The organism is Bifidobacterium saguini DSM 23967 (genome assembly GCF_000741715.1).
In the GTDB taxonomy this organism is placed as follows: Bacteria; Actinomycetota; Actinomycetes; order Actinomycetales; family Bifidobacteriaceae; genus Bifidobacterium; species Bifidobacterium saguini.
In genome coordinates this window covers 115,343-230,685 of record NZ_JGZN01000008.1, presented here as the reverse complement: position 1 = coordinate 230,685, position 115,343 = coordinate 115,343, and the positions used below count along the sequence as shown (strand labels likewise).

Genomic DNA, 115,343 nt, shown 5'->3' with positions numbered 1-115,343 from the left:
AATTCAATGCAATATCTAAAGTAGGGGGCTTGGGCTAGGCTCAGGTAGTTTGCATATTCCACGCGATTACCATGCGTGCCTGATGATGAAAGGCCACTGTGCCCTATACCGATTTTGAGAATAACGCCGACACCACTATGAACGGCGGCGAAGAAACTCGTCCGATGGCTTTCGGCGAGCTTGGCGTACCCGGGCCGATTGTCCGAGAACTTGCCCGTGACGATAAGAAAACTGCTTTCCCCATTCAGGCTGACACGTTGCCTGATTCCCTGTCCGGCCGCGATATTCTGGGCCGTGGACGTACCGGTTCTGGCAAAACTCTGGCTTTCTCCATTCCGCTGGTTGCACGCCTTGGTGAATATGATTCGCTCGGCGAGTTGGCAATGGAAGAATTCCGCCGCGAAATCAAGCGCCGTAAGCAGGAGAAGCTGGAGGAACGTCGTGCTGACGATTTCCTGCCGCACCCCCGTGGACTGGTCCTGGCACCGACTCGTGAGCTCGCCAACCAGATCAATGATGTGATTGCACCGCTGGCGCATGTATACGGCATTAGCACCACCACGGTATACGGTGGCGTGAACCAGAACCGCCAGGTGCGCGACCTGCGCCAAGGCGCGGATATCGTGGTCGCCTGCCCAGGCCGCCTTGAGGATTTGCTCCGTCAAAAGCATCTGACGCTGTCCAGCGTCGAAGTCGTGGTCATCGACGAAGCCGATGAAATGGCGGACATGGGCTTCCTGCCACCGGTCAAGCGACTGCTTGAGCAGGTTCGCCCTGATGCACAGCACATGCTGTTCTCCGCAACGCTTGATCATGGCGTGGATACGGTGGTGGAGGAATTTCTCAAGGATCCGAAGGTACACAGCGTGGATGAAGCCAACGCTGAGCCGGATCTGATGACCCATCACGTATTCGAAACCACTCGCGCGGATAAGCATGAGCTGGTACGTACGCTTGCTTCAGGCGTGGGGCAGCGCATCCTCTTCACTCGCACCAAGTTCCAAACCAAGAAACTTGCCAAGAACCTCACGCAGAACGGTATTCCAGCAGCGGAACTGCACGGTAATCTGAACCAGAACCAGCGTGACCGTAATCTGGACGCTTTCGAATCCGGTGACGTGCATGTAATGGTGGCTACTGATGTGGCCGCCCGTGGTATTGACGTTTCCGGCGTGGAACTGGTCGTGCAAGTGGAGCCACCGGAGGATCCTAAGGCTTTTCTCCACCGTTCGGGTCGTACCGCTCGTGCCGGCCGTGCTGGTGATGTGGTGACCATCGTGCTCCCCGAGCAGCGCCGCCAAACCCGTCGTATGCTGCGCGAAGCCGGAATCACCGTCAAGCCGGTCGAAGTCACCCATGAATCTCCTGAAGTTCTTGAACTGGTGGGGGAGCGCGCGCCTATCGTCAATGACTGGAATCTTGACAAGTCCCAGCCGGTCGGCGGCAAGCGTCGTGGCGGCAAGCCGGAGACTCCGCGTCTGAGCAAAGAGGAACGTGAAGCTCGTGCTCGCCAGCTTGAGCAGGAGCGCAACGCCCGCAAGAAGGATCGTCGCCGTCGCCGTGCCGCCGAACGTTTGGAAGCTGCAGAGCAGGCCAAGCGAGATATGGAGCGTCAAGCTCGCAGCGAACAGTCAAGCAAGCCTCGTAAGCCGAACCGTGCAGAACGTCGAGCTGGCTTGAGTGACCGTGAGGCTGAGCGTCGCGATTACTTGTTCGAGCATCCCGAGGAGCGTAGGCATTCAGGCGGTAACCGTCGTAAGGATTATCGCCAAGAAGCCGGCAAACGCGGTGATTGGCGTAATGATACTCGTCGTGGTGCGGATGCTCGCAGCCGTCGCCGTGATGATGATCGTGCTGGTTCGAACGGCGGTAAGCGCATTCATCGCCGTAACGAGAATCGCATCATCGTAGACGAACGCGGAGAAGCCGCGAAGCGTCACGAGCGCCGTATGCAGGCAAAATATGGCAATGCGGAAGGCTCTCAGCAGCGCCATACCAAGCATTTCGGCAAGCAGTCCAAAACGAGGCGTGCTCCATTCCGCATGCAAGGCACCCGCTCCGGCCGTCGCTAATGTGCTTCTCTCCCTCAGTCGCACTGCGTGCGCCAGCTCCCTCGTCAGAGGGAGCCGAATATCAAGCAATACTCAGGCATGCCTATATTTGGCTCCCCTCTGTGAGGGGAGCTGTCAGCGTAGCTGACTGAGGGGAGTCCTATACACACGCTGACTAATACCGGTACAGTACTGTGCCACTGGCATCGGTTATCGTAAACGTTGGCGTCGCCTCAACGCTCAGTGACACTGTCAGCAACTGATTGCCGTCTGCGCTCACCGAACGATAGACGAATCGCTTATTCTCCAGCTCCATCGCCTCGGTGCGAGCATCCAATAGCCAAGGATTACGTCTGCGCAGCGCAATCAGCGCCTGATGCAATCGGTACGTGGGCTCACCAAGTTTGGATAGTTCGACAGGGGAGAGCGGGAACTTCGGCCGCACGTCATCGTCGCCGCCGAATCGTTCCTGTTTGATGCCCACATAGCCCTGCTCGTCACCGTAATAAATGCTCGGCACACCGCCGACGGTCATTAATACCGCAAGTGCCAGTGCAGCTTTGGCAGGACCGATTTGCGAGGCGATGCGCGTCACATCATGATTGCCGATGAACGTTTGCGGCACAAACGAATCCAAAAATGCATTGTGGCGTTTGAGGTTCCAATCCAATTCGAAGAAATTGTCGGTTTCCAGGGCATGCTGAATCGACTTCCACAACTCATACTGCGTGACAGAATCCAGCGAGGCATCCGCAACGATTTGCGGGTAATCACCATGAATCACTTCACCGAACACCCATGAATATGGGTGCGCGGCTTTCACCTGTGGCAATACCTTGGCCCAGAACGAAGTAGGCACGGCATAGGCGGCATCCAAACGCCAGCCTGCGGCACCCCGATCAAGCCAATGATTCATCACACGGGTCACATATTCCACGGTTTCCGGCGCATCATGGTCGAGATCAACCAAATCGCCATGCCCCTCGAACACGTCCAATTGTGGCTGTCCATCCTGCCCAAGATGTGCACGAACCAAACCACGCCAAGGATTATCAGCCGCTGACTGCCCGGAGGCTTCCTCCAATGCGGCCTGCACTGCTGGATGCTGGCGGCTCACATGGTTGAACACGCCATCGAGAATCAACTGCAAACCCATGTTGCGACATGCCTCGGCCAGCCGATCGAATGCAGCATCGCCTCCCAGACGCACATCGACATGCATATGGTCCAGCGTGTCGTAACCATGAGTGGCTGATTCGAAAATCGGGCCCAGCAGCAGTCCGGATGCACCAAGATTGCGTGCATATTCCAGCCAATCGATCATTGAATCAAGACCACGGCCGTTGAAGGTGCGGGGGCCCTGAGGGCGAATATCCGCGCCGCAGAACCCCAATGGATACACCTGCCAGAACACGCCATAACGCACCCAATCCGGTAAGTTACGCCCCTCGTCAGTGCTTACAACCATCACACACCTCCTATTGACACTGCGTCTATTTTCTCACATTGTTGGGGAAAAACACGAGTACACCTCAATGAATGCCGACTGCCGCCTTCCATGAATGATTGAGCTGTTTCACTACGAAGATTGTTGTGCGACGCCACGAATGCGCGCTACGTAGTCACCAATCGGTTACAATCGGTGTGACGACTTTCCGCCGCCCCCGAAGAAGAAGGTGAAGATTAGCCGTGGACGTATCCTTGGCCTATTTCATCCAGCAGGTATTCTCCAACCCAGCCTTAGCTGTAACAACGTTGTTGACGCTCGGAGTCATCTTCGTCAACGGTTGGACCGATGCCCCCAACGCCATTGCCACTTGTGTGACCACCCGCTGCATGCGCGTACGTTCCGCAGTCATCATGGCCGCCATCTTCAACTTCCTCGGCGTATTCCTGATGACGCAATTCAATGCGTCCGTTGCTTCCACCATCTCCAACATGGTCGATTTCGGAGGGGATACGCATTCGGCACTCATTGCATTATGCGCGGCGCTTTTCTCCATTGTGGTATACAGCGTAGGTGCATCGATGCTGGGCATCCCAACGTCCGAAAGCCATAGCCTCATCGCAGGCCTGACCGGCGCAGCCATCGCCATTCAAGGCGGCATCGCCGGCGTCAACATGGGCGAATGGGTCAAAGTGCTGTACGGCTTGGTGGCCAGCCTTGTCATCGGTTTCGGCATGGGATGGATTGTCTGCAAGATTGTGACTCTGATTTGCGCAGGCTTCGATCGCCGCCGCACGAACGGTGTTTTCACGTATGCGCAGATCGTCGGCGCGGCCGCCAACAGTTTCATGCATGGTGCTCAGGATGGCCAGAAATTCATCGGCGTATTATTCCTCGGTATGGCCTTCTGCAACGGTCAATCCTCTGTAGCCGGTGTGGTGATTCCCGTATGGCTAATGATTCTATGCAGCACCATCATGGGTGTAGGCACCTCGGTCGGCGGTGAGAAAATCATCAAGTCCGTAGGCATGGACATGGTCAAACTGGAGAAATACCAAGGCTTCTCCGCTGACCTTTCCAGCGCGCTCTGCCTGCTTGTGATGACCGTGCTCGGCATCCCGGTTTCCACCACGCATACCAAGACCAGCGCCATCATGGGCGTGGGCGCGGTCCGCCGTCTGTCCGCCATCAACTTCGGTGTAGTGCGAGACATGATGCTCACCTGGGTATTCACCTTCCCCGGCTGTGGTCTCATCAGTTTCGCTATGGCCAAGCTCTTCATGTTCGTGTTCTAGAAAGGAACCCCGCAATGGCAAGAAAAAACGATTCCTTCTACTTCGACGGATTCCGCGAAAGCGCTGCATACGCATGCCAGGCCGCGCATCTCTTAAGCGAAGTGATGCACAACTTCGACCCTGAACAGTTGAAGGACAGCATGGAGGAAATGCATCGCATCGAACAGTCGGCCGACAAGGTTCGTCACCGTTTGATGGATGAGCTGGTAACCGCTTTCATCACGCCGTTCGATCGTGAAGACATCGGCCAGCTGAGTTACGTGCTGGACGATGTGATTGACAGCATCGAAGGCGTGCTCGATCGCATGTACTACGACAATGTGACTGATGTTCGCTCTGAAGCATTGCAGATGACCGAAATGGTGTCGCATGCCTGCGATCAGATTGAAGGGCTCATCGGCGAGCTGCCGCAGTTCAAGCGCTCCAAGACGCTGCGTGAACGTGTGTTCGCCATTAACACCATTGAAACTGATGCCGACCATGTGTTCATTGAAGCTATGCGCACGCTTCATACCACTTGCACGGACCCGCTGCAGGTATTCGCATGGCATGATGTATTCCGCCACCTCGAGCAGTGTGCAGACAACTGCGAATCCGTGGCCAACGTGGTCGACAGCATCGTCATGAAAAACAGCTGACATTATTGGCTCACCGGTGCTCGCGAATCCATTCGATTGCCAACTGAGTGCGATTCGTGAGCCCCAGTTTGTCTAATACTTGACTGATGCGATTGCGTACAGTACCTTCGCTCAAGCAAAGCTGCGCTGCGATATCACGATTATCCAATCCCTCGGCCACTAGGGAAGCAATCACTCGCTCCTTGTCATTGAGCAGCCGTTCGATGGATTCATCGGACTTGTGAGCTGTATCATCAGCAGGTGCGCTTGTCTGGTTGCTGGTCAACTTACCCAGTACTTCCGCGCCAAGCACCACCTGACCGGCCATCACTGCCTGCAATGCCGGCCCAACTGCGGCCACATTCTGCTTAATCAGGTACCCTTTGACACCTAATGCCATCGCCTGCGCAATATATGACTGGTCAGCAAATGTGGTCAAAAATAGGATACGAGCTGCAGGATCTTTCGTAAGAATGTCACGGGCCGCTGCGAGACCATCTTTGCCGGGCATTTGAATATCAATGAGTAGAATATCCGGATGATTTGCAGGAGACGCGAAATAGTTGGTTACTGCAGCATCACCGTCGTTCGCGGTCCATAGCACGTCGGCCATATTCGTTGCGGAAAGAATAGTTGCCAAGGATTGGCAGACAATAGGATCATCATCTGTGATGGCAATTCTCATCGCTCTTTTGTCTCCTTCATCCACGGCTGCTTGGGAATGGAAGCGAACACCCTCCAGCCTTGATTGTACGGTCCGCATGTTGCCGTACCGCCGATGGACCGTACGCGCGAATCAATATCAGCTAATCCCATGCCGCGTGGCAATTCATGCCTGATTGGGATGGTGAGGCCGCTTATGTTCGAGGGATGTTTTGCCGGGCCGTCATCTTGTACCACCAGTTGCCAGAATGCTGGAAAATCACGCAATGTCACGTTGGCATTCTGTGCCTCGCTATGACGCACCACGTTCGTCAACGACTCTCGAATCACTGTGGACAAGCAACGGGATACCGGTGCTGGTGCAGCGACAATGTCATTGACCAGGCGCACCGAGAAACCAGGGGAGATGTCATCAAATGATGCGACTGCATCCTTGATTTGCGCAGCAAAATCAGTGCCATCATCCTCCAGATCATGCACGGACTTGCGCACCATTGTCATCGCATCATCGAGCGTACCGCCTAATGCGGCAAAGTTTTGTGCGGCGATGACATCATTGGTGGCATCAGCCACCGCTTTGCCGGCCTGCGCCTGCATAATGGCGCGCGTTAGCAGATGCCCCACATTGTCATGAATCTCTCTGGCGATACGCGTGCGCTCGCCGAGCGTGGCCATGCGAATCGACTGCGCGCGTTCCTCGTCTATATCGGCAAGCCGTAGCCGATGGGCACGAACCGATTGCCGCTCGTGGTCCTGCATCACACGCAGCGTATGACGTAACGCGGTTTCTTTTTTCGCGCGGGAACCTAACGCGAATCCCAGTACGCATGCTCCAGCGATAATCGCAAAGTCGCGGATGGAGAATGTTCTCGCCCAAGTGCCTGCGCCAAAATAGGTTTGACCAGCCGCAATGGCAATCGATACCAGCCACAACCATCGTGATATTGCATTGCCTATGAGCGGCACGCGCTGTGGCAATAGCGTGGATGATGAAGCCACCGATGACACAGCCGTTGGCGAAGATGGTTGCTTTGGTGTTGATGTGCGGGAAAGTACATGAATCAGCGAGGGGAGCGGCATTGTGGTTTTTGCGGCATCATAAGCAATCACTGGCAGGAACATAATCCACAATGGCAATACCATTGCGGCGATGGCATAACCGCATGCCGGTAGCCAAGCCCAAGCATGCCGTGCCCGCCATTCGGCTAACCCGGTGGCGGATATGGCGATTAGCATGCCAGCAATGAGCTCTACATAAGGCCCCGATGCATATGCATATGACGATCCAGAGCCGGCGACAAACGATGATGTGAGCATCAGAGCCAAGCTGAACATCAGCAGCAGCCCCTTCTCCACCATCGTCCGCATGGCCCCTCCTGCCGTCCGTAACGAATTTCTTGGTTCCAAGCCTACCCGTGCAATAGCGTCTATCGATGATGATTTGGCGCAAATGACAAATGTCATGGTTTTTGCTCTGACTCGTGACGAATGTGGCTGGTGTCATGTGCTTGCGATGGGGATGATAGAGCTATCCAAGGAAGGGAGTGATCATGGCAAGCGAAACCACTCAGTCCACTCAATCAGCCGTTCCTGCGGTTCATGTGAGCCAGCTGGTCAAACGCTATGGCGATATGGTGGCGCTCGACTATTTCGATCTCGACGTGAAGCAAGGCGAGATCTTTGGACTGCTGGGGCCCAACGGTTCCGGCAAAACTACAGCCATCAACTGCATTCTGGCGTTGCTTACCTATGATTCCGGAACCATTCGCGTATTCGGCGAGCCGATGACGCCAACCAGTTACGCGTTGAAACGCCGCATCGGCATCGTGCCGCAGAACGTGGCCGTATTCAACGAACTCACCGTGGAGGAAAATATCGACTACTTTTGCTCGTTGTATGTGCCGAAGAAAGCCGAACGCGCACCGCTCGTGGAGGAAGCCATCGATTTCGTGGGGTTGCGAGAATTCCGCAAATACCGTCCAGGTAAACTCTCGGGAGGCCTGCTGCGACGGCTCAACATCGCCTGCGGCATAGCGCACAAGCCTGATCTGATCTTCTTTGACGAACCCACCGTAGCCGTCGACCCACAAAGCCGTAACGCAATACTCGAAGGTATCCAGAAACTCAACCAAGCAGGAGCCACCGTCATTTACACCAGTCACTACATGGAGGAAGTCGAACAAATTTGCGACCGCATCCTCATCATGGACCACGGCCGGCATCTGGCGCTCGGCACCGCCGACGAGCTGAAGAACATGATCGACACCGGCGAACGCATCACCATCGAAACACTGGACTTGCCTGATACGGCGCTCGCAGAAATACGCGAACTCGGTTTTGTTATCGAAGCTTCGTATGACGGCCGGGAGCTGGAAGTACGGTGCCGGCGAGGCGAACACAATCTTATGGACATGCTTGCTGTATTGCGGGCAGCCGGCGTAAACATCGGGCATCTGACCAGCCGGCCTCCCACTTTGAACGACGTGTTCCTGGAGCTTACTGGCACAGCGTTGCGCGACTAGGAATCGGCTGAGCCCCATCCTCCAGACAAAAGAAAGGAGAACGTCATGTGGAGCACATTCATCGTCTCGTTGAAATCGAACCTGAGAAATAAAAGCGCATTGTTCTGGCTCATTATCTTCCCTATAGCGCTGGCCACGATGTTCAACGGCGTATTCGGTGACTTGGATAAAGCCATGAGCATCACGCCAATATCCGTGGCAGTTGTGGAAGATGCAAACTGGGATAACGCGGTCGGTGCAAGTACGTTGGTCGAAGCATTATCCGGTAAGAAAACCGGTGGCAGAACCGATACGAGCAGTAGTAAGACCATTTCCAGCGATGTCAATATCGATGTGAAATTGCTGGATACCACTAACGTTACATCCAGCGCGCAAGCCAGAAAGAAGCTGGATACGGGCGAGGTGGAGGGCTACCTATCCGCCGACAAGGATGGGCGAATCGCGCTCACTGTAAGTAGCGACACGGTTACCAAAGCGAACAATGGCACGCAGGAGGCCGGACTCGATGTTTCCCTCGCCGCATTGGACAATGTGATCGACCAATACAATCGCACTAGCGCGACCGTGCTTACCGCGTTGAAAGACAATCCAAACGCGGCCATGACGCGCACGTTCTGGAACGGTATCAGCACTGCGGCAAATGGCACGCGAGAAATCTCGCTCACCAACTTCAAGCCGGATGCGATGGCGAGATACTATTATGCGCTCATGGGCATGTCTTGCCTGATCGCCATGTCATACATGATTTATACAGTCACCGCCTCGCAGGCAAATCTTTCCGCCCTCGGTATTCGCAGAACCGTAGCCCCGCTCGGACGAGCCAAACAGCTCGTTGCAGGATTCCTTGCGGGGTGGCTATGCACAAGTACATGTCTACTGATTGCTCTCGCCTATATCCGCTATGGTTGCGGCATTGAAGTCGGTGGACGCGAGCCCTTGGCTGTACTTGCCGTGATTGTTGCATCATTCATGACCTGCTCGCTTGGAACCATGATTGGTGCCATCCCGAAACTCACCACTGGCGTCAAGCAAGGCCTTTCCACGGCCATCGCCTGCTCGCTGTCGCTATTCAGCGGTCTATACGGCGGATTTGCAATGGAACTGAGCGATTTGATTACTCGTAAAGCCCCGTTCCTTGCCATCATCAACCCTGCACAGCAAGTGACGAATCTGTTCTACTCACTGATGTACTACGACAGCTACCAGCCGTTTATTCGAACTTGCGCCATCTTGTTTGTCATGAGCGCAGTGTTCCTCACCGTCGGCGTGATTATGCTCAGGAGGCAACGCTATGAACACCTATAAAGCCACCGTGCGCGTGCTGCTGGCGCACCGGACATACATCATCGTGTATCTGATTCTTATGGGCATTATGATGTTCTCGCTCAGCTGGTCGCAGCTTGCCGCTTCCGTACAGCCTGTGGCCGACACATATGAGCCGAATAAAGTCAATATTGCTGTCATCGACCGCGACGGGAACCGAGGCGGTATGGCTGAAGGACTGCGCGATTACCTTTCGGAATCCGCCACAATGATTGAACTCGACGATACAGCAGAGTCCCTGCAACAGGCAGTCGCCTCAAACTGGGTGGATCTTATCGTCATCATTCCACGTGGCTACGCTAACGAATTCCTCGATGCAGCACAATCCGGCAAAGATATGCCGACGCTTGAAACCGTCACCAGCTACACGTCGGGAGCGGGAACCATCGGCAACATGAACGTAAACGGATTCCTCTCGCTCACCCGAATCGCACTAATCGGCGAACACGTCAATATCGGCAAGGAAACGCTCGCATCATGGATGGCATCCGTTGGCGCTGATGGCAGCGTCGACTGGTCGAATGCCACGAATGATGCCAGTGCCTTCAGCGTTGATACACTGCCTGAAGGAACGTTGGACGGTTTGACGATAAAGGATGTGCAGGATGCCGCGGCCAAAGCCGCAGACACGGCACATGACAGTGATGTGAATCGTTCGGTTGTCGTGGAAAAGACCACACCAGATGCCAAGGCCGGTTCGGAAACCCATCCAGTGACATCGGGGTTCGGTGACACGATGAAAACCGCGCTATATCCGCTATTCCTTACGCTGAGCGTATGCGTGAGTCTTGTAGCACGCGTATTCGGTGCCGGCGAACTGCGCCGCAGGCTTATGGCTTCTCCGGTAGTAGCGAAAAGCGGATTGAAACGCATGCTGGTATTGTGCGGTTTCGCGCTGCTGATCTGCGTAGGCTATCTTGCGGGAGCTCTAATACTGACTGCAGCGGCTGGAGGCCAGATAGCTTCTCTGCCGATAGGTGGCGTGATTATGGTATTCCTCTCAGTGGCAATATTCAGCTTCATGTGTGTGGCATGCGGATTCATGCTTGGTGAATTCGGAGCCTCGGATATGGCCGCCAACGCATTCGCCAACGTATTCGGTCTGCTGATTCTGTTCACTTCGGGAATCGCATTCCCGATGAGCATGATGCCCGATGGCATGGTCGCCTTAGCCAAATTGACACCAGGATGGTGGTACTGCACATCAATAGACAATGCACTTGGAGTAGTGGCAACGACGGATGCAAATTGGATGCAATGGACTGCAGACATTGGTATCGTGGCATTGTTTGCAGTCGCTTTCATCTGCATTGGGCTGGCTGCAGGAAAATTCCGGCGCTCGCGGCCTACCTTGGCCGCGCCTGCTACGACCGAACTCGCTGAGGCGTAGGGGTGAAGCAGACGCTTATGTCATAGCCCCTTCAACCGGTACCGCTGGGTCGGGTCGTCTTGGAATTTCACCTTGGCGACCCGACCTTCGCGTATCAATTCACGCATGCCGGATGTTGCAGCCAGAGGCGTCAATTGCAGTTCGCGAATGATTTCCTTGATGCTCATGGCCGAATGCCGTTCGAGAACGGTCAGAATCGCTTTGGATATTTCACTCGGCGTACTGTTCTTCGCAGTGCGCTGTTTGGTAATAGTCATCGTGAACGTATTGATGTCATTCTGCGTGGTAGCCGGCTCGATGCCTGCTTCTCGAAGAGCTGCGGCAATACGTTGATAACCATCCCCGCCTTCCGGATTCACGAAGCCGCCGTCCGGATATGGCGTGGATTCCAGCAACGTAAACAGGAACTGATTACGGGTGGAGACGAACGGTACTCCGGTCACTGGATTCGGATTCGCCAGCACATCATGTGTCACCGTGCCGTATAAGCCACCAGGATTGGTGATTTCAATGCGATTCGTGAACACGCTGATACGTACTTGAGTGCCGCGTGCATCGGGGGAGTAGTCACGGTGAGTGAGTGCGTTCGCAATAGCCTCGCGCAATACTATGGGCGGGTAGTCGAGCTTCTTCGCACCCACCCATTGCATCAGCGATTCCACGGCATCGTTAATCATCACCGGAATCGGCCCCACAATGGTTTTCGTGGCTACCAATCGCTCATCTCCGCGGAACACTTCATCGCGGTCCGTGCCGGGGAACACCGCGATGGCAATAGACAATCGCGGATAATACTTCTGCGGATACCGGCCCAACGCCAACAATCCGGCAAGCGTAGGTCTTAAGACTCCACCCACCTCGCTGTCGTCGGAATCATCATGACGCAGCACCTGCAAATCCAACAACGTGCGTGTGGCTTCACGGCCGGCGAACACATGCGGATGCTGCTCGCGCGCACGAGCCAACAATCCTGAAACCAGCGCTGGATCAAGATCATCCGTGGTGGCATGCGGCACAATATCCAAATCATAGGTAGGTTGCAGATGCTCTTCGATGAGCCGGTCCACCTCATAGGAGGTCATACGACGGTCCCCATCACCGGTGCGAATAAATGAACCGCCATGCGGACCGAGGGCGGTAGTGAAACAGGGCTTATCGCGCGGAAGCATTTCATCAATGCGCGCGAATACCAGATTCGAGCCTTCGAACGGACACGTTACGATAACCGGGCGAACCACCGGAGTCATTTTCTCGCAGGCTTGGCTCAAAGCTTCCTGCATAGCACGGGCATTAAAGTCCTCAACCGGAGTGAAACCGTTCTTTTCTGAAAGGCCGAGAATAATCCAACCACCGGAACCGTTGGAGAATGCGGACAACGTATCGGTAATCGTGGAGGAGATGCGGCGTTTGCATTCCTTGACCTCGCATTGCTGCGTATCGTTGCCGATCATGCGCATAAGCTCGATGAGCTCGGTCATCTTCGCGGTATAGTCGTCAACCATAGGTGCGCCTCTTTGCCACTATTGTGCCGCATAATCGTGTGTTGCGGCGCAACAGTGGCAAGGAGGCGTTGCCAATTCATTGAAAATTCATGTACTGGCGCGCTCAGACTGTGCTTACTTTTCCTTCGCTGCTGGCGCGCTCAGACTGTGCTTATTCTTCTTTCGCTGCTGGCGCGCTCAAGAAGTGCTCCTCGCTTGGCAGGACTGCATTGAGGATTACGGCGACCACGAAGGCCACGGCAATGCAGTTGGAGGCGAAGATCTGCTGGAACAGGGAAGGGAAGTTCACGAAGATATTGCTCACCTGCGTAAAGCCGATGCCGATGGTCAGCGAGAGTGCCGCAATCGTGATGTTGCGCTGCGAGAAGCCGGCCTCGGCAATCATCTGGAAGCCGGAGAGAATGATGTTGCCGAACATCATGATCGTGCAGCCGCCGAGCACTGCCTGAGGCAGTGAATTGAACACCTCGGCGATGGCCGGCACGAAGCTCGCCAGAATCAGAATCAAACCACCGGAGAGAATCACCTTGCGATTGACTACCTTGGTCATGGCCACGAGGCCGATGTTCTGAGCGAAGGAAGTCAGTGGCAGGCAGCCGAACAGACCGGAAACCGAGGAAATCAAACCATCGCCAGCAATAGCGCCAGCGGTTTCGCGCTCAGTAGGCGTACGGTTTAGGCCCACCTTGGTCAGAGCCGCAGTGTCACCCAGCACTTCAACCGAAGACACCACATAAAGCAGTCCGATGGAAATAATGGAACCCCAATCGAACTCGGGCTTGAACGGCATCAATTGCGGCACGGAAACAATGGCGAGGTCCTGGAAACCGGAGAAATCAACCTTACCCATGCAGATGGCCACAACATAGCCAACCACAAGACCGAATAATACGGACAGCTGCTTGGCGGTACCCTTCATCAGCAGTTGGAAGGCGAGGCAGGCCACCAGGGAAATCAAACCAAGCGTCAGGTTCTGCCAAGAACCGAAGTCCTTGGCCCCGGAACCGCCGCCGAAGCTTGTAGCGCCCACGTTGAGCAGCGAGAAACCGATGGAAGTCACCACGATGGCTGAGACGATAGGCGGCACAAAGCGGCGCCAATACTTGGCGGTCAAACCAAGCACCAGCTCCAGTATGCCACCGACCAGCACGGCACCGACCACTGCGCCATAGCCCTTATCCGCACAAATGGCCACGGCCGCGGCCACATAGGTGAAGGAAATGCCGGTCACCATAGGCAGACGGGAGCCAATGCGCCATGCGCCGTACAGCTGCAGGCAGGTGCCCAGGCCAGCTACCAGCAGACCAGCCTGAATCACCGCGGCGGATTGTGCGGGCGTCATTTTCGCAGCAGACGCCACAATGAAAATCGGTGCCAGATTCGCCACGAACATGGCCATCACATGCTGCAGGCCGAACGGAATACCCTTCCAGAAGGGAACTGGTGCGTCCAGCGAGCTCAATGCTTCAAATGAGACGTTGGATGATTTGGAGGTTTTCTTCTCGTCGCTCATATTGCTCTTTCTTCTTCTCTTCTCTCTGTGAGCTTTCAGTGGCGGAATTCGATCTTGCCAGTTTCCGGATCCATCGACTCCACGATGGCCAGGGAATCCACGTCGTAACCATCTTCGCGAAGACGATCGCCACCGCCCTGGAAGCCCTTCTCCACAGCAATGCCGATGCCTTCAACCGTGGCGCCTGCCTTCTCGCACAGTTCAATCAGACCGCGCAACGCCTTGCCGTTGGCCAGGAAATCATCGATGAGCAGCACATGATCACCCGGGTTCAAATACTTCTTGGAAACGATGACCGGGAACTCCTTCTGCTTGGTGAAGGAGTAGACGGTAGTGGTGTACTGATCGCCATCGAGATTGATGGACTGTGCCTTCTTGGCAAACACCACCGGCACATCGTTGAAATGGCGGGCTGCGCAGCAGGCGATGCCAATGCCGGAAGCCTCGATAGTCAGGATCTTGGTGATGGTTTTACCTGCGAAGTGCTCCGCCCATGCCGCGCCCATATGATCGAACAGGCGCACATCGCACTGGTGGTTCAGGAATGCGTCCACCTTCAGCACATCGCCGGCCTTGACGGTGCCTTCGGCCTGGATTCGTTCCTCAAGTTCCTGCACTGGATACCTCCTTGACATCAAATTGGCATAACTATCGGTATAGCTATGGGATATGGCAAACCAGCTTACGCTGACCGGCGCATATGGTAGATATGAATGTCGCGCGATTTGAGGAACAGGTTATCCACGCGCGTTCGTCACGGTAGGTTGTCAAGGGGAGAGCATCATGTTCGATGAGCCGGAAGTCATTGCGCGCAGCGCCCAGGAACTGGTAGGTGACTTGAATCCTCAGCAGTCCGAGGCCGTGCAATACCGCGGCCAGGCGCTGCTCATCGGCGCAGGAGCCGGTTCTGGCAAAACCCGTGTACTGACCCGCCGTATCGCATGGATCTTAAGCCAATTCGGTGCATGGCCCAGCCAAGTGCTTGCCATCACCTTCACCAACAAGGCTGCCGCCGAAATGCGTGAGCGCCTGGGCTCCCTCATCGGCCCGGTGGCGCAGCGCATGTGGGTTTCCACCTTCCATTCCGCTTGTGTGCGCATCCTGCGCCGTGACGGAAAATCCATCGGCCTGAAGTCGGGCTTCTCCATTTATGATTCCGCCGATTCCGAACGACTCGTCAAAATCATCGCCACCGAATTCAACCTGGACATCAAGCGTTACACACCGCGTTCGATTCTTGGCCATATTTCCGACCTGAAGAACAACCTCACTGGCTGGAAGGAATATCTCGCCTTGCATGCTCCGGATTTCACTCCCGGTCAGCGCGGCTACCAATTCGGCACGGTGGGCGACCTTGAAGCCATTTATGCGGTAATCTACGCCGAATATGAGCACAGGCTGGCACTTGCCAATGCTGTGGACTTTGATGATTTGATTGGCCGGACCGTTGAACTGTTGCGCTCCGACCCGCAGGTAGCCGAGTATTACCATCACCGTTTCCGTTACATTCTGGTGGACGAGTATCAGGACACCAATCACGCCCAGTATGTGCTGGTGCGCGAGCTCGCCGGCGTTGATAGCGGTGAGCATAGCGTGCCGGGCGCTCCGAACGCAGGGAAAACCGGCCCTGCATGGATTACCGTGGTGGGTGATTCCGACCAGTCCATTTACGCATTCCGCGGCGCGGATATCCGCAACATTCAGGATTTCGAGCAGGATTTCCCGAATGCGAAAACCATCATGCTGGAGCAGAACTACCGTTCCACGCAAACCATTCTGGATGCCGCCAATGCGGTGATTAGCAATAACGAGGGCCGCAAGCCGAAGAAACTGTGGACTGCGCTCGGCAAAGGCGAGCCGATCGTGGGTTATGCGGCGGATAACGCTCAGCAGGAAGCCCAATGGGTGGCTGGTGAGATTGCGCGACTGCATGCGGAGGAATCCATCGCCTATTCGGACATGGCCATCATGTACCGAGCTAATGCGCAGTCTCGCTCGCTTGAAGAAGCGTTGATTAATGGTGGACTGCCATACCAGTTGGTCGGCGGCACCAAGTTCTACGAACGCCGTGAAATCAAGGATGCCTTGGCCTACCTGCAGGCATTGGTGAACCCGGATGATGACGTGAACCTGCGCCGTATTCTCAACGTGCCGAAGCGTGGTCTAGGGGATCGAGCCGAAGGTATTCTGCTTGCGTATGCGCGTGAGCATGGTACCAGTTTCTTCTATGCGCTGATGCATCTAGCTGAGATTCAGAATATTCCTACCCGTACGGCCAACCAGCTCAAGGCATTCCGTGAACTCATGGGTGCACTTTCGCAATTCACTCGCGCTCACGACAGCAAGCCAAGCGAGATCGTGGCCGAAGTGCTGGAGAAGTCGGGTTTGAGGGCGGAACTGGAGAAATCAGTCGATCCTCAGGATGCCTCCCGTTTGGAGAACCTCTCTCAGCTGCAATCCACGGCAGCGGAATTCGAGCAGAACACGCCTGATGCCACCCTGTCTGCCTTCTTGGAGACGACCGCACTGGTGGCGGATTCCGATCAGCTGCCTGGCGAAGCCGAGGATTCTGGCAAGGTGACGCTAATGACCTTGCACACCGCAAAGGGTCTGGAATATCCGGTGGTGTTCCTCACCGGTATGGAGCAGGGAACCTTCCCGCATTCGCGTTCGATGGAAGACACTACCGAGCTGCAGGAGGAACGTCGACTCGCTTACGTGGGAATCACTCGTGCCAAGCGACGTCTGTATGTGACTCGTGCGGCGGTGCGTTCCCAATGGGGGCAGGCTGCGGACATGATGCCAAGCCAATTCCTTGATGAGATTCCTGCGGAGCTCATCGACTGGAAACGCAAGGAAGCCGGCGTGGAGCGCATGCGTTCGAGCTGGCAGTCCGGTGATGATGGATTTGCCGATGATCTCGGCGGTTGGGATGATGACGATTTTGGCGGCGCCACGTTTGGTGGTTCGTCCACTTTCGGTGGTCACGGCTCCAGCTCGTCGTACGGTTCTCGATCCCGCTATGGTTCGTCATACGGATCCTCGTATGGTTCCGGTTCATCATCCTATGGTTCTAGGTCCTATGGTTCGCGTTCGTCGTATGGCTCCGGTTCGTATGGTTCGCGCGGCTCGGGCTCCTCATATGGTTCCCGTTCCGGTTCATCTGACTCCTACGGTCATACGCGAGGAGGCAAGGTGACGACCCGTCACACCACGCCGAAAACCTCTGCTGCCGCAGTCAAGAAAGACAACGGTTTGAACGCCGCCGATTTCGCTATTGGAGACAAGGTCGTGCACGATAAGTTCGGCCTTGGCACAGTCATGGATATTCAAGACAAGGGCATCAAGTCGGTAATTACCGTGGACTTCGGCTCAGCTGGCGTTAAGCGCCTGATGCTGCGCGTGGCGCCTATTGAGAAGCTCTGATGAGCGATAGGACTTGCCTCCGGCAAGACTGTTGCTTCAACCTTCACTCAGCTTTCGCTTCGTTCAGGCCTCGTCTACGAACAGTCCACTGGACTGTTCGCTTCACGACTCAGCCCGTCGCGGCAAGGCCGCTCCCCTCAGCTACGGACAGTCCACTGGACTGTCCGCTTTACGCTTCGGCCATTGAGAAGCTATAACTGGCTTTTTCACAGGAGCCATCACGGGCAATAGCAGAAAGGGAAGCAAAAAACAAGACTTGTTTTTCTGATTACGGCATGGGCATAATGCGAAGGCTGTGCTCGCGAACCCCGCCTCAGGGGAGAGAAAGTAAGAGAAATGAAGAACAAGCTGTTTGCATCCACTCCCAATATTCTGCTCGGCCTGCTGATTGCCGTTGCCCCGCAGACTTTCGCCCATGCTTGCATCGGCCATGATGTGCCGGGTGCATGCCACTACTCGCAGCAGGCCGCCACCGGTATCGGCGTGGTTATTCTTGCGTTTGGCATTATTGCTCTGTTTGTCAATCATCAGATTCGTATCGGTTTGAATATTGCGGCTATTGCGAACGCTTTGCTGTTGCTCGCAGTACCAACCTTCCTTATTGGCGTATGTAACGGTGCCATGATGCACTGCCGTATGGTTATGCTGCCTACGCTTATCGTGCTCGGCGTACTTACGCTTGTATTTGCGGGCATCGCCATCTGGATTGACTCCCGCTCCGCTGCGCGCAGCTGAAAGAGCCTCCCATGCATTCCGCAATCACACTACGTGGGCTGCCATATGAGAATCTCAAGCGTAAGCCATTGCGTACGGCTGCATTGCTCACCATTGTCACTATCCTGTCGCTGACGTTCTTTGGCGGAACCATGCTGACGATGAACCTCAATACGGGCATGACCAGCATGGAACAGCGCCTTGGTGCCGATCTTATGGTCGTGCCGCAGAACACCGCACAGCAAGCGGAAGCTTTACTAACGAACGGCAGTCCAAGCACGTTTTATTTCACTACCGATATTGCAGACACAATCAAGAGCGCCGATGGCATCGAACAAGCCAGCGAGCAGACCTACATATCATCACTGGCTGCTGCTTGTTGCGATGAAAAACTGCAGATTATCGGATTCGATCCCGCTTCCGACTTCGTTATTGAACCTTGGATCGCTTCCCAATTTGATGGCACGCTTCAAGACGGACAGATGATTGCCGGAGCTAACGTGAATGTGTCTGTTGACGGCACTATTGAACTGTATGGACGTGATTGGCCGGTCGTCGCTCAGCTCGCCAACACCGGTACCAGTCTCGACAATTCAGTGTTCATCAATACAGCCACTGTGCCTCAGATGGTGTCTGTTTCATCGAAGATGACCAAAAACAGTGCGTTCGCCAAGAATGCCGATAAAGCCGTTTCGACCGTACTCATCAAAGTGAAGCAAGGATATGATGCGCAGACGGTGGCCGACAACATCAAGCATCTCGATTCCCGTTTTTCTGATCTGGGCTATGTATATCCAGGCGGTATCACTGCCACTACGAAAAACTCGCTGAACGCATTAGTTTCCTATCTTGCAGTGTTTGTGTCTGTTATCTGGGCAATGGGTGTGATTGTACTGCTTGCTGTTTTCGCCTCATCGGTGAACGAACGCAAACGTGAATTCGCATCGTTGCGCATCATGGGTGCCACCCGTGGCATGTTGAACGCGATTATCGTGAAGGAATCGATAATGATTGGAGTGCTCGGCGGCGTTGCTGGAGTCGGGCTGGCCAGCTTGATGATTTTCCCGTTCAGCTCGCTCATCGGTACGCAACTGCAACTGCCGTATCTTCAGGCAGGTCCCATCGTGATTATTGGGTGTGCGGTGGTGACTCTGGTTTGCTCCACTGCCATCGGCATTGCCGGCTCAATGATGACTATGTGGCGGTTAAGCAAACCGGAAGCATATCTCACCTTGCGGGAAGGGGAGTGACATGGCAAGTACTTCCCATTTGCTTGTGCTTTCCGAAGTGACCCGTCAGTTCATTCGCCGTGGCAAGCTATTCAACGCCGTAGACCATGCGAATCTTATCGTCAATGAAGGCGAATTTATTGCGATTGTTGGCCGATCCGGCAATGGCAAAAGCACATTGATCAATATGGTCGCTGGTCTGATTCGACCGACTTCAGGATCAGTGACCGTCGATGATCGTAATGTGGCCGCCCTCTCGGACAATGAGCTTTCCGTACTCAGGAACCGTACGCTCGGTTTCGTGACCCAAGGCCATACTCTGCTAGGTAACTTGACGGTGCTGGACAATGTGATATTGCCGGCCACAATGCTCCCTGATCCTTTGCCGTTTGCCCGCGATGATGAAAGTGAAGTTTGCGAAGAAAGTCAGTCACTATCCAATGATGAGGCGTCGGCGGCTGATTCCAACCTGCCGGACACCATTGTCCCTTTTACTGATGGTTCTGGAACCAAGTCAGCGGATATGCATGATACTCAGGCCGCTCAGAGGCATACGTTGATTTCCCGCGCGCAAGATCTGCTGAGCCAACTTGATGTCGCTGATTTGGCGGATAGCTATCCGCGCGAGCTGTCCGGGGGAGAGATGCGGCGAGTATCCATTGCCCGTGCGCTGATGAATCAGCCGAAATTGCTGATTGCTGATGAACCGACCGGCGATCTTGACCAGGAGAGTACCGATATCGTGATGCGTCTGCTCAGAGCTCAAGCCGACAATGGTATGGCGATTCTTATGGTCACTCATGATCCCGATGCTCTCGCATGGGCGGACACGGTGTATCGCATGGATGCTGGGGTGCTGTCCAAGGTATAGGTGTATCATTGCCTGCTGGTGTCTGCTGCAAGGCAGATACCGTCTGGAGTCATAGCCCATCAACGGGTCGGTGGCCGTGTTCTGCAAGAATGCAGCCATTCGTGAGTAATCACGTCGAAGCGTTGGAGAGGCCCGACTCAGCGTGTGGCATCAATAAATGAAGCCATGCGTTCCGTTCAAATAACGACAGAAGGATTAATCCAAATGACGAACGTTCAGCGTTCTCGCCGTCAGGTGCGTCTTTCCCGCGCCCTCGGCATCGCACTGACCCCTAAGGCTCAGCGCATCTTCGAAAAGCGTCCGTACGCTCCTGGCGAGCACGGCCGTGACCGTCGCCGCACCGAATCCGATTACGCGGTGCGTATGCGCGAAAAGCAGCGTCTGCGCGCTCAGTACGGCGTCTCCGAGAAGCAGCTCCGTGCCGCTTACGAGAAGGCCACCCGTACCGCCGGCCAGACCGGTAACGCCATGCTGACCGATCTCGAGACCCGCCTCGACAACCTCGTGCTGCGTGCTGGCTTCGCCCGCACCACCGCTCAGGCTCGTCAGTTCGTGGTTCACCGTCACATCCTCGTTGACGGTAACGTGGTCGATCGCCCGTCCTACCGCGTCAAGCCTGGCCAGACCATTCAGGTCAAGGCTAAGAGCCAGACTATGGTTCCGTTCCAGATCGCCGCTGAAGGCGTGCACCGCGATGTGCTGCCGGCGGTTCCTGGTTACCTCGACGTGAACCTTGCCTCCCTGAAGGCCACCATGACCCGCAAGCCGGAAGTCGAAGAGATTCCGGTGCAGGTCAACATCCAGTACGTGGTCGAATTCTACGCCCGCTGATCCGGGCCCATCTGGTCAAAACAATCCAGGACATACCGCTCGAACCCCGCGCCTCAAAGCGCGGGGTTCCTGCGTTCTGAAGACAAATTGGCGTAGCATGGTCAATATGATTCTTCACTTGCATTTGGTCCGTCATGGACAGACCTATTTCAACCGATACAACCGTCTGCAGGGATGGTCCAACTCGCCGCTTACCGAATCAGGCATCGCTGACGCTGCCAAAGCGGGGGAGAAGCTCAAAGGCTTGACCTTTGCCGCAGCATATTGCTCGGATACCACGCGTGCACAGCAGACCGCAGAGAAAATTCTGGACATCAATGAGGAGGCGGGCCGCACGCGTCCTGAATTGATTGCGGACATGCATTTCCGTGAACAGTTCTATGGCTACTATGAGGGCCTTGATATGGCTATGGCTTGGTATGCCGCCGGTGCTCCGCATGGTGCGAAGACGTATAACGAGATTGTGGAACGATTCGGTCTTGGTGCGTCGCGTGATTTCCTTAAAGAAGCCGACCCGTTCCATGATGCGGAATCCGATGAGGAATATTGGACTCGTGTGGAAGGGGCTTTTCAGCTTATCGCGGATAATCCCGGGCTGCATGACGGTGATGATGTGCTGCAGATTTCCCACGGCAACACGCTGTTGAGCTTGGCTCATCGCTTTGGCGGTCCTGACTTGGACCTGAGCGAACGTCCGGCAAACGGATCGGTAACGGTCCTCGATTTCGATACCGAAAAACCGTTTGCTGATGCCGTGACCATTGTGTCATACGGCAAATAACCAGCAGCTGAATTATCAAATTCAGCACCCAACCCCACACTGTCCATGTTGACTGTAGGTTATTGAACACTGACTGTCGGATTTGGCACACTGACTGTAGGTTTTTGAACGAAATCCGTTAGAAAACCTACAGTCAGTGTTCAAAAACCTACAGTCAATATGGAGTTGGTCGGGTAAATAGAGCGCAAGTGCTACTCTTGTGCGAGTATATGTGACCTCAAGGAGGAAACAATGGGAGTCGGAGAGATCGCTGGCCTGATCGCGGCCATCGCGTTCGCTGTATTGGCCGGTTTCATGATCTATCCGCTGATCAGACTCGGCAAGATGTTCGATCAGATTGCGCTGACCGTCAAGGAATCGGGAGAGCATGCCATCCCTGCATTGGATGAGGGCGTGACGACAGTCAAGCAGGTGAATAAGTCGCTTGAAGACGTCAATCGAATCTCTGCAGCGGCATCCACAACAGCCAATAATGTTGGTGCTTTGACTGATTTGTATGGTTCCTTCTTGGGCAAGCCGGTAATCAAGGTTGCCTCTGCTGTATACGCATTGAAGTCCACGGCCCAGTCCTTCATCGCCAAGAACGCTGGCGATTCCGTTCACAAGGGGGAGTGATGTTCAAACGCATCTTCTGGGTCGGCGTTGGCGTAACCATAGGCATTATGGTAGTCACCAAGGCGCAGGCGTATGTCAAGGCAAATACGCCTGATGCGGCGCGCCAGTTCCTGCTTGGACCTGATCAGCATAATGTGCCGATGAGGACGCTTGAAGGTTTAGTCAATGAATTCAACGCGACTCGTCGAGCCCGCGAGGCTGAGCTGAACAATAAATACAACGTGCAAGCCGACTGATTGACGACTCGACTGTAACTAGTCGATGCCATCGGTTGATTCTCAATATCTCGTATATCACAGTCTTTCCATTAATATAGAGGCGTAATTACGCCTAAAACCAACAAGGAGTACATCCCGCCATGCGCACTGCGGAAATCGCAAAGCGATACCTCGATTACTTCGCCAAGCACGACCATCTCGTTGTGCCTTCGGCGTCGCTGATCTCCCCGAACCCCACCACGCTGTTCACCATTGCAGGCATGGTGCCATTTATTCCTTACCTGATGGGTGAGCAGACCCCGCCGAAGCATCGTATGGCTTCCAACCAGAAGTGCGTGCGTACGCTGGATATCGACGAGGTGGGTAAGACCACTCGTCACGGCACCTTCTTCCAAATGCTCGGCAACTTCTCCTTCGGCGATTACTTCAAGGAAGAAGCCATCCATTACGCATGGGAACTGCTCACCACTCCGCAGGATCAGGGCGGCTATGGCTTTGATCCTGAGAAGCTGTGGATGACCACCTTCACGGATGATGACGAAGCCCGTTCCCTGTGGATTAACGAGGGCGTGGACCCCGAGCACATCCAGAAGATGGGCATGGAAGATAACTTCTGGACCACTGGTGGCCCTGGCCCTGGCGGCCCATGCTCCGAGATTTACGTCGATCGTGGTCCTGAATTCGGTAAGGAAGGCGGCCCGATCGCCGACGAGAACCGTTACATCGAAATCTGGGATCTCGTGTTCGAAAACTACGAGGTCGACAACGTCAAGTCCAAGACTGACCTGCACATCGTTGGTGAACTTGAGAACAAGAACATCGATACCGGTGCCGGTTTGGAACGTCTTGCCTACCTGATGCAGGGCAAGAACAACATCTACGAGACCGACGAAGTCTTCCCGGTGATTGCTGCAGCCGAGCAGCTGTCTGGCCTGAAGTATGGCGAGAATGAAGAAGCCGACGTGCGCTTCCGCGTGGTGGCCGATCACGTTCGTTCCGCTTTGATGATCATGTCTGACGGCGTGCGCCCCTCCAATGTGGGCCGTGGCTATGTGCTGCGCCGCCTGCTGCGCCGTACCGTGCGCTCCATGCGTATGCTTGGCGTGACCGATCCGGTGCTGCCCACCCTGTTCCCGACCTCCAAGAACGCTATGGAGGCCAGCTACCCGGAGCTCAACGACACCTTCCATGAGGTGTCCGAATCCGCATACGGCGAGGAAGATGCCTTCCGCCGCACGCTGGAAACCGGTACCACCATCCTTGACGTGGCTGTGAACAAGGCCAAGAGCGATTCCTCCGAGCCGACTGTGACCGGCGAGGATGCCTTCAAGCTGCACGATACCTATGGCTTCCCGATTGAGCTGACGCTTGAAATGGCAGCCGAGCAGGGCGTGAAGGTGGACGAGGCCAAGTTCCGTGAACTGATGGCCGAGCAGAAGTCCCGCGCACGCGCCGACGCTCTGAAGAAGCGCCACAACGTGGATCTTTCCGTATATGACGACTTCAAGAAGACCCTCGTCAAGCCAATCGACTTCCTCGGCTACACCGACATGTCCGCTCGTGCCAAGGTCATCGGCATCATGCAGGAAGGCAAGGGCTCCGTACCTGCCGTCACCGGCCCAGCCAACATCGAGGTCATTCTCGACCGTACTCCGTTCTACGCGGAAGCAGGCGGCCAGCTCGCCGATCAGGGTGAGATTCTCTCCGACGATGGCGCTGTGCTCGAAGTCGATGACGTGCAGAAGCCGATCAAGGACCTTATTGTCCACCAGTGCCGCTTGACCGAAGGCACACTGGTTGTCGGTGCCGAGGTGAACGCCAACATCGACCTGAACCGTCGTGGAGCCATCGCTCGTTCCCACACCGCTACCCACATGGTGCACAAGGCGCTGCGCGAGGAACTCGGCCCGCAGGCCACCCAGCGTGGTTCCGAGGACGCTCCGAACCGTCTTCGTTTCGACTTCCAGTGGTCCAAGGCCCCGGCCAAGTCCGTGATTTCCGCAGTGGAGGAGCGTGTGAACGACAAGCTGCGCGATAATCTTGCCGTGACCACCAAGGAAATGAAGTTCGATGACGCCATCGCTCTTGGCGCCATGCACCTGTTCGGTGAAAAGTACGGCGACATTGTGCGTGTGGTCTCCATCGGTGAAGACGGTTGGAGCCGCGAGTTGTGCGGTGGTACCCACGTCGACCATGTTGGCAAGATCGGTATGGTGAACATCCTCTCCGAGGCCTCCATCGGTCAGGGTGTACGTCGTGTGGATGCCGTGGTTGGTCAGGGTGCTTACGATTTCAACGCTCGCGAGCACGCGCTGGTCTCTCAGCTCTCCGACAAGCTCAACGCTCGTCCGGACGAACTCGCTGAGCGTATCAATACGCTGCTTGCCAAGCTCAAGGAATCCGATCGCCGTCTGGCCGCCATGTATGAGGGTCAGCTGGCTGCCGCTGTGCCGGCTCTGGTCGCCGACGCGAAGGGTTCTGACGCTCCGGTTAAGGCTGCGGTTAAGAACGTAGGCCACTTCGGTACGTTCGATGCTCTGCGCAAGACCGTACTCGACATCCGCGGTCAGCTTGGTGAAGATGCTCCGGCCATTGTGGCTCTCGCCGGCGTGAACGAGGATGACAAGCCGATGGTGGCCGTTGCCACCAATGAGGCCGCCCGCAAGGCCGGCATCAAGGCTGGCGATCTGGTTCGCGGCGCATCCAAGATTCTCGGCGGCGGCGGCGGCGGCAAGCCGGACTTCGCTCAGGGTGGCGGTGCTGATGCATCCAAGATCGATGAAGCGCTCGAGGCTTTGAAGCACGAGGCGCAGAAGGCCTGACGCCTGTGGTGTGGTTAGGCGTTGATTTAGGTAATGCTCGGGTCGGACTTGCTCTGTCCGATCCCGAGCTTACCTTTGCTCACCCGGCAGGCGATATCTATGTTGCCGGTGATTATTTCTTTGCTATTGACGATGTGCTTGACGTCATCGAAGACGAGCATGTGACTCATGTTGTTGTTGGCCTGCCCTTACAGATGGATGGTACTGAGGGTAAAAGCGCAAAAAAGGCGCGTCGCTGGGCTGCCAACTTGGAAAAACGTCTCCATGCTGAGGCAGAGCACGCATTAGAGGAACATTCGATTCCGCAGGTATCATTGATAGATGAGCGATTGACCACAGTCAGTGCGCATCGACAGCTCTTCGAGGCCAATAAATCCTCGAACAAGCATAGGCCTTTGGTCGATCAGCAGTCGGCGGTGGTGATTTTGCAGACGGCACTCGACCGTGCCGGGAAACAATGAGGTACGGGTTCATGTCAGACAACATTCATGATTTCTTTGATGAAAACACGCATTGGGTCGAACAGGGGACCGGAGTATTGGGTGGCGGTGAGCCGCCGCAGCCGCCTAAATCACGACGAGAGATGCGTAAGCGCCGTAAGCAACGCAAGCAAAAACGCTATGGTGTGCTTATTGCCGTTGTTGTGGTTATCGCACTGATTGCTTGTGGCGGATACTTTGGCGTACGCAAATTGCATGAGATTCGAGACAGCCAAAGTCAGTCAAATGCGATTGTTGAGGATTATCCGGGTCCTGGATACGGTGAGGTGTCGTTCACTGTTGAAGACGGGCAGGGCGCAGTGGAAATCGCGAAGAACCTGCTGAAAGCGGATGTTATTAAATCCACCGATGCCTTTACCAGTATTGTTGGTGCGAATGATGCCAAACTATATCCAGGCACGTTCACGCTGAAGAAGCATATGGCGGCTTCTGACGTGCTGACTATTCTTACGGACAGCTCGAAGGCAGCAGGCTTCCTTGAAGTGCGGCCTGGCGAACGTGTCAGCGCGGTTATTACCGATGCCGTAGCGCTTTCCGGCATTTCCGAAGATGAATTCAATGCCGTCATCAACAATAAGGGAGATGGCATTCTTCCCGCTGAAGCTAATGGAAGCTTTGAAGGATGGCTTGAGCCGGGCACCTATAACGTCAAAGGCATGAGCAGTGCTTCCGACATCTTCAAGGACATGGTGGATAAGCGCATCGCCAAGCTTGACGAGTTGGGCGTGCCTTCCGGCTCCGATCGCGAACGGGTGATGATTATCGCTTCCATCGCCGAGGCTGAAGTCAACAAGGCTGATTATTACGGCAAGGTGACGCGAGTCATCGAAAACCGTTTGGCACAGGGCATGTCTCTGGGTATGGATTCCACGGTTGCCTATGGCAACAATGTGCAGCCGGCTGACGTAACCACGGCAATGCTTCAGGATGAGTCGAACCCGTATAACACGTACAAAATTACTGGTCTGCCGCCAACCCCGATTAGCAATCCCGGTGATGACGCGATTCAGGCCGCAATGAACCCTGAAAGCGGAGACTGGCTGTACTTCTGTACAGTCAACCTCGACACTGGCGAAACCAAGTTCGCCACCACCGCCGAAGAGCATGACAAGAATGTTGCCGAACTTCGCCAATGGCAAGCAGAAAACCAGTGATTCAGCTAAGTGCCTCCCACAGGGGAGGCACTTTTATTATGCAAAACACACAACCTCAATGCATAAACAGTTAAGTTACAGCACCGAGCTCAACATCAACGCAATGATTGCTGCCACCAGTATTACTGGCACATAGGGTACTTTGCCGGCGTAGGTCGATTGTGGGCGGCTCAACTTAGTCCAGCATCCTATCCAAATAAGACCGCAGATTCCCATAGCCAGCCACCACAACACAATGGTAAACAGACCGAACATGCCAACTGCGAGCCCAGCCGGCACCAACGCGGTCACATCGCCAAATCCCAATGAGCGTGGCACAATCAATGCCAATGCAAACTGAATAAGACAGCACAGCACTGTAAACAACAGCGTTTGCAGTAATACGAACAAATCATTGGTCATAACGGCGTATACCAATACGGCAATAAGCTGCACCAGAGCGCCAATAGCTACCCAAGGCAAAGGAACCCGTCTCACTCGCATGTCTTCAATGGACAACGCAAGCTCACATAGCAGACCGGGAAGAGTGAACAGGTACGGCATGGCTTACCATTATCCCCTAGTTATTGACCATCTGGAATGAGAGGGATGCTATGTTGCGCTGGCAGACGGCGGGAGAGTCTCACGGTGAGGCCTTGGTGGCCATGATTGAAGGACTGCCGGCCGGCATCCGAATCAGTACAAACGATATCGTTGCTGCCTTGGCACGTCGTCGTCTGGGATATGGTCGCGGCGCACGCATGAAGTTCGAGCAGGATCAGGTGCGTCTGCTCACCGGCGTGCGTCATGGTTTGACGCTTGGCTCTCCGGTGGCCATTGAAATCGCCAACACCGAATGGCCGAAATGGACCGAAGTCATGAGCGCTGATGCACTCGACCATGATCTGCCTCGCGAAGGTCGCAATGCTCCGTTGAGCCGCCCCCGCCCAGGCCATGCCGATTTGACCGGTATGCGCAAGTACGGTTTTGACGATGCTCGTCCGGTGCTGGAGCGTTCCAGCGCTCGTGAAACTGCATCCCGCGTGGCACTTGGCGAAGTTGCTCGTCAGTTCCTCGAGCAGGCGTTTGGCATTCGAACCGTATCTCACGTAGTGGCGCTTGGCGGCGTCTCCACCAATCCTGATTTGCCGCTGCCGACTCCGGATGATGTGGAAGCATTGGACGCTTCTCCGGTGCGCACTCTTGACAAAGAAGGGGAGCAGCGCATCATTGAGCGCATTGACGAAGCCAAGGCCGCGGCCGATACGCTTGGCGGTGTGGTGGAAGTGCTTGCCTACGGTGTACCCGCCGGTATCGGTACGTATGTGGAATCCGATCGTCGTCTTGATGCGGCATTGGCCAGCGCCATTATGGGCATTCAAGCGTTCAAGGGCGTCGAAATCGGTGATGGGTTCCTCGAGGCTGCTCGCCCCGGTTCTCAGGCTCACGACGAAATCGTGGTGAACGCGGATGGTCGCATCGACCGTCTCTCTAACCGTGCAGGTGGTATTGAAGGCGGCATGTCCAATGGTCAGGTGATTCGCGTACGCGGTGCCATGAAGCCGATTCCTTCCATTCCGAAGGCATTGCGTACCGTCGACGTGCTCACTGGCGAAGCGGCAAAGGCCATCAATCAGCGTTCTGATAGCACGGCGGTGCCGGCTGCGGCCGTAGTGGCCGAAGCAATGGTTCGCTTGACTCTTGCCCAGTACGCCTTGGACAAGTTCGGTGGCGATAGCGTTGAGGAAACGCATCGCAATCTTGAGTCTTACCTGGCTTCCTGGCCCGAGCACATGCGCTGATTACAGGATGTGATGATATGGCAGCACATCCTTATGCAGTAATTCTTGGCATGATGGGTGCCGGCAAAACCCGTGTTGGCAAGGAAGTGGCGCATATGCTTCATCTTCCGTTCGCTGACGCGGATGCTGAGATCGAACGCGAAGTCGGCATGAAGATTCCCGCATATTTCGAAAAGTATGGTGAGCCGGCTTTCCGAGACGTTGAGGCGGATGTTATCGCCGATTTCCTCGAGGATTTCGACGGTATTTTCTCCCTTGGCGGAGGAGCGCCAATGACTCCTTCCACTCAGCGCGAGCTGGCAACTTATATTGAGCGTGGCGGCAAGGTGGTATACCTCGACGCGGACCCTCAGGAAGCTATGGAACGCGCGAATCGAGGTGGCGGTCGCCCCATGCTTAACGGTGATGCCAATGCTCGATGGAAGAAGCTGTATAAGCAACGCGACCCTGTGTTCCACGACGTGTCCAATGTTCATGTACATACCCGAGGACTCACCCCACAAGGTGCTGCCAAGAAAGTGATAGATATGGTTTCCCAACGAATCGTTCATGTGAATGGTGCAACCATTGAGCCTTATGATGTTGCTATCGGCGAGGGCGCGATGAACCGATTGGTGGATGTGCTCGGTACCAAGCCTCGCAAAATCGCTCTGATTCATACTCAGCCGGTGCAGCGCCATTCCGATCGTGTCCGCGCCCTGCTGCGCCAAGGCGGCTATGAAGTCTCCGACATTGTGATTCCCGATGCCGAACCAGGCAAGACCATTACCGTAGCCAATGGTATTTGGGAACGCCTCGGCAACGAAGGATTTACCCGCTCGGATGCCGTGGTAGGTGTCGGTGGCGGTGCCGCCACCGATTTGGCTGGATTCGTGGCGGCTACATGGATGCGTGGCATTCGATACGTCAACTGCCCGACCTCATTGCTGGCTATGGTTGATGCTTCCACCGGTGGCAAAACCGGCATTAACACGCCGCAAGGTAAGAATCTGGTCGGATCGTTCTATACGCCGGCTGGAGTCTTGGCGGATATGACTACGTTGGCCTCGCTCCCGAACGATATTTTCATCGAAGGCCTAGGTGAAGTGGCAAAGTCCGGTTTCATTCGTGATACCGAGATTCTGCATATTCTCGAAGAGCATGCCAGCGAACTGAAGAACTTCAACGGTCAGACGTTCCTGGGTTCGCCTCTTGAGGAAGTAGTCGCTGAACTCATCGAACGCACGGTAAAGGTCAAGGCTTACCACGTCTCCTCCGATCTGAAGGAGAAGGGACTTCGTGAGTTCCTGAATTACGGCCATACGCTGGGCCATGCCATCGAAAAGCTGGAGCACTTCCGCTGGCGTCATGGCAACGCTGTGGCCGTGGGCATGGTGTATGCCGCGGAACTTGCCAATATCATGGGACTTATCGATCGTGATGTGGTGGACTACCATCGTTCGCTGCTGTCTTCTCTGGGATTGCCTACTTCGTGGAATGGTGGCTCATTCGAAGATGTGCTTGCTCTGATGCATCGCGATAAGAAGGCGCGAGGCAATGAGCTGCGATTCGTGGTTCTTGATTCCATCGGCCATGTGGTTCATCTCGATAACCCATCCGTCGAGGATGTGGAAGAAGCATTCCGCCGCATTCAGCAGTAAGGAGCAGTCATGACCAAAATCATCGTTGTCAATGGTCCGAATCTGGGCCGTCTTGGTGTTCGTCAGCCGGATGTGTATGGACGCCAAGATTTGGAAGAGCTACGCCGTCTGTGCACCGCATGGGGCAAAGAATTGGGCCTCGAGGTCGAAGTGCGTCAGACCGACGACGAAGCCGAAATGGTGCATTGGATGCATCAGGCGGCCGACGAAAAAACTCCGGTGGTCATGAACCCGGCCGCCTTCACCCATTACAGCTATGCCCTTGCCGATGCTGCGCACATGGTGGGTGATGCCGGTTTGCCGCTGATGGAAGTACATATTTCCAACCCATCCGCCCGAGACGAGTTCCGCAAGCGTTCCGTGATTAGCCCAGTCGCCACCGGCACCATCACCGGCATGGGTTTCTACGGATACAAACTGGCCATTGACGCCATTGCGCATCTGCTTGCCGAGTAATAATCAGCAATAAATAAATAGGGGAGGGAACACACGCTTGACATCGCGTCATGCGCGGATGATAGAGTGAAATTCCATGGTTAGAAGAACACATGGCAATTCTCAAGAACACGTCACCAAGCATATTTTCGTCACTGGTGGTGTTGTTTCCTCCCTCGGTAAAGGCCTGACTGCTTCGTCCCTCGGACGTTTGCTGCGCAGCCGTGGCATTCATGTGCTCCAGCAGAAGCTGGATCCGTACATCAACGTGGATCCGGGTACCATGAACCCGTTCCAGCACGGTGAAGTGTACGTGACCGAGGATGGCGCTGAGACCGATCTGGACATCGGCCACTACGAGCGCTTCCTTGATGTTTTCCTCTCCCAGAAGGCCAATGTCACCACTGGTCAGATTTATCAGGAGGTGCTGCGCAAGGAGCGTGCAGGTGAATACCTTGGCCAGTGCGTTCAGGTCATCCCGCACATCACCAACGAAATCAAGTCTCGTATGCGCGCCCAGGCGTCCGACGATGTTGATGTGATCATCACCGAAATCGGCGGTACCGTAGGCGATATCGAATCCCAGCCGTTCCTTGAGGCCGCTCGCGAAGTGCGTCGCGATCTCGGCCCGGAGAACTGCATGTTCGTGCACGTTTCTCTCGTGCCGTACATCTCTGCAGCCCATGAGCTCAAGACCAAGCCGACCCAGCACTCCGTGATGATGCTGCGTCAGCTCGGCATTTCCCCGGACGCATTGGTGCTGCGTTCCGATCGCCCGCTGAACCAAGGCATCAAGGACAAGATCTCCCTGATGTGCGATGTGGATCCGGAAGGCGTGGTCAACTGCGTGGATGCCCCGAGCATCTACGATGTGCCGAAGATTCTGTTTGAAGAGGGTCTTGACGCTTACGTGGTTCGTGAACTCGGCCTGCCGTTCCACGACGTCGATTGGGATGAATGGGCTGATCTGCTGGAGCGTGTGCACCACCCCAAGCATGAAGTCAACATCGCCATCGTCGGCAAGTATATCGATCTGCCGGACGCGTACCTGTCCGTCACCGAGGCCATCAAGGCAGGCGGCTTCGCCAACTGGGCCAAGGTCAACGTCAAGTGGGTTGCCGCCGATCGCTGCGAAACCACTGAAGGCGCCGCTGCCGCCCTCGACAACATCGACGGCATTGTGATTCCCGGTGGTTTTGGCATCCGTGGCATTGAAGGCAAGATCGGCGCTCTGAAGTTCGCTCGTGAGAACGGTCTGCCGGCGCTCGGCCTGTGCCTCGGCCTGCAGTCGATGGTCATCGAATACGCTCGCCACGTGCTTGGCATCGAAGACGCCAACTCCACCGAATTCGAGCCGGATTGTGCCAACCCGGTGATTGCCACGATGGAAGAGCAGAAGGATATCGTGGCTGGCAAGGGCGATATGGGCCACACCATGCGCCTCGGCTCCTACCCGGCCGAGCTTGAAGAAGGCTCCCTGGTCGCTGAGCTCTACGGCACCACGCACGTCACTGAGCGTCATCGCCACCGTTACGAGGTCAATGTGGCTTACAAGGATCGTTTGCGCGAGGGCGGTCTGCGTATCTCCGGCCAGAGCCCGGACGGCGAACTCACCGAGTTCGTGGAGCTCCCGCAGGATGTGCACCCGTTCTACGTGGCCACTCAGGCTCACCCGGAGTTCAAGTCTCGTCCGACCAAGCCGCACCCGCTGTTCGCTGGTCTGGTGAAGGCGGCTCTTGATCATCAGCAGGCGCGCTGAATAAGCATTGAACAGCGTGAGACGTGATATAAATCACGTACGCTAGATGCATACTAAGCATGAATTCATGAGGAATTCATGGCCTTAGTGCATAATGAATCGCATGTGCGCGAGCACTGCAGAAACAGCAACGAGAGAATACGTAAGAGTTCAATATGACTGATAACTTTGGACAGTCGATGGGTGTGCCTCAACCTGGAACGGTGCAGGCTGTGAGTGATGGTGAGGCTACGGCGGTATTCACGCCTTTTGATGTAGTGCAGCCTCCCATTCAAGAGGTGGATGATCATGCGTTGAGGGTCAAGCATGGCAAGCATCGCGTAATCTGGCCGTGGATTGTGCTGGGTGTAGTCGTTGTTTTGGGCGCATTATTTGGTGGTGGATTCTGGTTCTTCCAGTCTCATGCATTGCCGGGCGTAACCTTGTGGGGCAATCCGGTAATGGGGCAAAGCCAGAGTCATATTGCGGCTCAGATCGATGATGCCGTGAATAATGCCACTGTATCGGTGAAGTATGAAGGCAAAACAGCCAAGGTCAGCTTGAAGGATCTGGGCTTGAGCGTTGACTCCGATGCCATTGCCTCCGATGTGGTGAATGCCAAACGCGGTGATGCATGGTGGCAGCAGTACGCATTCTGGGTGAAGAAGAATGTGACCGTTGCTCCTGCCAGCGCTGGCGCGGCAGATAACACAACGTTGAACGCCAAGCTGGGCGTGAATGAAGTCAAGCCTGTGGATGCCAAAGTGCAGCTGAATGCGGATGGCAATGGTTTTGATGTTGTCGCCGGTCAGCAAGGTGAAGGTATTGAAGCTAAGCCTGTTGCCCAAGCGGCTTTGGCCAGCGTCAAAACCCTTGGTGATGAGCCTGCCCAGGCAGTGACTGTTGCTCTGAAGAATACTGAGCCTGCTGTAACCGATGCTGTGGCTAACGATGCCAAGGCCACGCTTGATTCGTTGATTGCCAATCCGGTGGCCATTAAGGTGGCCGATCACCAGATTGCCGCAATTGATGCCCAGGCATTGGCATCGTCTACCCGTATTGATGCCAATAAGAATGGCAAACTGCAGTCTGGCGAAACCCGCAACGGTTATGTGGTCTTCAACGCCAGCAAGATTCAGCAGTACTATGACGATTCCATTAAGCCAAACCTGCATACCGATCGCGAAGATCGTGATGTCATCGTCAATAACGACAACGACGTGTTGCAGGTTATCAAGGAAGGCCATGACGGTGTGACCATCGCATCCGGTGCTGATACGAACATCGGTAAGGATGCCGTGGAGGCTCTGGCTAAAGGCAGTGGTTCGGTTTCCGTGGACGGCACTGTTGACCCGATGCAGACCAAGAGCACGAAGCGTCATGTGGTGGTTGATCTTTCCGATCGTCTTGTTCACGTTTATGAGAATGGTCAGGAAATCAAGACCTTCCATGCCTCAGTTGGTCAAGACAACAATCGCACCACTGGTGTGTGCGAAGGTGATTTGTGCACGCCGACCGGTGATTTCAAGGTTTGGCTGAAGTATCCGACTCAGGACATGAGCGGCAACCTTACACTTTCCGATGGCTCAGTAAGCCATTGGAGCGTTAAGGGCGTGGGAGACGTGAACTACTTCTCCAAGGATGGTTGCGCCATCCACCGTATTGCCAAGTCCAGCTTCACCAGCGATGCTTCGATCGCCAATATGAACAACATCTCCCACGGCTGCGTGGGCATTGGCTGGGATGTGTCCGATTGGTTCTACGACTGGTGCCTGATGGGAACCACAGTGCACGTCCAGCTCTGATTACCGAAGCAAAAGCACGATGTGAGGGCCTGTATACAGGCCCTCTTTTCGTATCCGAAAACAATAGAGATTCACAATCATGGCGCATACGAAACAATATGTGCCGTATATCACGTAAGCGTACAGCCAATATTCAGTGCGGCTAGTAGTGTTTCGACACAGGTTCTGTTAGGTTTACGTAGGACTAAGCGAGTAACAAGGAAGGCAGGATGGTGAGCGAAAACACAGCACCAAACGCCGCCGCTGACGTGGAGATGAGCCAGTACGTGGCTGATCGCACCCGCGTCAACGAGGATAAAATCAAGCAGGATGATGAAATCATCAGCCAGTTCGGCGATTACAGCTATGGTTGGCATGATTCCGACGCCGCTGGTGAAGCTGCCAAACGTGGTATCGACGAAAATGTAGTCCGTGCCATCAGTGCGGATAAAGGCGAACCGCAGTGGATGCTCGACATGCGTCTGCGCGGATTCAAGGCATTCCTGGAAAAGCCAATGCCGCAGTGGGGCGTTGATCTTTCCGGCTTCAACGCCGATGATTTCAAGTACTACGTCAAGCCGATTGACAAGCAGGCCAAGAGCTGGGATGAGCTGCCGGACGATATTCGTAACACGTATGACCGTCTCGGCATCCCTGAAGCCGAGAAGAAGCGTTTGGTTTCCGGCGTGGCCGCACAGTACGAGTCCGAGGTGATTTACAACTCCATTCAGGAAGACCTGAAGAAGAAGGGTGTTATTTTCGTGGACACCGACACCGCGGTGCGCGAATACCCTGAACTCGTCAAGAAGTACTTTGGTACGGTTGTTCCTCCTGAAGACAACAAGTTCGGTGCATTGAACACCGCCGCATGGTCCGGCGGTTCATTCGTCTACGTGCCGAAGGGCGTGCATGTGGATATTCCACTGCAGGCCTACTTCCGTATTAACACTCCGGCAATGGGCCAGTTCGAACGCACGCTGATCATCGCCGATGAAGGCTCCTACGTGCACTACGTGGAAGGCTGCACGGCTCCGATTTGGTCCGAAGATTCTCTGCACGCCGCCATCGTGGAAATCATCGTCGAGAAGCATGCTCGTGTGCGCTACACCACCGTGCAAAACTGGTCGAACAACGTCTACAACCTCGTGACCCAGCGTGCCTACGTGCGCGAAGGCGGCACGATGGAATGGGTGGATGGCAATATCGGCTCCAAGGCAACGATGAAGTATCCTGCCTGTATCCTCGCTGAGCCGTACGCCAAGGCATCCACGATGTCCCTCGGCTTCGCCGGTAAGGGCCAGTATCAGGACACCGGTGCCAAGATGATCCATCTGGCTCCGCACACCTCTTCCACCATCGTGGCCAAGTCCATTTCTCGCGGTGGCGGACGTTCCGCATACCGTGGCCTGGTCAAGATCGTCAAGGGTGCGGAAGGCTCCTCCAACTCCACCGTGTGCGACGCTTTGCTGGTGGATGACTTCTCCCGTTCTGATACATATCCTCACGTCGATGTTCGTGAAGACGATGTGTCAATGGCGCACGAAGCAACCGTCTCCAAAATCTCCGAAGACCAGCTGTTCTATCTAATGAGCCGTGGTCTTACCGAAGAAGAGGCTCAAGGCATGATCGTGCGTGGCTTCGTTGAGCCGATCAGTCGTGAGCTGCCTATGGAATACGCGCTTGAGCTCAACAGACTCGTGGAACTTCAGATGGAAGGATCGGTGGGCTGATACCAATGGCCGATACAACAACACCCGTCAAGGAAATCAAGATTCCGGTCGCGGATCCCAATGACCCGTATGCCGTTCCGGCCGCCATGCCGTCTTCAGTGGACCATGCTGTTCGCTCATTCGATGTGAACGACTATCCAATGCCGGACCGCAAGCAGGACGAATGGCGATACACGCCAATCGAACGCATCAACGAATTCTTCACCGTGTTCAAGCCATCTGGCGAAACACAGATTGAAGTGTCGATGATTGACGGCTCTCCTCTTGCCGAAGGCATCAAGCTTTCTCAGGTAAAGCTCGGTGAAGGTCTCTCCGGCACGGTTTCCAAGCCGAATGATCGCGTCTCAGCCGTGGAATGGAACTCCGGCGCAACCGCCACTGTTCTCGAACTGAACGGTGAAATCGCTCAGCCGGTTCTAGTCAAAGTTCACGGCGCAGGCGAAGATTTGGACGCCTTCCATCTCGTGATTGCCGCTGCTGATCGTGCCCACGCAGATGTTGTCGTGGAACATGATGGTGACGCTCGTCTTGCAGAAGGCATTGAAATCACCACCGGCAAAGACTCCCATATCTCCACCACATTCATTCAGGAATGGGCGAAAACCGCCAAGCATGTGGGCAACCATCGCATTCATGTTGGTGAAGGTGCATCCCTGCGCCACTCCGTCGTGACCCTGAGCGGCGACATCGTTCGTATCCGCATGGATCAGGACTTCGGCGGCGAACAAGGCGACCTCAATATGCTCGGCATCTACTTCGTAGATCCAGGCGAGCACATCGAACATCGCACGATGGTGGTGCACAATCACCCCGAGTGCAAGTCCCGCGTAGTGTACAAGGGTGCTCTTGATGGCAAGGGAGCACACTCCACCTGGGTTGGCAACGCATTGATTCAGCCGACCGCTCCTGGAACTGACTCCTATGAGCTCAACCGCAACCTTGTGCTGACCCCGGGCGCTATCGCCGATTCCGAACCGAACCTCGAAATCGAGAACGGTAACATTATCGGTGCCGGCCACGCTTCTTCCGTGGGCCGATTCGATGATGAGGAACTGTTCTACCTCGAATCTCGTGGCATTCCGGAAACCGAAGCACGCAAACTTGTGGTGCGTGGCTTCTTCGGTGAACTCGTGGAGGAAATCGGTATTCCCGCCATTTCCGAACATCTGATGGACGTTATTGACCGCCGTCTGGCTCGCGGAGAAGACGCAGCCATGACGCAGGTCCTCGAAGACAAGTAACAACAAACGTTTAGGAGCATTACCATGTCAACACTCGAAATCAAGGACCTCCACGTCCATGTGGAAACCAAGGAAGGCACCAAGGAAATCCTCAAGGGTGCCAGCCTGACCGTACACTCCGGTGAAACGCACGCCATCATGGGACCCAACGGCTCCGGCAAATCCACACTGGCTTACACGCTCGCCGGTCACCCTAAGTATGTGGTCGATTCCGGTGAAGCCCTGCTGGATGGTCAGGATATCCTGAAGATGACCCCGGACGAGCGTGCCAAGGCCGGCCTGTTCCTCGCTATGCAGTACCCGGTGGAAGTGCCGGGCGTATCCATGACCAACTTCCTGAGGACCGCCAAAACCGAAATCGATGGCGAAGCTCCTGGTATCCGTCAGTGGGCTAAGGACCTTTCCGCGGCTATGAAGCGCCTCAAGATGGACCCGAAGTTCGCTTCCCGTTCCGTGAATGAAGGCTTCTCCGGTGGCGAGAAGAAGCGCGCCGAAGTGTTGCAGCTCGAACTCTTGAAGCCGAAGTTCGCCATTCTTGATGAAACCGATTCCGGCCTCGACGTGGACGCTTTGCGCATCGTGTCTGAAGGCGTGAACCGTGCCAAGGAAGCCAACCAGTTCGGCATCCTGATGGTCACCCACTACACCCGTATCCTGAAGTACATCAAGCCGGATATCGTGCATGTGTTCGCTGACGGTCACTTCGTTAAGACCGGTGGTCCGGAGCTGGCTGACGAACTCGAAGAGAACGGCTACGACGCCTACCTGCCTGAAGGCGCTGACTCCGAATCCGCTCTCGCCTAGCATTGCTTGAGGCCGTGCAGGGCTGGGATGTACTATTCCCGACACACTCAAGGCCGTTCGGCCAAGCCTACGGTCGGGAACAGCACATCCCAGCCCTGCACTCCTAGCCGTGGGAAAATCCTAAGGGGAAAATGATGGTTGATTTTAAGGCGATTCGGGGTGAATTCCCGATTTTGGATCAGGAGATTCATGGGCATCCGCTTGTGTATCTCGATTCGGCTGCTACGTCGCAGAAGCCAGAGTGCGTGATCGATGCTGAAGCGAATTTCTACCGTACGATTAACGCCGGTGTGCATCGTGGCGCCCATGAGCTGGCAGCTCGTTCCACCGTGGCCTTTGAAGAGGCGCGTGCCAAAGTGGCCAAGCTGGTTGGCGCCAATGCCGAAGAAGGCCAGGAAGAAATCGTAGTCACCGGTGGTGCAACCGCTGGATTGAACCTGCTGGCCACCGCCTTTGGCAATGCTTCACTGGGCCGTGGGGGAGAAGCCGCCAAGCGTTTTGCCCTGAAGCCGGGCGATGAGATTGTGGTTTCTCGCGCCGAACATCATTCGGTGCTGTTGCCATTCCAGGAGCTTGCCTACCGTACCGGTGCCACCTTCAAGTGGATTGACTTGACCGAGGATGGCCGCGTACGTACGGACAACCTTGATGAAGTCATCACCGAACGTACCAAGGTCGTGGCGGTAACCCATGTGGGCAACACCACGGGTGCTATCACCAACGTTGCTCCGATAATCAAGCGCGCACATGAGGTGGGTGCTGTTTTCATTCTTGACGCATGCCAGTCTGTGCCTCATCTGAAGGTTGATTTCCACGCGTTGGATGTGGACTTCGCCGCATGGAGCGCCCACAAGATGTACGGTCCCACCGGCGTGGGCTTCCTCTACGGCAAGCGTGACATGCTCGAAGCATTGCCTCCGGCTAATTTCGGCGGTTCGATGGTGGAGCTTGCCTACATGGATCATGAAGCTCAATACATGGCTCCGCCAGCCCGTTTTGAAGCAGGTACCCAGCCGGTGGCACAGGTGGTGGCCGCTGGCGTTGCCGCCGAATGGATGATGAACATTGGGCTTGAGAACATCGAAGCTCACGAGCGCTCAATCACCAATGAGCTGCTGAAGCTCGGCGATATTGAAGGCATTCGCATTCTTGGTCCTCGTGAAAACAAGGATCGTATTGGAACCGTAGCCTTTGATGTTGCCGGTGTTCATCCTCATGATGTGGGCCAATACATTGACGCGCAGGGCATTGCCATTCGCGTTGGCCATCATTGTGCGCAGCCGGTGCATCGTCATTTCGGCCTGTATGCTTCGAACCGTGCATCCAGCGGTGTCTATAATTCCGTGGAAGATGCGCAGGCGCTGGTTGAAGCAGCCAAGGGCATTCGCAAGTTCTTCGAAGTGGAGTAGCAGAAAATATTATGAGTGATTTTGGTATGACTGGAGATGAACTCGAGCAGATGTACCAAGAGGTCATCCTCGAGGCATCCAAGCACCCTCATGGCAAGGAATCCTTTGCTCCGGACGCGGCTTCCGAAGCTTCTGGAGCCGCTGCCGCCAATGCCACGGTTCAGGCAACGCATGAGTACTGCACGCCGGGTGAATCTCACCAGTTCAACCCGACCTGCGGTGATGAGGCAACCGTTCATGTTGAGGTTTCCGATGATGAACCGCATACCATCAAGCGTTTGGTTTGGGATGGTCATGGCTGTTCGATTTCTCAAGCCAGCCTGTCTGTGATGGTTGATTTGGTTGATGGCAAAACCGTGGATGAGGCCATGCAGCTGGAGCAGGTATTCCATAAGCTCATGGAATCGCGTGGTGCAGGCCTGAATAATGAAGCATTGGAAGATGAACTCGGCGATGCCGTGGTATTCCAAGGTGTATCGAAATACCCTATGCGTATCAAGTGCGCTCTGCTAGGCTGGGAAGGGCTTAAGGACTCCATCGCCAAGGCCCTTGCCGCAAAGAACTGAGGTACATAATGACCGATAACAATCTGGTTCCGGAACCGCAGACGTCTGTTTTTGATGCTGTTAATGGGGTTCTGAAGGACGAAGAAGCTGCTCGCCGCGTGATGATGAATCCGGCCTTGGCCAAGGGATTCCCTAACGGGCGTCCTGCTGCGTCTAGCACCAAGGATGATACGTGCGGATGCGGGAATCATCATGGCGCATGTGGCTGTGCTGATGACGAACAGTCCGAAGGCAACGATATTCCGCTGAAGGCGGTGGACGATATCGGTCGTGCCACTGCTGAGGATGTGCGTGAAGCGCTGCATCAGGTTATCGATCCTGAACTCGGTATCGATGTGATTGATCTTGGACTGGTGTACGGCATTGAAATCGATGAGCTTGGGCGCGCCATCATTACGATGACGCTGACCACGCCAGCATGCCCGCTGACTGATCTTATCGAAGATGAATGTGCCTCCACGCTGGCCGGTCTTGTGGAGGAGTTCCGCATCGACTGGACTTGGGATCCGCGCTGGACTATGGATCGCATCACTCCGGAAGGCCGTGATCAGCTTGCCGCACTTGGCTTCAACTTTGAAAACATGCCAAAGTACTAAGCTTGTTCACTGTGCAGATGATATGAGAAACCCCGCAACTGTTCGGTTGCGGGGTTTCTCTATGTGACCGTTAATCAGTCGTCAACGATGGTGTTCTTCGGCACCACGGTGATACCGTCCGGCGTGACCGTGAAGCCACGAGCCAGATCATGTTCGGTATCAATGCCGACCGTGGAGTTCTCGGTGAGCACGACGTTCTTATCGAGAATGGCCTTGTACACGCGTGCACGACGGTTGATAACCACGCCGTCGAAGAGCACGGAGTCAACGATCTGCGCCCAAGAGTGGATGCGAACGTTGGGGGAGAGCACGGAGTGATGCACTTCACCACCGGAAACAATCACGCCTGGGGAGACGATGGAATCGGTGGCGTGGCCGAGACGATCGCGACCGGCATGCACGAACTTGGCCGGCGGCAGGTTGCCGGACATCGTGTAAATCGGCCAATCCTGGTTGTACAGGTTGAATTCCGGCACGTAGGCAATCAAATCCATGTGTGCATCATAGAACTGCTTGATAGTACCCACATCACGCCAGTATGCGTGATCGGTTGCAGTGGAGCCCGGGATTTCGTTGGAGTTAAAGTCGTAGACACCGGCTTCATTGCGGGAAGCGAAGTACGGGGCAATGTCGCCACCCATATCGTGCTTGGTGTCCGCAGCCTTCTCATCGAGAGCCAGAGCCTCGAACAGCGCCTTGGTATTGGCCACATAGTTACCCATAGAAGCCAAAATCTGGTTTGGATTGTCCGGCAGACCCGTGGTGGTAGCCGGCTTCTCCTGGAAGTTCTTAATCATGTTCGGATGATCCGGATCAACTCCGATAACGCCGAACTGGTTCGACTCCTCGATGGGCTGGCGGATACCGGCAACGGTGAACTCGGCGCCGGATTCGATGTGCTGCTGCACCATCTGTTCGAAGTCCATACGGTAGACGTGATCGGCGCCGACGATGACCACAATGTCAGGCTGCACGTCTTCGATGATGTTGATGGTCTGATAGATGGCGTCTGCAGAGCCAAGATACCAGTGCTTGCCGAGACGCTGCTGCGCCGGCACAGGGGACACATAGGAACCCAGCAGCGGGGAGAAGCGCCACACCTGGGAAATATGGCGGTCAAGGGAGTGGGACTTGTACTGGGTGAGCACAACCACCTGGCGGTAGCCGGAATTCACCAGATTGCTCAAGGGGAAATCAATCAGACGATACACGCCGCCGAACGGTACTGCCGGCTTTGCGCGATCGCGGGTTAGTGGCATCAGACGGGTCCCCTCGCCGCCTGCAAGCACAATCGACAGAATCTTAGGATTCTTGGCCATTGCTACTGTCCTCTCTTGTCTAGAGCGTCTTTCGACACCGCACTGCTTGGCCAAGCGCTTCGTTGCGTTTGGTTTACATAGTTAATAATTGCAGAAAAAAACGAACACGCAAGGCTATCGCTTCCGCGTGCCGTGAACTTGTGATGAATAGTTGTGTGATTCGGTGTGTGAATCGTTGCAAAAAGTAACTTTTGAGGCTGTTCGACTCGCTGCAGTGCAGAAAAATATTTGACTTAGTGTCGTGTCGCGTAGAAAGCCACGGCACTGGAAGCCGCCACATTGAGACTGTCTACTCCGTGACTCATCGGAATCTTGACGGTCAAATCAGCTCGGGCAATGGTGTAGTGGGAGAGACCGTCACCCTCGGTGCCGAAGATCAAAGCGAGCTTACTGATATGCTCAGGGTCGGTTTGTGGTGCGTGCAGACGGCGTGTGAGCTCCTCCAAGGAGATGGATCGATCTTCAAGTGCCATAGCCACTGTGGTGAATCCTAAGGATTTCAATTCGTCGATGCCGCGGAATGGCCAATAGTGTTTGTCTTCGGTGCCATCATCATTCAAGCCGGTGATTCGTGTCCACGGGACTTGAAACACCGTGCCCATCGAGACGCGCGCTGCACGACGGTACAGCGGATCGCCACATGAGGGCGTGACCAACACTGCATCAACGTCAAGTGCGGCGGCCGATCGCATCAGTGCGCCAACATTGGTGTGGTCCACAATGTTTTCCATAACGGCTACGCGCCTGGCATTCTTGCAGACTTCCGCTACGGAGGGCAACGGCCAGCGGCGCATGGCGCACAGCGCACCACGGTGGAGGCGGTAACCGGTCAATCGTTTCAGCTGCTCGGGAGACGCCACATACACGGGAATTTCAGTACCCCAGTGGGCGTCGATAAAATCGAACGTGCTGCGCATTCCCTCTAGCCACGGCTCCTCCACCAGAAGGGAGAGTGGCTCACGGCCAGCGGCCAGAGCACGGTCGATGACCTTAGGGGATTCCGCGATGAACATACCCTTTGCCGGCTCGAGCCTGTTGCGCAGTTGCATCTCGGTCAGGCTCGCATACGCTTCGACGCGCGGATCATCAACGGACTGAAGCGTAATGAATTGCATGAGATCCTCTCAGGATTTGCTGAAAAATAGTTCTTGAGGCGCACCATGTGCGTAGATACTGAAAAACCCCTTGCAATGCAAGGGGTTTATCTGTGCCCGAGACGGGACTTGAACCCGTACGCCTGTAAAAAATAGGCACTAGCACCTCAAGCTAGCGCGTCTACCATTCCGCCACCCGGGCAGGTGTCGTTTGGACAACGAGTTAGTACTTTAGCATGAAATTACGCGGATGCAATTTGAGCGTGTCTTTCGGCGTGTCGCGTGTAGCCTAGGAGTCATGACTGATGCTTTATTCCTACTCGATCCAACGGTTGACGACGTACCGGTAAACAGTGATGAACTGCACGCGGGCTGGAAGTTGACGCTGCCTGCACATATCAAGCGCCACGCTGTTCAGGCCATGCGCTTGAAGCCCGGAGACGGTCTACAGCTTTCGGACGGTAATGGTCTTCGTATTCATGCGGTAATGGCCGACCCCGAAGCCGGGTTGGCCGAAGTCGATGAAGTATGGCGGGAGCCTGAGCCGGTAACGAGGTTGGCTCTGATTCAAGCTTTGGCGAAAACCGGCCATGACGAGCAGGCCATCGATATGGCGACGCAAATCGGCGTTGACCAAGTTGTACCGTGGCAGGCTGATCGCTCCATCGCGAAATGGAAAGCGGGGCGCAGCGATAAGAAATGGTCTGCGGTGCTGACCGCAGCTACGGAACAGTCCCGACGTGCATTCAAACCTCAATTGGAAGAGTGCGTGTCCAGCAAGCAAGTAGTGGCTATCTGCCGCAGAGCCTGCGTTCATGGTGACTTGGTAGTGGTACTGCATCAGGATGCCACCGATACATGGAGCGGCGTGGAAGCCAAGGTCGCACAGTTGATGGAACGTTCTCTTGCCGATGGCAAGCCTCGCACTGTGAACGTGGTGGTCGGGCCTGAAGGCGGCATCAGTGAACAGGAAGTGGAGGCGTTCACCCAAGCCGGTGCCGTCAGCTGCGTACTGGGCAGCAATATTCTTCGCGCAGCCACTGCCGGACCGGTCGCATTGTCATTGCTCTCTCGAGCGCTGGGACGTTATGAGTGACGAGACGTTGCGGGTAGCGAGACATGGCCACGCGCTAAGCTGATGCCTAGTACAACAACCGAAGAAAGACGAGGAATACGATGAGCGAATCCAGCGAGTGCTTGTTCTGCAAAATCATCGCAGGTGAGATTCCCAGCACTAAGGTTTACGAGGATGACACCACGTATGCATTCAAGGACATCAATCCGAAGGCCAAGGTGCATGTGCTGATAGTGCCGAAGAAGCATTACGCGAATGCTGCTGAGCTTGCTTCCGCTGATCCCGAAGAGTTGGCTCACATCGTTTCCGTCGCCCAGCACATCGCGGATGAAGCATTCCACGGCGCATACCGTCTGGTGTTCAACACCGGCTTGGATGCCGGCCAAACGGTTTTCCACGTGCACGCGCATGTGCTGACTGGTGAGAAGCTCGACGAATAGGATTCGCTTTTCGTGGCAACAACTACACGTACCATTACCGTTCCATCCCAATTGGATCCGGTGGCAGTGTTCGGGCCGGTTGACGAAGTCATTCGCGAGGTGGAACGAGCATTCCCGGATTTGACTATCATCGTGCGCGGCAATCGCGTTGCCATTGTGTCCCGATCCAAGCAGACCGAGGCACAGGCGGCGCAAGCCGAGGATTTGATTCATACGCTAATCCAAGCGGCTTACACCGCGCCTATGGATGCGGATACCGTGCGACGCATGCTTGACCAGAATGTGCTGAAGAATCATGTGCGTCTTGAACATCCTGGGCATGGGCCTGCTCACGACAAGTTGGTGCAGTCGTCTGCGGTTGAACGAACCCAGTCGCGTTCAGCGGGCGCGCATGATTCCTTGTACCGCAAACCGACTGTGCCTGGTGTGATTACGTTTGCCGCTGGCGTTCCCGTGCGGGCTAAAACGGCTGGCCAGATAGCCTATGTGAATGCTATCGAATCGCATACCATCACATTCGGTATTGGACCGGCAGGTACCGGTAAGACATACCTTGCGGTAGCCAAAGCCGTGCGCGCATTCCAGGATAAGCAGATTCGACGTATTATTCTGACCCGCCCTGCAGTAGAAGCAGGGGAGAATCTCGGTTTTCTACCGGGCACTTTGAACGACAAAGTCGATCCATATCTGCGCCCGCTGTACGATGCCTTGGGCGATATGCTCGGCGCTGATCAGCTCAAGCGATATATGGATGACAACACCATTGAAGTGGCGCCGCTCGCCTATATGCGTGGCCGTACGCTGAACGATGCGTTTGTAATTCTTGATGAGGCACAGAACACCACCGAGCAGCAGATGAAGATGTTCCTGACTCGTCTGGGATTCAATACCAGAATGGTCATCACCGGTGATATCACTCAGGTGGATCTTGCGGTTCCGCGTTCCGGACTGGCCACAATAGAGCACATTCTCGGCAACATCGAGGATATCGCTTTCGTCCATTTGAACAATGAAGACGTTGTGCGCCACCAATTGGTCGGCAAGATTGTGGCAGCTTATGACCATCATGCTGCCATCGCCGGCGACCATAGAGCAAAAAGCCGCGGCTGGCATCACGATCTGCAGACGGGTGCGGCGGCAAACTCAAGTGAGGAAACTGAATGAGCGTTGACGTAACCAACGAAACCCAATGGAACATCGACCCAAAGGTGTTCTCCGATTTGGGAATCTGGGTACTCGATCAAATGCGAGTGAGCACCCAGTCCGATTTGACCATCATGTTCGTCGATCCCGATCCCATCGCCGAATTGCATATGCGCTGGATGAATCTTGAAGGACCGACCGATGTGATGAGCTTCCCGATGGATGAGCTTCGCCCAGGTGATGGCAAAACCGTGATGGAAGGCGTACTGGGAGATATCGTCATCTGCCCGTGGGTGGCCGCCCAACAGGCCGCCGCTGCGGGGCATAGCACCATGCAGGAAATGCTGCTGCTCACCATCCACGGCATACTGCATCTGCTCGGATACGATCATGTAACGCCAGATCAGGAACGGCAGATGTTTGGACTCCAACGTCAACTGCTGCTTACCTTCTTTGCATTGCGCCAAGACGCCAATGTGCAAGCCACACTGCCAGCCGGAACGCCGGATGCGTTGGCTTTATATGATGCCGCGCATGGCAGCGGCCGTGATTTGAACGCCAAATAACAACACATAAGGATGGCATCCAACATTATGGAGTATCTCAGTACCACCGTTATTGCACTTACCGTTGTCCTGGTTGTAGCCGCAGCCATTTTCGTATGGCTTTCGCTGACTATGGCCGCAGCTGAAGGCGCAGTGGCTCGTGTGACTCGTGCCAGTTTGAACAATCTGATTCTTGAGGTGCAAACCGATTCAGAGGCAAGCCAGTTCCTCAAGATGAAGAAAATCGACAAGATTCACCGTGTACAGCGGCTTATCGCCAACCGATATGCCACTGCAGGCAGCTGCGCGTTCTTCCGCATCACTTGCAATGTTCTCGACGGTGTACTGGTCTATTCCATCACCAGTCTGTGGGATGCTCCTCTGTGGGCGAGCCTGCTGATTGGATTCCTGTTTGCGATTATCGTGGCCGTGGTTTCCGTGCTGGTGCGCCCACGTACTGCAGGCATGGCCAAGCCGGTAGATATCATGCTGGCGCATTCGCGCATCGTATCGCTGGGCTGCAAGCTCACGCCATTCGCGCGCATCGGTTCGGAGAAAAGCGGCAAAGCGCAGAATAGGCGCTCCAAGGATTCGGATTTGTCCGATGATGAGGAGCTGGAGAAAATACAGCTCGAACAGGGCAAGGCCGCTATTGACCGACTCGTGGAATCCAACGATTTCGATCCTGAGGTTTCCGAAATGCTGCGCAATGTACTGACGCTTTCGGATACGTTGACGCGCGAAATCATGGTGCCTCGCACCGATATGATTTGCATGGAGCGCGGCACCACACTGGCTTCCGCCCTGAAGTTATTCTCACGTTCCGGCTTCTCCCGCGTGCCGGTTATCGGCGAGGATGTGGACGATTTGATTGGCGTGGCTTATCTGAAGGATGCCGTGCGTGCCACCGCCTTCAATCCGGCTGCGCTGGACCGTGAAGTTGAGTCCATCGTCCGCCAGCCATTGCTGGTTCCCGAATCCAAGCCGGTGGATGATTTATTCCACGAAATGCAGCGTTCCCGTCAGCATGTGGCTGTGGTCGTGGACGAATATGGCGGCATTGCCGGTATGGTGACCATCGAGGATACGCTCGAACAAATCGTGGGCGAACTTGAAGATGAGCACGATCGTACTCAGCGTAATGAGCCGGAAAAAATCGGTGACAACAAATGGAAGATGCCTGCACGCACGCCTATCGCCGATCTTGAGGAGATTTTCGAAATCGATATCGACGAGGACGATGTTGATACGGTGTACGGTTTGCTGACCAAGCTTATTGGCCGGGTCCCGATAGTTGGAGCCTCGGCGGTGACACGCGGCTTGCGCTTGACCGCAGTGGATTCGGCCGGTCGACGCAAGAAGGTCTCCACCATCGTGGTGGAGCCGGCGCACGTCGAGGGCGACGAGGAAGATAGCAAGACCAGCGAGGAAGACGGCGAACATACCGCCAATGACGATTCGACCGCCAGCAAGGAGTGAGATGAGCGATCAGAACAATACAGTCAATGCCAACGAACCGGCAGCGCAGGACGTGCCGTACCGTTCCGGTTTCGTAGCGGTGGTGGGCCGCCCAAATGTGGGCAAGTCCACGTTGATCAATGCTCTTATCGGCAAGCAGATCGCTATCGCATCCTCCCGCCCGGAAACCACGCGTAAGGCCATTCGCGGCATCTTGACCACCGACCATGCACAGCTGGTGCTGGTGGATACGCCTGGTATTCATCGCCCGCGCACACTACTCGGCCAGCGCTTGAATGACGTGGTTGAAGAATCCTTGTCCGATGTGGATGAAGTGGCATTCCTGCTGCCGGCTGATCAGGAAATCGGCCCTGGCGACAAGCGCATTTTGTCTCGTCTGCGTTCCGATTTTGCGACCAAGCGCGACGATGGTACGTTCGCGTGGAAGGTGCCGCTGATTGCCATTGTGACCAAAATCGACGAATTGAATCGTACTGAGCTGATTAATAAGCTCATGGAAATCAATGCGTTCGCTGATTTTGCAGATATTGTGCCGGTGAGCGCTTTGGAACATGACAATTTGGCGGAAGTCAAGAATGTGCTGATTGAACACATGCCTGAAGGCCCGCAGATGTATCCAGATGACCAGATCAGCGAGGAACGTCCGGAAGAGACCATTGCCGAACTGATTCGTGGCACATTCCTGGAAGCACTGGATGATGAGCTGCCGCACTCGCTGGCAGTGGTGGTGGATTCCATCGATTATCCGGAAGACAACGAGACCGGCGCTGGATATGACGGCAAGGCACAAGTTCATGTGTCCATTTATGTGGAGCGTGACTCCCAGAAGCCGATCATCATTGGCAAGGGTGCTTCCAACCTGACTTATGTCAAGAAGAAACTGCGCACGCCGGTCAACCGTATCGTAGGCCAAAAAGCCAAGCTCGACCTTCACGTCAAGGTTGCCAAAGGCTGGCAGTCCGATCCTAAGCAGTTGGAGAAGCTTGGCTTCTAGCCAACTGCTTAGGATCGCCTCGCAGCTCGCTATCGCGGCTGCTCACTTCGCCTACAGACAGTCCACTGGACTGTCTGCTTTACGGCTCAGCTAAGCAGTTGGAGAAGCTCGGCTTCTAATTGTTTGCTCTGGCTCCCCTCTTTGAGGGGAGTTTTTGTATATATGCGGTAATGCTTTTATACGAATAAAGGCTCCCTCATTGAGGGAGCCTTCAACGCTAATACGCAGTCATTACTTCTTGCGGGCTACGTACATTTGGGTGTTGAGTAGGGTGGTATAACGCTTGATGACCTTCGGACGAATCACCTTCATGGATGCGGTCATCAAACCGTTCTCCTGAGTGAACTCTTCAGGCAGAATGATGAACTTACGCACCGATTCAGCACGAGAAACGCCTTCGTTAGCCTGATCGACCCACTTCTGCACTTCGGCGCGAACCGCAGCATTCTGGGTGGCATCTTCCATAGACATGTTTTCGTCAAGCCCCTTGGCGGCGAGCCACGGGCGCAGCGAATCTTCATCCAGGGTGATCAGTGCGGAAATAAACGGACGCTTATCGCCGAGCACCAGCGCCTGGGAGGCGATTTCGCAACGCTGAATGACTTCCTCAATCGGGCCAGGGGAGACGTTCTTACCACCTGCGGTGATGATGAGATCCTTCTTACGGCCGGTAATGTACAGGAATCCATCATTATCGATGCGACCAAGATCGCCGGTAGCGTACCAGCCATCTTCGGTGAAGGACAGCTCAGTGGCCTCATCGTTCTTGTGATAACGCGGGAACACGGCGCGGCCCTTAACCTGAATTTCACCGTCTTCGGCAATACGCAGCGAGAAGCCAGGGAAAGCGATACCAACGGAACCAGCGTGGAACGGAGTGCCCAGCGGGTTGAAGGCGCATGGTGCAGTGGTTTCGGTCAAACCATAACCCTCGTAGACCGGCACGCCAGCACCGCGGAAGAAGGCCAGCAGATCAGGATCCAGCGGAGCGCCGCCGGCCACAATCCACTTGGCGCGGCCGCCCAACACCTCACGCAGCGAAGAATAGACCACCGGGTCGAACGCCGCACGCTTGGTACGAGTCAGCGCGCCGGCCTTGCCATTGGCGGAAATCTCCTTCATATAGTTCTGTGCAGCCACTACAGCGGAAGCGAACACCACACCCTTCGGACCATGACCGGCCTTCTGGGAAGCAGCGTTATAGACCTTCTCCAACACGCGCGGCACCACAATCATGATGGAAGGCTTAGCCACCTGCAGATCGGAAATAAGCGTCTTGATGCCTTGCGCAATGTAGATGTGGATATCGGACGCTACCACAATGTAATTGATGGCGCGAGCAAAAGAGTGAGCCTGCGGCAGGAAGAGCAAAATCGTGTTCTTCTTATCGTGCAGCAACTCAGGCATGTAATCAGGCAGGTTCAATGCCGTCTGACAGTAATGCTCATGGGTCATTTCCACACCCTTGGGAGCTGCGGTGGATCCAGAGGTGTAGACGATGGAACACAGGTCCGTCTTCTTGATGGAATCGATGCGTTCATCAAGTTCGGCATCGGATACGCCAGCGCCGTATGCCTTGATTTCATCCAAGCCGCCATTGTCGATGCAGATGATGTGTTCGAGCGAGGGGCATTCCTCCACGGCGCCATCGGCCTTATCGCGCATGTCTGTGGTCTGGACGATGAGCAGTCGCGCGTCGGAATTGTTGACAATGTTACGAATCTGTTCGGCGGAATCTGTATCGTAAATAGTGGCCAACACACCACCGCAAGCCATGACGGCGGCGTCGGTCAAATCCCATTCGTAGGAGGTGCGGCACATAAAGGCCACACCATCGCCCTTTTTCAGTCCGTAGTGCAGCAGACCCTTGGCAACGGCACGAACATCGGCGAGGAACTCGTTAGCGGTAACGGTGTTCCACTCATTGCCGGATTTGTAGGTGTACAACGGCTCATCGCCCATACGTGCGGCGCGATCGGCGTACAGATCGTAGATGGAAGTGCCTTCATCCAAATCAGGGTTACCCTGCGTGGAGGTGGTCAGCAATCCCGTCAACACATCGATTTCGGTAGTGGTCAGGTGGCCGTCATCCCAATCGTCGGTATGCGGCAGTTCGATGTTCGACTCAACCGGCACATCGGCATTGGACAGGTAATCAGGCTCATCCGGAGTGTCGTCATGAACCGGATGAACGAAATCCGAGCCAAGCCTCAACGCTTTACGAGTGAGGTCAATGGTGTGCTGCGTGAAGGAATTGATAACCGACAATTCTTGCTCCTGCTATACATTTCACTGTCGTTCAGTCGCCGCTTTCATGCGCCTGAACGTTTCTCAAAGTTCAAATTGTAATCGTGTGAGCCGAACTCGTCACCTTACGCAACCGTAGGAAAAACCTACGCATCCGTAAGAAAAAGCTGCATCTTGGTATCGATAGCGGTTACACTTGCACATTGGATAACCATTTCCATTCAAAGTAGAACAGAAAGGGCTCTCATGGCGCAAAACCAAGAAGCCACCGTGGTATTCGGCGTTGTGAACGAAACGTCCGAAACCGAATCCCGCGTTGCGTTGACGCCGGATATCGTCACCCGGTTGAAGAGGAGTGCAGTTTCCTGCATTATTGAATCCGGTGCCGGCATTGCTGCCGAATACACCGATGAGGATTATGAGAAGGCCGGCGCAAAGGTCGCCGACCGTGCCACAGTGCTTGCCGAGGCTGATGCGCTCGGTTTTGTGGACAGGCCGTCTGCTGAAATCGTGGCTTCGCTGAAGCCGGGACAGTGGGTTATCGGCATGCTCGGCTCCTTTACGGACGCCGATTACATCACTGCTCTCGAACAGGCTGGACTGGTGGGCATCGGCATCGAAAAGTTGCCTCGCAAGCTGTCAAGTGCACAGTCGATGGATGAGATGACTTCACAGAACTCGGTTATGGGTTATAAGGCTGCCATCGCCGCAGCCGATGCCTATGGCTCATTCCTACCGATGATGACCACTGCTGCAGGCACCATTCGCCCGGCCAAGGCTCTGGTGCTGGGTGCTGGTATTGCCGGTCTGCAGGCCATTGGTACGTTGCGTCGACTCGGTGCCGTCGTAACCGCTTACGATGTGCGCCCGGCTTCCCAGGGTGAAGTCGAATCTCTTGGCGCCAAGTTCCTTGATTTGGGACTTGATTTCTCCAAAGGTCAAGGCGAGGGTGGTTACGCTCGTGCGCTGACCGCTGAAGAACAGGCTCAGCAGCAGGCTGCAGTTGATGAGAAGGCAGCGGGATTCGACATCATTATCACCACCGCCAAGGTTCCTGGCCGCAAGCCTCCGGTGCTGTTGACTGCAGCCGGCGTGAATGGACTGCATCGCGGTGCCGTAGTCGTTGACTGCGCCGCTTCCGAACTGGGCGGCAACGTTGAAGGTTCCGCAGTGGGGGAGCAGGTCACCGAGGGCGGCGTCAAGCTGATCGGCGCCCCGTATCTGGCTTCCGGCGTGGCTACTACCGCATCCAACCTACTGTCTCGCAATGTCGCGGATATTCTCGTGCACTTCATTCGTGACGGCAAGCTCAGCCAGGATTTGAGCGAAGAACTGGACAACGCTCTGGTGGTCGCCGGTCGAGCTGAAGCACCGGCTGAGAAGACCGAGTAATCGAGAGTCAAGGAAGAAGACGATTATGCCTACACTCGTTGTATCCATCACCTTATTTGTTCTCGCACTGCTCATCGGTATCGAGGTTATCGGCAAAGTGCCGGCCACCTTGCATACTCCGCTGATGTCAGGCGCCAATTCCATTCACGGCATCGTTATCGTCGGTGTGGTGATTGTGGCGGCGGAAGCCAACAGCCCGCTAGCCTACGTGTTCATCTTCCTAGCTGCAGTGCTCGGCACGATGAACGTGGTTGGCGGCTATGTGGTCACCGACCGCATGCTGGAGATGTTCAAGTCCAACAAGAATGAGAAGAAGGGAGAGTCGAAGTAATGACCTCCGCAACCGTGGGAACCATCGACATCGTTGCATGGTTCGTATACCTGTTCTCCGCCGTCATGTTCGTGGTCGGCCTGCACTTCATGAACTCCCCGAAGACCGCGCGTAAGGGCAACCAGATTTCCGCATTCGGCATGGTCGTAGCCGCGCTGATGGCATTCGTGGTGCTCTTCGCCAAGGGCTTCGTGAATATTGTTGCTGTGGTGGTGCTGGTCGTCGGCATCCTGATTGGTGCCGTGGCCGGTGTGGTCTCCGCCAAGAAGGTCAAGATGACGGACATGCCGCAGCTGGTTTCTGTGTTCAACACCGTGGGCGGTGGCGCAGCAGCACTTGTGGCCTTGAACGACATTCTCACCAAGGACGGCACTCCGGATATCGTGGTGCTTATTACCGCTGGCCTCGGCATTCTCATCGGCTCCGTAACCTTCACAGGTTCGCTGATCGCAGCCGGCAAGCTGCAGGGTATCAAGTGGGTCAAGAAGCTGGCGCTGCCGGGCAAGGGTGTGTGGAACATTCTGTTCGCAGTGCTCTCCATCGCTTCTCTGGTGATGCTGTGCGTGCAGCCTGAGCAGCGATTGCTTTGGTCGATTCTGACCACCGTGTTCGCCCTGTGCTACGGTCTGGTCTTCGTCATTCCTATCGGTGGCGCAGACATGCCGGTTGTGATTTCCGTACTCAATGCTTGCACCGGTACTGCAGTGGCTATGTCTGGTCTGGCCATCGACAACGTGGCTCTGATTGTGGCTGGCGCTCTGGTCGGTTCTGCAGGCGTGACCCTGTCCATCCTCATGGCCCAGGCCATGAACCGTCCGCTGATTTCCGTGCTCGCCGGTGGCTTCGGTGGCGGTTCCGGTGCCGCTGCAGCCGGTGACGGTCCGGAAGGCACAATGAAGGAAACCACGCCTGACGATCTGGCTGTCCAGCTCGTCTATGCCGAGAAGGTCATCTTCGTGCCCGGCTTCGGTCTGGCTCAGGCTCAGGCTCAGCGCGAACTGGCTGACCTTGGCGAGCTGCTCAAGAGCCACGGCGTTGAGGTTTCCTACGCTATTCATCCGGTGGCAGGCCGTATGCCAGGTCACATGAACGTGCTCTTGGCTGAAGCCAACGTGCCTTATGAGGAACTCGTCGACCTCGATGAGATCAATCCGCAGTTCCCGCAAGCCAACGTGGCTCTGGTCGTTGGCGCTAACGATGTGACCAACCCTGCCGCCCGCCGCCCTGGCACTCCGGTCTCCGGCATGCCGATTCTCGATGTCGACAAGGCTCAGAACGTAGTGGTCATGAAACGTGGCCGTGGCATGGGCTACGCCGGCATTCAGAACGAGCTCTACTTCGAGGACAACACGCAGATGTTGTTCGGTGATGCGAAGAAGAGTTTGCAAGCCGTCATCGCCGCTGTCAAGGAATTGCTCGCGTAATGGAGTAATCGAGTAGTTACTGGGAGTCTCAATTTCGATTGAGGCTCCTTTTTTGTATGCAAATGAAAGTCATGGTCTTGTGTATACTTGATTGCTGTTGCTTTGGCATGGCTGAGCCGTGAAGCGAACAGTCCGGTGGACTGTTTGTAGGCGAAGGGAGCGTGGTTTACCACGCGACGCGGTCGAGCCAAAGCGTGTTGCTTTGGCGAGGGAAGATACAGTCTCGAGAGAGCCCGCATTTTCCGTTATCGACTCGGCGTGAGATTTCACCTCCTTGGGTGCTGGTCTGCGGCGCGTCGTGGCGTCAAACAGACAAAACGATAAGTAACACCAAAAAAACAAGGAGTATCCATTATGGCTACCACCATTAAGCTCGAGGGTGAAACCCGTACTGAGTTCGGCAAGGGCGTTGCTCGCCGTCTGCGCGTTGCCAAGAAGATCCCGGCAACCATCTACGCTGGCGGTGAAGATCCGGCTTTCGTGACTCTGCCGATGCGTGAGACCACCCTGGCTCTGCGTCACACCAACGCTCTGTTCAGCATCGCTTTCGGCGGCGAGACCAAGATGGCCGTCGTCAAGGACGTGCAGAAGAACCCGGTCAAGCGCATCATCGAGCACATCGACTTCCTCGAGGTCAAGGCCGGCGAGAAGATCGACGTTGAGGTGCCGGTCTTCGTTGAAGGCACGCCGAAGGGCGCTGCCGTGGCATTCGTCGACATTCAGGAGCTCAAGGTTCGCGCTGACGTTGCCAACCTGCCTGAGAAGATCGTTGTGAGCGTTGAGGGCCTGACCGACGGCACCAAGGTGTTCGCTAAGGACGTCGTGCTGCCTGAGGGTGTTGAGCTCGACGTTGAGGATCCGGAAGAGTCCGTGGTCACCGTTGAGGTTCCGGAAGACGCTACCGAGTCCACCGCTGCTCCGGAAGCTGCCGCTCCGGCTGCCGACGCCGACGCTGCTCCGGCTGCCGACGCTAAGTGAGTCGTACGTCTGAAACGCGATAGCGCACAGACGAACTCATAACAAAATCGTCGAACCCGCGTCTAGAGAAATCTAGAATGCGGGTTCTTCATTTTCACCATGTGAAAACTCTTACACTCGTTATGCGTGTGTGTGCGAAAGTATCCACAGAGCTTGCGCCACAAGCGCATAACCAACCACTATCACGGCGGTCCACACCGCCAAGTCAAGAAGAAGTAACGACTAATGACTGAAAACACGCACCACGATCCGGCAGCGCTTGATAAGCTCACCGAACCGTTCACCGTACTGCCGAACGACAACCCCGCATCCGATGAGAAGCGTCAATCCCTCATCGACAAGCCGGCTTTCGGCCAGGTGTTCTCCGATAACATGACCCACATGACCTGGACCAAGGGTGAAGGTTGGTCCGATCGCCGCGTTGAGCCGTACGCTCCGCTGAAGATGGATCCGGGTGCTTCCGTGCTTCACTACGCACAGGAGTGCTTCGAAGGTCTGAAGGCATACCGTCACGCCGATGGTTCCACTTGGCTGTTCCGCCCGGATGCCAACGCCGAGCGTTTCCAGAACTCCGCCAAGCGTCTGTACCTGCCTGAGCTGCCGATTGATGACTTCCTCGGCTCTGTGGCCGCGCTGGTCAAGCGCGATGCCGCTTGGGTTCCGTCCCGTCGCGAGTACACGCTGTACATGCGTCCGTTCATGTTCGCTTCCGAGCCGTTCCTTGGTGTGCGTGCACCTCAGGAAGTCGACTACTGCGTGATTGCTTCTCCTTCCGGCCCGTACTTCCCGGGCGGCGTGAAGCCGGTGAGTATCTGGGTGGAAGACAAGTGGTTCCGCACTGGCCCTGGCGGCACTGGTTTCGCCAAGTGCGGTGGCAACTACGCCGCATCCCTGCTCGGCGAATACACCGGTATCGCCAACGGCTGCCAGCAGGTCTGCTTCGTGGATGCCGCCACCAAGACCTACCTCGAGGAGCTCGGCGGCATGAACATGATGGTTGTCCACAAGGATGGCCACGTTGAGACCCCGTCCCTGACTGGCAACATTCTGCCGGGTGTCACCCGTCGTTCCCTGATTCAGCTGCTGCAGGATGAGGGCCGTGATGTGGTCGAGACCATGATTGCTATCGATCAGCTGCTCGAAGACATCAAGTCCGGTGAGGTCACTGAGGTGTTCGCTTGCGGTACCGCCGCCATCATCACCCCGATTGGTCGCTTCAAGTCCGAGAAGTTCGATGTCACCGTTGCAGACGGTGGTTCTGGCGAGCTGACCGTTGCACTGCGCAACAAGCTGCTCGGCATTCAGCTCGGTGAGATTGAAGATCCGCACAACTGGATGTGGAAGGTGTGCTGAATTAGACGGCGTGTCTAATTAATGTCCTGTAATGATGCCCTATGGCGATGCCATAGGGCATCATTTTTGTGTAAGCTCATAAAGCGATCATGCACTAGGAAGGGGAACGGTATTCATGCAGGTGGCGTTGGAGAGCAATGCGGTGTTCTTGGGCATCGAATATCTCGCCATCCTGTGTTGGGGGCTTTCCGGTGGCTTGGCCGCAATTCAAAAAGGCTATGATATTTTCTCCATCATGCTGTGCGGTTGGCTTACCGCACTTGGCGGCGGTCTGTTTCGTGATGTGATGCTGGGAGACTTGCCGCCGGTGGGCATCACGGATAAAGGATTCGTGCTTACCACATTGTTCTCCGGTGCGATTGCGGTAGTGGCTCATCCCGAAATTAGACAATTGAAATGGACGATGATTGTCGTTGACGCTTTGGGTCTCGGCCTGTTCGCCGTTAACGGCACCGCTAAAGCCTTGGCCTTTGGCACTTCCGGAATGACTGCTATATTCCTTGGCATGTTCACCGCGCTTGCTGGTGGTTTGATTCGCGATATATTCCTCGGTGATGTGCCGATGATTATTCGCGACAGGCACCTGTATGCCATTCCCTCATTTGTCGGCTGCATATTGACCGTGCTGGCGTGGCGCGGCTCAGAGCACGGCTTATTCGATATGCGCTCGGAAATGGTATTGGATATTCTGATCGTCGTGGTGGTGGTACTGATTCGTGTGCTTTCGGTAGCGTTCAATGTAACGATGCCGGGTGCTGTGCCACGCACTCATGTATATCTGCCGGGGGAGAAGCGGTACCTTCAACGTCCGGATATTACGCCTCGCTCATCCTCGAACGTTGATAATGATGAGTTTGTCGAAAACGAATCTGGCGAAGATTCGGATGCTCAATAGTCCTGCGTTTCAATAGTGAAATGGTGAAAGTAGGCAAAACAAAAACCCTGCAATCCAAATGGACTGCAGGGTTTGCTAAAACCTTATCGGCTTATGCTCACAGAGCGTTGATAGCCACAGCGAGGCCGGACTTGCGGTTAGCGGCCTGGTTCTTGTGGATCACGCCAGCGCCAGCAGCCTTGTCGAGCTTCTGGGCAGCGACCTTGTAGGCGGCCTCGGCGGCAGCCTTGTCACCGGCGGCGATGGCTTCGCGAGTGGCGCGGATAGCGGTCTTCAGGCCGGACTTCACAGCCACGTTGCGAAGGTGACGCTTCTCATTGGTGAGCACGCGCTTCTTCTGCGACTTAATGTTTGCCACGTTTACTCCAAACGATGTGTTTTACAAGGACATACAAAAGTAAGAGGATAGCATGCACCCCGGAAAAACCCGCGCGGTGCCACGCCGAATACAGTCCCTCGGCTACACTAAGTGAAGTTTGAGTATATGCCAAGAGGAGGAATGCGTTGGTCGTCCAACACAATCAGCCGGGTTCCACTGATCAGTCACTGATTCGTAACTTCTGCATTATCGCGCATATCGATCACGGTAAGTCCACCGTGGCCGATCGCATTTTGCAGTTGAGCGGCATCGTGCCCGAGCGCGAGATGCGTGACCGTTTCCTTGATCGTATGGATATCGAGCAGGAGCGTGGCATCACCATCAAGTCTCAGGCTGTGCGCGTGCCGTGGACGTTCGATGGTACGGAATACACGCTTGGCATGATTGATACCCCCGGTCATGTGGATTTCACCTACGAGGTCTCCCGCGCATTGGCCGCATGCGAGGGTGCGGTACTGCTGGTGGATGCCACACAAGGCATTGAAGCGCAGACGCTTTCCAACCTGTATATGGCCATCGACCATGATTTGACCATCATTCCTGTGCTCAACAAGATTGATTTGCCTTCCGCTGAGCCGGACAAGCACGCTGAGGAAATTGCTGGTCTGATTGGCTGCGATCCGAGTGATGTGTTGCGCGTCTCCGGCAAGACCGGTGAAGGCGTGGCTGAACTGCTTGACCGCATTGTGTTGGAAGTGCCGGCGCCGCATGGCGACCCGGAGGCTCCGGCCCGTGCGCTGATTTTCGATTCCGTCTATGATTCGTACCGCGGTATCGTGACCTACATTCGTATGGAGGATGGCGAGCTGCGCGATCGTGAAAAAGTGCACATGATGGGTATCGGTATGACCCATGATCCGATTGAAATTGGCGTTATCAGTCCGGATATGATGCGTACCAAGGCGCTCGGTGCCGGCGAAGTCGGCTACATTATCACCGGTGCCAAGGATGTGAGCCAGTCCAAGGTGGGTGACACGTTGACCTCCGCGGTCCGCCCGGCAACCGAGCCATTGCCCGGCTACCGCGATCCCAAGCCGATGGTGTACGCCGGTTTGTTCCCGATTGACAATGCTCAGTTCCCGGAACTGCGTGACGCGCTTGACAAGCTCAAGCTCAATGATGCAGCCCTGATTTACACGCCGGAAACCTCCGTGGCTTTGGGCTTCGGTTTCCGCTGCGGATTCCTTGGTCTGCTGCACATGGAGATTGTCAATGAGCGATTGTCTCGCGAGTTTGGTTTGGACCTGATTCAGACCGCTCCGAACGTCACCTATGATGTGACCGCTGAAGATGGCAGCGAACATCATGTGACCAATCCGAGCGAATTCCCGGACGGCAAAATCAAGAAGATTGTGGAACCGATGGTGGCCGCCGACATCATCACGCCGAAGGAATTTATCGGTGCTGTGATGGACCTATGCCAAGATCATCGTGGCATCATGGGCACGATGGAATATATTTCCACCGATCGTGTGGAGATGCACTACCGCATTCCGCTCGCGGAAATCGTGTTTGATTTCTTCGATCAGCTGAAGTCTCGCACTAAGGGTTATGCATCGCTTGACTACCATGAGGATGGCGAACAGACCGCTGATCTGGTCAAGGTGGATATCCTCATCCAAGGCGAGAAAGTGGATGCGTTCAGCGCCATCGTGCACCGAGATAAGGCGTACAGCTATGGTGTGATGATGACCAAGAAACTGCGCGGCCTGATTCCGCGCCAGCAGTTCGAGATTCCGATTCAGGCCGCCATTGGTTCGCGCATCATCGCCCGTGAGAACATTCGTGCACTGCGCAAGGATGTGTTGGCCAAGTGCTATGGCGGTGATATCACGCGTAAGCGCAAGCTGCTCGAAAAGCAGAAGGCCGGCAAGAAGCGCATGAAGATGCTCGGCCATGTGGAGGTGCCGCAGGAGGCGTTCATCGCAGCGCTTTCCACTGGCGAGGAATCCAACGACCGCGACACCAAAGACAAGATTCGCGCCGCGCAAAAGACGGAAGGTTGATGTTAGTTCGGCTCCCCTCTGGGAGGGGAGTCAGATTCAGTCCTGGCTCCCCTCCCAGAGGGGAGCTGTCAGCATGGCTGACTGAGGGGAGTCGCACCCATGACCTACGAAATCTACATCCACGTCCCATTCTGCCTTCGCCGTTGTGGCTACTGTGATTTCAATACATACACAGCGGTCGATCTCGGTGCGGGAGCCTCACGCGGCAATTACGCCAACATGATCATTCGTGAGATGGAACTGGTTAGGCAATGGCAGTTTGACCGCGGTATCGAGGAGCCGGCAGTTTCCACTGTGTTCTTTGGTGGCGGTACGCCGACCATTTTGTCTGCCGACGATTTGGTCGCGATGCTCGATGCCATTCGTAAGACCTGGGGAATCCAATCTGGCGCTGAAATCACCACTGAAGCCAATCCGGATACGGTCAACGAGTATTACATCAACCGTCTTGCCGAGGGCGGCTTCACCCGCATCTCCTTCGGCATGCAATCCGCTGTGCCGCATGTGCTCAAAACCCTTGACCGCACGCACACGCCGGCCAATGTGGCTGCCGGAGTCGAAGCTGCGAATAAGGCCGGGCTTCGCTCCAGCGTTGACTTGATTTATGGTGCGCCGGGGGAGAGCCTTGACGATTGGCGCACTTCAGTACAGACCGCCATCAATCTTGGAGTCAATCACATTTCCTCATACGCTCTAACGGTGGAACCAACTACCAAAATGGGTAGGCAGATTGCCGCAGGCACTTTGCCTAAGCCGAACGATGACGATGAGGCCGCCAAATACGAGATTGCCGACGATCTGCTCACTGCAGCCGGTCTCACATGGTACGAGGTATCTAACTGGGCAAAGCCCGGATACGAAAGTCAGCACAATCTTGGCTACTGGCGCAACGTTGACTGGACAGGCTTGGGCCCGGGAGCACATAGCCATTACAACGCTCGGCCTTCAGTCAACGCCTTACGTGCGTGGGATATCGCCCATCCGAAGCTATGGGGAACCGCCATCAACGAAAACCGAATCCCGTGGGGTGGTAGTGAGGAGATTACCCCTACGGAGAATCTCGAGGAACTCATTATGCTTGGCCTGCGCATCCATGAAGGCCTCGATTTGGAGCGAATCAATCATGCCCTCGCCGCAATGGGCGACCAGACCGCTGTGACTGATTCGTCAATGAGTTTGAAACCCATTGACGTGGGTCAATTGCAGCCGATGGTTGAGGAAGGCCTCATCACCATCGTTTCAGATGCCGCACATCACACCCGCGTTGTTCCCACGCGCAAAGGTCGACTTCTTAACGATGCCATCATCGAGCATTTCTTCGATCTTGCTGGCATGTGAATGATCGGGAAGTAATACTTACTCCACGCCACGCAATAATGCATGTGCGTAATCGTGAAGCTGCGTACGGCTGAGCGTATGACCGCGCAGATACGCCCAATCAAGCACCAGCATCACAGTGTTGGCATAATGGTCGGCAATCAGATCGGTCGGTAAAGTGAAGCGGTCGCGGTCAATGCAGGTGCGAATGATTTCACGTGCCTGATTCTCGATGAACATGTGCAGACTGGAGAATAGCGGACCTTCAGGCGGGTTGTTCTCCAGTACTGTGCGGAGCAAGTCTGCATTGGACTCCAATATGTCGGCCATTGCGTCGAGCGCCGTATCCACACGGTGCTCCGGCGCGGTCAGTGCGAGATCGGCAAGATTGGCCTGCTTAGACAGTGCGGTCCAGCAGTAGTTCAGCAAGTCGTCGCGGTCTTCGAAATAGTTATAGAACGTGGCGCGTGGGTAGCCAGCGCGTTCGCATAGTTCGTTGACACTGATGTCGGCGAACGGTTTTTCAGCAAGTAATGCTGTGATTGCGGTAAAGAACGCATCGAGCGTGCGCTGTGTGCCGCGTGTGATCTTGCCGGTGAGGTCTTTCTTCATGACTTTTCAGCATATCCTATCGTCCAGAATTTTGCACTTGTCCAAGTTTATGCTAATTTAGACAACTGTAAAAATATGGACGTTTGGAAAGTTGATTATTATGGCAAATGACAAGAAGGCGGTAACACCGGTCGCTGAACCACTGACTCTGCCTTGCGGTGTGACGGTGAAGAATCGGTTTTACAAATCCGCGATGAACGAGGCGCTCGCTTCGCACGACTGCGCGCCGACCGAGGCTCATGTTCGCCTTTATCGTGCTTGGGCGCAGGGCGGCGCTGGCGTGCTCATCACCGGCAATGTGATGGTCGACCACACTCAGCTTGGCGAACCCGGCAACATTGCCGTTGAAGACGAACGAGACCTCCCCATGTTGCGCCGATGGGCGGCAGCTGGTGCCGAGAATGGCACGCACTGCTGGATACAGATCAATCATCCCGGCCGCCAGTCGCCCATTACCATCAATCAGCATCCTGTTGCGCCAAGTGCAGGCAAAGTTGACGGCGAATACGGGAAGTTTTTTGCTGAGCCGACCGAGTTGACGCATGAACAGATTCACGACATTATTCGCCGATTTGCCAATACGGCACGCATCGCCAAGAAGGCCGGTTTCACCGGTGTGGAGATTCACGCGGCGCACGGTTACCTCATCAACCAGTTTCTTTCGCCGCTTGATAATCGCCGTACCGACGAATACGGCGGCAGTCTTGAAAACCGCGCACGCTTCTTATTCGACGTATTCGATGCGGTACGTGCGGCGGTTGGACCAGACTTCCCGATTGCCGTGAAGCTGAATTCATCCGACGTGCCGATCGCCATCAAGGTCAACGAGCAGAATGGGGCGCCTGGGGGATTCAACGAAGAGGAATCCATCTGGGTCATGAAACAGCTGGAAGCTCGTGGCGTTGACCTTATCGATATCTCTGGTGGCACGTACTCCAAGCCGGTTATCCAGACCAATGACGGTGCGGCTGAGGATCGCAGGCGAGGAGTCTACTTCACCGACTTCGCGCGCCGCATCAAAGGCGAGCTGAGTGTACCAATCGCACTGACTGGCGGATTCCGCAACGCGGACGACATGGAACATGCGCTGAACGAAGGCATCACGCAGATGATCGGCATTGCGCGACCGCTCGCGCTTGTACCGGACCTGCCGAACCGCATCATCCGCGATGGGTGGTGTGGAAGCGTTGATTTGCCAAGGGTTTCGACCGGCGTCAAGCCGCTAGATAAGGCGTTCGGCGGCATCTTGGTTATCAGCTGGTTCGAGCTGCAAATGCATCGCATTGCGCGTGGCAAGAGCCCGAATCCACGCATCGGCGGCATGCGTGCACTACTGTTCGCCTTGAAGCAGCATGGTCCCGCAGCACTCGCTCCGCGCCGCCGTAAAGGGCATCAGTGATGTCATGAGTCGAGGCCGTTCCGTATCTGGGAGGCAGCCATTCGGTCGCGCAGAGCGCCCTCGGGGTTAGCAGCCGATTCGTATCAACGTGCCGTCGCGGCGGATAAGAACCGCGGCGAGAATCTCCGGACGCGAGTCAACGAATCGTTTGGCTCGCATTGATCCAAGTGCAAGCATCGTGGTCGAATAGCCTTCCGCATCCAATGATGCATTGGCGATGATGGTTGCACTCGCCAGATCAGTGCAGACTGGATAGCCGGTATGCGGGTCGAGAATGTGGTGGTATGCAACGCCATCGGCAACGAAATGTCGCTCATAAGTGCCGCTGGTGACTATTGAAATACCATGTTTAGCTGAAATCGTTTGTAAGTTCGCGCCCTCACAAGTACCGCGCGAACATACAAACGATTTTGGCGAGCAATTCGTTTGTAAGTTCGCGCGGGGTTCGTCGATGCGCGAACATACAGACGATGCAAACGATGCAGTGGATTCCACTGGACCTGAAGATGCCGTGGGCTGATATTTCAGCATGATTATCGGCTCGGCAGGAGCGGTGGGGCAAGGAATACTGACGGTCCACCCATGATGCGGCGATGGGATACCATGCATGACCGTGTTGCCGCCCAAATCAATGAGGAAATTCGTGCAGCCTGCCTCCAGCAGGATTGCCGCAAGCTGATCGGCAATCCATCCTTTGGCTATACCTCCCAGATCGATGATGGATTGAGGGTCGGATAGGCGGCATCGGTATTCGCCGGCGGCTATATCCTGTTCAAGCTCAATGGTTCTAAAGTCAACGTGGGGGAGTGCGGTCGCTACCGCTGCTTGCGAAGGAACCGTCTGATTGCGCCAATTCCACAGTCGCACTAATGGCCCGATGGTGATGTCGAACAGGCCTTCGCTCTCCTCGCAGTAATGCTTTGCCGCTTCGATGAGTCTGGCCGTTTGCGAATCAATGCGAATCCATTCGCCGTGAGCATTATTGATGGCAGATACGTCGGAATGCGGCAATGTGCGTGAGAACAAGCGTTCGAATGTGCGGCAATGCTCGATAAGCGATTGCAAGAGCGTGGTAACCCTCGGCAGGTCATCGTCGTCGATTCGCACGTCGATATGAACTGATGTATCGAAAGCGAAGAATCGGCAACGAGCCAGCCCGCTCGCATCGTCAATGGTGATGGATGCGAGATGCTCGCGCGGAATCGGGTCCATGATGCTTGACTGGTTGGCGGATGAAAGCATGATGTCTCTTGGCTCGTTGCCTGATCGCTACCGGGCGGTTTCGCTGGTGAGCTTATTCAGCCACTGGTTGGTGGCGTCGTTGGAGTTTGCTGTCAGGCCATCGCCGATGGTCGCATTCGGCGCGGCTTTGCGCAGCAAGTCGTAGCTGTCCTCGATTGGCGTGTATGAGCTTGTGCAGAACGGATAGATGGTCTTGCCGTCAAAATCGTAGGATTCGAGGAACGTGGCGATGAACATCGGTGCCGTGCCCCACCAGATGGGGTAGCCAAGCAAGATGGTGTCGTACTGGTCCATGTTCTCGACGTGGTTCGTCACGGCTGGTCGTGCGTTCTCGTCATGCTCTTTTTCGGCGCGAGCGGCGGCTTCGGAGTAGTTGCCATATGATTCAGCCGGTTCGATTTTGAACATGTCTGCGTCGGGGAAACGCTCATGCACCTTCTCGGCTACATTTTCGGTGTTGCCACTGAACGAGTAGTAGGCGATAAGTACTTTTCCGAGATCGCCGTTGCCGGATGTGTCGTTACTGTTGCCGGATGAGGATTGCGGTGCCGCAGTCGTATTGTTCGTCTGGGTGCTGTTCGATGATGTGCATCCTGCGAGCAGTGGCAGCAACGTCAGCATGATGGTGGAAAGTGCTGCGATGATTCGCGCGCGAGTTGCGGTGGGCATGGATGATTCTCCTTAGCGAGATTGATGTTTTTGGGTAGGCTCGCGCCTGCATATGGGTGTGATGCGAAATAAGAGAGAGGGGAATGGCTTAAGGCTTAGGCTTCGAGCGACTTGATCCAGGCGTCTAGATCGGCGTCTGCGCTGCCCACGTCGTTGCGGGAGACGGAGAAACCGTTATCGATTACGGTGGCGTTCGGCTCAAATTCCTTGATCTGTTCGATGGTGCCGGCGAATCCGGATCCGCCGTGCACGGTGAACGGCACGATGGTCTTGCCGGAGAAGTCATAGCTATCGAACAAGGTGTGCAACGGCATTGGCAATTGGGCGTTCCAGATGGGGAAACCGATGAACACGGTGCTGTAGCTATCGAGGTCGGCGATGGTGTTCCGCAGTTCCGGTTCGTTATTGTTGTTCATCTCGTTGACGGCGAAGTCGATGAGCTCGTCATGGTCGGCCGGATATTCCTGAACAGTGTCGATGCGGAACAGGTCTGCGCCGGTCTGCTGTTGGATGAGATTGGCGATGAGCTCCACGTTGCCATATAGTTCGCCGTCGCGTACGACGCGGCTGGCTCCAGCCCGAGTGTCGGTCCCAGTGGGTTCAGGCATCGAGAAGTAGAAGATCAGCGCATTTGACGTGGAGATTGGCTGCTGGGCGGCGTCTGCGGATTGACTGTTGGAATTGGGGTGTGTGGTTGTGCCGGTGACGCTGGACGTCTGGCTGGCGCCGCAGCCTGCAAGCATCGCGCCGGAAAGAACCAGTGTGCCGGCAATGGCGAAGGTCTTTCGCAAAATCAGCATACGCGGTTGGCGAACAGCATACATGGGATGGCCTTTCTGCAGATACGGATGATGTGAGAATTCGGATGATGTGGGGATTATTGGTTGGACGCGCTGGAATCGGTCGACTGATGATCGAGCTGCTGCTGATATCCCGGCACGGCGTAGGCCATGCCATGCGTGACCAATCCAATCGACAGTTCAATGAAGTCTTCCAATGGCATTTTCTTGCCGTCGGCGACCCATTGGCGGTACAAGGTGGGGGAGTTCGACTCGAAGAACGCGTATACGATGTTCTCGGCCAATGGGTCGAGATGCAGCGCGCCCTTGTTGTGTTCGCGGCGGTAGTCCATAATGCGGCGGCTGATACGTTCATAAACGGAGCGATAGCTTGGCTCGCACATGATGCGTTCATGCAGTTTCGACTGTTTCGTGGCCATCGTCATATAGAACCTGACAATGCCGGCGATGTCGTCGATGCTGGCGTATGACACATCCTTGCCGGTGAATTCCGCGACGGTTGGTTCGATTACTACATCGTCCATGAGTTCGTCGATGGACTGATAGTGCAGGTAGAACGTCTTTCTGTTGATATGGGCTCGTGATGCGAGCTCGCTGACGGTGAGCTGATCGTAATCAAGCTCGCACACCATCTGCTCGAACGCCGATTTGATTGCCGCACGGGTTCGAAGGACTCGCAGATCGGATTCGTTCATGGCTGCTCCTTTCTTGGTTTATGCCACATCATCCGTGTCTGTGTGGCGTAATCATCATACTGTTTCGTTGTGTCTCTTGCTTGATTTTCAAGCCAGTAATATTGTTTATACCACACACTGAGTAATAAGTAACAGAGCGTGTTATAAAATAACGAAACATAAGTTATGGCAACAAAAACAATGAAAGGCACATTATGCGTAACTTCGCATTCAGCTACCCGACCCGCATCTATTTCGGCAAGGATTCCGTGCGTGATGCACTCACCAAGGAAATGCCAAACATGGGCGAGACCGTGATGCTCGCCTATGGCGGCGGCTCAATCAAGCGCAACGGCATCTATGACGAGATCACGGGAATTCTCACCGAGGCCGGCAAAACCATCGTCGATTTCGGCGGCATCATGGGCAACCCCACGTATGCAAAGGTTCAGGAAGGCGCCAAACTCGCACGTGAAAACAACGTGGACTTCATTCTGGCGGTTGGCGGCGGTTCCACCATCGACTGTTCCAAAGCCGTCGCCTCGCAAGCCAAACTCGACGAAGACCTGTGGGACATGGAATATAAGGAGCGTCGCTTCCCGACCGATTCGCTGCCGGTCGGCGCAGTGCCCACCGTTTCCGGAACTGGTTCGGAAATGAACGGTGGCGCGGTCATCACCAACGAGGCCGTGAACATCAAGGGTGGTCTGTTCGCGGCCACGCCTTGCTTCGCGGTGCTTGATCCGAGCTATACGCTCACCGTGAAATTCCGTCAGGCTATTTCCAGTGCCTTCGATTCGTTCAGCCATTGCATGGAAACCTATTTCGGCTCGCCGCGAACCGACAACGTCTCCGACGACATCAACGAGGCGATCATGCACAACATCATCCGCAATATCCGCAAGATGGTCGCCAACCCGAACGACTATGAGGCTCGCAGCGAACTCATGTGGGACTCTGCGATGGCCGAAAACGGCATCCTGAAAATCGGTAAGGTCACCGACTTCCAGTGCCATCAGATCGAGCACCAGCTCGGCGCATTCACCAACTGCATCCACGGCGAAGGCCTTGCGGTGATTCATCCCGCTTTGTACCGTCACCTTGCTCCGGCCGCACCGGAAAAGTTCGCTCGCTTCGCCACCGAGATCTGGGGCATCGACCCGGAAGGTAAGGACACGCTTGAAGTCGCACTTGCCGGTATTGATGCGCTCGCCCAATTCATCAAGGAGATTGGTCTGCCTACCACGTTGCATGAGCTCGGCGACACGGCGGCCGACGATGAAACCCTCCGCAAGGTGGCTGATACCTGCAACATCCAGCCCGGTTGCTGCAAGCAGCTCGACCGTGACGAGATCTTCCAGATCCTTCAAGAGGTGAAGTGACGGTGACGCTTGCCCATCGTCGCTTCGTCGTGCCATGCCTGATGGCCTGCACGTTCGCGATTCTATGCTCGGAAACCGCGATTATCGGCATTCTGCCGGACGTCGCCAAGCTGTTTCAAGTGAATCTGGCACAAGCCGGCATCATGGTCAGCGCATGGTCAATCGCGGTCGGACTCTCCGGAGCCTTCCTTCCCGCGGCATTATCGGGATTCGACCGGAAAACCATTGCGCTGGCCAGCATGGCGGTGTTTACGGTGTGCAATATTTGGTATGCAGTATCGACAGTGTTCGCTACGGCGCTGATCGCCCGCATTATTCCCGCCATCGCGCAGCCCGTGTTCCTCTCATCCGCGTTCACCGTGGCTGCCGCCAGTGTGGAACCAAAGCAAGCGCCGAAAGCGGTCTCCAAAGTGATGATGGCATTATCAGCCGGCACGGTGGTCGGTCTTCCGCTCTCGCGCATGATTGCGGACCGTATGGGAGTGGCTGCGGAAATGATTGCACTCTCAGCCATATCCCTGCTGGCTTTCATCATGGTGTGGATGTTGATGCCGGCGATTCCTGCCGAACGCCAATCCGGCTACTTCGCACAGGTCAAAACCGTGTTCACTTCCGTCGCGGGAATTTCGCTCCTCGCCACTGTTGCTTTGCAGGCGTCGGCATTTAGCCTCTACGCCTATATCACCGAATATTTCAGTGCGGTAATGGGCATTGGTGATGTCGCATTGCCGGTCATGCTGTTCGTCTTCGGTGCGGTTGGTGTGCTTGGCAGCTGGATAGCCGGCCGTATGCTCTCCACCGAGCCGCAGTTCACCCAACTCGTTTATGGCATGTTATTGCTTGCTGTTCTGCTTGCGGTACTGCTGATTCCTGGCCGGGCGATAGCTCAGGTTGCCGTAGTGATTCTCTGGGGCATTCTGTTTGGCGTTGGCAATAGTCTCCAGCAGTACATTGTGACCACCTCCATGCCGACTGCTCCTGAATTCGCCAACGGCATGTCGATTGCATTCGGCAACGTCGGCATCGCTGTAGGCACGGCGGTCGGTGGTGCAGCTATCACTATGTACTCCATCCGGGCTGCCGCAGGTGCGGCCTGCCTGTTCGCTGCGATACTGCTCGCATTACTGCCGCTGCGCGTGCGACTCAACAATCAGGCTGGTCGCAAGCGGTAATTGTTATCTCCATCTTCATCGTAAGGAATCCAATCATGACCTCGTCGAACGCACTCATCATCACCAGTTCGCCCACCATCAACGGCAATGGTGATGCCATCGCCGCCATCGCCGCGGCCGAGCTAACGCTCTATGGAGCAAGCGTAACTACAATCCATCTGCGGGATCTCGATATTCATCCCGTTGCTCCGGGTATCGACTCCGTTGCCAACTCAGCCGAACCGGATGATGATTTTCCGCAGTTGCTCTCCGCGGTCCATGCGGCAGATGCAATCATCGTTGTTTCGCCTGTCTATTACAACAACCTCGAAGCGAAACTCATCGCAGCTATCGACCGACTGTATTATCCGATCGCATTGACGCCGGGCTATGAGTGCGGTCCCAAAAAGAAGCTCGGTGTGATTCTCACATGCGAAGGATCCAGCGCAGAATGGCTCAAACTTTTGGTGGACCGCACGCTGACCAAGTCCCTGCGCGCCAGTGTGACCGATGTGAATGTCGAAGTATTCGATCATTGCCCGCCGCTCTACGGTCGTTTCCTGGACGCCGGTTATCGCAAACGGGTTGCCGACCTCGCCCGCTGGTGCATGTGAAGGATGATTGGCAATGGTGAATGACAATGATGGGCAGCGTATTGGTAACTTCGACCAATTCAAGCATGACGACCCCGAGTTTACCGCTATTATCAATCGATTTGTCGGCGGGGATGTAACAGAGCAGTGGCGTGTACTGCGATAGGTGCAGCAATTACCCCGATTTATTCGTCCCCCCCCCCTCTAATTTGAGCTGCATTGGGTAAGAAAGGTTGTCGGAATGCTTACGGTTGAGAAGATAACATTTGAAGCGTTCGTGGAGGAGTCTTCTGCTTGCGATGTCGCAATGCCGCTTGAACAAACCCAGATTTGGGCGGATTATCAGCAGACTATTGATGGCCGCAAGCCGTGGGGCGTGCTGGCCGTGTTGGATCAAGGCGAGCCGGTCGCCATGCTGTCGCTGATTGAATATCAGACGCATGGCTATCGATATCTGCGGTCTGCTCACGGACCGGTATGGTTTATCGTGCCTAATCCTGGTGTGGAGCGCAATGCGGTTCGAGCTATTCGCGAATATGTTCATCGAGCGGATTCAGGCATTGTATTTGTCCGTCTTGATCTTTGGACTGATACGGGTACACATCCAGTGCTTTCGACAGTGCCGTATGACACCACTGTTGTTGTTGATCTGGCGGGTGGAGCGGACGCGATTCTTGAGCGCATGCGCAAACGTGGCCGTCGTGATGTGCGTAAGGCATTGCGCGAGTCTGCTGCCGTATGCGCTGATGAAACGAATCGCGCTGTTGAGGATTTCAGCGAATATTACTCCATCATGGTGGATACAGCGCACCGCGATGGCTTCATGCCGGCTCCTCTCATGGACTATGTGGACATGATGGAAGCCCTAGGGCATGAGCATTGTCGCGTATTTGCCGCCCGTATCAAGGGGCGGGTAGTGGCATGGCTGATGGTGACCATATATGAAGGTTGCGCGGTGTATTACTATGCATGCGCGTCCGCGGATGCGATGAGCAATCTTGTGCCGGACAAGCTCATCTATACGATGATGTGCGATTTAGGCAATGAAGGCTGCGTAAGCGTTGATTTGATGGGTGTGGGCAGCGATTTCGCTCCATCATTGCATGCCTTGACTACGTTCAAATCCAAGTTTGCGCAAGAGACTACACCGGTTGCGCCGGCGCGCGATGTGCCGGTACGCAAATCGATGTATCGGGCTCTGGCGGCAGCTAAAAGTGTGCGTAGCATCTGGCGCAATATTACTTCATTGTTGCAGTATCGCGAGCGCTGAGCGCAAGAATACGAAGCGGTAGTTGTGCATTGGCAATGAACACAATCGTGGACTCTGTTCATTGCGTTGTGTGAACCTTTCCTCGATAATGTGTCCAGGTTAAATAGACACTCTGTTGTCTGATTAACGATTGATGGACGCAATTGGGAAGGACTTGGCATGCGCAATGTATGGAAAGTGTTCGTGCGGGATGTTCGTAGGATATTTGCAGTGCCCGCCGCGGTGATCATCGTCCTCGCATCCTGCTTCGTGCCTGGACTGTACTCATGGTTCAACGTGGCGGCGAACCTTGATCCATACGCCAACACCGGTAATGTTCCGATCGCAGTGGCCAATAACGACCGAGGAACCTCAGTGAACGGTTCCGAACTCAATGTGGGCAACCAGACCATGAAAGCGCTCAAAGGCAACCATGACCTGGGATGGCGTTTCGTGAATGAAGAACAAGCCAAAAATGGCGTGGAATCCGGCGAATATTATGCGGCCATCATAATTCCCAAAGACTTCAGCGCAGACCTGACGAGCGTACTGCAAGGAAAATTCACGCGTCCGGAACTTACGTTCTACGTCAACGAGAAAGTCAATACGCTTGCACCGAGAGTGACACAGTCCGGTGCCAATGCGCTCGAACAGCAGATCAACGAATCATTCGTTTCCACCGTCAGCTCCACGGTCACCAAAACGCTTTCCAAAGAAGCCGGCAAAATGAACGATTCGCTGAACGGAACGGCAAATCAACTGGATAAGAAACTCAGCGATGTTCAATCCAGCATTACCACAGCAAAGAACAAAGTCGGCGATGCCCAGACCGCTATCGACGACTCACGCTCCACCATTGTTGAGGCGCGGCACAGCATCGCAAACATTTTGGGTCGTTCGAGCGCATTGTCGGCAAGCATCAGTACCACGGCATCATCCGTTGACTCTGCGCGCACAAACCTTTCATCATTCCAGCAATCCCTCAATGCCGTGGCCAGTCAAGGACAAGCGGGATTCGGCGCTCTCTCAGGCCGGATTGACGGCACGGCGGGTGCTATCAACGGCAATGCAGAGGAAATCTCGGGTAAGGTCAGTGCTTCACTGTCCACCCTTGAATCCGCCAATGATGCGTTAGGCGATGCCATTGCGGCAATGGAATCAAATTCCCAATTTGCCGACTCTGATGCCCTCGCGCAGGCGAAACAGCAGCAGAGCGACCTCGCCTCACAAATCGACGTAATACAACAACTGAACGATGGCATACCGTCTTCCATACAAACCTCAAACAAACAACTATCCGATTCACTCAACGCACTGAGCAAGAAGACCAACGGTCTGTCCGCGCTGTCTGCGAACGCGTCAGCAAAAATCGACGCTAATCTAACCGGTATCTCCACCCAACTTGTCGCACTATCGGGAACCGTGAGCGGCGCATCGGCATCCCTTACCCAGCTTGACGCAAGCCTCGATCAATTCGACAAGACGCTTGCCTCGACCTTCGATGTGATGCAGCAGACCGGCGAAGCCCTCGACCAGATAAACGATTCCATGAAACGCACGCAGGCTGATTTCGCCGTACTGCGTGCCAGCGAAGCATGGGCCGGGGTCAAAGGTCTCGCAAACGTGGACGCGGATCAGGTGTCCGCATTCCTCGCATCCCCGGTCGGATTGACAACCCGTGAATACTATCCGATGAGCAACTATGGCACAGCCATTGCGCCATTCTTCACCAATCTGGCCTGCTGGGCAGGTGCATTCGTGGCGCTCACGCTGCTGCGCAATGATGCCGATTCCGAAGGTATCGACCATCTCACCCCGAAACAGGCGTTCCTCGGGCGTTGGCTGCTACTGATGATCGTCGCCGCGCTGCAAGGACTCGTTATCGCATCAGGCAATCTCATCATCGGCATTCAATGCAACGTGCCGTGGGCATATTATCTCGGCACCATAGTTTGTTCGATGACCTACATATCCATCGCATACAGTCTGGTCATGATGTTCAGGCATATCGGCATGGCCCTAAGCGTCATATTCCTGATACTTCAAGTACCAGGTGCAGGAGGTATGTATCCGATTGAGATGATGCCGCGTTTCTATCAGATGCTGTATCCCTTCCTGCCGTTTACCTACGGTGTCGAAGCACTGCGGGAGGCAATTGGCGGCTTCTATCATGCCAACTTCTGGACCCGGCTGTTGCAAACCACAGTGTTCGCACTGGTGTTCTTGCTGTTGGCGCTCTTGTGCCGACCGGCGCTCGCCAATCTCAACGATTTGTTCAACCGTGAGTTGTCGGACACCGATTTGATCAACACGAAGCGACTGGAAATAGTCGGCTCCCATCGCAACATCATGATTACAGTGCGCAAGATGCTTGCCGACCCGACTTGGGGCGTGGGCGTGCGGCGCAGGGCGGAAAAGTTCGAACGGCTGTACCCGCACTTGATTCGCCTTGGCCTCCATCTCATCTGGCTCGTGCCGGTCGTGTTCTTCGCGGTCATGATGATCGTCGGACCAGGTATAAGTTTCTTGGTCGTATGGTTGGCGCTGATTGTAGTGGTGGATATCGCGCTCATCATCATCGAATACATTCACCACAATCTGCCGCAGCAGGCGCATGACACCACTATGGGAGCCGAAGGACTGCTGCATTCCGCCGTAACCGCAGTGATCGGCGGTGGCATGAATGCAAAGGAGACCCACTGATGCGAAACGTATGGATTATCTTTCGCAATGATATGAAGCGCATTCGCAGCAGTGTGATAGCGCTCATCATTGCCATCGGTCTGATTCTTATGCCCTCGTTCTACGCGTGGTTCAACATTTACGCCAATTGGAATCCGTACAACAATACCAGCGGCATGAAAGTGGCGGTTGCCAATTCCGATAAGGGATATCAAGGCGATATGCTTCCGGCACAGGTCAATGTGGGCGATCAGGTGGCGAACGCGTTGCGTGCGAACGACAGTCTTGATTGGACGTTCGTCAGCGAAACGGAAGCCAAGAACGGTGTGAAATCCGGTGAATACTATGCAGCCATCGTGATTCCGAAAGATTTCAGCACTGATTTGTTCTCAATGCTGAACGCGGATGATTCCGCAAACTCCACGAGCTCCACGAAAGCGGAGCAAGCGAAGCTCCTCTATTATGCCAATCCGAAGAAGAACCCGATAGGTTCCACAGTCACTAATCAAGGCGCTTCCACTGTGCGCCAGCAGATCAACGATACGTTGACATCGGCAGTGGCGAAAGCCGCAGCCGGCACTCTCGATTCAGTGACCTCCTACCTTGATGAGGATTACAGCGCGAGGTCCATCAGCACGTTAAGTACCAGACTCCGCCAACAGTCAACCGATCTTGCCAATACCGCCCAACTGGCTTCCAACTATGCCGATCTTGTCGATTCCGCAGCTGCGCTGCTTGACGCATCATCCAAGGCAATGGGGCAGACCAAGGACTCTTTGGGAGCGCACGCCGTTGATGCCAACAACATTTCCAGTAAGCTCTCGAACGCAGCAGACGCGGCGGATAAGGCCAATACCAGTGTGATTAATGGGCTTGATGCTGCAGCTGATGCTTTCGATGCCGTTGCAACCAATGTCGAGACCGCGCTGGGCAAGCCCGCTGATGGGGCTGCAAATACCGCTGCATCGCTGCGTGACATATCCAAGAATCAGGTTCAGCCGATGATTAAGAGCCTGACTGAATACCGCAGCACCTTGGTGTCCATCCGCGACTCCACACAAACGGAACCAGCCAAAGCGGCGATCGACCGCGCAATAGCCGACGTCGATCGCACAATCAAAAGACTCAACGATGTTGATGCCAAAATCAATGACGCTGCCGGCAAAGCGGAAAGCAAAAGCCAGTCGATTACGGATGCGGCGAAGGACATTGCCGATCAGGCGCGAGCCGGCGCGCAATCGATACGCGATGTGAAGCGGTCATATCAGGAGAATGTGGTTGCTTCACTGTCAGGTGTAATCGACTCCGCTAAACAAGCCGGTAAGGATGCCGCCGAACTTCTCAATGACACGTCATCCACGCTTACAGCGGTAACACAGAATATGGATGGTCAATCCGGAGCGCTGAGCAATATTCGCGAGCTATCCGGTAATCTTGGCACGGTACATGACACGTTGCTTGAACAGTCGAACAAGCTTGGCTCAACCGCCGACAGTATCGACAAAGCCCTGGCCTCCGGTGGAGTGGATGCCGTACGCAAACTGTTCTCGCAGCCCACGGATACCATCGCTCTGGCCATGTCCACTCCTGTATCGATGAAACGAATCGCCGTATACCCCGTGTCCAACAACGGTTCCTCGATGACCCCGTTCTATACATTGCTGGCCATCTGGGTGGGTGTCATGTTCCTAGGCATTATTCTCAAGACCAATGTTTCAGTGCGGATAGTCGCAACGCTGGACCGTCCGAAGGCTTGGCAACTGTATCTAGGCCGTGGACTGACATTCGTGGCGTTTTCGCTGGCACAGACCACTGTGCTGGGACTTGGCGATTTGTTGTACCTGAGGGCGCAGGCGGACAATCCGTTCCTGTTCATGCTGTGCCTATGGTGGTCGTCGTTTGTGTGCTCGATGTTCATCTATACGTTGGCGGCTGTGTTCGGTAATCCCGGCAAGGCGCTCTGTGCACTGTTGATGGTTTCGCAGATTGCCGGCATAGGCGGAACGTTCCCTGTGGAAATACTGCCGACTGGATTCAGACAGCTATACCCGTACCTGCCGTTCTCCCATGCCATCACGGCACTGCGTGAAACGGTCGGCGGATTCTACGGCAATGTCTATTGGGAACAGATGGGCCGCATGGGCGTATATCTGGCCGTTGCATTGCTCATCGGTTTAATGCTGTACGAGCCGGTGAGCCGCGCGATGACAAAAACCAACAAGTTGCTCTCCAGTACGGTGGCGCTGAACTGAAATAGTGGCTGAAATAGGGGTAGGCTTGTGAAGCAGAGGGCGCTACTCGGTCGGTAAGAGGCGAGTAGCGCAGGCCGTCCAATGAAGGAGTGTTTGCCATGAGTCGCCGCCAGTCTGTGATTGAACCGTTTGCGCTCGCCCATGTGCGTGTGGTATCCGGTGACGAATCGGGAACCGTGCGCAATAACATGACTGTTCTGGTGAACGCGGCCGGCCGCATCGAGCAGGTGGCGCCCAGCATCGAAACCAGTATCCCCGAGGAATACCATTACCTGGATGGCACCGGCAAAACTGTGATGCCCGGCCTGATCAATGCGCATACACATCTGTTCGCGCAAGGCAAGCCGCTGAATCCCAAACTTGCTACGCCCAAAGGTCAGAGAATATTGTCACAACTGGTGCATTCGGCGCTAGGCAGACCATATATGTCTTCAACGGTTGCACAGAACGCGAAAACCTTACTGGAATCCGGTGTTACCACTATCCGCACGCTTGGCGATGTGGGCTATGAAGTGGCGGATTTGCGAGACCGTATTGCCTCTGGCGAAGCAGCTGGGCCACGAATCTTGGCATCTGGTCCACTGATGGCGATTCCGGAGGGGCATGGAGCGCCGTTGATTGCGCTTACGAGTTCCACACCTGAGGAAGCCCGCGCCTGTGCATTGCGCAATATTGAGCATGGCGTCAATGCCATCAAGATTGCGGCCACTGGGGGAGTGACCGACGCGCAGAAGATCGGTGAGGCCGGCAGCCCTCAGATGAGCATTGAGCAGATGCGCGCTATTTGTGAGGTGGCACATGAAAACGGCATTATCGTGGGTGTCCATGCGCAAAGTGCCGAGGGCGTGCGCCGCGCGCTTGAAGCCGGAGTGGATACCGTTGAACATGGCAGTGTACTCGATGATGAGCTGATTGCGCTATTCCGGCATAATCCGAATTCGCTACGTGGTTATTCCGCTTTGGTACCGACGCTGTCCGCCGGGCTTCCTCTTACGATGATTGACCAGAAAGTGACTGGCATTACGGGCATTCAGCTGGAGAATTCCAAGACCGTGGTAGCAGGCATGGTATCTGGCGCGCGCCAAGCACATGAAGCGGGACTGATGGTGGGCGTTGGCACGGATACCGGCATGACGTTCGTACCTCAGTATGCAACATGGCGTGAGCTGGTGCTGTTGACTCGATTCGCCGGATTCACGTCTGCTCAAGCGATTCATGCAGCCACGCAAGTCAATGCTCAAATACTTGGTGTGGATGATGTAACCGGCTCTTTGGAGGTGGGCAAGGCCGCTGATTTGCTGGTATTGAATGCTAATCCGTTGGATGATTTACATGCGTTGGAGCATCCGGCATTAGTGGTGGCCGCTGGTCGGCCGGTGTTCAGACCTAATGTGGAGCATTTCCAGCAAATCGACCAATTGTTGGATCGCGTGTATGAGTAATCCCAAGCTCCCCTCTGTGAGGGGAGCTGTCAGCGTAGCTGACTGAGGGGAGTTTTGCATAATGCGTACACATGTACGAAAAAAAAGAATGAAGCGGACGCCGTTGTCCGATTATTCAGTTATGCCAGCTGCATGCCGACTGTTGAATTATCGAATCTTCAGTTGTGTGACCTTCTCGGTCGGGGAGAAGCGCCGATATATGCGATTCTCGTGAGCGTTTAAGCGCCGGTGATTCAGCGAGCGATCTTCTCGGAATCGTTGACGATGTCGGCGATAACCTGGCCGTTCTTCATGCCGGACTGAGACATGGAGTTGGCGCCGTAGAGAGCGAGGCCGCGCAGCATAGAATCCTTGAGAGACATGATTGTTTCCTTTCGTTAGTCAAAGCCGGTCGGCTTTGAGTTTTTTGTGGTTTCGTTTGAAACCGGTTTCATAATACCGTGGAAAATGGTGCTTGGCAAGTTACCTGATGGTCATCGGCGTTTCGCGCCATTTTCCGCCATTCTTACTCCTGCTTGAATCGAACCGGTTCGATATGTTCGGCATGTTCGATAGCTGCAGAGCGGTGTGGGGCGAAACATAGTGGGGGTTGGACCATTGCTGCGGTCCCTTGTTTGTGCCGACGCCTTTCTATTGTGGGAGGTAGCAGCTATAGGTCACTGATTGCGGTCAAAAGGGGAGAGGTATGGCGAGAAGCACAGGGCATTCGCGTCCAGTCATCAAGGACGTGGCCAAACTTGCCGGTGTTTCGGCGCCTACGGTATCCCGATATTTGAATGGCACCGCGAAAATCGCTGAAGATAAGCGCAAGCGTATAGCTGAAGCCATCAAGGAACTTGGATACGAGCCCAGCATGGCCGCCCGTGCGTTGTCCAACCGAGAGATGGACTCCGTGGTGGTGTTCGCCTCTAAACCGGATGAGTTTTCTACGTCCGCCACCAATCACGGGGTTGAAGCGGCGGCCCGCAAATGCGGCTTTCTTCTGAATATCGTTTCGCTGGATGAGTCCGATATCGCTTCCGTTGAGGCTCGCGTACGTATGGGGCTGGCAGTGCGGCCGGCCGGAGTGCTGGTCTATGAGTACGGCTGGGCCGGTGTAGAGGCGCTGAAGGCGATTCCGCGAGGTGTTCCAACCGTAGTGGTTGGCGGCGGATTCGGCGATGGTGATTATCAGGTCATCAATGCTGAGCGTGATGGCGGCCGCTGGATGACTATGCATCTGCTTGATTTGGGGCACAAGACGGTGTTCCATGTGCAATGGGATCAGGAATCAGGCGACAATTCTCGCACTAATGGATGGCGGGATGCGTTGGAAGAACGTGGTATCGATGTGCCTGAGCCGGTGGTGGTGCCGATGGGTGATTTGAATAAGGCGGTAGCTGTGGGGCGAAAGCTTGGCCGTCGCAAAGATGTGACCGCGGTGTTCGCCGCCACTGATGAGTTGGCTATCGCCGTGATAAAAGGCCTGCGCGAAGCGGGCCGCAAGATTCCGCAGGATGTAAGCGTTATTGGCTTTGATGACATGGCGTTCGATGCCATGTGGGAGCCGCCGCTGACCAGCTATACGCAGAATTTTCATGATATGGGTCAACGGGCGTTCCGAATGATTTTTGACCAAATCCAAGCTAAACGCTCAGGTCTTGAGCTGCCGCCCGCCCAGGTCGAAATCGTGCAGGGCCAGCCTTGCTTGCGTGCTTCGGAATCGGCTCGTTAGCCGAGCTTCTTCAGTAACGATTCCACATGGCCTTTGGCTCGCACGTTGTAGCGGGCCAGTTCGATCACACCCTGAGCGTTAATCGCAAACGTGGAGCGCAATACGCCCACATGCGTCTTGCCATAGAGCTTCTTCTCGCCATAGGCGGCGTACAACTTATGCGCAGTCAGATCAGGATCGGAAAGCAGAGGGAATGAGAGATGATCGCGTTCGCGGAACTTCTGCAGTTTTGCAACCGGATCCTTTGATACGCCGAGCACCGTATACCCCAGAGCGCCTAGACGCGCCATATTATCGCGGAAATCGCAGGCTTCCGTGGTGCAGCCGGGCGTCATCGCAGCCGGATAGAAGTAAAGAATCACGCTTTTACCCTGTGCGGTGAGTTCGGAAAGCGTGATTTCAGATTCGCTGCCGTCCGGGTTGACGGCTAGTAGCGTGAAGTCCGGTGCGTGCTCGCCAGCTTCGAGGCGCGCTGGCATATGAGTCGCAGTTGATTCGGTCAATTGTTCTGTATTCGTCATGGCTCCCATCGTAATAGCAACTGTTGTTAGTCGATGGCTTGAGAAGGTACTGCGGTACCGGTGGTTTTGATACGAGGATCCGTGGGCGCGACGAAGCGGACGTGGCGGTTGAAGAAGTTCACGATCACTCCGGTGATGGCGGCCGCGATGATCGTGCCGACGCCGAGCCCGTTAAGCCGGCCGAAGAAGATGAACGAGAGTACGCTGGCAATCACAATCAGTGAGATATCGAAGCAGACCTTGACCGTGCCGAAGCGCACCTTGGTCACCATGGAAAACGCGCGCACGATACCTTCGCCGGGCACCATGATGAGCTTTGGCGTGACCTCCATGCAGATGCCAAACGCCAGCAGCGTGGTACCAAGCAGCAGGCCGATGCCGCGCAGCCACCATGAAGTGGGGGAGAACCATTGCAGTAGCACCATACTCACATCTAGCGTGGCGGCGAACCAGAACGTGACCGCCAATTGCAGATACTGCACTGGATGGAAGTCGCGGCGCAACAATATGACTTCGATAAGAACAAATATCGCGTTCATCGCGAACGTGGTGATGCCGAAGCTGATCCAGGGGAATCTCAGCGTCACTACCCACGCAATACTGGATATCGGCGAAGTGCCGAGATTACTTTTGGTGATCAGCGCGATGCCAAACGACTCGATGGCGAGTCCCACGAGCATCGATGCCAAACGCTTCACGAAATATGGCATGTTCTATTCCTCCTCTTGTTCGATGTTGGCTATGACATGGCGCAAGCCTTCGCGTAAAGTCTTTCGTTCCGTTTCGCTCATGCCTTGCATGGCTAATTCGTCGGCCTGCTGCATAATCGCCGCAATACGTGTCGCATAGTCGAGACCTGATTCGGTCAAAAATACGCGATAGGACCTTTTGTCGGTTTCGTGTACTTCGCGCCGAACGAGCCCACGCTGTTCCATGCGGTTCAGCAGGCCAGTCATCGTGGACTTATCGAGAATGCATTCGGCGCAAATCTCTTTGGCGGTGCGTCCATCCTGTTCGGCTAAACATTCGATGATTTTGGGCTGCCCCGGCAGAAGGCCGATGCGGCGAATCGCCTCATCGATTCTCCGATTGGAATGGTTGAACGCGCGCAACAGCAGGAAATGCAGTTCGTCATCCAGCATTGTTTTGCTTCCTTTGATACAAGTGCGATGAGCAGCAGCGGATGATTGTTGCTCGGATTCCTATACTATCGTTTTTAGTTGGCATGCAAACTAAAAACGCGATGTACGATAGATGTAATTTCAGTGAAGAGTACATTGTGGTTCTCAAATGGTTACTGGAGACTATGCCAATGGGGGTGCGCTGATGGGCAAGGATGATAAGCGTAAAGATACGGTCAAACGTCAGCGGGAGCAATCAAAACGCATGAATAAGATGCTGGACCGTGCCTCGGATTGCATATCCGCGATCAGTGAGGAACATACTGCAGCCGGTCAGCTTGCAGCCGCCGCGAAGGCAAGCGAACTGCTGAGCAGTGTATGGTCGTTGTCTCCGGCGCAACAGCTCATGTTTCAAGCAAATATGAGCCTTACGGATGTGGACCCTGGCTCCACTCTGGGATTCGAGGGCGCCAAGGCGGATGGGGGAGCGGTTCATCGAGCTGTCGTCCGATGATCTGGCCCGATATCAGATGCTCATGTATGCCAATGGTTCCCGAGGGTCTAGTAAACGTTTGCTGATCGTGTTGCAAGGCATGGATGCCTCGGGCAAAGGCGGCATAGTGCGCCATGTATTCAATCAGGGCAACCCGATGGGTATGCATTACAAAGGATTCGGCAAACCCACCGAAGAAGAGCTCAGCCATGATTTTCTGTGACGGGTGGAGAAGGAATTACCGCAACCGGGTTGGATTTCCGTATTCGATCGCTCACATTATGAGGATGTGGTGATGCCACATGTATGCGGCACCTATCCGGAATCGATATGGCGGCCGCGCTACGAGCGTATCAATGAGTTCGAATCACAGTTGGTTGCAGATGGGTGCACGATCATCAAAATCTTTCTGGTGTCCAGCAAGGAGGAGCAGCGCAAGCATTTCCTGGGGCGATTGGAAGACCCCACCAAATACTGGAAGTTCGATATCTCTGATTTGGATGCGCGTGAACGTTGGGATGATTACATGGCCGCGTGCAGGAGGTGTTCGAACGTACGAGCACCGAAGCTGCGCCTTGGTATTTGGTGCCCTCCGATAACCGTTGGTATTCCCGTGCGGTGGTCAGTGAATTACTACGTGATGCGATGCGACGCATGGACCAACATTGGCCCGAATTGAACGTCGACCCGGATGAGGTGCGGAAACGTCTGGGGGAGTAGTGCATACGGAAAAGGGGCGTGGCCATGACGAGCCACGCCCCTAAACAGGAGTAGTCAGAAGCTGACGAGAATCACTTCACGTTCTTCATACCGAGGATGGACAGTGCGCCGAGGGTCAGCACGATGAAGCCCATCGGGAAGAGGCCGGCGTAACCGAAGACGTGGAAGACCCAAGCACCCAGCAACGGGGCCAGCATCTGGCCGACGGTGCCCATGGCGTTGATGAAGGACAGATCCTTAGCAGCCTGATCAGGGTTCGGCAGCACGGAGGTCATCAGAGACTGATCGATGGCGATGAACAGACCGCCGCCGATGCCGGAGAGAGCCACGTAGATGGTGTACATGAGCGGGGTCTGCACAATGAGCGGCAGCCAGCAAGGGACGCCGACGAGGAACATGCCGACGGCAGCCGGGATCTTCATGCCGCCCTTGAACAGCATGGAGACCGGGCCGGAGAGAGCGGACATGAGCACGGCGAAGATTAGGCTCAGCAGAGACATCAGAGCCATCCAGGTTGCCGCGGAAGCTGCGGAGGTGTGCATCCAGTCGGTCAAGGTGTACAGACGGTAGGTGCCAATACCACCAGGCAGCATGTAGAGCAGGCGGGAAAGGCATGCGAACCAGTAATCACGGCCGGCGTGGGTCGGAGGCAGGAACTGCTTAAAAGCGGAGAGATCCATCTTGACCGGCGGCACGTCCTTGTTGGACGGCTCAGCGGTGACAATCACGGCGATGATCATAGCGATATCGGCGATGACCAAGGTGACGAATACGCCGTTGGACACAGCGCCAACGGAGGCGACGAACAAGGAGCACAGGGACTGGAAGCCGTTGAGGCCGATCTGGGTAGCGATGCCGAAGGAAGATGAAGCGGAACCACGGTACTTCTCAGGAATAAGGTCATGCATCCAAGCCATGCCAGCGGACATCATAGCGCTGTAGAAGGCGGTGTAGATGAACCATGCGCCCATGGCAATGACGGTGTTATCGGAAACGGCAAAGAGCACGAGGCAGACGGTGGCGATGATGGAGCTACCAATCAGCCATGGGGTACGAGCACCGAAGCGGGAACGGGTCATATCGGACAGTGCGCCGAAGATGATGCCGGCGAACACAGAGATGATCAGGGTCACTGTGGTGGCGGTGGCGGTCAGGTTCACCTTGTTAGCCGGATCAATGAAACCGATCTTGGCCGGCAGCAGGATACCGCTGATGCCGAAGAACGGACCGTAGAAGGCGATAGTGCAGAAGAACTGGCCGATGACCGGGCGCCATGGGTATTTGCCCGAGTCCTTCGGCTCCATAGTTTTGGTGGATTCTGCATTACTCATTGTTTGTTTCTCCCTCCTCAGGAAAAAACGCATGGCCGCGATGCCTGGGCAAGCTGCCGTGCTTGGTTTTGTAATTAGTTACATCGTAACATCATTTTTTATAACGACAACTCCAGTTAGCTCAATAATGTGAGCGTTCACGGCGTGTCGCGATGGTTTCTTGCTTATTGAGAAATCGATTTCATATAGTCTAAAACCATTGGAAATAAAGGGATTTGAAAACGATAACAGTATGGTAAAAAAATTATCGATAAACTGATTTGTCGGCGTGTTGCATGTAACTGGTTTCACAAAATGACGGAAACATGTTACATTGAGTCCAGCAAATCAGTCAGTGTCGCACTATCTGAATCATCGAGACTCATATAGTTCGCGCTGGGACATAGCGGTCACAGTAAAGACCCTTAATACAGAGGACGGGAATGGTAATCATGACTACACATGATGTCCGTGATTACGGTGCTATCGCCGACGGCATCACCAATAATGCCAAGGCCATTCAGGCGGCTATCAACGATTGTGCTGCGAACGGCGGCGGCATGGTGACGCTTGCCGGTGGCACCTATATGTCTGGCACGCTTTGGATGAAGTCGAACGTTACGCTCAACATCGATGTCACCGCCATGCTGCTTGCCAGCCCGAACATCAATGACTATTCGGCCGAACATGTGCATCATCAGCGTTACCGCAACGAGACCAATCTGGATCGATGCTTCATTTATGCCGAGGATGCCCACGACTTCGCCATCATCGGCCACGGTGAGATTAACGGCAACAACAAGGCATTCCCGAACGAAGGCTCCATCTACCGCCCGATGATGTTCCGCATGCTGCGCTGCAACCATGTGCGCCTCGAAGGAATCAAGATGGTTGATTCCTCATCCTGGACCTGCGCATTGCTCGACAGTGAGTACTTCTGGGCCCATGGCATCGACATCCACAATTCCGGCAAGCCCAATGGCGATGGCCTCGACTTCGACGGTACGTCACATGTCTACATCTCCGACTGCCGTATTCAGGGCACCGACGACAACATTTGTCTGCAATCCAGCTCCAAGGACTACCCGGTTCACGACTACCACATCACCAACTGTGAGCTGTCCAGCATTTGCGGCGGTATCCGCATCGGCTTGAAGTCCATCGGCGACATTCACGACGTGGCCATTTCCAACTGCACGTTCAACCGTATCTGGCGCGAAGGCATTAAAATCGAATGCACCGAAGGCGGCTTCATCTCCGACATCACCGTCTCCAATTGCACGATGCGCGACGTGACTCGCCCGCTGTTCGTGATTCTCAACAACCGCTACGAACCGGACGGTTGGGGCAGCTCCGTGGAACTCGACCACATGCCTGAGATCGGAACGCTTGAGCGTCTGTCCTTCTCCAATATCACCGTCACCGACAGTGAGGAGATGGCCAACATCCATCACGGCTTCGGCAACGACATTCAGGGCCAGCCGAAGTTCGCCGGCTTCCGCTTCGATGCCGCGGAAGGCCATCCGATTAAGGATGTCACGCTGCGTGACATTCGTTACACCTACATCGGTGGTGTGAAGAAGTCTGACATCCCGTCCGATTACCCGCGTCTTGTGGACAAGCTCGTTGAACCGGATGTGAAGTCCAGCGAGAACTACTGGCCGGACTGGTCGCGCACCACATTCATGGACATCCGCAATGTGGATGGTCTGGATGCGCAAGGTGTTCGTCTGCATGCTCTTCACACCGATGGGCGCCCCGCAACGCTCTTCGACGGCACGCGATTCGTTACCGAGCCGGACATCGTTGTCGCGTAAGTGATGAGTTAACGGAAACGATCGTTAATGTTCAAAGGAGAATGGCATATGTCCTGCATCAATCAGTTCAAAGGAACCGGTTCGGATGGCGAATCCATCAGTGTGGTGTACGCCGAGCAGCCGAGCGCAAACATCGCATTCGCATTGGCTTTCACCGGGGACCAATTGCCGAGGTTAGTGCATTGGGGGCGGCCTCTTGCTGATCCGAAAGCGGCTCTTGCGCTGTACGATGCAACCCGCCCGCAGCGCGTCTCCGGTGTGCTTGACTACACACCATGGCCATCGGTGCTGCCAACCCAAGCCGAAGGCTGGATGGGCACATCACGTTTCAATGTTGCCCGTGACGGTGTAGAGCTGTTCTGCAAGTTCGTGGTCAACAATGTCACCATAGGCAAACACGACAATAACGGTATCGCTGGTGCTGATGTGCCGACCGTGACCGTGAACGCGGTGGATAATGAGCAAGGTGTCGGCCTTGTCTGGACCGCCGAGCTGCTGCCGGGTGGACTCATCCGCCAGCATGCCACCGTGCGTAACCTTGCTGATGGCGAGTTGGAAGTGAACAAGGTGGAACTTGGCTTCGCGCTTCCGGCAAATGCCAACGAAGTGCTCACCACCACCGGTCATCACCTGCGCGAGCGTCAGCCGCAGCGTCATCTGCTTGGCGTGGAACGTATCGAAAAGAATTCCGTGGTTGGTCGTCCTGACTTCGACGCCTCGCTGCTGCTCGCAGCTGGTGAGCCGGGATTCGGATTCGAGCATGGTGATGTGTACGCCGTACATGTGGCGTGGAGCGGCAACTCCACGTTGACTGCGGAACGGACCCCGTATACGCAGACGTTGATTGGCGGCGGCGAGGTACTGTTGTCCGGTGAAATCGCTCTGGCCAAGGGCGACGAATATGCGACTCCTTCGGTGTTCGGCGCATATGGCGATGGATTGAACGAAATCGGCATACGATTCCATTCCTATGTGCGCTCCCTGCATCCGGAACTTACTGCCAAGCCACGCCCGGTGATGCTCAACACCTGGGAGGCCGTGTTCTTCGACCACAACTTCGATACGTTGAAGGCGCTGGCCGACAAGGCCGCCGCCTCGGGTGTGGAACGCTACGTGGTGGATGACGGCTGGTTCGGTTCCCGTCGCGACGACACCTCAGGCCTCGGTGATTGGCAGATCGCCCAGGACGTCTGGCCCGACGGTCCCAAGTCTTTGAAGGCGTTGGCGGATTACGTGCATGCCAAGGGCATGGAATTTGGTCTCTGGTTCGAGCCGGAAATGATCAACCCGAACTCCAACACCTATCGTGCCCACCCGGATTGGGTGTTGAAACCCGCCAAAAACCGCATGCCGATGGAAGGTCGCCATCAGCAGGTGCTCGACCTGAGCAATCCGGACGCCTACCAGTACATTTACAACTCCATCAACGGTCTGGTCGACGAGCTTGGCATCGACTACATCAAGTGGGACCACAACAAGCAGGTCACCGAGGGTGTTTCCCCCTACACCGGTCGTCCCGCGGTGCACAGCCAAACACTTGCCGTCTATCGAATCTGGCATGACCTTAAAGCCGCTCACCCTGGTCTCGAAATGGAAAGCTGCTCTTCCGGCGGCGGCCGCATGGATCTCGGTATTCTGCGGTATGCCAGCCGAGTCTGGACTTCCGATTGCGTGGATCCGGTGGAGCGTGAGGATACTCAGCGTTACACGTCGCTGGTTGTGCCGCCGTGCATGATGGGCGAGCATATCGGCCACAGCCCGGCATACGCCACCCATCGTGCCACCAGCCAGGAGATGCGCATGACCATGGCCTTCTTCGGTCACATGGGCATCGAATGGAACCTGCTCAAGGAGCCTGATGAGGCATTGGCCAAGTTGGGGGAGTGGGTCACGGAATACAAGAAGCATCGCGAATGGTTCGCCAAGGATATTTGCGTGCACGCCGACCAATGCGATCCCGCAGTACGTGTGGACGGCATGGTCAAGCCTGACAAGTCCGCAGCCATCTATCGGTACACGATGCTCACCACATCCAGCACCTATCCGAACGCACCCGTGCATCTGCCCGGACTCGACCCGGATGCCAACTACCGCGTTTACCCGTTGGCCGTGAACCTCAATCTGGACGCTTCCGGCGCCAATGTCGGCTTTTCGCCGCTTGGCTGGTGGAACGAGGACGGCATCGTACTACCTGGCCGGGCTTTGACCACCTACGGCATCCGGCCGCCGGAGCTCAATCCTGCGCAGGCAGCCCTCTTCGCCGCAGTCAAAGCTTGAGCACAATACTGTATATTTTTGGAAAGGAACACCAACATGACCACGATGATCACCAACCCAATCCTCAGGGGCTTCCACCCGGACTCCAGCGCCCTACGCGTCGGAGACGACTACTACATCGCCACCTCCACCTTCGAATGGTGGCCGGGCATCGACATCTACCATTCCAAGGATCTGGTGAACTGGGAGTGGGTCGCCGCTCCGGTCAACCGTGAGTCCCAGGTCAACCTGCTGGGCAACTACAACTCCGGTTCCTTGTGGGCTCCTCACCTGAGCTACTCGGACGGCAAGTTCTGGCTCGTCTACACGGATGTAAAGACCTTCGCGCCGATCATGAATACGCTCAACTATGTGATTACCGCGCCGACCATCACCGGCCCGTGGAGCGAACCGCACTTCCTGACCGCATCCGGCTTCGACCCGTCCATCTACCACGATGACGACGGCCGCAAGTGGTTCCTCAACATGCTCTACGATCCGCGCCCGGGCCATGAACTCTTCTCCGGCACCGTGATTCAGGAGTTCGACCCGAACACCATGGAACTCATCGGCGAACGCAAGCACTTCTACAAGGGCACCAAGCTCGGTGTGTGCGAGGCGCCACAGATTCTGAAGAAGAATGGTTGGTACTACCTGCTGTGCGCCGCCGGCGGCACCGGCTACATGCACGCCGCCACCGTGGCTCGTGCCCGCAGCCTCGAAGGTCCGTTCGAGGATTCGCCATACACGCCGATCATGACCACTCGCGACGAGCCGACCAACCCGCTGCAGAAGTCCGGCCACTGCTGCTTCCTGCAAATCGGTGACGAATGGTACATTACCCAGATCTGCGCACGCCCGCTCACCGAACGTGGCAACTGCACGCTTGGCCGTGAAACCGGCATCCAGAAGATCTACTGGACCGAAGATGGTTGGCCGCGCATGATCAACGACTCCATCAGCCCGATGCTCGAAGTGCCGGCACCGAAGGGCTCTCAGGGTGTGGTGCAGAAAACAGACCATTCCGAGCGCGTTGAGTTCGAAGCCAACTGGGATGTGCAGAAGAACGCGCCGCTCACCTCGGTGACTGACCCGTCCATTCCTTCGAGTTTCAAGACGCTGCGTACCGCACTCGTGGCTGAAGAGGACTATTCGCTCACCGCACGTCCGGGCTGGCTACGTTTGAAGGGCGGTCAGACGTTGTGCTCCCTGTTCAAGCAGTCCCTGTTCGCTCGCCGTTGGCAGTCCTATGACTTTGACGCGGAGACCGTGCTCGACTTCGACCCGAAGAACTACCAGCAGCAGGCCGGACTAGTGCTGTTCTACGACACCGACAACTGGATCTACGCCTACGTGTCCTTCGATACTGAAGGCACCGATCGTCGCGTCGTTCAGGTGCTGCAGAACGATCACGGCAACCTTACCCAGGGCTCCGAACTGGTGCCACTTGAGGACGGCCCGGTGCGTCTGAAGGTCGAAGTGCGTCACGACAAGGCCAACTTCCTCTTCGCCCAAGGTGAGAACATGTATGGTGACAACCCTGAGTGGAAGGCCGTCGGCGGCGATCAGCCGGCCGACCACATCAGTGACGACTACCTCGAAAAGCACAGCAACCCCTTCCGCTGCGCATTCACCGGTGGCATGGTCGGTATCTGCGCCCAGGACACCGATGCACACAAGTCATATGCTGACTTCCAGTACTTCGACTACGAGGAGAAGCGCGAGAAGTAAGCTGACGTTTGCTTCTCTTTGGCTCCCCTCTCTGAGAGAGGAGCCAAACAGATATCCATCGAAACTCATAACGCAAAACGAGGAATTAGGATTGAAGGTTATGAAAGGTTTGCATCGTTGGGGCCGTATTGCGTCAGCCCTTACGGCGGCATCGGCATTGATTATGCCGTTAGCCGCCTGTGGTTCCAGCACCGCTCATGATGGCCGCGTAACCATTGAATGGTGGGGCTATGAGCAAGGCCAGCAGGAGCAGGCCGACGCCTTCAATCAATCACAGGATAAGATTCGGGTGGTCTACCATCGGCAAGCCACCAACACCAAGGCTGAGGAATCGCTGGTCAATGCCGTCAAAGCCGGTCAGGATGTGCCTGACCTGTTCGAAGCGGATATGGACTCCACCATTTCACTGCTTGCGGCTGGTACGATCCAGAACATTGCCCCGTATCACCCGGATCTTTCCAACATCAATCCGAACGCGGTTGAGTCATTCACCGTGGCAAATCGTCTCGCCGCCATACCGTTCAAGTTCAGCCCGCAATTCATCATTGCGAACCAGCGCACATTCGACGAGTACGGTGTTGCCGTCCCCACAAATTGGGATGAGTACATTCAGGCCGGTGAGCAGCTGAAAGCCGCCAATCCGAAGATCAAAATCATCAACCTGGCCGGCGAGGACCCCACTACGTTGGTGGTGCTTGCCCAGCAGTTCGGAGCACAATGGTATTCGGTCAAAGGCGATAGCTGGGTCATCGATATCAATGGTGCACCTACCAGAAAAGCCGTCGGTTACCTACAACGCATCGTGGATGAAGGGCTGTTCAGTCAAAAGACCTTCATCGAATGGGATGCGCTGATGCAATTCTTCCAATCTGGGAATCTCGCCACGATTCCCACCTCCACATGGCAGCTTTCCGCCTACCAGTCCAACTTCCAGAAATCGTTGGGGGATTGGAAGGCTTACGACTGGCCTAAGGAATCCGCCGATTCGCCGTTGGTCTCGCCGCTCAATGTGCAAGGTTATGCACTCCCGAAAGGGGCGAAACATCCGCAGGAGGCTTTGGAATTTGCGCTGTGGCTCGCCACTAATAGCAAGGCCGCGCATATCGCGGCAAGCCCGACAACCGGCAACGGCACCTTCCCGGCCATGAAGGATGCCACGCCGTATATCGCCGATTCGCTGCCTGACAAGCTGCTCAAAGATAAGACCGGTGCCGAGCAGGTGGTCAAGGATTCCATCGATTCCGCAACCCCATACTCGACCGGCATCAATTGGTCCAGCATGTACAAGCAACTGCAGGACCAGTGGGCGAAATTCATCAACAAGCAAGTCACCGGAGATCAGATGCTCGACTATCTGCAACGATGGACTGTCGCGGATTTGAAGAACAAGGGCATCAATGTGCGAGAGGCTTAACACGTTGATTATTCTCAACACTCATATGCGCCAGCGTTGGAGGGCATGATGACGAATACTATCGATAATTCGATTGCTTCGGATGCGAAAACTCAGGAACGCCAAATTGCGAATCCGGTGGCCGCATGGCATCGCCATCGTGGACTCAAGGGAGCATTGTTCTCTCTCCCATTCTTTGCGCTGTTCCTGTTTTCATTTATTCTTCCGTTCCTTTACGCACTGTGGGAAAGCCTGTTCGTCTTGAAATACAGTAGTTTGGGTCTTGATGGGCCACATCCACGGTTCGCCGGTTTGACGCAGTATGTACGCGCCTTCCAGGATGCTGCGTTCTGGAACGGCATGGGACGCGTGGCATTGTTCACCTGTGTGGCCACACCGTTGATTATGGCGTTCGCAGCAGTGGAGGCATTGTTGCTGGATGCGGCTAAGCGAGCGGCTAAGAAAGCCTATCGTTTCCTGTTGCTGGTGCCATACATGGTGCCGACCATTGTCTCCACGCTGGTGTGGGTATACCTGTATTCGCCGGACATTGGCCCACTGAAGCGTTTCTTCGCGTTGCTTGGATTCACCGTCGATTTCTTCAGTCCGCAGTTGCTCTGGGTCTCCATGGCAAACCTCCTGCTGTGGGTGAACATAGGTTTCAACATGCTCATCATGTATGGTTCGCTCACAGCCATTGATCCGTCACTGTATGAGAGCGCACGCATCGATGGTGCCAGCGAACTACGCATCGCCTGGTCCATCAAACTGCCGATGATTCGGGGCACGCTATTGTTGACCGGACTGCTGTCGATGATTGGCATGCTGCAGCTATTCGACCAACCGTTGCTGTTCCGTTCGGCTTCCCCGCAGACCGTGACCGCGAATTTCACGCCGATCATGACGATTTACAACTACACGTTCTCCGCAGGAGGCGACTACAACTACGCTGCAGCACTTTCGGTGGTATTGGCGTTGGTGATCGCGGCCATTTCCGCAGTCGTCTACGGTGTGACCAATAGGAAGGGGAAGTGATGGCCAAGCAATTCATGAAGCCTCGGTATGGTGCGGCTGCTCGTTCCCGCCAATCCAAGTGGAGTCGCCCGGGTGTCCTGATCGGCCTTGTGCTGCTCACGTTCTATTCCATTGCGCCGCTCTGGTGGCTGGTAGTTTCCGTGACCAAAAGCCGTGTCGAACTGTATAACACCAGCGGCCTGTGGTTCGGCTCCGAAAACCACATCGTAGAGAATTTCCAGCAGCTGTTCACGTATGAGGACGGCATTTTCTTCCGCTGGATGCTGAACTCCATTCTCTACGCGGGCGTTGGCGCCATCGTCTGCACAGTCATCTCCATCGCGGCCGGATACTCATTAAGCAAGTTTGATTTTCCCGGTAAGAAGATTGAAATGGCGCTCGTCATGGCATCCTTCCTGGTGCCTACGGCATTGCTGACTTTGCCGTTGTACCTGCTATTCGCCGGCCTGCACCTGACCAACACTGTATGGTCGGTGCTGATTCCCTCATTCGTCAATGCGTTCGATGTGTATCTCGCCAAGGAATACATTGACGGCACCGTACCGGATGAGCTTTTGGAGGCGGCTCGTGTGGATGGCGCAGGGGAGCTGCGCATTTTCGGTCAGATTGTGGTACCGATGCTTTCTACGCCGGCCGCTACCATCTTTATTCTGACGTTCGTATTGCAATGGAATAACTTCTATCTGCCGATCACCATGTTACGTGGTTCGGATAAGTGGACGCTGGCACTTGGCTTGTATAGCTTTATGCAAACCAAGCAATCCTCGGTGTTCGATCCGACCACCATCGCGCTTGCAGGCTCGATAGTCTCCATCATTCCGTTGGCGGTAGTGATGATTCTGATGCAACGATTCTGGCGTTCCGGTGTGGCGCTTGGTGCAGTGAAGGGGTGAATGACATGACTGGAATAACGGATGCTGCTGTAAAAACATCCAAGGGACCAGCAAAAACCGGCAACGCCAATATCAGGGATATCGCTGCGGCAGCAGGGGTTTCCGTGGCTACCGTATCTCGTGTGATGCGCGGCAATGCCCGTGTCTCTGATGCCACGCGCACCAAAGTGGAGCAAGCAGTGAAGGCATTGGGATATGTTCCGAATGCGCACGCCCGTGCGTTGACCACTCCGCCGAATTCCATCACTTTGGTGATGCGTGCCTTGTCGGGTGGTACATACAATGCCATGGCGGGGGCTTTGGCTGAGGAGTCCGTGCGAAGGAAGATGTCATTCCGCGTCATTGTGACTGGTGGCGCGTATACGGGTTCCCGCGTTGATGCCAAAGTGGTGCTTACTGATTTGCTGGGTCAGCGTCCGCGTGTGGCCATCATCACGGCTGACGATGATCCGGGATCCATTAAGGATGCTGAACTGAACACATACGTGAATCAGTTCCAGGAAGTGGGAACCTCTCTCGTGGCGCTTGGCCGTCCGCGTATGGGGCTGGATCCGCGCATCAGCGTGGTCTATTATGCGGGCGAGCGGGGCATGCATGAGCTCACCCGATACCTTATTTCCCTGGGGCATCGTGACATTTTGTATGTGGGGATTCGCCCGGAGTCCGAAGTGTTCAACGAACGCTACCGGGGATTCCTTGCGGCTCTCACCGAGGCCGGTATTCGTCATGACACGTCACAGGATCTTCCATACGTGCGCGATGGCGGCGCGAATATGGCGCAGATCACTGATCGCTATCGCACAGGGGTGCCATTCACTGCCGTCGTCGGTGCCACTGATATGGCGGCGCTGGATGCCATCAAGGCATTGATGTCTGCCGGTGTATCCGTTCCTGATCAGGTTTCGGTGGCCGGATTTGATGACATGCCTCTTGCTGGTGATTTGATCGTGCCATTGACCACGGTTCGTGTGCCATACGAACGTTTGGGGGCCGCTTCCGCCGATGCTGGTTTGAATGACATCCGCGATGTCATCATGCCTACTGATGTGGTGGTGCGTCGTTCCACCGCTCCTATTGCGGTATGAGTCGATTTGGGCTCGTGCATGAGCGGGAGCCCCTCAAGCGGGACGGATTAGATGGTTGGCTGGGTGTCTCACCACAGTACGTCAATCGGTGCAGTGGTTTTATTGGTTTCGATGATGTGACAGATCTGTTCCGGGGTCTCCTTGCAGCCGCGGCGAATCCATAGCCAGATAATCGAGGAGACGGCGGAGACGAGAATCTCCATTGCATAATCGGCGGGAATGCCGTTGTAATCATGCTTGGGCTCCTCGCCGAACCGCTTGGCTTGTGCCACGATGAGCTGCTTCAGTACGTTCTTCAGGCGATCATACAATTGCATGTCAGTGCCTGAGCGGGAGATTGCGTTGAAGAAGGCATAGTCATTCTTGACGTAATGCAGCGCTTTGGCTATGGCCTCCTCTTTGAACGCATCGCAAATCGCTTTGCCGTCGGTGGTGATGGTCTGCCCGTTGTCGTCCGAGTTCTCGACAAGGATCTGGGTCAAGTCGTCGATGGTGTCGTCGATAAGCTGCTGGCGTAGATCGAACTTATCAATGTAATGCATATAGAACGTGCCGCGATTGATGCCGGCCGCGCGGGCGATGTCGCTCACGGTCATGGCGTCGAAGCCTTTGGATTGCATCAACGAGGTAAACGCTGCCTTGATCTTCGCCTCGGTTTTGGTATTGCGCTTACCAGCCATTGCTGCCTCCGTTCTGTTGCATATGCGTTTGGCATCATCACAGCAACTTTGAGTGCCTCCTGTGAGGCTCCCCTTGTCGGGGGAGCTGTCGCCGTAGGCGACTGAGGGGTAGTCTCATGAGGTCTTGTGTTGATTGCTGTGATGTTGCTCTCATGTGCGATTCTATCAACACGTTGTCTGATTAACCCGCAGAATCGGCAAAATATTCATATGTGTTCAATTTAGACAGTTCGCCCAATTGTGGTCATTGACCGGCAGTTTCTCGCGAAATTACGATGCAAGTAATAAATCAACACGTTGTTCGTTTTGACTTATCGACGTTCGACGATGACGACATCTACCCCTCAGTCACCTACGGTGACAGCTCCCCTAGCAAGGGGAGCCAGAGGATGGAAGAGGACAGACACTATGGCATACATCGAAATGGTTCATAGCTTCAAGCGTTACCAGACCGGCAACACTACTATCACGGCCAACAACGACGTCAGCTTCGGCATCGAAAAAGGGGAGTTGGCCATCATTCTTGGAGCATCCGGTGCCGGCAAATCAACTGTGCTCAACATTCTGGGCGGTATGGACAACAACTCCGAAGGCCAAGTCATCATCGACGGCAAAGACATCTCCAACTACAACGCCCACCAGCTCACCGACTACCGTCGCTACGACATCGGCTTCGTCTTCCAGTTCTATAATCTCGTGGCCAACCTGACCGCCAAAGAGAACGTGGAGCTCGCCTCCGAAATCGTCAAAGATGCACAGGATCCAGTGCAGACACTGATTGACGTCGGGCTCAAAGACCGCATCGATAATTTCCCTGCTCAGCTTTCCGGTGGCGAACAGCAGCGCGTGGCCATCGCCAGGGCCGTGGCTAAGAATCCGAAGATTCTCCTATGTGATGAGCCGACCGGCGCGCTCGACTACAACACCGGCAAACAAGTGCTGCAGATCCTGCAGGATCAGAGTCGAAAGAAAGGTGCCACGGTGGTCATCGTGACCCATAATTCAGCCATCGCACCCATAGCGGATCGAGTCATTCACATGCACGATGCGCGCGTCAAATCCATCGAAATCAATGAGCATCCGATGGATATCAAGGATCTGGAGTGGTAAACATGGCTGATTTCAACGATTTTCTGGTGATCGACAAAACCGACGCTCAACAGACGTCGGCTCGTCGTAGCCATAGACGCAGCACGGCATCACGCACCGGAATGCTGCGCAAACGCATGCTGTGGAAAGACATCTTTGCGACCCTCAACAAATCCAAAGGGCGCTTCCTCTCCATCGTAAGCCTCATGCTGCTCGGCTCGTTTGCGCTTGTTGGCCTGTTCGTCACCGGTCCGAACATGCGCATCACCGGCACCGACTACTACACCACCAATCATCTGGCGGACGTTACCGTCATCAGCGATTACGGCCTGACCGACGACGATGCGCGCATCATCCGCAATACCGCGGGCGTCAAATCCGCTGAATTCGGCTACTTCAAAGATGTGACCATCAACAACAGCAATCACAGTCTGCGTGTCTACTCCAATCCGAAAACCATCTCCACATTCGCTGTGGAAGAAGGACGACTGCCGAGCAAAGCGAACGAAATCGCCTTGGATCGCACCGAGCGGAACAAGTATGCCATCGGCAGCACTATCGCCATCAGTGAACAGCCGGATATCGCGGGTGACAAGGTCTTGAAGCACAGCCGATACACGGTGGTCGGGTTCGTGAATTCTACCGAAGGATTATCGAATGTGAATCTCGGCCAATCCACAGCCGGCACCGGCGAATTGGATGGCTATGCCGTGGTAACGGACTCCGCCTTCGATTCCAAGGTGAAGATGATCGGTCGTGTGACCTTCAACGACACGCAAAACGTCGACTATTGGACCAGCGAATACCGTGACCTTGTGCAAGCGCATAAAGCCGTTTTGACCAAGCGCCTCGCCAATCAGCCCAAGGCTCGCGAAGATTCCATCAAAGACGAGCGTCGTCAACAGATCGATAAGGCGCAGTCGCAAGTCGATGCAGCCAAGCAACAACTTAGCGATGCCCAGACGCAGCTGAACGATGCCAAGGCCCAAATCGAATCCGGCAAAGACCAGCTAACTGATGGCAGTATCCAAGCCGTTGATCAAACATCCTCAGCACTGGCGGAACTCTCCGGTGCAAGCGCACAAATCGCCTCAGCCGGCTCCCAATTGACTGCAGCGCAAACCAAACTGGCGGCAGGCGGACAGCAGCTGAGTCAGGGGCAAGGCCAGCTCGGCACAGCTTGGCAGCAACTTTCTGATGCTAAAACACAATTGGACATGGCTCGCACAGCGTTGGACACATCCAAAACAGTGCTGGATAAAACCGGCGCGATATTGCAATCCTGGGCTGACTCAGGGCTGACCGGCAATGCATACAGCAGTGTGAAAGCGCAGTACGACAAAGCGTTGCAGGCATACAATGATGCGGCGGAGCAATACAACAATAAACTCGGCGAATACAACGCTGCATTAGGGCAGTGGAATTCCAGTGCCTCGGCTCTCGAACAGGGGAGTGAGGAGTATCAGCAGAATGCGGCAGCTATCGCGGAAGCATGCAATCAGCTGGCCAATAAGCAGACCGAACTGGGCACAGCCGTATCCAGTGCACCGGACAGCGCGTCGGCAGGAGCCAGTCAGCTGATTGAAGGCAATCGTAGCATCGAAAAAGCGGAAGATGAATACAACCAGAAGCTGCAGGAATTCAACGACGCCAAGCCGGCCGCCGAAAAGAAAATCAAGAAAGCCGAGCATGATATCGCACTGGCCCGCGAAAAAGTGGATACGCTCGAAGTGCCCGCATATTCGATTGACGGACGCCGCGAAGGCCTGACCTCGGAAGGCTACCGAGTTTACGAAATCATCGCGAACATCGTGGAAAAACTGGCGTTGATTTTCCCAGTGTTCCTCTACTTCGTGGCAGCGCTGGTGACCTTCACCACAATGGGCCGCATGGTGGATGAAGAACGCACCAATTCGGGCACATTGAAAGCGCTGGGCTACGGTAATCAGGACATTTTGAAGAAGTTCGTGTTCTACGGATTCACCGCCTCAACCATCGGCACGATTCTGGGTGTGCTGCTTGGCCATACGGTGCTGCCGATGATCGTCTACCACGCGTACAGCGATGGGTTCACCGTGCCTCGCATCGCACTGGTATTCCATCCAGTCGTGACCTTGGTGGCATTCCTGCTCGCATGGGTGAGCGCCGTGGTGCCAGCCGTCCTCGCCGCATACCGTGAACTGCGGGAGAAGCCGGCTGCCTTGTTGCTGCCGAAGCCGCCCGCCAAAGGTTCGAAGATCTTCCTGGAACGCATCAAACCGCTGTGGAATCGACTGAACTTCACGCGCAAAGTCACCGCCCGCAATCTATTCCGATACAAGACCCGAGGCCTCATGACCATATTCGGTGTGGCCGGAGCCGTATCGTTGCTGACAGCCGGACTTGGCGTGCAGGCATCCATTGGACAGATCGGCGAGCGACAATTCGACGAAATCATCCACTACGACCTGATTGTTGCCGAACGCAGCGATAACAACGAAGAGCAGAACCAGGCGGTGGCCAAATCCATGAAACGGGCTGCTGCGGTATCCTCCACGCCGATTCGTTACGAGGAACTCACCAAAACCTCCGGCAAAGAGCATGACAAGCAGAGCATTACCCTGCTGGTCACTGATGATGCCTACAACTTCGGGAATTATCTGACGTTGCGCTCGCGGGTTGGGCGCAAGCCGCAAGTCCTCACCGATCGTGGAGCGATCATCTCCGAACGCATGGCTGCCATGCTGGACGCCAAAGTGGGGGATACCATCACCGTGACCGATTCGAGCGGTGTGAACCGACAGGTACGTGTCGACGGCATCAGTGAAATGTACATCGGACATTTCATGGTGATGAGCTCCGGCGAATACGAGCATGTGTTCCATAAGGAGTACCAGTCGAACGCGTACATGGTGAAGCTCGAAGATAACAGTATTGAGAACGCCGAAAAGCAAGGTGCACGGTTCATGACAGTGGATGGCGTCAGGTCAGTGGTGCAGAACACCACGATGAAAAATCAGGTGGCCACCATCGTAAACTCGCTCAACCAGATTATGGAGGTGCTGATTCTGGTGGCAGCGTTGCTCGCCATCGTGATTCTCTACAACCTCACCAACCTGAACGTTTCGGAGCGAATCCGCGAGCTCTCGACTATCAAAGTGCTTGGTTTCCATTCGAATGAGACCACGATGTATATCTATCGAGAAACCATTGTGCTGTCCGCGCTGGGCATTGTGGGCGGTTACACGTTCGGCGGTTGGCTGCATCAGTACATTATCACCGAAGTGCCGCCGGACGAGGTGATGTTCGATCCGGCACTCGGCTGGGCCGCATTCGTGGTGCCGCTGGTGCTGATTACAGTGGTGCTGGCGTTGCTGGGTGCAGTGGTCTACCGACGATTGCGCACGGTGGACATGCTCGCCGCACTGAAATCCGTGGAGTAGCGGCTGGATTGTCTCGACATTCCTTCGTATGTTCGCGCAACTGACGAGTAGTGCGCGAACATACGAAGGATTTTGCCGGTTTAAACGTTTGTATGTTCGCGCAGGCCTCGTCCTCGCGCGAACATACAAACGTTTTTTTGCTTTCCTCGCATGGGAATAATCGTTTTGCGCGCGAAAGCGAGGGACGTGACGCGGCCGGTTCTGTGAGTGTCCCAAAATTGCGTAAAATTGACTCTTGACTTTTTACGCAACTCGGTATATGGACAGCGAAACGTAAAAGACATAGTGCAACGCTACGCTGTCAACAGCAACTTAGAGAAGTGGCGCGTTGTTAGCGTGCCCATAAGTAATTGAGGTGATTTCGGTGACATTCAAAGCCCCGCTTGATCTCACGGTCCATGCTCCGGACGGCATGTATGACCCCTCCAACGAGCATGACGCCTGTGGTGTGGGTATGGTCACCACTCTGAACAAGCGTCCTGAACACAAGATCGTCAAGGACGCCATCGAGGTGCTGGTTAACCTCGATCACCGTGGTGCTGTGGGTGCCGAAGAGAACACAGGTGATGGCGCCGGCATTTTGATGAGCATGCCGGACGAGTTCATGCGTGCCACGGTTCCGGCCGAACTGCCGGAAGCCGGCCATTATGCCGCAGGCATCGCATTCCTTGACCGTGATATCGAAACTTCCGGCCAGCAGGAACAGGCCATCGCCAAGATCGTTCGTGAAGAAGGCCTCGAAGTCCTCGCATGGCGTGTGGTTCCCACCAACCCGGATGGTCTCGGCCTACAGGCGCTGGCCGCAATGCCGGGCTTCAAGACCTTGGTCGTCGCATCCGAAGACGGTTCCTTGGGTGGTGTGGAGCTTGACCGCAAGACCTTCCGCATCCGCAAGCGTGTGGAGCATGAGGTGGGTGTCTACTTCGCATCCCTTTCCGCTCGTACCATCACGTACAAGGGCATGCTCACCACCATGCAGCTCACCCACTTCTTCCCGGATTTGGTTGACGAGCGCATGAAGGCTACCGTGGCCATCGTCCACTCCCGCTTCTCCACCAACACGTTCCCGAGCTGGCCGCTCGCTCAGCCGTTCCGCCTGCTGGCTCACAACGGCGAAATCAACACCATTCAGGGCAACCGCAATTGGCTCTCCGCCCGCGAAGGCCGCCTGAGTTCCGAACTGCTCGGTGAATTCAAGCCGCTGCTGCCCATCACCACTCCGGGCTACTCTGATTCCGGTACGTTCGATGAATGTCTCGAACTGCTGCACCTTGCCGGTCGCTCTCTGCCGCACGCCATCTGCATGATGTTGCCTCCGGCATGGGAGAAGAACAACGATCTCGACCCGGATGTGCGTGCTTTCTACGAGTACAACAACACGCTGATTGAGCCGTGGGATGGCCCGGCAGACATCGTCTTCACCGATGGCACCCAGGTGGGTGCACTGCTTGACCGCAACGGCTTCCGCCCTGGCCGCTGGCAGCTTACCGACGATGGCTACATCGTGCTCGCATCCGAAGCCGGAGTGCTGCCGGAAACCGAGCAGGATCACATCGTGTCCAAGGGCCGTTTGGAGCCGGGCAAGATGTTCCTCGTGGATACTGCCGAAGGCCGTATCATCCCGGATGAGGAAATTAAGAAGAACCTCGCAGCCCAGCACCCATACCGCAAGTGGGTGGAAGGCAACTCCGTGGAGCTCTCCGACCTACCGAAGCGTGAGCATGTGAGCCACTCCGGTCAGTCCGTGCAGCGCCGTCAGCGCGCATTCGGCTACACCGAGGAAGATTTGAAGCTGCTGCTCACCCCGATGGCCAACACCGGCAAGGAGCCGCTTGGCTCTATGGGCAACGACACCCCGTTGCCGGCTCTTTCCAAGCGCAGCCGCATGCTGTTCGATTACTTCACCCAGAAGTTCGCACAGGTTACTAACCCGCCGCTGGACTGGGAACGCGAGGAAATCGTCACCTCCCTCGAATCCGCCATTGGCCCCGAGCCGAACCTGTTGGCCGATTCCGAACTGCATGCCAAGAAGATTCTGATTCCGCTGCCTGTGGTCAACTCCGATGAGATGGCTCAGCTGAAGCGACTCGACCGTGCCCGCATCTTGGGCGACTACTACCGTCCGTACGTGGTCAAGGGCCTGTATCAGGTAGCTGGCGGCGGCAAGGCTCTGGAAGAGCGTTTGGATGAGATTTTTGCTGAAATCGATGAGGCCATCGAAAACGGCAAGAACTTCATCGTGCTTTCCGATCGTGACTCCAACCACACGTGGGGTCCGATTCCGTCCCTGCTGCTGACCGCAGCCGTGCAGCACCACCTGCTGCGCCGCCATACTCGCACCCAGATTTCTATGGCTGTCGAGGCCGGTGACGTGCGTGAGATTCACCATGTGGCACTGCTCATTGCTTACGGTGCCGCCTGCGTGAACCCGTATCTGGCCTTTGAATCCGTGGAGAACCTGGCACGTACTGGTTACCTCAAGGTGGACGAACGCACCGCCGTGAAGAACCTCACCAAGGCTCTCTCCACCGGTGTGCTCAAGATTATGTCCAAGATGGGCGTCTCCACCATCATGAGCTACCGTGGCGCACAGCTGTTCGAAGCCGTGGGCCTGAGCCAGGAAGTTGTGGACGAATACTTCACCGGCACCACCTCCCGTGTGGGTGGCGTTGGCCTTGATGAAATCGCCGAGGAAGTGGCTATCCGCCACCGCGTCGCTTATCCGAACCAGTGGACTGCGGCACCGCATCGCAACCTGCGCACGGGTGGCGATTACAAGTGGCGTCGTACCGGCGAAGATCACTTGAACGATCCGGAAGCCATCTTCCTGCTCCAGCAGTCGACCCAGCGCGGCGACTACCAGATGTTCAAGAAGTACTCGCACCACATCAACGACACTTCGAACCGACTCATGACCCTGCGTGGCCTGATGAAGTTCAAGAACACTCGCAAGCCCATTGACATCTCCGAGGTCGAGCCGGCCAGCGAAATCGTCAAGCGCTTCTCCACCGGCGCCATGAGCTATGGCTCCATCTCTCAGGAAGCCCACGAGACGCTCGCCATCGCCATGAACTCCATTGGAGCACGCTCCAACTCCGGCGAAGGCGGCGAATCCGAGGACCGTATCAACGATCCGCAGCGATACAGCCGTATCAAGCAGATTGCATCCGCTCGCTTCGGCGTAACCTCTGACTACTTGGTGCACGCCACCGATCTGCAGATCAAGCTTGCCCAAGGTGCTAAGCCGGGCGAAGGCGGCCATCTGCCGGGTGCCAAGGTTCCGCCGTGGATTGCCCATGTGCGTCACGCCACCCCGGGCGTGGAACTCATCTCCCCGCCGCCGCACCACGATATCTACTCCATCGAGGATTTGAAGCAGCTGATCAACGATGCGAAGATGGCCAACCCGAAGGCTCGTATCCACGTCAAGCTCGTCTCCGAGTTCGGTGTGGGCACGATTGCCGCAGGTGTGGCCAAGTGCCATGCCGACGTTGTGCTGATTTCCGGCAACGATGGTGGTACGGGTGCAGCTCCGCTCAACGCCATCAAGCACGCTGGTACCCCGTGGGAGATTGGCCTGTCCGAAACTCAGCAGACGCTGATTCTGAACGGCCTGCGCTCCCGCATCGTCGTCCAGTGCGACGGCGAGCTCAAGACCGGCCGTGACGTGGTCATCGCAGCGCTGCTTGGCGCCGAGGAATTCGGCTTCGCCACCGCTGCCCTGATTGTCGAAGGCTGCGTCATGATGCGCGCATGCCAGAAGAACACCTGCCCTCAGGGCATCGCCACTCAGGATCCTGAGCTTCGCGCTCGTTTCCGCGGCAAGCCTGAGCATGTGGTCAACTTCTTCATGTTCATCGCTGAGGAAGTGCGCGAGATCCTGGCCGAGCTCGGTTTCAAGACCCTCGAGGAGGCCATCGGCCACGTTGAATGCCTCGACCAGAACGAAGCCATCAAGCGTTGGAAGTCCGACGGCATTGACCTGAGCAATGTTCTGAAGCAGGCCGGCCCAGTTCCGGGCACCATCCTGCACCAGACCATTGAGCAGAACCATGAGCTTGAAAAGGCCTTGGACAACGAGCTCATCAAGCTCGCCGAGCCGGCGCTTGAGCGCAAGGAGCCCGTGCGCATCGAAATGCCGATTCGCAACGTCAACCGTACTGTCGGCACGATGGTCGGCTACGAGATCACCCGCCGCTACGGCGAGGAAGGTCTGCCGGACGACACCATCGACATGACCCTGCACGGCTCTGGCGGCCAGTCCATCGGCGCCTTCATTCCGCGCGGCGAGACCCTGCGCATCTACGGCGAAGTCAACGATTACGCCGGCAAGGGACTCTCTGGTGGCCGCATGATCGTTCGTGCCGAGGAAGGCGTCACCTTCGACAAGCATGAGAACGTCATCGCCGGCAACGTCACCGGTTTCGGTGCCACCTCCGGCCAGATGTTCGTGGCAGGCCGTGCAGGCGAACGCTTCGCCGTGCGTAACTCCGGCGCCACGTTCGTGGTGGAAGGCGTGGGCGATCACGGCTGCGAATACATGACCGGCGGCACTGTGGTGGTGCTCGGTCCAACCGGCCGTAACTTCGGCGCAGGCTTCTCCGGTGGCAACACCTACGTGCTTGACCTTGACATGAAGAAGGTCAACCCGGGTGCCATCAAGTCCGGCAGCCTCCTGTTCAAGTCTTTGAATGCCGAAACCGCCAAGCTGGTGCACGACCTCGTCAAGCAGCATGCTGAAGAGACTGGCTCCCAGTTCTCTGCAGCCCTGCTCGAGGACTGGAACGAAACCGTCAAGCGTTTCACCCATGTGGTGCCGAAGCAGTATCTGGCTATGACCAAGGCTATGGAAGAAGCCAAGGCCAACAACATCGATTTCAATTCGCCCGGAGCCTGGGAAGAGGTTTACGAGCACGTCACGGAAGGAGTGCGCTGACATGGGCGACCCAAGAGGATTCCTGAAAGTCCGTACCCGCCGCGAGCTGGCTGAACGCCCCATCGAGGAACGTATCAAGGACTGGTTCGACGTGCACGCCGAATCCGGTCTGCAGCCGTGGACCCGCGAGCAGGCCGCACGTTGCATGGATTGCGGCACCCCGTTCTGTATGACTGGCTGCCCACTCGGCAATGTGATTCCTGAATGGAATGATCTGGTCCGCCAGGGCAAGTGGGAGGACGCTTACAACCGTCTTTCCCAGACCTCCAACTTCCCGGAGTTCACCGGCCGCATCTGCCCGGCACTGTGCGAGCAGGCTTGCGTGCTTGGCATTCACCAGCCGCCGACCATGATTAAGAACGATGAGGTCACCATCATCGATCAGGCATGGGAGCTCGGTTATGTCAAGCCTCTACCGCCGCAGCGCCTGACCGATCAGACCGTGGCTGTAGTTGGCTCCGGTCCTGCAGGTCTTGCTGTGGCACAGCAGCTGACCCGCGCCGGCCACACTGTGGTTGTCTACGAAAAGGATGATGCGCTCGGTGGCCTGATGCGTTACGGCATTCCGAACTTCAAGCTCGAAAAGGGTCTGATTGACCGCCGTATCGAGCAGATGGAAGCCGAAGGCACCCGCTTCCGCACCAATGTGGAAATCGGCAAGGACATCTCTTGGGATGAGCTGCGCGATCGTTACGATGCTGTGGTTGTGGCTATCGGCTCCCGTGTGCCTCGCGATATGAAGATTCCGGGCCGTGAGCTCGACGGCATCCACTTTGCTCTCGACTTCCTGCCGGATGCCACACGCCGCGTCTTCGGAGTCAAGCCCGTCAACGACATCACTGCCAAAGACAAGCATGTGGTGGTCATCGGCGGTGGCGACACCGGCTCCGACTGCCTCGGTACTTCCATCCGTCAGGGTGCCAAGTCCGTCACCGTGCTGCAGATCATGCCGAAGGAGCCGACCTCACGTCCGGATAATCAGCCGTGGCCTACCTTCGCTCGTCTCTACCAGAAGACCACGTCGATGGCCGAAGGCGGCGAATATCTGTACAACACCGATTCCGTGAACTTTGTCGGTTCCGAAGAGGAACAGTCCAAGGTCACCATTGAGAACTCTGCCACCGCGGAAGGTTTCGTGGCTGATGAACGCGGTCACGTGACCGGCCTGAAGATCGTGAACGTGGCTCCCGGCGAGAACGGACCGTTCACCCGCCAGCCTGGAACCGAGCGCGTGATTCCGGCTGATCTGGTGCTTATCTCCGTGGGCTTCCTGCACCCGGATACCACCACGCTGGTCGATCAGCTGCCGGTCGAGCTTGACAAGCGCGGCAACATCGCCCGCAACGACAACTTCGCCACCAGCCAGGATGGCGTGTTCGTCTGTGGTGATGCCGGTCGTGGTCAGAGCCTCGTGGTCTGGGCCATTGCGGAAGGCCGCTCTTGCGCCGCCGCTGTGGACGAGTATCTATCCAGCGAGAAGACCAGCGAGCTGCCGGCCCCGATCAAGGCGTCCGACCGCCCGATGATGCTGCCTCGCTGAAAGCCGCTATAGGTCTACTCAAGTACTTAAAGCGGCTTGAGCTCTCTTAAAAACCCCTGCTATGTTTCAGTAGGGGTTTCTTGTTTCTTGTTTCTTGTATTTCGAGATTATGCATAGTTAGTTAACATGACCCTCCTATGTTGTTCTTTCGTCGTTATAACGCGACAACAACACTGTGGGAGAGAATTATGAAAACACGCCACATCACCTCATTGGTTGCGGCCGGAGCGGCTATCGTCATGCTGCTCAGTGGTTGCGGATCGACTGGTTCGTCCAGCAATGCCAGCAGCACGGCAGGTTCCAATATTATTTCCGTCTACGGCAGCGAACCTGCACACCCGCTGTTTCCAGGCGCTGTGACCGAAGCTGGCGGCGGCAAGGTTGTCGATCAGCTGTTTGCAGGCTTGGTTACGTACGATGCCAAGGGTGGCATTCACAACGAGGTGGCTGAGAGCATCACCTCCAGCGACAATGCCACGCATTACGTTATCAAGATTAAGAAGGGTTGGAAGTTCACCGACGGCACGCCGGTCACCGCTCATTCCTTCGTGGATGCATGGAATTACACTGCCAACAGCGCCAACAAGCAGGGTAGCGCCAGCTTCTTCAGCACCATCCAGGGTTATGACGATTTGCAGAAGTCGGATGTTGACCCGAGCGCCACGCTCTCTGGTCTGAAGGTTGTGGACGATTACACCATCGATGTGAAGCTCAGCCAGCCTGATTCCGCATTCCCGGTCAAGTCTGGCAGCCATGCATACATGCCGCTTCCGGAATCCGCGTTCAAGGATCCGAAGAAGTTTGGTGAGAACCCGGTTGGTAACGGCCCGTACAAATTTGTCTCTTGGAGCCACAACCGCAGCATCAAGATGGTCAAGAACCCTGACTACAAGGGCAATCGCGTGGCCAAGAACGATGGCCTTGACTTCATGATCTACACTTCTCCGGACTCCGCCTATGCTGATTTGCGCGGTGGCAACCTGGACTTCACTCATGCCATCCCATCCACCGCACTGAAGACCTTCCAGTCCGATAAGTCAATCAAGGCCTACAACCAGCCCGGTGGCAACACCCTCACCTTCACCATCCCTGAGTGGCTTGACCACTTCGGTCAGAATGAGGAAGGCAACCTGCGTCGTCAGGCCATTTCCATGTCCATCGACCGCAAGACCATCGCTGAGAAGATCTTCAACAACACGTCCACGCCGGCCGTTGACTTCATTGCTGCGCCAATCAGCGCCTACTCCAAGAACCTCAAGGGCAATGAAGTGCTGAAGTACAACCCGAAGAAGGCCAAGGAACTGTGGGCCAAGGCCAACGCTATCTCCCCGTGGAGCGGCGACTTTAAGATCGCCTACAACGCCGATGGCAACGCCAAGGGGTGGGTTGAGGCTGTGTGCAATTACGTCAAGAACACGCTCGGCATCAATGCCGAGGGCGCTCCAATGTCCACTTCCGATGAGTTCCTTTCCAACGTGGACTCCGGCAAGATGACCACCGCATACCGCAGTGGTTGGGGGCCGGATTATCCGTCCGCAGACAACTACTTGGTGCAGCTGTATGCTTCCAGCTCCGCCGATGGCAAGGGCGCGAACTCCGGCAACTACAAGAACCCTGAGTTCGATGCGCTGATGGACAAGGCTCTTTCCGCGTCCTCCACTGAGGAAGCTGACAAGTACTACCAGCAGGGTGAGGAGATTTTGCTGCAGGATCTTCCGGCCATTCCGCTGTGGAACCAGAACGCCACCGCAGTGAGCACCCAGTCCGTCTCCGGCGTCGAATTCGATTATGGTGGCGGCCCCGTGTTCACCGAGCTAACCAAGAAGTAAATCTGTCGATTAGCGCGATCGCAGTCATCATTCGCGACTGCTAACCGTGAACGATAAACTGCGTAGGTGCATAATCAGACGCCCGTTTGTCTCAGATGAGGCAGGCGGGCGTCTTGCCGCAAATCGATGTTTTGCCGCAGTCGAACTGTACAATCCAAACCATTGCCAACACTGAGGCAGCTATACAACAGAAACGAGGAGTACCTCTCATGGAATTCACCGTATCCGGGACCACCGTGCGATTCGATGAACGAACACTGCAGTTCGTTTTCACGCGCAGCGGAGCCGAATGGAGCACTTGCGCTGATGCCGTACCAAGCCTGACAGCAAGCCAAGGAACATTCGCATTCACTGATGCCGTATCCATTACACATGAGCAGCGAGAAACCGGAACCGGCGTTGGCATCCGCAGCATATACACAGGGTTCGGCCACAGTGCATACGCATTCGAAACCTATGTTTGGGTGGAGCGTTCCTCCGGCGACGTGTTGTTCGAATGGATTCCACTCAATGAACAGGGGCTGAACGTTACAAACGTGGCGTGGCCTGCTCCGTTTGCCTTCGATCGTGCAGACGAACACGATGCAACATTGATTACGCACGAGCAGGGCGTGCTTATTCCTAATACCTGGCCGACCGCAGTAACCACTCAAGACATCGCCTTCGATGGCCGATACGAAACAGCCGGTGGTTACATGCCGTGGTTCGCGCAGATTCGCGCTGATGCCCACGCGTACATCGCCATCTGCGAAACCCCGTGGAATGCGGGCTACAGCATCGACCATCCGGAAAACGGTCCGTATACACACATCGGCACATGGTTCGAACCCAGCCTTGGCACGATGAACTACCGCCGTGTAATCCGTTACCGTTTCCTCGATAACGCGGACCATACCGCAGTATGCAAAACCTACCGTGCCTACGTGGACGAACGTGGCCATTTGCGCACGCTCGCCGAAAAAGCCGCACGCAATCCTTCCGTACGCGATTTGATTGGTCGTTCCTGGGTGCACGTCGGCATCAAAACCAAAGTGCAGCCCGACTCGTCCTTCTATGATCCGGAACATCCCGAAAAGAACGATTCGCTGGTCACCTTCGCGCAGCGTACCAAGCAAATGCAAACCTTGCATAGCATGGGTGCCGGCCGTCTCTACATGCATTTGGATGGTTGGGCACAGCCGGGATACGACAATGCCCACCCTGATTATCTGCCAGCGTGCGAGGAAGCAGGCGGCTGGGAAGGTATGAAGGCGCTGGTGGATGCCGTTCATGAGCAGGGCGACATTTTCGGCACGCATGATCAATACCGTGACTACTACTTCACCGCACAAACCTTTGACGCCAACAATGCCATTCGTTTGGCGGACGGCACTATGCCCGAGCACGCGCGTTGGGCAGGCGGCCACCAAACCTACCTGTGTGCCGAACTCGCACCTGACTATGTGCGCCGCAACTTCGCTGAAATCGCAGCACATGGCGTTGATTTGGATTGCGCGTATCTGGACGTATTCACCTGCAATGAGGGCGACGAATGCTCCAACCCGGAACACCGCATGACCCGACGTGAATGCTACGAACGCCGCGCTGAATGCTTCGAATACCTGCTTTCACACGGCATCCTGTCTTCTTCTGAAGAAGTATCGGATTGGGCTGTGCCGAGCCTCGTGTTCTGCCATTACGCACCATACGATTTCCAGATGCGTTCGCCCGCGCAGCCGCGCCAAGGCGTGCCGGTACCGCTGTATAACCTCGTCTACCATGACTGCGTCATCGAACCGTGGATGATGGAGCGCGTGGTGGATGGCGACGATTATATGCTTTACGCCCTGCTCAACGGCGGTGCTCCATACCTGATTCGCGACGCCGCCTATGTCGGCGTGGATGGTGACATGGATGATGAGCAGCGCGCCCGCACGGAAAACGACATCGAACGCTGCCATCAGGTCGCGGCCTTCCACGAACGAATCGGCATGCAGGAACTGGTCCGTCACGAGTTCGTTGACGGCGATCCCTTGGTGCAGCGTTCCGTGTTTGCGGATGGCACGTCGGTTACTTGCGATTTCCATACGCAGACCTACCGCATAAGCGAGTAATATAGCCATCAGTGTCAACGTCGAAACAGGAGTAGATTACATGCCGAATCGTGCAGAACGTCGTGCCCAAGCCAAAGCCAACCGTAGGGGAGTGCCTTCGCAGTACGACCAAACCCAAGGCCGCGGCCGCTCGGGAATGATTGACGAATACCAGCTGCAGCAGAAGTCCATTCGTTTGCAGGATGGCACGGATGGCAAGGAATGGAAGCCGAGCGGCGGCAAGGTCGAGGAGACCGAAACCCTGCTCACCACCAATCCGAACTATACGAATCCAAAGATGTTCAAAGCACCGCATTCAGTGCGCCAGTGGTTCCGCGTGGGCAGCTGGACGCTGATTGCCCTGGCCATCATCGCATTCTTTGTGGTGATGTGGCTGCCGAGCCATCCGATGTGGCTCATCGCCACTGTCTCCGGCGTATTCATCGTCGGCGTGGTGAGCCTGTTCTTCACCGCCGGCAATTCGAAGGACAATCCGAACCTCGATCAGAACGGTACCGCCGTCTGATTCGGTGCTGGTAGCCGTAACCGGTTGTAACAACAGGCTGTAATAGGTCGTAAGCAGGCAGTAACTGTGCGCACGTACGAATAGAACTCGCAGTTACTGCCTGTTTTGTATTGAAAAGAGGCAGTAACTGCGCGGCGGTTTCGTGAACACGCGCAATTACTGCCTCCAATTACTGCTTCTTTCAAGTAACTTATCGGGCGTTTGCTACTGGATCGCCTCGCATTCGCCTCGATGAATCGCTTCAGCGGCCTTATCCGTGAAATCATCCATCAAATATTGTTCGTGATGATTCTGCGCGGCGTACTGCGCGCTTTGCTTAAGCCACTTCGCGTCTGCTCCCAAATACTTGATGGCATAACTGCTCGTCACGCCCTCAAAACGATTCACGCCATTCTGCACCACCACTGGTGGCTGAATAGTGCCGCAATACATATGAATGGCATGGTGGGCGAGCTCATGGCGAATTGCCGCGGCAGGGGCGTAATCCGTGTCCCAGCCGCTAGCATTCGCGTTAGCGTAAATAACGTTTGGCGTAACCGGGCAATAATATGCAAACGTTTCTTTGTCTTCGAGAGCCTGCATATCCGGATTATTGGAAGAAGACTTGGTGCAGTATTGCTTGCCGGCATTGAAATCCCAATTGACTTGCAATCCGGCAAGCTCCACGATTTTTTGGGCGCTTTCGGCATAATTGGAGCCCATATTATTGGCTGCTGATGCAATCTTCGGCTCCAAGTCCGCCCATAACGGCTTTAATTCCACGGAATTCTGGCCATCAACCGTATACGTGTCACCATTGGTGCCTTTGAGTGTGATTTGCACTTCAAGCGGCTCGCCCTTCTTGAAATGAGCCTCTACCGTATCCGTATCGGTTTTGTAGGAGGCGATGATGTCGTCCATCTCATCAGCATCGACGCCAATAGTGTCTCCGATCAGTTTCAAATTATTGGAATACTTGCCTAGCACGGCGATGAAGTCGGTCACATATTTGCCACCATCATCAGTAATCGGAATGCGGTACTTATCCATAAAGCCCTGTAAATCAGTGAGTGCTTCCTGACTGTACTGCTCGTATTTACCATTAACGTATTGGTATGTTTCCTGATATGAAGGGCGATCCTTCATTGTGATGTAGGTGACTTTGGGCTGAGTCTGTTGCTGTTGCTCCGCTTGACTTTGTGCCTGCTGAGCGGCGTCATTAAACGCCTTGTTTGCCATAGCTGCAAAGCCAGCGGTAACTGCAATGAACAACAGAATCGGTATGAGAACTACTGAAATCACAATGGCTGCGATACCGCCGCCGCTCAGACCGCGTTTTTTCCTTACCGGTTGTGTGTAATAGTACTGAGATGGTGCAGGGCGCGGATTTGCCGGTACATGCGAGGCGGGTGGATTGTTCGGGCGTGCGCCAGATTGTGCATATGGATTGGATTGCTGAGCGTACGGGTATTGCTGCTGAGGATACGGATTCTGCCGAGGATTGGTTGAATTGGTGTACTGGGGGTATGGATGTGATTGCTGCGGCGGATTCCCTTGATATGAAGGTCCGCCATATTGGCTGGGTTGGCTGGGTTGATTAGCCTGATTAGGTGGATATGGATTGGGCTGATGCGATGGTGATGGCTGGCCTGTCTGTCCATATGGGTTTTGTGGTTGTTGCCTGGTCATGTTACCCCTTCGATTAAGACCTGTGCGAGTATCTCCAGTCTAGGCTGAGAGTATGTCCTTCGTCTAGTTTTTGCATTCATCAGGTTGCTCTATCGGTAGGCATTTTGTGAGGTCTGGATGGGGGTTAATGTGCGGGCAAAATGCAAAACGCACGTTGAATGTTGTGCGTTTTTGCGGGTCCTGTGCCTTAAAGTAGAACTTGCTTCCAGTGTTCTGATGAAAAGAAGGAGAGGCAGTCCAATGAAGGTCGACATTCTCACCCGCGAATACCCGCCGCATGTCTATGGTGGCGCTGGCGTGCACGCCGAAGAACTGTCCAAGGTTTTGGCCGAACGTATCGATGTGACTGTGCGTGCTTTTGATGGCAAGCGCACTGAGGCTGATGTTCCAGCGATTCCGAATGCCGCCGAAGCCAAGGGTAGCCTTAAGGTTGTAGGCTACGATACACCGTCCGAGCTGGCTGATGCTAATGGTGCTTTGAAGACGTTCGGCGTGGATTTGCAGATCGCCAATGATGTCGATGCTGATATCATCCACGCTCATACTTGGTACGCATGCCTTGCTGGTTATCTGGCCAAGATGCTGCACGGCACTCCGCTGGTCATTACCGCGCACTCTCTGGAGCCGTTCCGCCCGTGGAAGCGTGAACAGCTCGGTGGTGGCTACAACCTGAGCTCTTGGGCTGAGAAGGATGCTTACGAGCACGCTGATCGCGTGATCGCCGTCTCCGGTGGTATGCGTAAGGATATTCTTACCGCTTACCCGAACCTTGACCCGGATAAGGTGGTTGTGGTGTACAACGGCATCACCATGTCTGAATTCGCCACTCCGGCCGATGACGATCCGGGTTGGAAGGTCTTCGAGCGTTACAACATCGACCGTTCCAAGCCGACCCTGCTGTTCGTAGGCCGTATCACCCGTCAGAAGGGTCTGCCATACCTGCTGAAGGCGCTGCACTTCGTGAACCCGGATGTTCAGGTGGTGCTGTGCGCCGGCGCTCCGGATACTCCGGAGATTATGGAAGAGGTCAAGACCTCGTTCGCCGAGCTCGATAAGGAGCGTGGCAACATCGTGTGGATTGAGGAGATGCTGCCGAAGAACGAGCTGTCTGCTCTGGAACACGGCTGCGATGCCTTCATCTGCCCGTCGATCTACGAGCCGCTGGGCATTGTGAATCTTGAGGCTATGGCCTGCGGTCTGCCTGTGGTGGCTTCCGCCACCGGCGGCATCCCTGAGGTTGTGGTCGATGGCGAGACCGGTTTCCTGGTGCCGATTGATCAGCTGCACGATGGCACTGGTACCCCGACTGATCCGGATAAGTTTGTGCATGATATGGCCGATGCCATCAACAAGATCATGGCTGATCCGGAACTCCGCAAGAAGATGGGCCAGGCCGGCTACGAACGCGCCCGTGACGTGTTCAGCTGGGAATCCATCGCCGACGAAACTGTCAAGGTCTACCAGTCCGTCCTCGACGAACAGAAGAAGTAGTCCGTTCCTGGCCTCCCTCTGATGAGGGAGGTGGCACGCGAAGCGTGACGGAGGGAGAGACATCGCCTATAAGACGATGCTTTCCCTCCATGTGTTATTACAGCTATCATTTTCTAGGATTATTCGCTATGCCCACCACCGTTCTCCAACTCGACAACGTTGAATTCCGCCGCAATCGCCGCGTTATCATCACCGACGTGAACCTGACCGTCAAGGCGGGGGAGCGGTGGGTGCTGTTCGGTCCGAACGGCATCGGCAAATCAACGGCGGTGGGCATGCTCGCCACCCGCACTTTCCCCTCGGACGGTCGCGTGTTCATCCTCGGCCATCAGCTCGGCAAATACGATGTATTCAAGCTGCGCACGCGTATCGGTCTCGCCTCCGCTGATTTGGGCCGTCAATTCCCTGATTTCGAAGATCCGCTGGATGCGGTTGTCACCGGGCTTTCCGCGGTGACTGGCCGCTGGCAGGATACCTACACCGAGGCGGAATATGCGCGTGCCCGCCAGCTCCTGCATGACTTCCGCGTAGGTTATCTGGAAGGCAAGCAGATGTGGCGCTTGTCCGAAGGCGAGCGCACTCGTGTGCTCATTGCCCGCGCGCTGATGGGCGACCCGGAATTGCTGATTATGGACGAGCCGACCACGGGCCTTGACTTGGGTGGCCGCGAACAGGTGATGCGCACGTTGAGCCGCATCGGCGAGGAAAGCTCCAACCGTGCGGTGGTGCTCGTGACCCACCGTCTTGAGGAGATTCCTGCTGGCTTCGACCATATCGCCATCATGGGCCGCAAGCCGATTTCGGCTGAGGATGCCACGAGCGATGGTATCGACGCAATGGGTAACCCCGGAGCCGGCACTATTATCTACTCCGGCCCGCTCGAAGAAGGCCTGACCGACGAGCGTCTCTCCGCCCTGTTTGGCATGCCCATCGAAGTCGAACACAGCCACGGCCGCTGGTCCGCCTACGCAGTGTGATTACGCTTTACTACTCGCGGAATAAAAGGGGTTTTCTAGTCATTATCTTTTGTCCATGAATGGTTTCCCAATATACTTGGAAACCGTGGGCAGCAGAGGTAATGACGATATTACGGTTTTCGATGTCGAACCGACCAAAGTAATGGAATTCAGCATGCTTTTCTCCGGGCGTGTAGGCGAGGAGCGGGATTACGACCAGGAAAGACAGCTGCTGCGAGATGGTCGTGATTTGTATGAATGCGGTCGCCTACGTTATTGGAATGAGTTTCCAAACGATACTCATCGAATCGTCGCAGTGGACGTGATGGGCGCGACCGACGAACGGGCCCATACCCACGTGACGATATGTATGAAGAATGATGATGAGGAAACGGTCACGGGCATGTCATGCACGTGCACGCGGAATGGTGCCCCGCAGTGTGTGCACGCATGCGCTGTGTGCTTCCGCTTGTTTTATCGTCACCGTTATGCATCCCGTGGTTCTCGTGCCAATCGCATGGTCATGCCACATGAGGCATCAGACATTGTTGAACGGTATATGGCGGATCGATTGGGCACATGGTTCAGTAGTGATGCCAAAGAGATGAGCTCCGTGGCTGAGGGGCTGGAGATTATAACCGGATTCAATCGCTGGACGGATTGGATTGGCAACCGTCACACCGTTGGATTGCTTGGTAACTGTATGCCGTCCATCGAAGAATCAATCGACATGGATACGCAGATTTGGCCGAAACGGGATGAACCGGATTTGACGGCGGTTCTGCCGCACGGTTGGTTCACTATGTTGGAGGCAGCTTATGAAAGGCTTGGAGATTCCGCGAAACTGGCGAAGATGTATGCCGTGTATATCGCGCAAGGGCGTCTACCGCAAGATGCTTGTTATGTAGATCGCCTGCGTTGGCTGCTCGGTAACACGACTAAGCTCACACAGATTCTTGGAGAACTGACCGGTAGCTTTCAGCTTCCACAGGACAATCGCATGAAGCCAGTTGCAAGTCTCTCCTATGAGCATTTGCTCCGTGAATTCGGATTGTCGGATGAGGCGGTCTCATATTGCGAATCACTCAAAAAGTATGACCGGCGTTGTACACGCCGTTTGGCTGAAGTCATATCCATCGGTAATACCAATCGAGTGAAAGAATTAGAGACGCCGAACATTGATTGGCGTACACGCTTCGGAGATGACGATATCGAAATAATCGTCAAATCCTTCCAGGCATATCTCAAAGAACAAATGCCGGCATTCTTCGTCAACGGA

The 115,343-nt window shown here is 55.4% G+C and carries 93 protein-coding genes, 1 tRNA gene and 1 pseudogene (1 of these 95 cut by a window edge); 71 read left to right on the top strand and 24 right to left on the bottom strand.

The features are described from left to right. Positions 1-137 precede the first annotated feature (137 nt). Positions 138-2,072, top strand: coding sequence for a DEAD/DEAH box helicase (locus BISA_RS07015; RefSeq protein ID WP_152597206.1), 1,935 nt, complete (start codon positions 138-140; stop codon positions 2,070-2,072). A gap of 154 nt (positions 2,073-2,226) precedes the next feature. Here the strand turns inward: BISA_RS07015 and BISA_RS07010 are convergent, their stop codons facing one another. After that, a complete protein-coding gene (locus BISA_RS07010; protein ID WP_033891023.1) occupies positions 2,227-3,519 on the bottom strand; it encodes an alpha-amylase family protein in 1,293 nt (430 codons plus the stop codon). Between the two features lie 221 nt (positions 3,520-3,740). Between BISA_RS07010 and BISA_RS07005 the strand changes: the two genes are divergently transcribed. Together BISA_RS07005 and BISA_RS07000 are read left to right on the top strand one after the other, a co-directional pair. Beyond that, positions 3,741-4,793 carry an inorganic phosphate transporter gene (locus BISA_RS07005; protein WP_033891022.1) on the top strand — a complete coding sequence of 351 codons (1,053 nt, stop codon included), beginning with the start codon at positions 3,741-3,743 and terminating at the stop codon, positions 4,791-4,793. A gap of 14 nt (positions 4,794-4,807) precedes the next feature. Beyond that, positions 4,808-5,431, top strand: coding sequence for a DUF47 domain-containing protein (locus BISA_RS07000; RefSeq protein WP_033891021.1), 624 nt, complete (start codon positions 4,808-4,810; stop codon positions 5,429-5,431). A gap of 10 nt (positions 5,432-5,441) precedes the next feature. On the opposite strand, the gene BISA_RS06995 is transcribed toward BISA_RS07000, so the two are convergent. Further along, entirely contained in the window at positions 5,442-6,095 is a 654-nt protein-coding gene (locus BISA_RS06995; RefSeq protein ID WP_033891020.1) for a response regulator transcription factor, read from the bottom strand. Beyond that, positions 6,092-7,441: a sensor histidine kinase gene (locus BISA_RS06990; protein WP_033891019.1), complete on the bottom strand. Its 1,350-nt coding sequence runs from the start codon at positions 7,439-7,441 to the stop codon at positions 6,092-6,094. The genes BISA_RS06995 and BISA_RS06990 overlap by 4 nt, the downstream gene beginning before the upstream one ends. A gap of 182 nt (positions 7,442-7,623) precedes the next feature. Here BISA_RS06990 and BISA_RS06985 point away from each other — a divergent pair, with 182 nt between their 5' ends. From BISA_RS06985 to BISA_RS06975, 3 genes are read left to right on the top strand one after another with little or no spacing between them, the layout of a single operon-like run. After that, a complete protein-coding gene (locus BISA_RS06985) occupies positions 7,624-8,595 on the top strand; it encodes an ABC transporter ATP-binding protein (protein ID WP_033891018.1) in 972 nt (323 codons plus the stop codon). Between the two features lie 45 nt (positions 8,596-8,640). Beyond that, positions 8,641-9,900, top strand: a complete 1,260-nt coding sequence (locus BISA_RS06980; protein WP_033891016.1) for an ABC transporter permease — start codon at positions 8,641-8,643, stop codon at positions 9,898-9,900. Beyond that, the gene (locus tag BISA_RS06975) at positions 9,887-11,308 is read left to right on the top strand and encodes an ABC transporter permease (RefSeq protein WP_033891015.1); all 1,422 of its coding nucleotides are present in this window, start codon (positions 9,887-9,889) and stop codon (positions 11,306-11,308) included. Before BISA_RS06980 ends, BISA_RS06975 begins: the two co-directional genes overlap by 14 nt. Before the next feature lie 20 nt (positions 11,309-11,328). Here BISA_RS06975 and BISA_RS06970 read toward each other — a convergent pair whose 3' ends face one another. The 3 genes from BISA_RS06970 to BISA_RS06960 form a co-directional block, all read right to left on the bottom strand. Next, entirely contained in the window at positions 11,329-12,810 is a 1,482-nt protein-coding gene (locus BISA_RS06970; RefSeq protein WP_033891014.1) for an ATP-binding protein, read from the bottom strand. 151 nt (positions 12,811-12,961) lie between these two features. Beyond that, a complete protein-coding gene (locus BISA_RS06965) occupies positions 12,962-14,323 on the bottom strand; it encodes a nucleobase:cation symporter-2 family protein (RefSeq protein WP_033891012.1) in 1,362 nt (453 codons plus the stop codon). A gap of 35 nt (positions 14,324-14,358) precedes the next feature. Further along, entirely contained in the window at positions 14,359-14,940 is a 582-nt protein-coding gene (locus BISA_RS06960) for a xanthine phosphoribosyltransferase (RefSeq protein ID WP_033891011.1), read from the bottom strand. A 166-nt stretch (positions 14,941-15,106) separates the two neighbouring features. Between BISA_RS06960 and BISA_RS06955 the strand changes: the two genes are divergently transcribed. The 11 genes from BISA_RS06955 to mltG all read left to right on the top strand — a co-directional run bounded on the left by BISA_RS06955 (position 15,107) and on the right by mltG (position 27,484). Beyond that, a complete protein-coding gene (locus BISA_RS06955) occupies positions 15,107-17,749 on the top strand; it encodes an ATP-dependent helicase (protein WP_033891010.1) in 2,643 nt (880 codons plus the stop codon). A 336-nt stretch (positions 17,750-18,085) separates the two neighbouring features. After that, entirely contained in the window at positions 18,086-18,484 is a 399-nt protein-coding gene (locus tag BISA_RS06950) for a DUF4418 family protein (RefSeq protein ID WP_033891009.1), read from the top strand. Positions 18,485-18,495: 11 nt separating this feature from the next. Then, positions 18,496-19,713: an ABC transporter permease gene (locus tag BISA_RS06945; RefSeq protein ID WP_033891008.1), complete on the top strand. Its 1,218-nt coding sequence runs from the start codon at positions 18,496-18,498 to the stop codon at positions 19,711-19,713. Position 19,714: 1 nt separating this feature from the next. Next, positions 19,715-20,563: an ABC transporter ATP-binding protein gene (locus BISA_RS06940; RefSeq protein WP_033891007.1), complete on the top strand. Its 849-nt coding sequence runs from the start codon at positions 19,715-19,717 to the stop codon at positions 20,561-20,563. A gap of 204 nt (positions 20,564-20,767) precedes the next feature. Beyond that, positions 20,768-21,394, top strand: coding sequence for a 30S ribosomal protein S4 (gene rpsD, locus BISA_RS06935; protein WP_033891006.1), 627 nt, complete (start codon positions 20,768-20,770; stop codon positions 21,392-21,394). A gap of 106 nt (positions 21,395-21,500) precedes the next feature. Continuing rightward, the gene (locus BISA_RS06930; RefSeq protein ID WP_033891205.1) at positions 21,501-22,175 is read left to right on the top strand and encodes a histidine phosphatase family protein; all 675 of its coding nucleotides are present in this window, start codon (positions 21,501-21,503) and stop codon (positions 22,173-22,175) included. Between the two features lie 231 nt (positions 22,176-22,406). Further along, complete coding sequence (locus BISA_RS06925; RefSeq protein WP_033891005.1) at positions 22,407-22,790, top strand: DUF948 domain-containing protein; 384 nt, start codon at positions 22,407-22,409, stop codon at positions 22,788-22,790. After that, on the top strand, positions 22,790-23,026 hold the full coding sequence (locus BISA_RS06920) for a hypothetical protein (protein WP_033891003.1): 237 nt from the start codon (positions 22,790-22,792) through the stop codon (positions 23,024-23,026). The genes BISA_RS06925 and BISA_RS06920 overlap by 1 nt, the downstream gene beginning before the upstream one ends. 122 nt (positions 23,027-23,148) lie before the next feature. Next, positions 23,149-25,830 (top strand): alanine--tRNA ligase, encoded by a 2,682-nt coding sequence (alaS, locus tag BISA_RS06915; RefSeq protein ID WP_033891002.1) that lies wholly within the window; start codon positions 23,149-23,151, stop codon positions 25,828-25,830. A gap of 5 nt (positions 25,831-25,835) precedes the next feature. Then, positions 25,836-26,291 (top strand): Holliday junction resolvase RuvX, encoded by a 456-nt coding sequence (ruvX, locus tag BISA_RS06910; protein ID WP_033891001.1) that lies wholly within the window; start codon positions 25,836-25,838, stop codon positions 26,289-26,291. A gap of 11 nt (positions 26,292-26,302) precedes the next feature. Continuing rightward, positions 26,303-27,484 (top strand): endolytic transglycosylase MltG, encoded by a 1,182-nt coding sequence (mltG, locus tag BISA_RS06905; protein ID WP_033891000.1) that lies wholly within the window; start codon positions 26,303-26,305, stop codon positions 27,482-27,484. Positions 27,485-27,559: 75 nt separating this feature from the next. Here mltG and BISA_RS06900 read toward each other — a convergent pair whose 3' ends face one another. Next, on the bottom strand, positions 27,560-28,027 hold the full coding sequence (locus BISA_RS06900) for a prepilin peptidase (RefSeq protein ID WP_033890999.1): 468 nt from the start codon (positions 28,025-28,027) through the stop codon (positions 27,560-27,562). Positions 28,028-28,077: 50 nt separating this feature from the next. Here BISA_RS06900 and aroC point away from each other — a divergent pair, with 50 nt between their 5' ends. The 11 genes from aroC to BISA_RS06845 all read left to right on the top strand — a co-directional run bounded on the left by aroC (position 28,078) and on the right by BISA_RS06845 (position 41,208). Then, positions 28,078-29,265 carry a chorismate synthase gene (gene aroC / locus BISA_RS06895; protein ID WP_033890998.1) on the top strand — a complete coding sequence of 396 codons (1,188 nt, stop codon included), beginning with the start codon at positions 28,078-28,080 and terminating at the stop codon, positions 29,263-29,265. A gap of 17 nt (positions 29,266-29,282) precedes the next feature. After that, positions 29,283-30,905: a bifunctional shikimate kinase/3-dehydroquinate synthase gene (locus BISA_RS06890; protein ID WP_033890997.1), complete on the top strand. Its 1,623-nt coding sequence runs from the start codon at positions 29,283-29,285 to the stop codon at positions 30,903-30,905. Between the two features lie 9 nt (positions 30,906-30,914). Continuing rightward, positions 30,915-31,361, top strand: coding sequence for a type II 3-dehydroquinate dehydratase (gene aroQ, locus BISA_RS06885; protein ID WP_033890995.1), 447 nt, complete (start codon positions 30,915-30,917; stop codon positions 31,359-31,361). 76 nt (positions 31,362-31,437) lie between these two features. After that, positions 31,438-33,099, top strand: a complete 1,662-nt coding sequence (locus BISA_RS06880) for a CTP synthase (protein WP_033890994.1) — start codon at positions 31,438-31,440, stop codon at positions 33,097-33,099. Between the two features lie 155 nt (positions 33,100-33,254). Further along, positions 33,255-34,883, top strand: a complete 1,629-nt coding sequence (locus BISA_RS06875) for a L,D-transpeptidase (protein ID WP_033890992.1) — start codon at positions 33,255-33,257, stop codon at positions 34,881-34,883. Between the two features lie 209 nt (positions 34,884-35,092). Next, entirely contained in the window at positions 35,093-36,592 is a 1,500-nt protein-coding gene (gene sufB / locus BISA_RS06870; RefSeq protein WP_033890991.1) for a Fe-S cluster assembly protein SufB, read from the top strand. 5 nt (positions 36,593-36,597) lie between these two features. Further along, complete coding sequence (gene sufD / locus BISA_RS06865) at positions 36,598-37,833, top strand: Fe-S cluster assembly protein SufD (RefSeq protein ID WP_033890990.1); 1,236 nt, start codon at positions 36,598-36,600, stop codon at positions 37,831-37,833. A gap of 24 nt (positions 37,834-37,857) precedes the next feature. Continuing rightward, positions 37,858-38,637 carry a Fe-S cluster assembly ATPase SufC gene (gene sufC, locus BISA_RS06860; RefSeq protein WP_033890988.1) on the top strand — a complete coding sequence of 260 codons (780 nt, stop codon included), beginning with the start codon at positions 37,858-37,860 and terminating at the stop codon, positions 38,635-38,637. Positions 38,638-38,771: 134 nt separating this feature from the next. Continuing rightward, a complete protein-coding gene (locus tag BISA_RS06855; RefSeq protein WP_033890987.1) occupies positions 38,772-40,046 on the top strand; it encodes a cysteine desulfurase in 1,275 nt (424 codons plus the stop codon). 11 nt (positions 40,047-40,057) lie between these two features. Then, a complete protein-coding gene (gene sufU, locus BISA_RS06850) occupies positions 40,058-40,612 on the top strand; it encodes a Fe-S cluster assembly sulfur transfer protein SufU (RefSeq protein WP_033890985.1) in 555 nt (184 codons plus the stop codon). Positions 40,613-40,620: 8 nt separating this feature from the next. After that, positions 40,621-41,208, top strand: a complete 588-nt coding sequence (locus BISA_RS06845; RefSeq protein WP_033890984.1) for a metal-sulfur cluster assembly factor — start codon at positions 40,621-40,623, stop codon at positions 41,206-41,208. A 74-nt stretch (positions 41,209-41,282) separates the two neighbouring features. On the opposite strand, the gene glgC is transcribed toward BISA_RS06845, so the two are convergent. From glgC to BISA_RS06830, 3 genes are all read right to left on the bottom strand, one after another. After that, positions 41,283-42,527: a glucose-1-phosphate adenylyltransferase gene (gene glgC / locus BISA_RS06840; protein WP_033890983.1), complete on the bottom strand. Its 1,245-nt coding sequence runs from the start codon at positions 42,525-42,527 to the stop codon at positions 41,283-41,285. A gap of 233 nt (positions 42,528-42,760) precedes the next feature. After that, the gene (locus BISA_RS06835; protein ID WP_033890982.1) at positions 42,761-43,642 is read right to left on the bottom strand and encodes a TrmH family RNA methyltransferase; all 882 of its coding nucleotides are present in this window, start codon (positions 43,640-43,642) and stop codon (positions 42,761-42,763) included. 93 nt (positions 43,643-43,735) lie between these two features. Next, positions 43,736-43,823 (bottom strand) — tRNA-Leu (locus tag BISA_RS06830). A gap of 96 nt (positions 43,824-43,919) precedes the next feature. On the opposite strand from BISA_RS06830, the gene BISA_RS06825 reads away from it, so the two are divergent. The 6 genes from BISA_RS06825 (at position 43,920) to era (ending at position 49,297) form a co-directional block, all read left to right on the top strand. Beyond that, positions 43,920-44,717, top strand: a complete 798-nt coding sequence (locus BISA_RS06825; protein ID WP_033890981.1) for a 16S rRNA (uracil(1498)-N(3))-methyltransferase — start codon at positions 43,920-43,922, stop codon at positions 44,715-44,717. Positions 44,718-44,797: 80 nt separating this feature from the next. Then, a complete protein-coding gene (locus BISA_RS06820) occupies positions 44,798-45,136 on the top strand; it encodes a histidine triad nucleotide-binding protein (protein ID WP_033890978.1) in 339 nt (112 codons plus the stop codon). Between the two features lie 12 nt (positions 45,137-45,148). After that, on the top strand, positions 45,149-46,300 hold the full coding sequence (locus tag BISA_RS06815) for a PhoH family protein (protein ID WP_033890976.1): 1,152 nt from the start codon (positions 45,149-45,151) through the stop codon (positions 46,298-46,300). Beyond that, entirely contained in the window at positions 46,297-46,845 is a 549-nt protein-coding gene (gene ybeY / locus BISA_RS06810; RefSeq protein ID WP_033890975.1) for an rRNA maturation RNase YbeY, read from the top strand. Before BISA_RS06815 ends, ybeY begins: the two co-directional genes overlap by 4 nt. A gap of 27 nt (positions 46,846-46,872) precedes the next feature. Continuing rightward, complete coding sequence (locus tag BISA_RS06805; RefSeq protein WP_033890974.1) at positions 46,873-48,303, top strand: hemolysin family protein; 1,431 nt, start codon at positions 46,873-46,875, stop codon at positions 48,301-48,303. 1 nt (position 48,304) lies between these two features. After that, a complete protein-coding gene (gene era, locus BISA_RS06800) occupies positions 48,305-49,297 on the top strand; it encodes a GTPase Era (protein ID WP_033890973.1) in 993 nt (330 codons plus the stop codon). Between the two features lie 231 nt (positions 49,298-49,528). Here the strand turns inward: era and BISA_RS06795 are convergent, their stop codons facing one another. Further along, positions 49,529-51,565 carry an AMP-dependent synthetase/ligase gene (locus BISA_RS06795; RefSeq protein WP_033890972.1) on the bottom strand — a complete coding sequence of 679 codons (2,037 nt, stop codon included), beginning with the start codon at positions 51,563-51,565 and terminating at the stop codon, positions 49,529-49,531. 225 nt (positions 51,566-51,790) lie between these two features. Here BISA_RS06795 and BISA_RS06790 point away from each other — a divergent pair, with 225 nt between their 5' ends. From BISA_RS06790 to BISA_RS06765, 6 genes are all read left to right on the top strand, one after another. After that, positions 51,791-52,936 (top strand): Rossmann-fold NAD(P)-binding domain-containing protein, encoded by a 1,146-nt coding sequence (locus BISA_RS06790; protein WP_033890971.1) that lies wholly within the window; start codon positions 51,791-51,793, stop codon positions 52,934-52,936. A gap of 25 nt (positions 52,937-52,961) precedes the next feature. Next, on the top strand, positions 52,962-53,267 hold the full coding sequence (locus tag BISA_RS06785; RefSeq protein ID WP_033890970.1) for an NAD(P) transhydrogenase subunit alpha part 2: 306 nt from the start codon (positions 52,962-52,964) through the stop codon (positions 53,265-53,267). Continuing rightward, positions 53,267-54,691 carry an NAD(P)(+) transhydrogenase (Re/Si-specific) subunit beta gene (locus tag BISA_RS06780; protein WP_033890969.1) on the top strand — a complete coding sequence of 475 codons (1,425 nt, stop codon included), beginning with the start codon at positions 53,267-53,269 and terminating at the stop codon, positions 54,689-54,691. The genes BISA_RS06785 and BISA_RS06780 overlap by 1 nt, the downstream gene beginning before the upstream one ends. 354 nt (positions 54,692-55,045) lie before the next feature. Beyond that, positions 55,046-55,669 carry a 50S ribosomal protein L25/general stress protein Ctc gene (locus BISA_RS06775; protein WP_033890967.1) on the top strand — a complete coding sequence of 208 codons (624 nt, stop codon included), beginning with the start codon at positions 55,046-55,048 and terminating at the stop codon, positions 55,667-55,669. A gap of 225 nt (positions 55,670-55,894) precedes the next feature. After that, positions 55,895-57,022 (top strand): branched-chain amino acid aminotransferase, encoded by a 1,128-nt coding sequence (locus BISA_RS06770; protein WP_033890966.1) that lies wholly within the window; start codon positions 55,895-55,897, stop codon positions 57,020-57,022. A gap of 115 nt (positions 57,023-57,137) precedes the next feature. Further along, positions 57,138-57,917 (top strand): trimeric intracellular cation channel family protein, encoded by a 780-nt coding sequence (locus BISA_RS06765; RefSeq protein ID WP_033890965.1) that lies wholly within the window; start codon positions 57,138-57,140, stop codon positions 57,915-57,917. A gap of 97 nt (positions 57,918-58,014) precedes the next feature. Here BISA_RS06765 and rpsT read toward each other — a convergent pair whose 3' ends face one another. Continuing rightward, positions 58,015-58,275: a 30S ribosomal protein S20 gene (rpsT, locus tag BISA_RS06760; protein WP_033890964.1), complete on the bottom strand. Its 261-nt coding sequence runs from the start codon at positions 58,273-58,275 to the stop codon at positions 58,015-58,017. A gap of 146 nt (positions 58,276-58,421) precedes the next feature. Here rpsT and lepA point away from each other — a divergent pair, with 146 nt between their 5' ends. Beyond that, positions 58,422-60,302: a translation elongation factor 4 gene (gene lepA, locus BISA_RS06755; protein WP_033890963.1), complete on the top strand. Its 1,881-nt coding sequence runs from the start codon at positions 58,422-58,424 to the stop codon at positions 60,300-60,302. Positions 60,303-60,401: 99 nt separating this feature from the next. After that, positions 60,402-61,640: a radical SAM family heme chaperone HemW gene (gene hemW, locus BISA_RS06750; protein WP_033890962.1), complete on the top strand. Its 1,239-nt coding sequence runs from the start codon at positions 60,402-60,404 to the stop codon at positions 61,638-61,640. A gap of 18 nt (positions 61,641-61,658) precedes the next feature. Here hemW and BISA_RS06745 read toward each other — a convergent pair whose 3' ends face one another. Further along, entirely contained in the window at positions 61,659-62,231 is a 573-nt protein-coding gene (locus BISA_RS06745; protein ID WP_033890961.1) for a TetR/AcrR family transcriptional regulator, read from the bottom strand. A gap of 100 nt (positions 62,232-62,331) precedes the next feature. On the opposite strand from BISA_RS06745, the gene BISA_RS06740 reads away from it, so the two are divergent. Next, a complete protein-coding gene (locus BISA_RS06740; RefSeq protein WP_033890959.1) occupies positions 62,332-63,630 on the top strand; it encodes an NADH:flavin oxidoreductase/NADH oxidase family protein in 1,299 nt (432 codons plus the stop codon). A 66-nt stretch (positions 63,631-63,696) separates the two neighbouring features. Here the strand turns inward: BISA_RS06740 and BISA_RS11980 are convergent, their stop codons facing one another. The 4 genes from BISA_RS11980 to BISA_RS06720 form a co-directional block, all read right to left on the bottom strand. Continuing rightward, positions 63,697-64,872, bottom strand: a complete 1,176-nt coding sequence (locus BISA_RS11980) for an FAD:protein FMN transferase (RefSeq protein WP_051917389.1) — start codon at positions 64,870-64,872, stop codon at positions 63,697-63,699. Between the two features lie 27 nt (positions 64,873-64,899). After that, positions 64,900-65,541 (bottom strand): flavodoxin, encoded by a 642-nt coding sequence (locus BISA_RS06730; RefSeq protein ID WP_033890957.1) that lies wholly within the window; start codon positions 65,539-65,541, stop codon positions 64,900-64,902. 95 nt (positions 65,542-65,636) lie between these two features. Further along, positions 65,637-66,341 (bottom strand): flavodoxin, encoded by a 705-nt coding sequence (locus BISA_RS06725; protein WP_202806956.1) that lies wholly within the window; start codon positions 66,339-66,341, stop codon positions 65,637-65,639. Positions 66,342-66,418: 77 nt separating this feature from the next. After that, on the bottom strand, positions 66,419-67,036 hold the full coding sequence (locus tag BISA_RS06720; protein ID WP_033890956.1) for a TetR/AcrR family transcriptional regulator: 618 nt from the start codon (positions 67,034-67,036) through the stop codon (positions 66,419-66,421). Between the two features lie 194 nt (positions 67,037-67,230). Here BISA_RS06720 and BISA_RS06715 point away from each other — a divergent pair, with 194 nt between their 5' ends. From BISA_RS06715 to BISA_RS06685, 8 genes are all read left to right on the top strand, one after another. Beyond that, a complete protein-coding gene (locus BISA_RS06715; RefSeq protein ID WP_033890954.1) occupies positions 67,231-68,397 on the top strand; it encodes an iron-containing alcohol dehydrogenase in 1,167 nt (388 codons plus the stop codon). Between the two features lie 2 nt (positions 68,398-68,399). Then, positions 68,400-69,569, top strand: a complete 1,170-nt coding sequence (locus BISA_RS06710; protein WP_152597194.1) for an MFS transporter — start codon at positions 68,400-68,402, stop codon at positions 69,567-69,569. 35 nt (positions 69,570-69,604) lie between these two features. Then, positions 69,605-70,162 (top strand): flavodoxin family protein, encoded by a 558-nt coding sequence (locus tag BISA_RS06705; RefSeq protein WP_033890951.1) that lies wholly within the window; start codon positions 69,605-69,607, stop codon positions 70,160-70,162. A gap of 13 nt (positions 70,163-70,175) precedes the next feature. Continuing rightward, positions 70,176-70,307: a hypothetical protein gene (locus BISA_RS13480; RefSeq protein ID WP_272945246.1), complete on the top strand. Its 132-nt coding sequence runs from the start codon at positions 70,176-70,178 to the stop codon at positions 70,305-70,307. A 75-nt stretch (positions 70,308-70,382) separates the two neighbouring features. Continuing rightward, the gene (locus tag BISA_RS06700; RefSeq protein WP_051917388.1) at positions 70,383-71,411 is read left to right on the top strand and encodes a lipid II:glycine glycyltransferase FemX; all 1,029 of its coding nucleotides are present in this window, start codon (positions 70,383-70,385) and stop codon (positions 71,409-71,411) included. 159 nt (positions 71,412-71,570) lie between these two features. Next, complete coding sequence (locus tag BISA_RS06695) at positions 71,571-74,093, top strand: YhgE/Pip domain-containing protein (protein WP_033890949.1); 2,523 nt, start codon at positions 71,571-71,573, stop codon at positions 74,091-74,093. Further along, positions 74,093-76,324 (top strand): YhgE/Pip domain-containing protein, encoded by a 2,232-nt coding sequence (locus BISA_RS06690; RefSeq protein WP_033890948.1) that lies wholly within the window; start codon positions 74,093-74,095, stop codon positions 76,322-76,324. Before BISA_RS06695 ends, BISA_RS06690 begins: the two co-directional genes overlap by 1 nt. Before the next feature lie 98 nt (positions 76,325-76,422). Next, on the top strand, positions 76,423-77,766 hold the full coding sequence (locus tag BISA_RS06685) for a metal-dependent hydrolase family protein (protein ID WP_033890947.1): 1,344 nt from the start codon (positions 76,423-76,425) through the stop codon (positions 77,764-77,766). Positions 77,767-77,999: 233 nt separating this feature from the next. Here BISA_RS06685 and BISA_RS13475 read toward each other — a convergent pair whose 3' ends face one another. After that, positions 78,000-78,128 (bottom strand): hypothetical protein, encoded by a 129-nt coding sequence (locus tag BISA_RS13475; RefSeq protein ID WP_272945245.1) that lies wholly within the window; start codon positions 78,126-78,128, stop codon positions 78,000-78,002. 323 nt (positions 78,129-78,451) lie between these two features. On the opposite strand from BISA_RS13475, the gene BISA_RS06680 reads away from it, so the two are divergent. Then, positions 78,452-79,480, top strand: a complete 1,029-nt coding sequence (locus BISA_RS06680) for a LacI family DNA-binding transcriptional regulator (protein WP_033890946.1) — start codon at positions 78,452-78,454, stop codon at positions 79,478-79,480. On the opposite strand, the gene BISA_RS06675 is transcribed toward BISA_RS06680, so the two are convergent. From BISA_RS06675 to BISA_RS06665, 3 genes are read right to left on the bottom strand one after another with little or no spacing between them, the layout of a single operon-like run. Next, the gene (locus BISA_RS06675) at positions 79,477-80,010 is read right to left on the bottom strand and encodes a peroxiredoxin (RefSeq protein WP_033890944.1); all 534 of its coding nucleotides are present in this window, start codon (positions 80,008-80,010) and stop codon (positions 79,477-79,479) included. The genes BISA_RS06680 and BISA_RS06675 overlap by 4 nt on opposite strands. Positions 80,011-80,027: 17 nt before the next feature. Next, positions 80,028-80,711, bottom strand: a complete 684-nt coding sequence (locus tag BISA_RS06670; RefSeq protein ID WP_152597195.1) for a YczE/YyaS/YitT family protein — start codon at positions 80,709-80,711, stop codon at positions 80,028-80,030. A 3-nt stretch (positions 80,712-80,714) separates the two neighbouring features. Next, positions 80,715-81,143, bottom strand: coding sequence for a MarR family winged helix-turn-helix transcriptional regulator (locus tag BISA_RS06665; protein ID WP_033890943.1), 429 nt, complete (start codon positions 81,141-81,143; stop codon positions 80,715-80,717). Between the two features lie 148 nt (positions 81,144-81,291). Here BISA_RS06665 and BISA_RS11975 point away from each other — a divergent pair. Beyond that, positions 81,292-82,335, top strand: a pseudogene (locus tag BISA_RS11975) (PPK2 family polyphosphate kinase). Between the two features lie 71 nt (positions 82,336-82,406). On the opposite strand, the gene BISA_RS06655 reads toward BISA_RS11975, so the two are convergent. Continuing rightward, positions 82,407-83,699: an MFS transporter gene (locus tag BISA_RS06655; protein ID WP_081890052.1), complete on the bottom strand. Its 1,293-nt coding sequence runs from the start codon at positions 83,697-83,699 to the stop codon at positions 82,407-82,409. A gap of 398 nt (positions 83,700-84,097) precedes the next feature. On the opposite strand from BISA_RS06655, the gene BISA_RS06650 reads away from it, so the two are divergent. The 7 genes from BISA_RS06650 (at position 84,098) to BISA_RS06620 (ending at position 93,855) form a co-directional block, all read left to right on the top strand. Further along, entirely contained in the window at positions 84,098-85,462 is a 1,365-nt protein-coding gene (locus BISA_RS06650; RefSeq protein ID WP_202806955.1) for a glycoside hydrolase family 28 protein, read from the top strand. Positions 85,463-85,510: 48 nt separating this feature from the next. Continuing rightward, the gene (locus BISA_RS06645) at positions 85,511-87,739 is read left to right on the top strand and encodes an alpha-galactosidase (RefSeq protein WP_033890941.1); all 2,229 of its coding nucleotides are present in this window, start codon (positions 85,511-85,513) and stop codon (positions 87,737-87,739) included. A gap of 36 nt (positions 87,740-87,775) precedes the next feature. Continuing rightward, positions 87,776-89,449, top strand: a complete 1,674-nt coding sequence (locus BISA_RS06640; RefSeq protein ID WP_051917386.1) for a glycoside hydrolase family 43 protein — start codon at positions 87,776-87,778, stop codon at positions 89,447-89,449. Between the two features lie 100 nt (positions 89,450-89,549). Further along, a complete protein-coding gene (locus BISA_RS06635) occupies positions 89,550-90,863 on the top strand; it encodes an ABC transporter substrate-binding protein (RefSeq protein WP_033890940.1) in 1,314 nt (437 codons plus the stop codon). 45 nt (positions 90,864-90,908) lie between these two features. Next, positions 90,909-91,877, top strand: a complete 969-nt coding sequence (locus BISA_RS06630; RefSeq protein WP_202806954.1) for a carbohydrate ABC transporter permease — start codon at positions 90,909-90,911, stop codon at positions 91,875-91,877. Further along, entirely contained in the window at positions 91,877-92,770 is an 894-nt protein-coding gene (locus tag BISA_RS06625) for a carbohydrate ABC transporter permease (protein ID WP_051917385.1), read from the top strand. The genes BISA_RS06630 and BISA_RS06625 overlap by 1 nt, the downstream gene beginning before the upstream one ends. A gap of 5 nt (positions 92,771-92,775) precedes the next feature. Further along, positions 92,776-93,855 (top strand): LacI family DNA-binding transcriptional regulator, encoded by a 1,080-nt coding sequence (locus BISA_RS06620; protein ID WP_033890939.1) that lies wholly within the window; start codon positions 92,776-92,778, stop codon positions 93,853-93,855. 68 nt (positions 93,856-93,923) lie between these two features. Here BISA_RS06620 and BISA_RS06615 read toward each other — a convergent pair whose 3' ends face one another. Beyond that, the gene (locus BISA_RS06615) at positions 93,924-94,535 is read right to left on the bottom strand and encodes a TetR/AcrR family transcriptional regulator (RefSeq protein ID WP_033890936.1); all 612 of its coding nucleotides are present in this window, start codon (positions 94,533-94,535) and stop codon (positions 93,924-93,926) included. Positions 94,536-94,943: 408 nt separating this feature from the next. Between BISA_RS06615 and BISA_RS06610 the strand changes: the two genes are divergently transcribed. The 7 genes from BISA_RS06610 to BISA_RS06580 all read left to right on the top strand — a co-directional run bounded on the left by BISA_RS06610 (position 94,944) and on the right by BISA_RS06580 (position 109,949). Then, positions 94,944-95,645 carry an ABC transporter ATP-binding protein gene (locus BISA_RS06610; RefSeq protein WP_033890935.1) on the top strand — a complete coding sequence of 234 codons (702 nt, stop codon included), beginning with the start codon at positions 94,944-94,946 and terminating at the stop codon, positions 95,643-95,645. A gap of 2 nt (positions 95,646-95,647) precedes the next feature. Beyond that, positions 95,648-99,046 (top strand): ABC transporter permease, encoded by a 3,399-nt coding sequence (locus tag BISA_RS06605; protein ID WP_237746108.1) that lies wholly within the window; start codon positions 95,648-95,650, stop codon positions 99,044-99,046. A gap of 364 nt (positions 99,047-99,410) precedes the next feature. Further along, a complete protein-coding gene (gene gltB / locus BISA_RS06600) occupies positions 99,411-103,982 on the top strand; it encodes a glutamate synthase large subunit (protein WP_033890933.1) in 4,572 nt (1,523 codons plus the stop codon). 1 nt (position 103,983) lies between these two features. Continuing rightward, the gene (locus BISA_RS06595; RefSeq protein ID WP_033890932.1) at positions 103,984-105,522 is read left to right on the top strand and encodes a glutamate synthase subunit beta; all 1,539 of its coding nucleotides are present in this window, start codon (positions 103,984-103,986) and stop codon (positions 105,520-105,522) included. A 188-nt stretch (positions 105,523-105,710) separates the two neighbouring features. After that, complete coding sequence (locus tag BISA_RS06590) at positions 105,711-107,351, top strand: peptide ABC transporter substrate-binding protein (protein ID WP_033890931.1); 1,641 nt, start codon at positions 105,711-105,713, stop codon at positions 107,349-107,351. Between the two features lie 209 nt (positions 107,352-107,560). Next, entirely contained in the window at positions 107,561-109,444 is a 1,884-nt protein-coding gene (locus BISA_RS06585) for a DUF5696 domain-containing protein (protein ID WP_033890930.1), read from the top strand. Between the two features lie 40 nt (positions 109,445-109,484). Beyond that, complete coding sequence (locus BISA_RS06580; protein WP_033890929.1) at positions 109,485-109,949, top strand: membrane protein; 465 nt, start codon at positions 109,485-109,487, stop codon at positions 109,947-109,949. 204 nt (positions 109,950-110,153) lie between these two features. Here the strand turns inward: BISA_RS06580 and BISA_RS06575 are convergent, their stop codons facing one another. Continuing rightward, a complete protein-coding gene (locus tag BISA_RS06575; RefSeq protein WP_051917384.1) occupies positions 110,154-111,230 on the bottom strand; it encodes a hypothetical protein in 1,077 nt (358 codons plus the stop codon). 68 nt (positions 111,231-111,298) lie between these two features. Between BISA_RS06575 and BISA_RS12260 the strand changes: the two genes are divergently transcribed. From BISA_RS12260 to BISA_RS06560, 4 genes are all read left to right on the top strand, one after another. Continuing rightward, on the top strand, positions 111,299-111,529 hold the full coding sequence (locus BISA_RS12260; protein WP_051917383.1) for a hypothetical protein: 231 nt from the start codon (positions 111,299-111,301) through the stop codon (positions 111,527-111,529). A 328-nt stretch (positions 111,530-111,857) separates the two neighbouring features. Further along, complete coding sequence (glgA, locus tag BISA_RS06570; protein ID WP_033890928.1) at positions 111,858-113,108, top strand: glycogen synthase; 1,251 nt, start codon at positions 111,858-111,860, stop codon at positions 113,106-113,108. Between the two features lie 128 nt (positions 113,109-113,236). Further along, positions 113,237-114,085 carry an ABC transporter ATP-binding protein gene (locus BISA_RS06565; protein ID WP_033890927.1) on the top strand — a complete coding sequence of 283 codons (849 nt, stop codon included), beginning with the start codon at positions 113,237-113,239 and terminating at the stop codon, positions 114,083-114,085. 55 nt (positions 114,086-114,140) lie between these two features. Continuing rightward, a protein-coding gene (locus BISA_RS06560) for a hypothetical protein (protein ID WP_033890926.1) crosses the window boundary here: on the top strand, positions 114,141-115,343 show its beginning. Its footprint extends 1,455 nt past the window's final position; only the first 1,203 of its 2,658 coding nucleotides appear in the window; its start codon is at positions 114,141-114,143; the stop codon falls past the right edge of the window.

Excerpts from the sequence above, each read along its gene's own strand:
- BISA_RS07015 (WP_152597206.1), top strand. The coding sequence starts at position 138 with ATGAACGGCGGCGAAGAAACTCGTCCGATGGCTTTCGGCGAGCTTGGC.
- BISA_RS07010 (WP_033891023.1), bottom strand. The coding sequence starts at position 3,519 with ATGGTTGTAAGCACTGACGAGGGGCGTAACTTACCGGATTGGGTGCGT.
- BISA_RS07000 (WP_033891021.1), top strand. The coding sequence starts at position 4,808 with ATGGCAAGAAAAAACGATTCCTTCTACTTCGACGGATTCCGCGAAAGC.
- BISA_RS06995 (WP_033891020.1), bottom strand. The coding sequence starts at position 6,095 with ATGAGAATTGCCATCACAGATGATGATCCTATTGTCTGCCAATCCTTG.
- BISA_RS06990 (WP_033891019.1), bottom strand. The coding sequence starts at position 7,441 with ATGCGGACGATGGTGGAGAAGGGGCTGCTGCTGATGTTCAGCTTGGCT.
- BISA_RS06985 (WP_033891018.1), top strand. The coding sequence starts at position 7,624 with ATGGCAAGCGAAACCACTCAGTCCACTCAATCAGCCGTTCCTGCGGTT.
- BISA_RS06980 (WP_033891016.1), top strand. The coding sequence starts at position 8,641 with ATGTGGAGCACATTCATCGTCTCGTTGAAATCGAACCTGAGAAATAAA.
- BISA_RS06975 (WP_033891015.1), top strand. The coding sequence starts at position 9,887 with ATGAACACCTATAAAGCCACCGTGCGCGTGCTGCTGGCGCACCGGACA.
- BISA_RS06970 (WP_033891014.1), bottom strand. The coding sequence starts at position 12,810 with ATGGTTGACGACTATACCGCGAAGATGACCGAGCTCATCGAGCTTATG.
- BISA_RS06965 (WP_033891012.1), bottom strand. The coding sequence starts at position 14,323 with ATGAGCGACGAGAAGAAAACCTCCAAATCATCCAACGTCTCATTTGAA.
- BISA_RS06955 (WP_033891010.1), top strand. The coding sequence starts at position 15,107 with ATGTTCGATGAGCCGGAAGTCATTGCGCGCAGCGCCCAGGAACTGGTA.
- BISA_RS06950 (WP_033891009.1), top strand. The coding sequence starts at position 18,086 with ATGAAGAACAAGCTGTTTGCATCCACTCCCAATATTCTGCTCGGCCTG.
- BISA_RS06945 (WP_033891008.1), top strand. The coding sequence starts at position 18,496 with ATGCATTCCGCAATCACACTACGTGGGCTGCCATATGAGAATCTCAAG.
- BISA_RS06940 (WP_033891007.1), top strand. The coding sequence starts at position 19,715 with ATGGCAAGTACTTCCCATTTGCTTGTGCTTTCCGAAGTGACCCGTCAG.
- rpsD (WP_033891006.1), top strand. The coding sequence starts at position 20,768 with ATGACGAACGTTCAGCGTTCTCGCCGTCAGGTGCGTCTTTCCCGCGCC.
- BISA_RS06930 (WP_033891205.1), top strand. The coding sequence starts at position 21,501 with ATGATTCTTCACTTGCATTTGGTCCGTCATGGACAGACCTATTTCAAC.
- BISA_RS06925 (WP_033891005.1), top strand. The coding sequence starts at position 22,407 with ATGGGAGTCGGAGAGATCGCTGGCCTGATCGCGGCCATCGCGTTCGCT.
- BISA_RS06920 (WP_033891003.1), top strand. The coding sequence starts at position 22,790 with ATGTTCAAACGCATCTTCTGGGTCGGCGTTGGCGTAACCATAGGCATT.
- alaS (WP_033891002.1), top strand. The coding sequence starts at position 23,149 with ATGCGCACTGCGGAAATCGCAAAGCGATACCTCGATTACTTCGCCAAG.
- mltG (WP_033891000.1), top strand. The coding sequence starts at position 26,303 with ATGTCAGACAACATTCATGATTTCTTTGATGAAAACACGCATTGGGTC.
- BISA_RS06900 (WP_033890999.1), bottom strand. The coding sequence starts at position 28,027 with ATGCCGTACCTGTTCACTCTTCCCGGTCTGCTATGTGAGCTTGCGTTG.
- aroC (WP_033890998.1), top strand. The coding sequence starts at position 28,078 with ATGTTGCGCTGGCAGACGGCGGGAGAGTCTCACGGTGAGGCCTTGGTG.
- BISA_RS06890 (WP_033890997.1), top strand. The coding sequence starts at position 29,283 with ATGGCAGCACATCCTTATGCAGTAATTCTTGGCATGATGGGTGCCGGC.
- aroQ (WP_033890995.1), top strand. The coding sequence starts at position 30,915 with ATGACCAAAATCATCGTTGTCAATGGTCCGAATCTGGGCCGTCTTGGT.
- BISA_RS06880 (WP_033890994.1), top strand. The coding sequence starts at position 31,438 with ATGGTTAGAAGAACACATGGCAATTCTCAAGAACACGTCACCAAGCAT.
- BISA_RS06875 (WP_033890992.1), top strand. The coding sequence starts at position 33,255 with ATGACTGATAACTTTGGACAGTCGATGGGTGTGCCTCAACCTGGAACG.
- sufB (WP_033890991.1), top strand. The coding sequence starts at position 35,093 with ATGGTGAGCGAAAACACAGCACCAAACGCCGCCGCTGACGTGGAGATG.
- sufD (WP_033890990.1), top strand. The coding sequence starts at position 36,598 with ATGGCCGATACAACAACACCCGTCAAGGAAATCAAGATTCCGGTCGCG.
- sufC (WP_033890988.1), top strand. The coding sequence starts at position 37,858 with ATGTCAACACTCGAAATCAAGGACCTCCACGTCCATGTGGAAACCAAG.
- BISA_RS06855 (WP_033890987.1), top strand. The coding sequence starts at position 38,772 with ATGGTTGATTTTAAGGCGATTCGGGGTGAATTCCCGATTTTGGATCAG.
- sufU (WP_033890985.1), top strand. The coding sequence starts at position 40,058 with ATGAGTGATTTTGGTATGACTGGAGATGAACTCGAGCAGATGTACCAA.
- BISA_RS06845 (WP_033890984.1), top strand. The coding sequence starts at position 40,621 with ATGACCGATAACAATCTGGTTCCGGAACCGCAGACGTCTGTTTTTGAT.
- glgC (WP_033890983.1), bottom strand. The coding sequence starts at position 42,527 with ATGGCCAAGAATCCTAAGATTCTGTCGATTGTGCTTGCAGGCGGCGAG.
- BISA_RS06835 (WP_033890982.1), bottom strand. The coding sequence starts at position 43,642 with ATGCAATTCATTACGCTTCAGTCCGTTGATGATCCGCGCGTCGAAGCG.
- BISA_RS06825 (WP_033890981.1), top strand. The coding sequence starts at position 43,920 with ATGACTGATGCTTTATTCCTACTCGATCCAACGGTTGACGACGTACCG.
- BISA_RS06820 (WP_033890978.1), top strand. The coding sequence starts at position 44,798 with ATGAGCGAATCCAGCGAGTGCTTGTTCTGCAAAATCATCGCAGGTGAG.
- ybeY (WP_033890975.1), top strand. The coding sequence starts at position 46,297 with ATGAGCGTTGACGTAACCAACGAAACCCAATGGAACATCGACCCAAAG.
- BISA_RS06805 (WP_033890974.1), top strand. The coding sequence starts at position 46,873 with ATGGAGTATCTCAGTACCACCGTTATTGCACTTACCGTTGTCCTGGTT.
- era (WP_033890973.1), top strand. The coding sequence starts at position 48,305 with ATGAGCGATCAGAACAATACAGTCAATGCCAACGAACCGGCAGCGCAG.
- BISA_RS06790 (WP_033890971.1), top strand. The coding sequence starts at position 51,791 with ATGGCGCAAAACCAAGAAGCCACCGTGGTATTCGGCGTTGTGAACGAA.
- BISA_RS06785 (WP_033890970.1), top strand. The coding sequence starts at position 52,962 with ATGCCTACACTCGTTGTATCCATCACCTTATTTGTTCTCGCACTGCTC.
- BISA_RS06780 (WP_033890969.1), top strand. The coding sequence starts at position 53,267 with ATGACCTCCGCAACCGTGGGAACCATCGACATCGTTGCATGGTTCGTA.
- BISA_RS06775 (WP_033890967.1), top strand. The coding sequence starts at position 55,046 with ATGGCTACCACCATTAAGCTCGAGGGTGAAACCCGTACTGAGTTCGGC.
- BISA_RS06770 (WP_033890966.1), top strand. The coding sequence starts at position 55,895 with ATGACTGAAAACACGCACCACGATCCGGCAGCGCTTGATAAGCTCACC.
- BISA_RS06765 (WP_033890965.1), top strand. The coding sequence starts at position 57,138 with ATGCAGGTGGCGTTGGAGAGCAATGCGGTGTTCTTGGGCATCGAATAT.
- hemW (WP_033890962.1), top strand. The coding sequence starts at position 60,402 with ATGACCTACGAAATCTACATCCACGTCCCATTCTGCCTTCGCCGTTGT.
- BISA_RS06745 (WP_033890961.1), bottom strand. The coding sequence starts at position 62,231 with ATGAAGAAAGACCTCACCGGCAAGATCACACGCGGCACACAGCGCACG.
- BISA_RS06740 (WP_033890959.1), top strand. The coding sequence starts at position 62,332 with ATGGCAAATGACAAGAAGGCGGTAACACCGGTCGCTGAACCACTGACT.
- BISA_RS11980 (WP_051917389.1), bottom strand. The coding sequence starts at position 64,872 with ATGCTTTCATCCGCCAACCAGTCAAGCATCATGGACCCGATTCCGCGC.
- BISA_RS06730 (WP_033890957.1), bottom strand. The coding sequence starts at position 65,541 with ATGCCCACCGCAACTCGCGCGCGAATCATCGCAGCACTTTCCACCATC.
- BISA_RS06725 (WP_202806956.1), bottom strand. The coding sequence starts at position 66,341 with ATGCTGATTTTGCGAAAGACCTTCGCCATTGCCGGCACACTGGTTCTT.
- BISA_RS06720 (WP_033890956.1), bottom strand. The coding sequence starts at position 67,036 with ATGAACGAATCCGATCTGCGAGTCCTTCGAACCCGTGCGGCAATCAAA.
- BISA_RS06715 (WP_033890954.1), top strand. The coding sequence starts at position 67,231 with ATGCGTAACTTCGCATTCAGCTACCCGACCCGCATCTATTTCGGCAAG.
- BISA_RS06705 (WP_033890951.1), top strand. The coding sequence starts at position 69,605 with ATGACCTCGTCGAACGCACTCATCATCACCAGTTCGCCCACCATCAAC.
- BISA_RS13480 (WP_272945246.1), top strand. The coding sequence starts at position 70,176 with ATGGTGAATGACAATGATGGGCAGCGTATTGGTAACTTCGACCAATTC.
- BISA_RS06700 (WP_051917388.1), top strand. The coding sequence starts at position 70,383 with ATGCTTACGGTTGAGAAGATAACATTTGAAGCGTTCGTGGAGGAGTCT.
- BISA_RS06695 (WP_033890949.1), top strand. The coding sequence starts at position 71,571 with ATGCGCAATGTATGGAAAGTGTTCGTGCGGGATGTTCGTAGGATATTT.
- BISA_RS06690 (WP_033890948.1), top strand. The coding sequence starts at position 74,093 with ATGCGAAACGTATGGATTATCTTTCGCAATGATATGAAGCGCATTCGC.
- BISA_RS06685 (WP_033890947.1), top strand. The coding sequence starts at position 76,423 with ATGAGTCGCCGCCAGTCTGTGATTGAACCGTTTGCGCTCGCCCATGTG.
- BISA_RS13475 (WP_272945245.1), bottom strand. The coding sequence starts at position 78,128 with ATGTCTCTCAAGGATTCTATGCTGCGCGGCCTCGCTCTCTACGGCGCC.
- BISA_RS06680 (WP_033890946.1), top strand. The coding sequence starts at position 78,452 with ATGGCGAGAAGCACAGGGCATTCGCGTCCAGTCATCAAGGACGTGGCC.
- BISA_RS06675 (WP_033890944.1), bottom strand. The coding sequence starts at position 80,010 with ATGGGAGCCATGACGAATACAGAACAATTGACCGAATCAACTGCGACT.
- BISA_RS06670 (WP_152597195.1), bottom strand. The coding sequence starts at position 80,711 with ATGCCATATTTCGTGAAGCGTTTGGCATCGATGCTCGTGGGACTCGCC.
- BISA_RS06665 (WP_033890943.1), bottom strand. The coding sequence starts at position 81,143 with ATGCTGGATGACGAACTGCATTTCCTGCTGTTGCGCGCGTTCAACCAT.
- BISA_RS06655 (WP_081890052.1), bottom strand. The coding sequence starts at position 83,699 with ATGCGTTTTTTCCTGAGGAGGGAGAAACAAACAATGAGTAATGCAGAA.
- BISA_RS06650 (WP_202806955.1), top strand. The coding sequence starts at position 84,098 with ATGACTACACATGATGTCCGTGATTACGGTGCTATCGCCGACGGCATC.
- BISA_RS06645 (WP_033890941.1), top strand. The coding sequence starts at position 85,511 with ATGTCCTGCATCAATCAGTTCAAAGGAACCGGTTCGGATGGCGAATCC.
- BISA_RS06640 (WP_051917386.1), top strand. The coding sequence starts at position 87,776 with ATGACCACGATGATCACCAACCCAATCCTCAGGGGCTTCCACCCGGAC.
- BISA_RS06635 (WP_033890940.1), top strand. The coding sequence starts at position 89,550 with ATGAAAGGTTTGCATCGTTGGGGCCGTATTGCGTCAGCCCTTACGGCG.
- BISA_RS06630 (WP_202806954.1), top strand. The coding sequence starts at position 90,909 with ATGATGACGAATACTATCGATAATTCGATTGCTTCGGATGCGAAAACT.
- BISA_RS06625 (WP_051917385.1), top strand. The coding sequence starts at position 91,877 with ATGGCCAAGCAATTCATGAAGCCTCGGTATGGTGCGGCTGCTCGTTCC.
- BISA_RS06620 (WP_033890939.1), top strand. The coding sequence starts at position 92,776 with ATGACTGGAATAACGGATGCTGCTGTAAAAACATCCAAGGGACCAGCA.
- BISA_RS06615 (WP_033890936.1), bottom strand. The coding sequence starts at position 94,535 with ATGGCTGGTAAGCGCAATACCAAAACCGAGGCGAAGATCAAGGCAGCG.
- BISA_RS06610 (WP_033890935.1), top strand. The coding sequence starts at position 94,944 with ATGGCATACATCGAAATGGTTCATAGCTTCAAGCGTTACCAGACCGGC.
- BISA_RS06605 (WP_237746108.1), top strand. The coding sequence starts at position 95,648 with ATGGCTGATTTCAACGATTTTCTGGTGATCGACAAAACCGACGCTCAA.
- BISA_RS06595 (WP_033890932.1), top strand. The coding sequence starts at position 103,984 with ATGGGCGACCCAAGAGGATTCCTGAAAGTCCGTACCCGCCGCGAGCTG.
- BISA_RS06590 (WP_033890931.1), top strand. The coding sequence starts at position 105,711 with ATGAAAACACGCCACATCACCTCATTGGTTGCGGCCGGAGCGGCTATC.
- BISA_RS06585 (WP_033890930.1), top strand. The coding sequence starts at position 107,561 with ATGGAATTCACCGTATCCGGGACCACCGTGCGATTCGATGAACGAACA.
- BISA_RS06580 (WP_033890929.1), top strand. The coding sequence starts at position 109,485 with ATGCCGAATCGTGCAGAACGTCGTGCCCAAGCCAAAGCCAACCGTAGG.
- BISA_RS12260 (WP_051917383.1), top strand. The coding sequence starts at position 111,299 with ATGGTGCAGGGCGCGGATTTGCCGGTACATGCGAGGCGGGTGGATTGT.
- glgA (WP_033890928.1), top strand. The coding sequence starts at position 111,858 with ATGAAGGTCGACATTCTCACCCGCGAATACCCGCCGCATGTCTATGGT.
- BISA_RS06565 (WP_033890927.1), top strand. The coding sequence starts at position 113,237 with ATGCCCACCACCGTTCTCCAACTCGACAACGTTGAATTCCGCCGCAAT.